Origin of the sequence: Streptomyces sp. ADI95-16 (assembly GCF_003721495.1) — a bacterium.
Classification (GTDB): domain Bacteria; phylum Actinomycetota; class Actinomycetes; order Streptomycetales; family Streptomycetaceae; genus Streptomyces; species Streptomyces goshikiensis.
Map to the genome: position 1 here is coordinate 5,977,488 of NZ_CP033581.1, position 115,343 is coordinate 6,092,830.

The 115,343-nt window shown below is 72.9% G+C and carries 86 protein-coding genes, 1 pseudogene and 1 riboswitch (1 of these 88 only partly in view); of the genes and pseudogenes, 59 read left to right on the forward strand and 28 right to left on the reverse strand.

The features are described from left to right. Positions 1–72: 72 nt before the first annotated feature. The 3 genes from EES41_RS26860 to hflX all read left to right on the forward strand — a co-directional run bounded on the left by EES41_RS26860 (position 73) and on the right by hflX (position 5,621). Positions 73–2,217 (forward strand): bifunctional (p)ppGpp synthetase/guanosine-3',5'-bis(diphosphate) 3'-pyrophosphohydrolase, encoded by a 2,145-nt coding sequence (locus EES41_RS26860; RefSeq protein ID WP_123080645.1) that lies wholly within the window; start codon positions 73–75, stop codon positions 2,215–2,217. A 182-nt stretch (positions 2,218–2,399) separates the two neighbouring features. Next, positions 2,400–3,845, forward strand: coding sequence for a M1 family metallopeptidase (locus EES41_RS26865; protein ID WP_123080646.1), 1,446 nt, complete (start codon positions 2,400–2,402; stop codon positions 3,843–3,845). 261 nt (positions 3,846–4,106) lie between these two features. After that, positions 4,107–5,621, forward strand: coding sequence for a GTPase HflX (hflX, locus tag EES41_RS26870; RefSeq protein WP_123080647.1), 1,515 nt, complete (start codon positions 4,107–4,109; stop codon positions 5,619–5,621). 114 nt (positions 5,622–5,735) lie between these two features. Here hflX and EES41_RS26875 read toward each other — a convergent pair whose 3' ends face one another. Beyond that, positions 5,736–6,914 carry a serine protease gene (locus tag EES41_RS26875; RefSeq protein ID WP_123080648.1) on the reverse strand — a complete coding sequence of 393 codons (1,179 nt, stop codon included), beginning with the start codon at positions 6,912–6,914 and terminating at the stop codon, positions 5,736–5,738. Between the two features lie 273 nt (positions 6,915–7,187). Between EES41_RS26875 and EES41_RS26880 the strand changes: the two genes are divergently transcribed. The 5 genes from EES41_RS26880 (at position 7,188) to EES41_RS26900 (ending at position 16,148) form a co-directional block, all read left to right on the forward strand. Further along, positions 7,188–8,546, forward strand: a complete 1,359-nt coding sequence (locus EES41_RS26880) for a diaminobutyrate--2-oxoglutarate transaminase family protein (protein ID WP_254211575.1) — start codon at positions 7,188–7,190, stop codon at positions 8,544–8,546. A gap of 989 nt (positions 8,547–9,535) precedes the next feature. Further along, entirely contained in the window at positions 9,536–11,350 is a 1,815-nt protein-coding gene (locus EES41_RS26885) for an IucA/IucC family siderophore biosynthesis protein (protein ID WP_254211576.1), read from the forward strand. 31 nt (positions 11,351–11,381) lie between these two features. Then, positions 11,382–12,020 (forward strand): GNAT family N-acetyltransferase, encoded by a 639-nt coding sequence (locus tag EES41_RS26890; protein WP_123080650.1) that lies wholly within the window; start codon positions 11,382–11,384, stop codon positions 12,018–12,020. Between the two features lie 137 nt (positions 12,021–12,157). Continuing rightward, on the forward strand, positions 12,158–14,125 hold the full coding sequence (locus tag EES41_RS26895) for an IucA/IucC family siderophore biosynthesis protein (protein WP_123080651.1): 1,968 nt from the start codon (positions 12,158–12,160) through the stop codon (positions 14,123–14,125). A gap of 52 nt (positions 14,126–14,177) precedes the next feature. Further along, entirely contained in the window at positions 14,178–16,148 is a 1,971-nt protein-coding gene (locus EES41_RS26900) for an ATP-dependent DNA helicase (RefSeq protein ID WP_123080652.1), read from the forward strand. Between the two features lie 142 nt (positions 16,149–16,290). Here EES41_RS26900 and lexA read toward each other — a convergent pair whose 3' ends face one another. Next, complete coding sequence (gene lexA, locus EES41_RS26905) at positions 16,291–17,085, reverse strand: transcriptional repressor LexA (protein ID WP_008742948.1); 795 nt, start codon at positions 17,083–17,085, stop codon at positions 16,291–16,293. A gap of 467 nt (positions 17,086–17,552) precedes the next feature. Between lexA and nrdR the strand changes: the two genes are divergently transcribed. From nrdR to EES41_RS26945, 8 genes are all read left to right on the forward strand, one after another. Then, positions 17,553–18,065: a transcriptional regulator NrdR gene (nrdR, locus tag EES41_RS26910; protein WP_008742949.1), complete on the forward strand. Its 513-nt coding sequence runs from the start codon at positions 17,553–17,555 to the stop codon at positions 18,063–18,065. Positions 18,066–18,194: 129 nt separating this feature from the next. Continuing rightward, positions 18,195–21,083 carry a vitamin B12-dependent ribonucleotide reductase gene (locus EES41_RS26915; protein WP_123080653.1) on the forward strand — a complete coding sequence of 963 codons (2,889 nt, stop codon included), beginning with the start codon at positions 18,195–18,197 and terminating at the stop codon, positions 21,081–21,083. 151 nt (positions 21,084–21,234) lie between these two features. Next, positions 21,235–21,933 (forward strand): DUF6215 domain-containing protein, encoded by a 699-nt coding sequence (locus EES41_RS26920; protein ID WP_355799569.1) that lies wholly within the window; start codon positions 21,235–21,237, stop codon positions 21,931–21,933. A 180-nt stretch (positions 21,934–22,113) separates the two neighbouring features. Beyond that, a complete protein-coding gene (locus EES41_RS26925; protein ID WP_123080655.1) occupies positions 22,114–22,953 on the forward strand; it encodes an arylamine N-acetyltransferase in 840 nt (279 codons plus the stop codon). A 32-nt stretch (positions 22,954–22,985) separates the two neighbouring features. Next, entirely contained in the window at positions 22,986–23,591 is a 606-nt protein-coding gene (locus tag EES41_RS26930; RefSeq protein WP_073777226.1) for a YdbC family protein, read from the forward strand. Positions 23,592–23,671: 80 nt separating this feature from the next. Next, positions 23,672–24,331 carry a histidine phosphatase family protein gene (locus EES41_RS26935; protein WP_123080656.1) on the forward strand — a complete coding sequence of 220 codons (660 nt, stop codon included), beginning with the start codon at positions 23,672–23,674 and terminating at the stop codon, positions 24,329–24,331. An 11-nt stretch (positions 24,332–24,342) separates the two neighbouring features. Continuing rightward, positions 24,343–25,260: an ADP-ribosylglycohydrolase family protein gene (locus EES41_RS26940; RefSeq protein ID WP_123080657.1), complete on the forward strand. Its 918-nt coding sequence runs from the start codon at positions 24,343–24,345 to the stop codon at positions 25,258–25,260. Positions 25,261–25,584: 324 nt separating this feature from the next. Beyond that, a complete protein-coding gene (locus EES41_RS26945; protein ID WP_254211578.1) occupies positions 25,585–27,339 on the forward strand; it encodes a DUF4153 domain-containing protein in 1,755 nt (584 codons plus the stop codon). 69 nt (positions 27,340–27,408) lie between these two features. Here the strand turns inward: EES41_RS26945 and EES41_RS26950 are convergent, their stop codons facing one another. Next, complete coding sequence (locus tag EES41_RS26950; protein WP_123080659.1) at positions 27,409–28,896, reverse strand: MFS transporter; 1,488 nt, start codon at positions 28,894–28,896, stop codon at positions 27,409–27,411. 206 nt (positions 28,897–29,102) lie between these two features. On the opposite strand from EES41_RS26950, the gene EES41_RS26955 reads away from it, so the two are divergent. The 3 genes from EES41_RS26955 (at position 29,103) to EES41_RS26965 (ending at position 31,225) form a co-directional block, all read left to right on the forward strand. Beyond that, a complete protein-coding gene (locus EES41_RS26955; RefSeq protein WP_123080660.1) occupies positions 29,103–29,717 on the forward strand; it encodes a TetR/AcrR family transcriptional regulator in 615 nt (204 codons plus the stop codon). A gap of 93 nt (positions 29,718–29,810) precedes the next feature. Beyond that, the gene (locus tag EES41_RS26960; RefSeq protein ID WP_123080661.1) at positions 29,811–30,521 is read left to right on the forward strand and encodes a ribonuclease HII; all 711 of its coding nucleotides are present in this window, start codon (positions 29,811–29,813) and stop codon (positions 30,519–30,521) included. A 59-nt stretch (positions 30,522–30,580) separates the two neighbouring features. Next, a complete protein-coding gene (locus tag EES41_RS26965) occupies positions 30,581–31,225 on the forward strand; it encodes a hypothetical protein (protein ID WP_123080662.1) in 645 nt (214 codons plus the stop codon). Positions 31,226–31,494: 269 nt separating this feature from the next. Here the strand turns inward: EES41_RS26965 and EES41_RS26970 are convergent, their stop codons facing one another. Further along, positions 31,495–32,124 (reverse strand): hypothetical protein, encoded by a 630-nt coding sequence (locus EES41_RS26970; protein WP_123080663.1) that lies wholly within the window; start codon positions 32,122–32,124, stop codon positions 31,495–31,497. 214 nt (positions 32,125–32,338) lie between these two features. Then, positions 32,339–34,498 (reverse strand): RecQ family ATP-dependent DNA helicase, encoded by a 2,160-nt coding sequence (locus EES41_RS26975; protein ID WP_123080664.1) that lies wholly within the window; start codon positions 34,496–34,498, stop codon positions 32,339–32,341. Positions 34,499–34,621: 123 nt separating this feature from the next. Between EES41_RS26975 and EES41_RS26980 the strand changes: the two genes are divergently transcribed. From EES41_RS26980 to EES41_RS27010, 7 genes are all read left to right on the forward strand, one after another. Beyond that, positions 34,622–35,902: a DUF4192 domain-containing protein gene (locus tag EES41_RS26980; protein ID WP_123080665.1), complete on the forward strand. Its 1,281-nt coding sequence runs from the start codon at positions 34,622–34,624 to the stop codon at positions 35,900–35,902. 221 nt (positions 35,903–36,123) lie between these two features. Then, positions 36,124–38,094 (forward strand): glycogen debranching N-terminal domain-containing protein, encoded by a 1,971-nt coding sequence (locus tag EES41_RS26985; RefSeq protein ID WP_123080666.1) that lies wholly within the window; start codon positions 36,124–36,126, stop codon positions 38,092–38,094. A 123-nt stretch (positions 38,095–38,217) separates the two neighbouring features. Then, positions 38,218–38,964 (forward strand): NUDIX domain-containing protein, encoded by a 747-nt coding sequence (locus tag EES41_RS26990; RefSeq protein WP_123080667.1) that lies wholly within the window; start codon positions 38,218–38,220, stop codon positions 38,962–38,964. A 131-nt stretch (positions 38,965–39,095) separates the two neighbouring features. Next, positions 39,096–40,877: an ATP-binding cassette domain-containing protein gene (locus EES41_RS26995; RefSeq protein ID WP_123080668.1), complete on the forward strand. Its 1,782-nt coding sequence runs from the start codon at positions 39,096–39,098 to the stop codon at positions 40,875–40,877. A 151-nt stretch (positions 40,878–41,028) separates the two neighbouring features. Next, positions 41,029–41,970, forward strand: coding sequence for a FadR/GntR family transcriptional regulator (locus tag EES41_RS27000; protein WP_302186168.1), 942 nt, complete (start codon positions 41,029–41,031; stop codon positions 41,968–41,970). Positions 41,971–42,432: 462 nt separating this feature from the next. Next, complete coding sequence (locus EES41_RS27005; RefSeq protein ID WP_268254021.1) at positions 42,433–44,004, forward strand: RNA polymerase sigma factor; 1,572 nt, start codon at positions 42,433–42,435, stop codon at positions 44,002–44,004. Positions 44,005–44,112: 108 nt separating this feature from the next. Continuing rightward, positions 44,113–45,030 (forward strand): serine protease, encoded by a 918-nt coding sequence (locus tag EES41_RS27010; RefSeq protein WP_123080671.1) that lies wholly within the window; start codon positions 44,113–44,115, stop codon positions 45,028–45,030. A gap of 128 nt (positions 45,031–45,158) precedes the next feature. On the opposite strand, the gene EES41_RS27015 is transcribed toward EES41_RS27010, so the two are convergent. Further along, positions 45,159–45,392, reverse strand: a complete 234-nt coding sequence (locus EES41_RS27015; protein ID WP_008743800.1) for a hypothetical protein — start codon at positions 45,390–45,392, stop codon at positions 45,159–45,161. Between the two features lie 445 nt (positions 45,393–45,837). Here EES41_RS27015 and EES41_RS27020 point away from each other — a divergent pair, with 445 nt between their 5' ends. From EES41_RS27020 to EES41_RS27030, 3 genes are all read left to right on the forward strand, one after another. Then, positions 45,838–47,958 carry a type IIA DNA topoisomerase subunit B gene (locus EES41_RS27020; protein ID WP_008743799.1) on the forward strand — a complete coding sequence of 707 codons (2,121 nt, stop codon included), beginning with the start codon at positions 45,838–45,840 and terminating at the stop codon, positions 47,956–47,958. Between the two features lie 147 nt (positions 47,959–48,105). Continuing rightward, on the forward strand, positions 48,106–48,609 hold the full coding sequence (locus tag EES41_RS27025) for a DUF485 domain-containing protein (protein ID WP_123080672.1): 504 nt from the start codon (positions 48,106–48,108) through the stop codon (positions 48,607–48,609). Then, positions 48,606–50,198 (forward strand): cation acetate symporter, encoded by a 1,593-nt coding sequence (locus EES41_RS27030; protein ID WP_123080673.1) that lies wholly within the window; start codon positions 48,606–48,608, stop codon positions 50,196–50,198. The genes EES41_RS27025 and EES41_RS27030 overlap by 4 nt, the downstream gene beginning before the upstream one ends. 4 nt (positions 50,199–50,202) lie before the next feature. Here EES41_RS27030 and EES41_RS27035 read toward each other — a convergent pair whose 3' ends face one another. From EES41_RS27035 to EES41_RS27050, 4 genes are read right to left on the reverse strand one after another with little or no spacing between them, the layout of a single operon-like run. After that, complete coding sequence (locus EES41_RS27035; RefSeq protein ID WP_254211794.1) at positions 50,203–50,937, reverse strand: response regulator; 735 nt, start codon at positions 50,935–50,937, stop codon at positions 50,203–50,205. Positions 50,938–50,954: 17 nt separating this feature from the next. Continuing rightward, positions 50,955–52,583: a sensor histidine kinase gene (locus EES41_RS27040; protein WP_123080675.1), complete on the reverse strand. Its 1,629-nt coding sequence runs from the start codon at positions 52,581–52,583 to the stop codon at positions 50,955–50,957. Between the two features lie 55 nt (positions 52,584–52,638). Continuing rightward, positions 52,639–53,073 (reverse strand): DUF4267 domain-containing protein, encoded by a 435-nt coding sequence (locus EES41_RS27045; RefSeq protein ID WP_123080676.1) that lies wholly within the window; start codon positions 53,071–53,073, stop codon positions 52,639–52,641. A 52-nt stretch (positions 53,074–53,125) separates the two neighbouring features. Continuing rightward, entirely contained in the window at positions 53,126–53,809 is a 684-nt protein-coding gene (locus tag EES41_RS27050) for a hemerythrin domain-containing protein (protein ID WP_123080677.1), read from the reverse strand. A 120-nt stretch (positions 53,810–53,929) separates the two neighbouring features. Between EES41_RS27050 and EES41_RS27055 the strand changes: the two genes are divergently transcribed. Then, entirely contained in the window at positions 53,930–57,265 is a 3,336-nt protein-coding gene (locus EES41_RS27055; RefSeq protein WP_123080678.1) for a BTAD domain-containing putative transcriptional regulator, read from the forward strand. Positions 57,266–57,285: 20 nt separating this feature from the next. Here the strand turns inward: EES41_RS27055 and EES41_RS27060 are convergent, their stop codons facing one another. Further along, positions 57,286–58,545 carry a citrate synthase gene (locus EES41_RS27060; RefSeq protein WP_123080679.1) on the reverse strand — a complete coding sequence of 420 codons (1,260 nt, stop codon included), beginning with the start codon at positions 58,543–58,545 and terminating at the stop codon, positions 57,286–57,288. A gap of 82 nt (positions 58,546–58,627) precedes the next feature. Between EES41_RS27060 and EES41_RS27065 the strand changes: the two genes are divergently transcribed. Further along, a complete protein-coding gene (locus tag EES41_RS27065) occupies positions 58,628–59,779 on the forward strand; it encodes a citrate synthase/methylcitrate synthase (RefSeq protein ID WP_123080680.1) in 1,152 nt (383 codons plus the stop codon). A gap of 25 nt (positions 59,780–59,804) precedes the next feature. Continuing rightward, positions 59,805–60,923: a GTP-binding protein gene (locus EES41_RS27070; RefSeq protein WP_123080681.1), complete on the forward strand. Its 1,119-nt coding sequence runs from the start codon at positions 59,805–59,807 to the stop codon at positions 60,921–60,923. A 28-nt stretch (positions 60,924–60,951) separates the two neighbouring features. Here the strand turns inward: EES41_RS27070 and EES41_RS27075 are convergent, their stop codons facing one another. Together EES41_RS27075 and EES41_RS27080 are read right to left on the reverse strand one after the other, a co-directional pair. Beyond that, complete coding sequence (locus EES41_RS27075; protein ID WP_174261750.1) at positions 60,952–63,057, reverse strand: restriction endonuclease; 2,106 nt, start codon at positions 63,055–63,057, stop codon at positions 60,952–60,954. Between the two features lie 101 nt (positions 63,058–63,158). After that, a complete protein-coding gene (locus EES41_RS27080; RefSeq protein ID WP_123080683.1) occupies positions 63,159–65,615 on the reverse strand; it encodes a DNA topoisomerase (ATP-hydrolyzing) subunit A in 2,457 nt (818 codons plus the stop codon). Positions 65,616–65,865: 250 nt separating this feature from the next. On the opposite strand from EES41_RS27080, the gene EES41_RS27085 reads away from it, so the two are divergent. The 4 genes from EES41_RS27085 (at position 65,866) to EES41_RS27100 (ending at position 70,611) form a co-directional block, all read left to right on the forward strand. Then, positions 65,866–67,230, forward strand: a complete 1,365-nt coding sequence (locus EES41_RS27085) for a pitrilysin family protein (protein WP_123080684.1) — start codon at positions 65,866–65,868, stop codon at positions 67,228–67,230. A 20-nt stretch (positions 67,231–67,250) separates the two neighbouring features. Further along, on the forward strand, positions 67,251–68,618 hold the full coding sequence (locus EES41_RS27090; RefSeq protein WP_123082715.1) for a pitrilysin family protein: 1,368 nt from the start codon (positions 67,251–67,253) through the stop codon (positions 68,616–68,618). Between the two features lie 195 nt (positions 68,619–68,813). Then, positions 68,814–68,973: riboswitch (cyclic di-AMP (ydaO/yuaA leader) on the forward strand. A gap of 12 nt (positions 68,974–68,985) precedes the next feature. After that, a complete protein-coding gene (locus tag EES41_RS27095) occupies positions 68,986–69,780 on the forward strand; it encodes a M23 family metallopeptidase (protein WP_123080685.1) in 795 nt (264 codons plus the stop codon). Positions 69,781–69,945: 165 nt separating this feature from the next. Then, positions 69,946–70,611: a GntR family transcriptional regulator gene (locus EES41_RS27100; protein ID WP_123080686.1), complete on the forward strand. Its 666-nt coding sequence runs from the start codon at positions 69,946–69,948 to the stop codon at positions 70,609–70,611. A 253-nt stretch (positions 70,612–70,864) separates the two neighbouring features. Here the strand turns inward: EES41_RS27100 and EES41_RS27105 are convergent, their stop codons facing one another. Further along, positions 70,865–71,146: an HPr family phosphocarrier protein gene (locus tag EES41_RS27105; protein ID WP_008741369.1), complete on the reverse strand. Its 282-nt coding sequence runs from the start codon at positions 71,144–71,146 to the stop codon at positions 70,865–70,867. A gap of 185 nt (positions 71,147–71,331) precedes the next feature. On the opposite strand from EES41_RS27105, the pseudogene EES41_RS27110 reads away from it, so the two are divergent. From EES41_RS27110 to EES41_RS27125, 4 genes and pseudogenes are all read left to right on the forward strand, one after another. After that, positions 71,332–74,197, forward strand: a pseudogene (locus EES41_RS27110) (GNAT family N-acetyltransferase). A 65-nt stretch (positions 74,198–74,262) separates the two neighbouring features. Continuing rightward, positions 74,263–74,871: a DUF5998 family protein gene (locus EES41_RS27115; RefSeq protein WP_174261751.1), complete on the forward strand. Its 609-nt coding sequence runs from the start codon at positions 74,263–74,265 to the stop codon at positions 74,869–74,871. Further along, the gene (locus EES41_RS27120) at positions 74,871–76,073 is read left to right on the forward strand and encodes an alkaline phosphatase family protein (RefSeq protein ID WP_123080687.1); all 1,203 of its coding nucleotides are present in this window, start codon (positions 74,871–74,873) and stop codon (positions 76,071–76,073) included. Before EES41_RS27115 ends, EES41_RS27120 begins: the two co-directional genes overlap by 1 nt. Before the next feature lie 41 nt (positions 76,074–76,114). Further along, entirely contained in the window at positions 76,115–76,765 is a 651-nt protein-coding gene (locus tag EES41_RS27125) for a thymidine kinase (protein WP_123080688.1), read from the forward strand. 16 nt (positions 76,766–76,781) lie between these two features. Here EES41_RS27125 and EES41_RS27130 read toward each other — a convergent pair whose 3' ends face one another. After that, positions 76,782–77,567, reverse strand: coding sequence for a VOC family protein (locus tag EES41_RS27130; RefSeq protein ID WP_123080689.1), 786 nt, complete (start codon positions 77,565–77,567; stop codon positions 76,782–76,784). A gap of 176 nt (positions 77,568–77,743) precedes the next feature. Here EES41_RS27130 and EES41_RS27135 point away from each other — a divergent pair, with 176 nt between their 5' ends. Then, positions 77,744–78,589 (forward strand): sulfurtransferase, encoded by an 846-nt coding sequence (locus EES41_RS27135; protein ID WP_123080690.1) that lies wholly within the window; start codon positions 77,744–77,746, stop codon positions 78,587–78,589. Positions 78,590–78,850: 261 nt separating this feature from the next. On the opposite strand, the gene sepH is transcribed toward EES41_RS27135, so the two are convergent. After that, positions 78,851–79,870, reverse strand: coding sequence for a septation protein SepH (sepH, locus tag EES41_RS27140; RefSeq protein WP_123080691.1), 1,020 nt, complete (start codon positions 79,868–79,870; stop codon positions 78,851–78,853). Positions 79,871–80,399: 529 nt separating this feature from the next. On the opposite strand from sepH, the gene EES41_RS27145 reads away from it, so the two are divergent. Continuing rightward, the gene (locus EES41_RS27145; RefSeq protein WP_254211579.1) at positions 80,400–81,257 is read left to right on the forward strand and encodes a hypothetical protein; all 858 of its coding nucleotides are present in this window, start codon (positions 80,400–80,402) and stop codon (positions 81,255–81,257) included. A 22-nt stretch (positions 81,258–81,279) separates the two neighbouring features. Here EES41_RS27145 and EES41_RS27150 read toward each other — a convergent pair whose 3' ends face one another. Beyond that, on the reverse strand, positions 81,280–82,623 hold the full coding sequence (locus EES41_RS27150) for a D-arabinono-1,4-lactone oxidase (RefSeq protein ID WP_123080693.1): 1,344 nt from the start codon (positions 82,621–82,623) through the stop codon (positions 81,280–81,282). Next, complete coding sequence (locus tag EES41_RS27155) at positions 82,568–83,827, reverse strand: MFS transporter (RefSeq protein WP_123080694.1); 1,260 nt, start codon at positions 83,825–83,827, stop codon at positions 82,568–82,570. The genes EES41_RS27150 and EES41_RS27155 overlap by 56 nt, the downstream gene beginning before the upstream one ends. A 169-nt stretch (positions 83,828–83,996) precedes the next feature. Between EES41_RS27155 and EES41_RS27160 the strand changes: the two genes are divergently transcribed. Further along, complete coding sequence (locus EES41_RS27160; protein WP_123080695.1) at positions 83,997–85,151, forward strand: ferrochelatase; 1,155 nt, start codon at positions 83,997–83,999, stop codon at positions 85,149–85,151. Between the two features lie 18 nt (positions 85,152–85,169). After that, a complete protein-coding gene (locus EES41_RS27165; RefSeq protein ID WP_123082716.1) occupies positions 85,170–85,970 on the forward strand; it encodes an inositol monophosphatase family protein in 801 nt (266 codons plus the stop codon). Between the two features lie 109 nt (positions 85,971–86,079). Here the strand turns inward: EES41_RS27165 and EES41_RS41605 are convergent, their stop codons facing one another. Next, positions 86,080–86,253, reverse strand: a complete 174-nt coding sequence (locus EES41_RS41605; protein ID WP_164495953.1) for a hypothetical protein — start codon at positions 86,251–86,253, stop codon at positions 86,080–86,082. Between the two features lie 244 nt (positions 86,254–86,497). On the opposite strand from EES41_RS41605, the gene EES41_RS27170 reads away from it, so the two are divergent. The 4 genes from EES41_RS27170 (at position 86,498) to EES41_RS27185 (ending at position 90,029) form a co-directional block, all read left to right on the forward strand. Then, positions 86,498–87,151, forward strand: coding sequence for a response regulator transcription factor (locus EES41_RS27170; protein ID WP_030008767.1), 654 nt, complete (start codon positions 86,498–86,500; stop codon positions 87,149–87,151). Positions 87,152–87,156: 5 nt separating this feature from the next. After that, the gene (locus EES41_RS27175; RefSeq protein ID WP_008741352.1) at positions 87,157–88,407 is read left to right on the forward strand and encodes a HAMP domain-containing sensor histidine kinase; all 1,251 of its coding nucleotides are present in this window, start codon (positions 87,157–87,159) and stop codon (positions 88,405–88,407) included. 383 nt (positions 88,408–88,790) lie between these two features. Continuing rightward, positions 88,791–89,087, forward strand: a complete 297-nt coding sequence (locus EES41_RS27180; protein ID WP_008741351.1) for a DUF4193 domain-containing protein — start codon at positions 88,791–88,793, stop codon at positions 89,085–89,087. Positions 89,088–89,099: 12 nt separating this feature from the next. After that, positions 89,100–90,029, forward strand: coding sequence for a hypothetical protein (locus EES41_RS27185; RefSeq protein WP_123080696.1), 930 nt, complete (start codon positions 89,100–89,102; stop codon positions 90,027–90,029). A gap of 22 nt (positions 90,030–90,051) precedes the next feature. Here EES41_RS27185 and EES41_RS27190 read toward each other — a convergent pair whose 3' ends face one another. Continuing rightward, positions 90,052–90,531: a DUF3093 domain-containing protein gene (locus EES41_RS27190; protein ID WP_123080697.1), complete on the reverse strand. Its 480-nt coding sequence runs from the start codon at positions 90,529–90,531 to the stop codon at positions 90,052–90,054. Positions 90,532–90,589: 58 nt separating this feature from the next. On the opposite strand from EES41_RS27190, the gene EES41_RS27195 reads away from it, so the two are divergent. The 7 genes from EES41_RS27195 (at position 90,590) to EES41_RS27225 (ending at position 97,166) form a co-directional block, all read left to right on the forward strand. Then, positions 90,590–91,174 carry a PaaI family thioesterase gene (locus EES41_RS27195; protein WP_123080698.1) on the forward strand — a complete coding sequence of 195 codons (585 nt, stop codon included), beginning with the start codon at positions 90,590–90,592 and terminating at the stop codon, positions 91,172–91,174. Further along, positions 91,174–91,710 (forward strand): dUTP diphosphatase, encoded by a 537-nt coding sequence (dut, locus tag EES41_RS27200; protein ID WP_123080699.1) that lies wholly within the window; start codon positions 91,174–91,176, stop codon positions 91,708–91,710. Before EES41_RS27195 ends, dut begins: the two co-directional genes overlap by 1 nt. 1 nt (position 91,711) lies before the next feature. Then, on the forward strand, positions 91,712–92,500 hold the full coding sequence (locus tag EES41_RS27205; RefSeq protein ID WP_123080700.1) for a DUF3710 domain-containing protein: 789 nt from the start codon (positions 91,712–91,714) through the stop codon (positions 92,498–92,500). Between the two features lie 203 nt (positions 92,501–92,703). Next, positions 92,704–95,298 carry a sensor histidine kinase KdpD gene (locus EES41_RS27210; RefSeq protein ID WP_123080701.1) on the forward strand — a complete coding sequence of 865 codons (2,595 nt, stop codon included), beginning with the start codon at positions 92,704–92,706 and terminating at the stop codon, positions 95,296–95,298. Further along, positions 95,295–95,981: a response regulator gene (locus tag EES41_RS27215; RefSeq protein ID WP_037798274.1), complete on the forward strand. Its 687-nt coding sequence runs from the start codon at positions 95,295–95,297 to the stop codon at positions 95,979–95,981. Before EES41_RS27210 ends, EES41_RS27215 begins: the two co-directional genes overlap by 4 nt. A 24-nt stretch (positions 95,982–96,005) precedes the next feature. Continuing rightward, positions 96,006–96,425, forward strand: a complete 420-nt coding sequence (locus EES41_RS27220; RefSeq protein ID WP_123080702.1) for an OB-fold nucleic acid binding domain-containing protein — start codon at positions 96,006–96,008, stop codon at positions 96,423–96,425. A gap of 3 nt (positions 96,426–96,428) precedes the next feature. Next, on the forward strand, positions 96,429–97,166 hold the full coding sequence (locus EES41_RS27225; RefSeq protein ID WP_123080703.1) for a DUF3159 domain-containing protein: 738 nt from the start codon (positions 96,429–96,431) through the stop codon (positions 97,164–97,166). Positions 97,167–97,271: 105 nt separating this feature from the next. On the opposite strand, the gene EES41_RS27230 is transcribed toward EES41_RS27225, so the two are convergent. Both EES41_RS27230 and EES41_RS27235 read right to left on the reverse strand, forming a co-directional pair. After that, entirely contained in the window at positions 97,272–97,934 is a 663-nt protein-coding gene (locus EES41_RS27230) for a TrkA family potassium uptake protein (protein WP_123080704.1), read from the reverse strand. Beyond that, positions 97,931–98,599 carry a TrkA family potassium uptake protein gene (locus EES41_RS27235; protein ID WP_008741343.1) on the reverse strand — a complete coding sequence of 223 codons (669 nt, stop codon included), beginning with the start codon at positions 98,597–98,599 and terminating at the stop codon, positions 97,931–97,933. Before EES41_RS27235 ends, EES41_RS27230 begins: the two co-directional genes overlap by 4 nt. Before the next feature lie 199 nt (positions 98,600–98,798). On the opposite strand from EES41_RS27235, the gene EES41_RS27240 reads away from it, so the two are divergent. The 3 genes from EES41_RS27240 to EES41_RS27250 all read left to right on the forward strand — a co-directional run bounded on the left by EES41_RS27240 (position 98,799) and on the right by EES41_RS27250 (position 104,451). Further along, a complete protein-coding gene (locus tag EES41_RS27240; protein ID WP_123080705.1) occupies positions 98,799–100,847 on the forward strand; it encodes an APC family permease in 2,049 nt (682 codons plus the stop codon). A gap of 117 nt (positions 100,848–100,964) precedes the next feature. Beyond that, positions 100,965–102,296 carry a class I SAM-dependent RNA methyltransferase gene (locus tag EES41_RS27245; RefSeq protein WP_123080706.1) on the forward strand — a complete coding sequence of 444 codons (1,332 nt, stop codon included), beginning with the start codon at positions 100,965–100,967 and terminating at the stop codon, positions 102,294–102,296. Positions 102,297–102,642: 346 nt separating this feature from the next. Further along, positions 102,643–104,451: a glyoxal oxidase gene (locus tag EES41_RS27250; RefSeq protein WP_123080707.1), complete on the forward strand. Its 1,809-nt coding sequence runs from the start codon at positions 102,643–102,645 to the stop codon at positions 104,449–104,451. 129 nt (positions 104,452–104,580) lie between these two features. Here EES41_RS27250 and EES41_RS27255 read toward each other — a convergent pair whose 3' ends face one another. The 4 genes from EES41_RS27255 to EES41_RS27270 form a co-directional block, all read right to left on the reverse strand. Then, positions 104,581–106,731: a protein kinase gene (locus EES41_RS27255; protein ID WP_123080708.1), complete on the reverse strand. Its 2,151-nt coding sequence runs from the start codon at positions 106,729–106,731 to the stop codon at positions 104,581–104,583. Between the two features lie 5 nt (positions 106,732–106,736). Beyond that, positions 106,737–107,660: a serine/threonine protein kinase gene (locus EES41_RS27260; RefSeq protein WP_123080709.1), complete on the reverse strand. Its 924-nt coding sequence runs from the start codon at positions 107,658–107,660 to the stop codon at positions 106,737–106,739. A gap of 477 nt (positions 107,661–108,137) precedes the next feature. Further along, positions 108,138–110,231, reverse strand: coding sequence for a PQQ-binding-like beta-propeller repeat protein (locus tag EES41_RS27265; protein WP_123080710.1), 2,094 nt, complete (start codon positions 110,229–110,231; stop codon positions 108,138–108,140). Between the two features lie 154 nt (positions 110,232–110,385). Then, positions 110,386–110,841, reverse strand: coding sequence for an Lrp/AsnC family transcriptional regulator (locus EES41_RS27270; protein WP_037798281.1), 456 nt, complete (start codon positions 110,839–110,841; stop codon positions 110,386–110,388). A 133-nt stretch (positions 110,842–110,974) separates the two neighbouring features. Between EES41_RS27270 and EES41_RS27275 the strand changes: the two genes are divergently transcribed. Beyond that, positions 110,975–111,976: an asparaginase gene (locus EES41_RS27275; RefSeq protein ID WP_123080711.1), complete on the forward strand. Its 1,002-nt coding sequence runs from the start codon at positions 110,975–110,977 to the stop codon at positions 111,974–111,976. Between the two features lie 172 nt (positions 111,977–112,148). Here the strand turns inward: EES41_RS27275 and meaB are convergent, their stop codons facing one another. Continuing rightward, positions 112,149–113,129, reverse strand: coding sequence for a methylmalonyl Co-A mutase-associated GTPase MeaB (gene meaB, locus EES41_RS27280; protein WP_037798285.1), 981 nt, complete (start codon positions 113,127–113,129; stop codon positions 112,149–112,151). Between the two features lie 10 nt (positions 113,130–113,139). After that, on the reverse strand, positions 113,140–115,343 hold the 3' portion of the coding sequence (scpA, locus tag EES41_RS27285; protein ID WP_123080712.1) for a methylmalonyl-CoA mutase. 4 nt of this gene lie beyond the right edge of the window; 2,204 of the gene's 2,208 nt are visible here — the last part of the coding sequence; its start codon lies beyond the right edge, outside the window; the stop codon is at positions 113,140–113,142.

Consider the following 115,343-nt stretch of genomic DNA (forward strand, 5'->3'; position numbering starts at 1 on the left):
GTAGCATCAGGCACCGGCCCTGAGGGCGCACCCCATGCCCGCCACCGCCGGTCGAAGCCGCCGGAGGTGCCCATGAGTGCAGAGGCCACGAACCCCGAAGCACGTTCCGAAGCACGCCCCGAGCTCCGCAGACGTGGCCGCACCAGGCTTGATCTGCGACGACTCGGGCGCGCGGCCCTGCTCGGGCCGACATCCCGCGACCGGCTGCCCGATGCCATCGGGCACGTCGCGGAGGCGCACCGCGCCCACCACCCGGACGCCGACCTGTCCATCCTGAGGCGCGCGTACGTGCTCGCGGAGTCCTCCCACCGCGGCCAGATGCGAAAAAGTGGTGAGCCGTACATCACACATCCGCTCGCCGTGACCCTGATCCTGGCCGAACTCGGCGCCGAGACAACGACCCTGACGGCCTCTCTGCTCCACGACACGGTCGAGGACACCGAGGTGACCCTCGATCAGGTCCGCGAGGAGTTCGGCGACGAGGTCTGCTTCATCGTCGACGGCGTCACCAAGGTAGAGAAGATCGACTACGGCGCCGCCGCCGAGCCCGAGACCTTCCGCAAGATGCTCGTCGCCACCGGCAACGACGTCCGCGTCATGTCCATCAAGCTCGCCGACCGCCTCCACAACATGCGCACCCTCGGCGTCATGCGCCCCGACAAACAGGCGCGCATCGCCAAGGTCACCCGCGACGTCCTCATCCCGCTCGCCGAACGCCTCGGCGTCCAGGCGCTCAAGACCGAGCTGGAAGACCTCGTCTTCGCGATCCTGCACCCCGAGGAGTACGAGCACACCCGCGCGCTGATCGCCGCCCACGCCGGCGAGCGCGACCCGCTGCCCGCCATCGCGGAGTCCGTCCGGGTCGTCCTGCGCGAGGCAGGCATCCACGCCGAAGTCCTCGTACGCCCCCGGCACTTCGTCTCCGTCCACCGGATCTCCCGCAAGCGCGGGGAGCTGCGCGGCTCCGACTTCGGCCGGCTGCTGATCCTGGTCGGCGAGAACGCCGACTGCTACGGCGTACTGGGGGAGCTGCACACCTGCTTCACCCCGGTGGTCTCGGAGTTCAAGGACTTCATCGCCGTCCCGAAGTTCAACCTCTACCAGTCGCTGCACACCGCCTTCGCCACCTCCGACGGGCACGTGGCCGAGGTCATCGTCCGGACCCGGCAGATGCACCGGGTCGCGGAGGCCGGGGTCGTCGCGCTCGGCAATCCGTACGCCACGGCGGCCGCCACCGCCGCCGCGACCGCGGCCGCCGCCGCGTCGGGCGCCACGGCCGGGTCCGCCGAGGCCTGCGCGGACCCGTACGAGGAGCGGGTGGACCCCACGCGGCCCGGCTGGCTCTCGCGCCTGCTCGACTGGCAGCAGTCCGCGCCCGACCCCGACACCTTCTGGAGCGTGCTGCGCGCCGAGCTGGCCCAGGACCGGGAGATCACCGTGTTCCGGGCGGACGGCGGGGCCCCCGCCACGATCAGCCTGCCGGGCGGGGCCAGCTGTATCGACGCCGCCTACGCGCAGTACGGCGAGGCGGCCCACGGCTGTATCGGCGCCCGGGTCAACGGGCGCCTCACCTCCCTGACCTCCCGGCTCTCCGACGGGGACACCGTGCAGCTGCTGCTCGCCCACGACGCGTCCTCCGGGCCGTCCGCCGACTGGCTGGAGCACGCGCACACCCCGGCCGCCCGGATCGCCATCAGCAGCTGGCTCAAGGCCCACCCGGACGGTGCCGCCGCCACCACCACGGCCGCGCGGGCGCCGCTGTCGGTCGTCGGGGCCCGCGGCGGCGGCGGCAACGCGGTCGCCGACCTGCCGGACGCGACCGTACGGCTGGCGGGCTGCTGCACCCCGGTGCCGCCGGACGCGGTCGCGGGATTCGTCGTACGGGGCGGGGCCGTCACCGTGCACCGGGTGCAGTGCGCGGCCGTGGCGCAGATGCGCTCGCTGGGCCGCACCTCCGTCGCCGTGCACTGGCGGGCCACCGCCGACTGCCGGGTCACGCTGCTTGCCGAATCGTTCGGCCGCCCGCACCTGTTGGCCGACCTGACCGAGGCGATCGCCCGTGAGGGCGTCGAGGTCGTCTCCGCGACCGTCGAACCGCCGGTCGAGCAGCGGGTCCGGCACTCCTACACGCTCCAGCTGCCCGACGCGACCGGCCTGCCGGCGCTGATGCGGGCCATGCGGGACGTCCCGGGGGTCTACGACGTGAGCCGCGCCTGAGGGCGCCGCGACGGGGGTGACGGGGGGTGGTGGGGGGCCGCCGCGCGGTGGGGAGCCGTGGCGCCGGGCAAGGCCCTTCCACGCGCGCTGTCGGGCCCGCGGCCCTGCCGGAGGATCCCGTTCGGGTGGACTCGTCGCGCGTCGTGTGCGGCCGCGCCACGGGCGCTGGTAACCCGTGGTGGATGCAGCTCACCTCCCCACGCCTGCGCGCCGCCCTGCTCGCCGCGGCCTCCCTCACCCTCGTCGCCGCGGTGCTGCCCCCGCCGAAGGCGCTCGGCATCGGCGACCCGCTGTTCCCGGAGCTCGGGAACCCCGGGTACGACGTGCTCGCGTACGACCTCTCCTTCACGTACAAGGACAACCTGAGCCCGCTCGACGCCGTCACCGTCATCGACGCCCGCGCCCAGGAGCCGCTGGAGCGGATCAACCTGGACTTCACGAACGGGACGGTCGCGTCGGCCGAGGTCAACGGGGAGCCCGCGGGGTTCGAGAGCGTTGCGGAGGACCTCGTACTGACGCCGGCCCGGCCGGTGGCGTCGCACATGCCGCTGCACATCGTGATCCGGCACACGAGCGATCCGCGGGGCCGCAGCGACGGCGGCTGGGTGGTCACCGACGACGGCCTGGCCATGGCCAACCAGGCGGACGCCGCGCACCGGGTGTTCCCCTGCAACGACCACCCCTCCGACAAGGCGTACTTCACCTTCCGGATCACCGCCCCCGCCGGGCTCACGGCCGTCGCCAACGGGGTGCCGGGCGCCCTCCCCGCCCGCCGCGCGGCGGCAGCCACGACCTGGACGTACCGGACCGTGCACCCGATGGCGACCGAGCTGGCGCAGGTCTCCGTCGGCGACTCGGCCGTGGTGAGCGGCACCGGACCGCACGGGCTGCCGCTGCGCGACGTGGTGCCGGCCGCCGACCGGCAGAAGCTGGAGCGCTGGCTGAAGAAGACCCCGGCGCACATCGAGTGGATGGAGCGGCGGGTCGGCCGGTACCCCTTCGAGAACTACGGGGTGCTGATCGCCCGGGCGAAGACCGGCTTCGAGCTGGAGACGCAGACCCTCTCCCTCTTCGAGCACGGACTGTTCACGGAGGAGGGCTATCCGGAGTGGTACGTGGAGTCCGTCATGGTCCACGAGCTCGCCCACCAGTGGTTCGGCGACAGCGTCACGCCCCGGGCCTGGTCCGACCTGTGGCTGAACGAGGGGCATGCCACCTGGTACGAGGCCCTGTACGCGGACGGGCTGGGCAAGTACTCCCTGGAGCGGCGCATGCGCGAGGCGTACCAGCGCTCCGACCAGTGGCGCGCGGCGGGCGGGCCCCCGGCCGCGCCCAAGCCCGCCGCCCCCGGGCAGAAGATCGGACTGTTCCGGCCGGCGGTCTACGACGGGGCGGCGCTGATCCTGTACGCACTGCGGCAGGAGATCGGGGCCGAGGCGTTCGACCGGGTGGAGCGGAGCTGGGTGGGCGAGCACCGGGACGCGGTCGCGGGTACGGAGGACTTCGTACGGCTGGCTTCGCGGGAGGCGGGGCGCGACCTCGGGGAGTTCCTGAAGCCCTGGCTGTACGGGAGCACCACCCCGCCGATGCCGGGCCACCCGGAGTGGAGCGGGGCGAAGGGCGCGTAACGCGCGGCGCGCGGCGGGCCGGGGCCGGGGCCGGCGGGATCGGGGGCGCCGGAAAAGGGTGTGACCCCCGGGGAACGGGCATGTCACCATCGACAGGGCCGCGCCGCGGGGCTCCCGGGGGGAATCTCCCGGCGATGTCACACGTTGGACGTGACAGTGTTAGGTCACGCGCGGCAGTAGCTTTGGCCTTGGCTCGGGTCCCGCCCGGGCTCCGCCCGGCCCGGCCGGCGCGGACGCAACCGAAATCGACGTAAGGATCCAATGACCTCCTCTTCATCCCCTTCCCAGGACGCGCGGGACGCACGCGAGGCACGCGACGCGTCGGACCCGCAGAGCTTCACCGAGAGCCTTCGGGCCGACGCCCTGATGGAAGAGGACGTCGCCTGGAGCCACGCGATCGACGGAGACCGGGACGGCGACCAGTTCGAGCGCTCCGAGCGCGCGGCCCTGCGCCGCGTCGTCGGCCTCTCGACCGAACTCGAAGACGTCACCGAGGTCGAGTACCGCCAGCTGCGACTGGAACGAGTGGTGCTCGTCGGCGTCTGGACCTCCGGCACCGTGAACGACGCGGAGAACTCCCTCGCGGAGCTCGCCGCCCTCGCCGAAACCGCCGGTGCCCTCGTCCTCGACGGTGTGATCCAGCGCCGCGACAAGCCCGACCCGGCCACCTTCATCGGCTCCGGCAAGGCCCGCGAGCTGCGTGACATCGTGCTGGAGAGCGGCGCGGACACCGTCGTCTGCGACGGTGAGCTCAGCCCCGGCCAGCTCATCGCCCTCGAAGACGTCGTCAAGGTCAAGGTCGTCGACCGGACCGCCCTGATCCTCGACATCTTCGCCCAGCACGCCAAGTCCCGAGAGGGCAAGGCACAGGTCGCGCTCGCGCAGATGCAGTACATGCTGCCGCGCCTGCGCGGCTGGGGTCAGTCGCTGTCCCGCCAGATGGGTGGCGGCGGCGGTGGCGGCATGGCCACCCGAGGCCCCGGTGAGACCAAGATCGAGACGGACCGGCGCCGGATCCGCGAGAAGATGGCGAAGATGCGCCGGGAGATCGCGGAGATGAAGACCGGCCGCGAGATCAAGCGGCAGGAACGACGCCGCAACAAGGTGCCCTCGGTCGCCATCGCCGGCTACACCAACGCCGGCAAGTCCTCGCTGCTCAACCGCCTCACGGGCGCGGGCGTACTGGTGGAGAACGCGCTGTTCGCCACCCTCGACCCGACCGTGCGCCGGGCCGAGACGCCGAGCGGCCGGATCTACACCCTGGCCGACACCGTCGGCTTCGTCCGGCACCTGCCCCACCACCTGGTCGAGGCGTTCCGCTCCACGATGGAGGAGGTCGGCGACTCCGACCTCATCCTGCACATCGTGGACGGCTCGCACCCGGCCCCGGAGGAGCAGCTGGCGGCGGTCCGCGAGGTCATCCGCGAGGTCGGCGCGGTCAACGTGCCCGAGATCGTGGTGATCAACAAGGCGGACGCGGCGGACCCGCTGGTCCTGCAGCGGCTGCTGCGCATCGAGCGGCACTCCATCGCCGTCTCGGCCCGCACCGGCATGGGCATCGCGGAGCTGCTCGAACTGATCGACACCGAGCTGCCGCGGCCCGAGGTCGAGGTGGAGGCCCTGGTGCCGTACACCCGCGGCTCGCTGATCGCCCGGGCGCACGCCGAGGGCGAGGTCATCTCCGAGGAGCACACCCCGGAGGGCACCCTGCTCAAGGCGCGGGTCCACCCGGAACTCGCGGCGGACCTGGCTCCGTACGTACCCGCGAAGCACTAGCACGGCGGCGGGGCTCGTTCGCCCCGCTGCGGCACGTCGTATGACTGAGGGCCCCCGCGATCGCGGGGGCCCTCAGTCGTGCAGCGGGCCTGCGGGCCGGCCCGCGTGTGTCGCCTACTGGCCGCGGAACTTGCCGCTGACGCCCTCGAAGAGCTTCTTGGCCTCCGGACCCAGCTTCGGGCCGGCCAGCCAGCCCGCCTTGGTGGGACCGATCGAGGTGTTCGACACCAGCGCCGGCTTGCCGTTGCTGCCCGCCGCGACCCAGCCGCCGCCGGAGGAGCCGCCGGTCATCGTGCAACCTATGCGGTACATCACGGGGTCGGCCGCGACCAGCGACAGCCGGCCCGGCCGGTCCGTGCACTGGTAGGCCTTCTGACCGTCGAACGGGGCCGCCGCCGGGTAGCCCGTCGCCGTCATGTTCGCGATCTTCGGCACGGCCGGAGCGTTGAACTCCACCGGAAGCGCCGAGCCGACCGTCTCCTCCAGGGACTTGCCCGAACCCTTCTCCGGGGTCACGTGCAGCATCGCGAAGTCGTACGGGGCGCCCGCGCCACCGGTGGGACCGCCCGTCGCGATCCACTGGTCCGAGGTCTGCGCCCAGTCGCTCCACCACACGCCGAACGGGGCCACCTGCTCGCGGGGCGCGCCCTTGAGCGCGGTCGCCGGCTTGCCTGCGTTGTTGTAGGACGGGACGAAGGCGATGTTGCGGTACCAGCCGCCGGACTTGCCCGAGTGCACGCAGTGGCCCGCCGTCCAGACCATGTTGGACTTGCCCGGGTGCGCGGGGTCCTTGACTACGGTGGCCGAGCAGACCATCGAGCCCTCGGGGCCGTCGAAGAAGACCTTGCCGGACTCCGGAACGTTCGCGTGGTACGGGGCGGGCGCGGGCCTGGCCGCCACCGCGGCCGGCGTCGGGTCCGTCACGCCCTGGTCCTTGCCGGCGTCCGGGTCCACGGACGGGCCCTTCGGTTCCTCGGCGCCACGCATCCGGTCCGGGTCCCACAGGTCCTCGATGATCGGGTTGACGTAGTCACCCGCCTCGCGGAGCCAGTCGTCCTGGTTCCAGTTCTTCCACGCACCGCCCCTCCACTTCTCCAGGTCGAAGCCGTGCTCCTTGAGCTTGTCCTTGAGCTCGTCCGGGATCTTGATCCCGTCGGCTCCGGACGGAAGGCTCGCCGCCACGGTCGGCTTGGCGTCGCCGCCGGCCTCCCCGTCGCCCGGGCCGCAGGCCGCGGCGGTCAGCGCGAGAGCGGCCGCGCAAAGGGCCGCTGTGACCGGTCGGTTCGGTCGCATGTCGTAAGTCCCCCTGGTGGGTCGAGGCGTTCGTTGCAGTGGAGCGCAGCACCCCACTATGCCGATGCCGTTGGGGACGGCACAGACCGGGGCGCGGTTCCTGCCGGACGGGTGTCCGGTGCCGACACGGAGAGCAAGGATCTTGGGTCCACCCGTGATCCGTTGCCTTCCCCGTCGTTGCTACATACGGGGGAAAGGGCGGCAGCGTTCATGTTCGAGGCGCAATCCGGAAGAGAAGTCGGCAGCGAATTCCGTGCGGGAGGTCCGACACTCGTGGCTCTGACCGAACAGGCCGCAGCCGCGGCGACCGTTGTGACACAGGGGAGCAGGGGCTCCGCGGCCGCCGCGGAAGGGATCCTGGGCCGGCAGGCGCAGCGGGAATCCGCCGCCCGGACGTACGCGCGCTCCCTGCCGATCGTTCCGGTACGGGCCCGGGGCCTGACGATCGAGGGCGCCGACGGGCGCCGCTACCTGGACTGCCTCTCGGGCGCCGGAACCCTCGCGCTGGGACACAACCACCCGGTGGTGCTCGAAGCGATCCGGGGCGTGCTCGACTCCGGAGCCCCGCTGCACGTGCTGGACCTCGCGACCCCGGTCAAGGACGCCTTCACCAGCGAGCTGTTCGCGAACCTGCCGGCCGGGCTGGCCGCCGACGCCCGCATCCAGTTCTGCGGGCCGGCCGGGACCGACGCCGTCGAGGCCGCGCTGAAACTCGTGCGCACCGCCACCGGGCGCTCCGGGCTGCTCGCCTTCACCGGGGCCTACCACGGCATGACCGCCGGGGCGCTGGACGCCTCCGGGGGCGCTCCCGAGGTACGCGTGACGCGGCTTCCGTACCCGCAGGACTACCGCTGCCCCTTCGGTGTCGGCGGGGCCGAGGGCGCGCGGCTCGCGGCCCGGTGGACGGAGAGCCTGCTGGACGACCCCAAGGGCGGAGTGCCGTCGCCCGCCGCGATGATCGTCGAGCCGGTGCAGGGCGAGGGCGGGGTCATCCCCTCCCCGGACGCGTGGCTGCGCCGGATGCGGGAGATCACCGCGGCGCGGGGGATCCCGCTGATCGCGGACGAGGTGCAGACGGGGGTCGGCCGCACCGGCGCCTTCTGGGGCGTCGACCACGCCGGGGTGGTGCCCGATGTGATGGTCCTGTCCAAGGCGATCGGCGGCAGCCTGCCGCTGGCGGTGATCGTGTACCGGGCGGAGCTGGACGTATGGGCCCCCGGTGCCCACGCCGGCACCTTCCGGGGCAACCAGCTGGCCATGGCGGCGGGCACCGCGACGCTGGCGTACGTCCGCGAGAACGGCCTCGCCGAGCGCGCGGCAACCCTGGGCGACCGGATGCTCGCGGCCCTGCGCGGGCTGATCCCGGCCCATCCGTGCGTCGGGGACGTCCGGGGCCGGGGCCTGATGATCGGCGTCGAGCTCATCGACCCCGACACCGGCGCCGCCGCCCCGGGCCTCGCGGCCGCCGTCCGGCGGGAGTGCCTGGACCGCGGCCTGATCGTGGAACTCGGCGGCCGCCACTCCAGCGTCGTCCGCCTGCTGCCCCCGCTGACCGTGACGGACGAACAGGCCACCGCCGTCCTCGACCGCCTCGCCGACGCCATCCCCGCAGCCGGCCGCCGCCCCCACTGACCCGCACCCGAAGGACCCCGATGCCCGACACCCCCTCCCCACCCACCCCAACCCCCAACCCCACGCACCCGGCCCCGCCAACGGCTGCCACGGCCCCCGAGCCGCCCGCCCAGCCCCCCGTGCCCGACCGCCCCCCGCACACCCCGGCCCCGGCCGCGCACCTCACCGCGACCCCAGCCCCGGCTGCGGCTGCGGCCCCCGAGCCGTCCGCCCAGCCCTCGCTGGACGCGCGCTTGCCCGCCGGGGCTCAGGGCACGGACCCGGGCACGCCTACGGGGGCGGCAGCCCCCGGCCCGGTCGCTCAGGCCGCGCCGGGCGCGAGCTCGGCCGCCGGTGACTCCGGCCTTTCTGCTCGGGGCATGGAGGCCGCACGGCCCGCGCACCTGGCTGCGGACGCGGGCACGCCGACGGAGGCAGCGGTCCACGGGCCGACCGCCCTCGTCTCCCCGGGCGCACACTTGCCCGCCGGGGACGCCCGCCCCTGCGCCCCGGGTGCGGAGTCCGCGCGGCCCGCGCACCCGGGCACGGCGCCGGGGGCAGGGGCAGGGACCCCGGGGTCGGCCGCTCAGGTGTCACCGGGCGCGCGGCCGGACACGCCGGAGGCGGGCGCCGACGCCGCCCTCCAGGGCAGGGAGGACGTACGGCCCCCGATCCCGGAGTCCGCCCTGGGCGCGGGGACGGCTCCGCGCCCCGGCCAGCCGCACCTCCCGGGTGCAGCCCCAGAGGCACCCGGCACGCCGGGCCCGGCGTCGGACGCGTCGAGCCTGCCCCCGGCCCGGGACGCCGAGGGCTGGACGGTCTCCGGCGTGCCTGCGCCGCAGTTCGGGCCGGCCGGCTTCCCCGCCTCGGGGTTGCCGGAAGGTTGGTCCGGTGCCGCCGAGGCGGGGGCGTCCGTGTATGGCGGCTCCGGGGCGGCTGCCGTTCCGGGTTCGGGCACGCCCGGCCCGCCTCTGACCCCCGCCCCGCGGAGCGACGCGGGGGCGGCCAGTGTGCCCCGGCAGAAGGACGGCACGGGGAGAGCCCGGGTGGGCGGGGCCGGACCCCTCGGCCCCGAACCGGCCGCGTTGCCCGACCTCCTGGACCACCCCGACCCGGCCGTCGCCGCCGAGGCCGCGGCGGTGGAGAACCTGCTGCGGTGCTGGGTCCGCGAGACCGGTATCGGGCGTCCCGACGGGCCCGTCGGAACCCTGCTCCGCATCCCCCTCCCCGCCTCCGGCGCCGCCCTGCTCGTCGCCGTCCGCTACTGGTCCCCGGCCGGCTGGCACCGGTTCTCCCCGCCCCGGTTCGAGGCCGCACCCGCCCACGCCCCCGCCCTGGACGCCGTCACCCTCGCCGCCCTGATCGCCCGCGAGGGCAACCCCGCCGGCCGCGGCGGTGCCGACCTCGTCGGCCGGGTCGCCGACTCGGTGCACCGCACCGCCGAGTTCATCGCCGACCGGCGCGAACACCCCGCCCCTCCCGCCCCCGTGGCCGGGGACCTCTTCCTCACCTCCGAACAGTCGCTCCTTCTCGGTCACCCCCTGCACCCCACCCCGAAGAGCCGCGAAGGCCTCTCCGAAGCCGAGGTGCGCCCGTACTCACCCGAACTCCACGGCTCCTTCCCCCTCCACTGGCTGGCGGTCGCACCCGCCGCCCTCGCCACCGACTCCGCCTGGACCGAACGCGGCCGCCCCGTCCCCGCCGCGCAGCTCCTCGGCCGGCTCGCCCCCGGACTCACGCTCCCCGACGGCGCCACCCCCCTTCCCCTCCACCCCTGGCAGGCCCGCGACCTGCTCCGGCGCCCCGCCGTCACCGCTCTGCGCGACGCGGGACTCCTCACCGACCTCGGCCCGCACGGCGAGCCCTGGCACCCCACCTCCTCCATCCGCACCGTCCACCGCCCCGGCGCCCCCGCGATGCTCAAGCTCTCCCTGGGCCTGCGCATCACCAACTCCCGCCGCGAGAACCTCCGCAAGGAACTCCACCGCGGTGTCGAGGTGCACCGGTTGCTCCGCACCGGCCTCGCCGAGCAGTGGCAGGCGGCCCACCCCGGCTTCGACATCGTCCGCGACCCCGCCTGGGTCGCCGTCGACGCCCCGGACGGCACCCCCGTCCAAGGACTCGACGTCCTGCTCCGCCACAACCCCTTCCGCTCCGGCGACGACGCCCTCTGCGTCGCCGCGCTCACCGCACCCCGCCCGTGGCCCGGCCGGATCGCGATGCGCTCCCGGCTCGCCGAGATCGTCTCCCGCCTCGCCGGCGCCACCGGCCGCTCCACTTCGGCCGTCTCCGCCGAGTGGTTCCTGCGCTACCTCGACCACGTCGTCCTGCCGGTGCTGGCGTTCGACGCGCTCGCCGGCGTGGCCCTCGAAGCGCACCAGCAGAACACCCTGGTGATCCTCGACCCCGCCGGCTGGCCCCTCGGCGGCCGCTACCGCGACAACCAGGGCTACTACTTCCGCGCCTCCCGCCGCGCGGAACTGGAGCACCGGCTCCCCGGCATCGGCGCCGCCAGCGACACCTTCGTCTCCGACGCCGTCACCGACGAACGCTTCGCGTACTACCTCGGCATCAACAACGTGCTCGGTCTCATCGGGGCCTTCGGATCCGCGCGGCTCGCCGACGAGCGCGTGCTCCTCGCCGCCTTCCGCCGCTTCCTCGGCAAGGCCGCAGGCCTCGGCCCGCTCCCCGCGCAACTGCTGGACTCGCCCACCCTGCGCTGCAAGGCGAACCTGCTCACCCGCCTGGGCGGCCTCGACGAGCTGGTCGGCCCCGTCGACACCCAGTCCGTGTACGTCACCATCGCCAACCCCCTTCACGATTGACGCGTCACCACCGACGCGGAGAAGAGCGCCGATGCCCTCCACCGACCAAACCATCGAACTTCGCCTCAACGCGCAGCTGCTGCCCCAGCTCGCCGAGGCCGACCTGCTGGACTCCCCGGCCGCCTGGGGGACCGCCACCACCGCGGCGGGAGCCTTCCGCCTCGAACCCGTACGGCTCGAACGCGACCTGGAACTCCTCACCCGCTGGATGAACGACCCCGAGGTGGCCGCCTACTGGGAACTCGGCGGCCCGGCCGCCGTCACCGCCGCCCACCTGCGGGCGCAGCTCGACGGCGACGGCCGCAGCATCCCCTGCCTCGGTCTCCTCGACGGCACGCCGATGAGCTACTGGGAGATCTACCGGGCCGACCTCGACCCGCTGTCCCGCCACTACCCGGCGCGCCCCCACGACACGGGTATCCATCTGCTTATCGGAGACGGCACGAACCGCGGCCGGGGTCTGGGCACCGCACTGCTGCGCGCCGTAGCCGACCTGGTCTTCGACAACCGGCCGCGCTGCACCCGCGTCATCGCCGAACCGGACATCCGCAACACCCCCTCCGTGACAGCCTTCCTGAACTCTGGCTTCCGTTCTCCCGCGGAAATCGACCTCCCCGAGAAGCGCGCCGCGCTGATGATCCGGGAACGGGCGCTGCGCAATCTCCTCTGAGTGCCGCCCCCGCAGTCCCGCATCGGCTCCAACCCGCCTCCCGCCTCCTGCCTGCCGCTTTCCGCGTTCTACTTCATGCCTCTCCACTTGATAACTCTGCGTGACGAAGCAAGGTTCCCGATCCTCCGAGGAGTCCCGTGCCGAATTTCCCCGCAGCTCCCGACTTCACGGAAACCACCGTGCCGCCGTCGCCCCAGCACCCCTGCACCCCGCCCGAAATCAACCCCGTGACCTGGGCCTTCGCCGGCCGCGCGCTCCTCGCCAAGATGCTCGGCGAGTTCGCGTACGAGGGGATCATCAGCCCCGTCCCGGCCCCGGCCCCGGCCGCTGGTGACGCCTGGACCCTCACCCTCGATGACGGCAGCAGCCTCGGCTTCCGTGCCCGCCGCCGCTCGTACGGCAGCTGGCAGGTCACCCCTGACACCCTCACCCTGACCCCGGCGCCGCCCTCCACCGGAGGCCCGAGCGCCAACGAAGGCCCGACCACCACCGGCAGCCCGACCACCATCGGAAGCCCGAGCGCCTCCGGTAGCCCGACCACCACCGGCAACGCCAGCGCCTCCGGCAGCCCGACCGCCTTCGGGGACCCGTACGCGTTCCTCATCCGCGCCCGCTCCCTCCTCGGCCTCGACGGCGCGACCCTCGGCCACCTCGTCCGCGAGCTCAGCGCCACCCTCGCCGCCGACGCCCGCATCGCCCACACCGCGCTCACCGCCGACGTCCTCGCCGACCTCGACTACGCCGAGCTCGAAGGCCACCAGACCGGGCACCCCTGGCTCGTCCTCAACAAGGGGCGCATCGGCCTCTCCGCCGCCGACACCGCCGCCTGGGCCCCCGAGGCTCGCACCCGCCAGCGCCTGCCCTGGCTCGCCGCGCACACCTCGCTCGCCGAGTACCGCGGCACGGCCGGCCTCGAAGACCCCGCGCGCCTCTACCGCGCCGAACTCGACCCCGTCACCCGCGCCGCCTTCGACCGGGCCCTGCGCGACCGGGGCCTCGACCCCAGCGGCTACCTCTACCTCCCCGTCCACCCCTGGCAGTGGGACGAGGTCGTGCTGCCCCTGTTCGCCCCGGCCCTCGCCTCCGGGGCGCTGGTCCCGCTGCCCGCCGATCCCGACGTACGCCTGCCACAGCAGTCCATCCGTACCTTCCTCAACCTCACCCGCCCCGACCGCCACAGCGTCAAACTGCCGCTCTCCGTCTTCAACACCATGGTCTGGCGCGGCCTGCCCTCCGACCTCACCCTCGCCGCCCCCGCCGTCACCTCCTGGATCCACTCCCTCCGCGACGCGGACCCCTTCCTGCGCGACGAATGCCGGGTGGTCCTGCTCGGCGAGGTCGCTTCCGTCACCGTCCGCCACCCCGTCTACGAGCAGCTGCCCGAGGTTCCGTACCAGTACAAGGAGCTCCTCGGGGCGATCTGGCGCGAGCCCCTCACCGGCCACCTCGCCCCCGGCGAGCGCGCCCGTACCCTCGCCTCCCTCCTCCACACCGACCCGCGCGGCCGCTCCTTCACCGCCGAACTCGTCGCCCGGTCCGGACTCGCCCCCACCGTCTGGCTCCAGCGGCTCTTCGCCGCCCTGCTGCCCCCGCTGCTCCGCTTCCTCTACCGCTACGGCACCGTCTTCTCCCCGCACGGCGAGAACGCGATCGTGATCTTCGACGAGCAGGACGTGCCGGTCCGGCTCGCGGTCAAGGACTTCGTCGACGACGTCAACATCAGCCGCGAGCCGCTGCCCGAGCACGCCTCCATGCCCGCCGAGGTCCGCGCCGCCCTGCTCACCGAGCCGCCCGCCTTCCTCACCCAGTTCATCCACTCCGGGCTGTTCATCGGCGTCTTCCGCTACCTCTGCGCCCTGTGCGAGGACCGGCTCGGCGTCCCGGAGACCGAGTTCTGGTCCCTCGTACGGGCCGAGATCCTCCGCCACCAGGCGCGTTTCCCGGAGCTCAAGGAGCGGTACGAGCTCTTCGACCTGCTCACCGAGCGGATCGACCGGCTCTGCCTGAACCGGAACCGGCTCCACGAGGACGGCTACCGCGACCGCCCCGACCGCCCGCACGCCGTCACCCACGGCACCGTGCCCAACCCGCTGCACCGGCCGTGATTCCTCGTCGATGCGGTCGCTGTCGGTGCCGCCCCTTAGGGTTGGCAGTGCTATGACGAAGCCCTCCCTCCCCGACCTGCTGCACGCCGCCGTCTCCGCCGTCGGCGGCACGGAGCGGCCCGGCCAGGTAGCCATGGCCGAAGCCGTGGGCGAAGCGATCGACGACAACTCCCACCGGCTGATCCAGGCCGGCACCGGCACCGGCAAGTCCCTCGGCTACCTGGTGCCGGCCCTCGCGCACGGCGAGCGCGTGGTCGTGGCGACCGCGACGCTGGCCCTGCAGCGGCAGCTCGTCGAGCGCGACCTGCCGCGCACGGTGGAGGCGCTGCACCCGCAGCTGCGCCGCCGCCCGCAGTTCGCCATGCTCAAGGGCCGCTCCAACTACCTGTGCCTCCACCGGCTGCACGAGGGAGCCCCGCAGGACGAGGAGGAAGGCCTCTTCGACCAGTTCGAGGCGGCCACCCCCACCAGCAAGCTCGGCAAGGACCTGCTGCGCCTGCGCGACTGGGCGGACGAGACCGAGACCGGCGACCGGGACGATCTGACCCCGGGCGTCTCGGACAAGGCCTGGGCGCAGATCTCGGTCTCCTCCCGGGAATGCCTGGGCGCCACGAAGTGCGCGTACGGGGCCGAGTGCTTCGCCGAGGCCGCCCGCGAGCGGGCCAAGCTCGCCGACGTCGTCGTCACCAACCACGCGCTGCTCGCCATCGACGCCATCGAGGGCGCCCCCGTGCTCCCGCAGCACGAGGTGCTGATCGTGGACGAGGCGCACGAGCTGGTCTCCCGGGTGACCGGGGTCGCCACCGGTGAGCTCACCCCCGGCCAGGTCAACCGCGCCGTCAAGCGGGCGGCCAAGCTGGTCGACGAGAAGAGCGCGGACTCCCTGCAGACCGCCTCCGAGTCCTTCGAGCGGGTCATGGAGCTGGCGCTCCCGGGCCGGCTGGAGGAGATCCCGGAGGACCTCGGCTACGCGCTGATGGCCCTGAGGGACGCCGCGCGCAATGTCATCTCGGCGATCGGCTCCACCCGCGACAAGTCCGTCCACGACGAGGACGCCGTCCGCAAGCAGGCCCTCGCCGCCGTGGAGAACATCCACACCGTGGCCGAGCGGATCAGCAACGGCTCCGAGTACGACGTCGTCTGGTACGAGCGCCACGACCGGTTCGGCGCCACCCTCCGGGTCGCCCCGCTGTCCGTGTCCGGGCTGCTCAGGGAGAAGCTGTTCGAGGACCGCTCGGTGGTCCTCACCTCCGCCACCCTCAAGCTGGGCGGCGACTTCAACGGTGTCGCAGCCTCGCTGGGCCTGTCCCCGGAGGGCGTCGAGGGGGACGACGTGCCGGTCTGGAAGGGCCTGGACGTCGGCTCTCCGTTCGACTACCCGAAGCAGGGCATCCTGTACGTCGCCAAGCACCTGGCCACGCCGGGCCGCGAGGGCACCCGCGGCGACATGATGGACGAGCTCGCCGAGCTGATCGAGGCGGCCGGCGGCCGTACTCTCGGACTCTTCTCGTCCATGCGCGGCGCCAAGGCGGCCGCCGAGGAACTGCGCGGCCGGCTCGACAACCCGATCCTGCTCCAGGGCGAGGAGACGCTGGGCGAGCTGATCAAGGCCTTCGCCGCGGATCCGAAGACCTGCCTGTTCGGCACGCTCTCGCTCTGGCAGGGCGTGGACGTGCCCGGCCCGAGCTGCCAGCTGGTGGTGATGGACCGGATCCCGTTCCCGCGCCCGGACGACCCGCTGATGAGCGCCCGGCAGAAGTCGGTCGAGGAGCACGGCGGCAACGGCTTCATGGCCGTCGCGGCCACCCACGCGGCGCTGCTGATGGCGCAGGGCGCGGGCCGGCTGGTACGGGCCTCCGGCGACCGGGGTGTCGTGGCCGTGCTGGACCCCCGGCTGGCCACGGCCCGGTACGGGAGCTTCCTGCGGGCCACGCTGCCGGACTTCTGGTACACCACGGACCGCAACCAGGCCCGTCGCTCACTGGCCGCCATCGACGCCGGCGCCCAGGCCGAGGGCAAGTAGCTCAGCCGTGCATTGAGCGACCCGAACGGCGAGGGACCGCCTCCGCGAGAGCGGCGGCGGTTCAGCCGGGCTCAGCCGCAGAAAAGACGACAGCTCCGGGACCGGCGCAGTAGGTCCCGGAGCTGGATGGGGGCGCGGGCTTTCAGACCCGGCGCAGTACCGCGACGACCTTGCCGAGGATGGTCGCCTCGTCACCGGGGATCGGCTGGTACGCGGCGTTGTGCGGGAGGAGCCAGACATGGCCGTCCTCGCGCTTGAAGCGCTTGACGGTGGCCTCGCCGTCCAGCATGGCGGCGACGATGTCGCCATTCTCCGCGACGGGCTGGCGGCGGACCGTGACCCAGTCGCCGTCACAGATGGCGGCCTCGATCATCGAGTCGCCGACGACCTTGAGGACGAAGAGCTCGCCGTCACCGACGAGCTGGCGGGGGAGCGGGAACACGTCCTCCACCGACTCCTCGGCGAGGATCGGGCCGCCGGCCGCGATCCGGCCGACCAGGGGAACGTAGGAGGCCGCGGGCTTGCCCGTGGTGTCCGTGGGCTGCGAGCTCGGCTGGTCGGAGCCGCGCACCTCGTACGCCCGGGGGCGGTGCGGGTCGCGGCGCAGGAAGCCCTTGCGCTCCAGGGCCATCAGCTGGTGCGCGACCGACGACGTGCTCGACAGGCCGACCGCCTGGCCGATCTCCCGCATCGACGGCGGGTAACCCCGCCGCTGCACGGAGTCCCGAATGACCTCGATGACCCTCCGCTGCCGGTCCGTGAGCCCCGAGCTGTCGGCGCGGATGCCTGGAGGGCGACCTGGCAGCGAGCGGGCGGGCCGTACGGGCTCCGCCTCCGGGTTCAGGCTTGCGTCGTTCATGGCATGCACCGGCTCAAGTCGGCTCTGGGAGCGGTTCTGGGCAGTGATGGTGGCGGCACTGTCTGCGGTGGTGGTCACGTCGGCCCCTCTCGAAATGTTCTCCCTAGCTGGACAACGGTAGTTGCTTTCGAAAGGTTGCGCCAAACACACGTTCGAGTGAAAAATCGCAGATCGCTCGTCGTGGTCACAGCGTGAGGTGTATGGACAATCGGTCCGCCGAACGCGGGTTCGGACCCGGCTCCGCTGCTTACGGTACCCTTCCGCGTCGGGCCGCCACCGTGCCGGCAGTGGCCAGTGTGGCACCGGCAGGCCGCGAATCCGGCCGTCGGACGCCGCGACACGCGGCGCGTCAAAATCCACCACAACCCAAGATCTAGTGGTTTGATGAGCGCTGCCACCCAGAGGTTGTGGTCCTCGGTCAATCGGAGGCCGTGGCATCGCATATGCTTGTGGCTGCTTCACGGGTCCCCGGCAGAGTCTCCTCTCTACCGTTCAGGGACGCCGTGGGGTGATTCAGTCGTGCCAAGAGGGAGGGTGAGGGAACCATGCACTGCCCCTTCTGCAGGCACCCCGACAGCCGTGTCGTCGACAGCCGCACCACGGACGACGGCACGTCGATTCGTCGGCGCCGTCAGTGCCCCGACTGCTCCCGTCGTTTCACGACGGTGGAGACGGCCTCGCTGATGGTGATCAAGCGCAGTGGGGTCACCGAACCCTTTAGCCGCACCAAGGTCATCTCTGGCGTCCGCAAGGCGTGCCAGGGACGGCCGGTCACCGAGGACGCCCTCGCCAAACTCGGCCAGCGGGTCGAGGAGGCGGTGCGCGCCACCGGGAGTGCCGAGCTGACCACCCATGACGTGGGTCTGGCCATACTCGGCCCCTTGCAGGAGCTCGATCTAGTCGCCTACCTGCGCTTCGCATCCGTGTACAAAGCGTTCGACACCCTTGAAGACTTCGAGACCGCCATCGCGGAACTCCGCGTGCCGCGGTCTCACCCCGATGAGTGCGAGCAGGGTGGGGCCGCCCAGGTCCCCGTGCCCGCCTCCGCCGCCGACTGATCGGACGACCGCAGCACAGCGCGGCCCGTCTGCCCGGCCAGGCGAAGAGACGTAGATACAAGACACAGCACCGTGCCTCGGAATAACGCTGGCACTTTAGGGCGTTTTTGCCCGCATATGGGAGGCGGCATGACAGAGACGGCGAGCGGCTCGGCACGAGGTTCCCGCGCCAAGGGGACCAAGGCTGCCAAGGGCGGCCTGCGTATCGAGCGCATCCACACCACCCCGGGCGTGCACCCTTACGACGAGGTGAGCTGGGAGCGCCGTGACGTCGTCATGACCAACTGGCGCGACGGCTCGGTCAACTTCGAGCAGCGTGGCGTCGAGTTCCCCGACTTCTGGTCGGTGAACGCGGTCAACATCGTCACCAGCAAGTACTTCCGCGGCGCGGTCGGCACCCCGCAGCGTGAAACCGGTCTGAAGCAGCTGATCGACCGGATCGTGAAGACGTACACGAAGGCCGGCGAGGACTTCGACTACTTCGCCTCGCCCGCCGACGTGGAGATCTTCGAGCACGAGCTGACGTACGCGCTCCTGCACCAGATCTTCAGCTTCAACTCGCCGGTGTGGTTCAACGTCGGCACGCCCCAGCCGCAGCAGGTCTCCGCCTGCTTCATCCTGTCCGTCGACGACTCCATGGAGTCGATCCTCGACTGGTACAAGGAAGAGGGCATGATCTTCAAGGGCGGCTCCGGCGCCGGCCTGAACCTCTCCCGCATCCGTTCCTCCAAGGAGCTCCTCTCCTCCGGCGGCAACGCCTCCGGTCCGGTCTCCTTCATGCGCGGCGCCGACGCCTCCGCCGGAACGATCAAGTCGGGCGGCGCCACCCGCCGCGCGGCCAAGATGGTCGTCCTGGACGTGGACCACCCGGACGTCGAGGCCTTCATCGAAACCAAGGTGAAGGAGGAGGAGAAGATCCGCGCCCTGCGCGACGCGGGCTTCGACATGGACCTGGGCGGCGACGACATCACGTCCGTCCAGTACCAGAACGCCAACAACTCCGTCCGTGTGAACGACGAGTTCATGACGGCCGTCGAGAACGGCACCCAGTTCGGCCTGCGTTCCCGCATGACCGGCGAGGTCATCGAGAAGGTCGACGCCAAGGCGCTCTTCCGCAAGCTCGCCGAGGCGGCGTGGGCCTGCGCCGACCCGGGCATCCAGTACGACGGTGTGATCAACAACTGGCACACCTGCCCGGAGTCCGGCCGCATCACCGCGTCCAACCCCTGCAGCGAGTACATGCACCTGGACAACACGTCCTGCAACCTCGCCTCGCTGAACCTGATGAAGTTCCTGAACGACGACGGCAAGGGCAACCAGTCCTTCGACGCCGAGCGCTTCGCCAAGGTCGTCGAGCTCGTCATCACCGCGATGGACATCTCCATCTGCTTCGCGGACTTCCCGACGCAGAAGATCGGCGAGAACACCCGCGCCTTCCGCCAGCTGGGCATCGGCTACGCCAACCTCGGCGCCCTGCTGATGGCCACCGGTCACGCGTACGACTCGGACGGCGGCCGCACCCTCGCCGCGTCGATCACCTCGCTGATGACCGGTACCGCGTACAAGCGCTCCGCCGAGCTGGCCGCCATCGTCGGCCCGTACGACGGCTACGCCCGCAACGCCGACGCCCACAAGCGCGTCATGAAGCAGCACGCCGACGCCAACGCCACCGCGCCGCGCACCCAGGACCTGGACAACATCATCTGGGCCGCGGCCACCGAGGCCTGGCAGGACGTCCTGCGCCTCGGCGAGAAGAACGGCTTCCGCAACTCCCAGGCCTCCGTCCTCGCGCCGACCGGCACCATCGGTCTCGCGATGTCCTGCGACACCACGGGTGTCGAGCCGGACCTGGCCCTGGTCAAGTTCAAGAAGCTCGTCGGCGGCGGCTCGATGCAGATCGTCAACGGCACCGTCCCGCAGGCCCTGCGCCGCCTGGGTTACCAGGAGGAGCAGATCGAGGCGATCGTCACCCACATCGCCGAGCACGGCGTCGTGGTCGACGCCCCGGGCCTGAAGACCGAGCACTACGAGGTCTTCGACTGCGCCATGGGCGAGCGTTCCATCTCCGCGATGGGCCACGTCCGCATGATGGCCGCGATCCAGCCCTGGATCTCGGGCGCGATCTCGAAGACGGTCAACATGCCGGAGACGGCGACCGTCGAGGAGATCGAGGAGATCTACTTCGAGGCGTGGAAGATGGGCGTCAAGGCGCTCGCGATCTACCGCGACAACTGCAAGGTCGGCCAGCCCCTCTCCGCCAAGAAGAAGGAGGAGGAGAAGGAGGAGGTCACCGCCAAGACGGAGGAGACCATCCGCGCCGCCGTCGAGAAGGTCATCGAGTACCGGCCCGTCCGCAAGCGACTCCCCAAGGGCCGCCCGGGCATCACCACCTCCTTCACCGTGGGTGGCGCCGAGGGCTATATGACCGCCAACTCCTACCCGGACGACGGTCTGGGCGAGGTCTTCCTGAAGATGTCCAAGCAGGGTTCCACCCTCGCGGGCATGATGGACGCCTTCTCGATCGCCGTCTCGGTCGGTCTGCAGTACGGCGTGCCGCTGGAGACCTACGTCTCGAAGTTCACGAACATGCGCTTCGAGCCGGCCGGTATGACGGACGACCCGGACGTGCGGATGGCGCAGTCGATCGTCGACTACATCTTCCGTCGCCTGGCGCTGGACTTCCTGCCCTTCGAGACCCGCTCGGCGCTCGGCATCCACACCGCCGATGAGCGTCAGCGCCACCTCGACACCGGGTCGTACGAGCCGCTGGACGAGGAGATCGACACGGAGTCCCTGAGCCAGTCGGCTCCGCTGACCGCGGTCCCGTCGGTCCCGAAGCCCATGGCGGTCATCGAGGTCCCGGCCCCGAAGACGGCGCACTCCAGCGCCGAACTGGTCGAGATGCAGCTCGGCGTCTCCGCCGACGCCCCGCTCTGCTTCTCCTGCGGTACGAAGATGCAGCGCGCCGGCTCCTGCTACATCTGCGAGGGCTGCGGCTCCACCAGCGGCTGCAGCTGAGCGACTGAGTGACTGACGGAGCGGGGACCGGCCACGGGCCGGTCCCCGCTCCGGCGTCTGTCCGGGTCACCGCCGCCGGGCAAAAGGCCTTGTGCCCGCGGGGACGGCTCCGGCACGCTCACCTGCGACGAAAACGGCAGGGGTGGGGGACGTGGCAGACGGTTTCGCCGGATCCAAGAAGGAAATGAACGCGGGGGCCCAGGCGGTCGCGGCGGTGGTGGCGGTCGGGGGCGTCCTGGGGGGCGCGTGGGGGCTGGGGGAAGTCTTCGAGCTGCGGCAGCCGCTCAAGGACGTCAAACCGGCCGTCTGCTCGACCACCAAGGACGAACTGCCCGCGGAGTACGCCTCCGGAGCGAAGCTGTGCGCGGCGCTGAACCGCCCCGACCTTCCGGCGCTCCTCGGAACGCCTGCGGAGCAGCCGCTGAACGCCACGGGCAACGGGTGGTGGATCACCTTCGGCAGCGGCGCCAAGATCGCCGCATCCGAGGCGAAGGTCCAGCTGAAGACCCACACCGTGCAGGTTTCGGCGTCCTACGACGACCTCCCGGTCGACCAGGCGGTCGAGGTCCTGGGTGTGACCGCCCAGAAGCAGACGGTCCTGGGACACCCGGCCGTCCTCTACTCGTACCCGACCATCGCCATCACCTTCAACTTCGGCAACGGCAAGACCGACAGTGGGCCCGGCGGCATCGCCCGCCACGTCATGGTCGCCGCCGATGCGAAGGGCGGCGGCGGGACCTCCTTCGACGTGGTCGTCTGGCGTGAGGACGGCACACTGCCCGATGACATGGCGCTGCTCCGCGTCGCCGAGCAGGTGCTGCCGACGGTCCCGGGGTGGAGCGCCGGCTGACCGAGGGCGCGCCAGCCGGCCTGGGGCCCGCCCGGCGAGGCGGTGTGCGCGCGGGACGGGTGGGACGGGTGGGGCGCCGGGCGGGCGGAAAGCCGGTTGGAGGGGGAGGCCTTCGCGCCGATCATGGTGGGCAGCGGGACGCCTCAGCGCCCGCGTCGTGTGCGCGGGAGCGGGGGAGACATGTGGAGCGGTGACGAGCTGGATCTGGACGCCTATCTGGCGCGGATCGGGTACGACGGACCCGTCGGGGGCGACGGGGAACTCAGTGCGGACCTCGCGACGTTGTACGCGGTGCACTGGGCGCACACCGCCGCCATCACCTTCGAGAGCCTGGACGTCCTGCTCGGCCGCCCCGTCGCGCTGGACATCAAGGCCCTTCAGGACAAGATCGTGCGGGGCCGTCGCGGCGGCTACTGCTACGAGCAGAACTCGCTGCTGGCCGCTGCCCTGGAGCGGATCGGCTTCGAGGTCTCCGGGCGCGGTGCCCGCAACCGCACCCGAGGGGACACCCTGCTGGCGGTGACGCACGCCGTCCTCGTCGTCACCGTTGACGGTGAACCCTGGCTGTGCGATGCCGGGTTCGGTTACCTGGGGCCGCGTGAGCCCGTCCCGCTGGCGCGCCCCGGGGCCGAAATCCGGCAGGGGGCATGGACGTACACCGTCCGCGAGGAGGACGGCGGTGTCCTCGCGCTGTGCCTGCGGCGCGAGGGAACCTGGCGCGAGCTGTACGCGTTCTCCCCCCAGCACTACCACCCCGTCGACTACGTGGTGCTGAACCACTACAGCTCCTCGCACCCCCGCTCCGCCTTCATCGGGCAGGTCATCGTCCAGCTCCCGGGCGACGCCGTCCGGCTGGCTCTCGTCGGGCGGGAACTCACCCGCCTGTACCCCGACGGGCGCACGGAACGGCAGCCGGTGGCGCCCGGCGAACTGGTGCCACTGCTCGCCCGGGAGTTCGGGCTTCGGCTGTCCGAGCGGGATGCGGCGGAACTGGTCCTGATCAACCGCGCCGAGGACTGACCGGGGCCGCGTCGGGCCCGTACGATGGCGCGGTGCTGGTCAAGTGGATTCGCTGCACGGTGACGGACCGACGCGGGTTCGAGCGCGGGCAGCGCAAATGGGCGGGGCTTCCCGGCGAGCCGGGATTCCGGGGGCAGGGCGGTGGCTGGAGCCGAGGGCGACAGGGGGTGGCGCATGTCTTCACGTTCTGGGAGAGCCGTTCCTTCTACGACTCCTTCATGGCGCGCTCGCACGACCGGCTGGCCGCTTCCCAGAACGGCACCTACACCGCGATGCGGGTCACCCTCTTCGACCACCGCTTCGACGTGAAGACGGGCTTCGAGCCGCGCTTCACCGACGCCGACGTGGTCCGCGTCGCGCACACCCGGGTACGGGAGGGGCGCGTGGACCACTTCGCCCACATGCAGGAGAAGGTGTGGAACCCGGCCATGGCGGGCTCGCCGGGCATGATCCGCGGCCTCTTCGGGGAGGCCCCCGGCCGGGAGTTCCTCGTCCTGTCGATGTGGCGCGCGGCCGCCGAGCACGGCAAGTACCGTCCGGAGCGGGTCGAACGCCTCTCGCTGCGCGCCCAGACCGAAGCCGACGTGGAGGCCCTCACGGGTGACGTCGTCGACCTCGAACCGTCCTGGACGGTATGACCGTACGACGGTAGGCGCCGGGCCGGCCCGACCGGCGTGCCCGGGTGTTCGCTCCACCGGGTGCCGCATAGGGTCGTGGAATGGCAAGACCACGGCGCATCGTCCTCGTCCGACACGGGGAATCGGAGGGCAACCTCGATGACACGGTGTACGAGCGGGAGCCCGACCACGCCCTGCGCCTGACCCCGGCCGGGCGCGCGCAGGCCGCCGAGACCGGCGTACGGCTGCGCGAGCTGTTCGGCGACGAGACCATCAGCGCGTACCTCTCCCCCTACCGCCGGACCCTGCAGACCTTCCGGGAACTGCGCCTGGACCCGGTGCGCGTCCGGGTGCGCGAGGAGCCCAGGCTGCGCGAACAGGACTGGGGCAACTGGCAGGACCGCGACGACGTCCGGCTCCAGAAGGCCTACCGCGACGCCTACGGCCATTTCTTCTACCGGTTCGCGCAGGGCGAGTCCGGAGCGGACGTGTACGACCGGGTCGGGTCCTTCCTGGAGAGCCTCTACCGCAGTTTCGAGGCACCGGACCACCCGGAGAACGTGCTGCTGGTGACGCATGGGCTGACGATGCGGCTGTTCTGCATGCGCTGGTTCCACTGGTCGGTGGCCGAGTTCGAGGCATTGTCCAACCCGGGGAACGGCGAGTACCGGGTGCTGCTGCGGGGGCCGGACGGCCGGTACCGGATGGACCGCCCGTTTGAGCGCTGGACCACACCCGAGCCTTATGACCTGGACGGCTAGAGTGACGCGGGATGACCTCTGACTCCTCTTCCGAAAGGCGCTACGCACGCGCCATGGCCAGCCTCCGAGGGCTGGCTCTGGGTGACGCCCTGGGCTCCCAGTACTTCGTCCCCGTCAACTACCCCCTGCTCAAGCGCCGTGAGGTGCCGGCGGGCAACGACCCCTGGCAGTGGACCGACGACACCGAGATGGCCTGCTCGGTCGTGGCCGTCCTCGCCGAACACGGCCGCGTCGACCAGGACGCCCTCGCGCTCTCCTTCGCCCACCACCACGACTTCGACCGCGGCTACGGCCCTGCCGTGAACCGCATGCTCCGCCTGGTCCGCGAGGGCGCGGACTGGCGCACGCTGGCGGCCGAACTCTTCAACGGGCAGGGCTCGTGGGGCAACGGCGCCGCCATGCGGATCGCGCCGCTCGGCGCCTGGTACGCCGATGACCCCGAGCAGGCCACCCACCAGGCGGAGATTTCCGCCTACACCACGCACCAGCACCGCGAGGCGGTGTGCGGGGCGATGGCCGTCGCCGCCGCGGCCGCGCTGGCGGCGAACCCGGCGGGCCCGCCGGCCGCCGCCGACCTGCTGGACGGGGTCATCGCCCTGGTGCCGCGCAGCGCGGTGGGCGCCGGGCTGCGGCGGGCGCGGGACATGCTGGATTACGGCGACGCGACGACGGTCGCCGCGGTCCTGGGCTGTGGGCGCCGTACCAGCGCCCACGACACCGTGCCGTTCGCCCTGTGGTCGGCGGCGCGCTCGCTCGACGACTACGAGCGGGCGTTCTGGACGACCGCGCAGGTGGGCGGGGACGTCGACACGACCTGCGCCATCGTCGGCGGGGTGCTGGGGGCGCGCGGGGACGCGGTGCTGCCGGAGGCCTGGCTGGCCCGCACCGAGACGCTGCCGGGCTGGCTGCCGGAGTCCGCGCGGCACTGACATCGCGGCGCTGACGCTACGGCGCTGACGCTATGCCCGAGCCGGGGCGCCGTACCCGGCTCTGGTTTGTCACGGTCCTGCCACAGGGGTCCCGTGCGGCTGGTCAAAGCCGCACGTCACAGGCCTACCCTGTCCGCTTCGCCGCCTCCAGTGGAACCAGTGGGGCGGCCGACAGGGGAGGGGAACCCGATGTCAGAGAACGCCGATGAGGTGGACTCCGGGGCGGCCGAGGGGGCTGTGGCCGGAGGGGCTGCCGTTCAGGGGTCTGCGGCTCAAGGGTCTGCGGCTCAGGGGTCTGCGGCTCAGGGGTCTGCGGCCGAACCGGTGAAGCCGGGCTCGCCGGCACAGGCCGGGTCAGGGGCGGGGGTCGCGGCGGCGGCCGGCGGGGGCGGCGCGACCGCAACGCCGGCGACCGCTCCGGCGGCCGGGGGCGCGCACGCCGGGGCCGCCGCTTCCGCCGGCCCGGCCGCGGCGGGTGCCGGTGCCGGCGGGCCGGTCGGGGGAGGCCCTGCGGGGGCCTTCGACGCCTCCGCGTGGCAAGCCCGGCAGGCGCAGATCCAGCAGCAGCGTGCCCGGGCCGCCGCGCCTGCGGCCTGGGCGGTACGGATCCGCCCCGCCGAGGCGGCCCCGATCCGGAACGCCACGCTCATCGCCGCCCTCGTCGCCGGCATCGCCGCCGCCCTGCTGCTGGGCGACGGTATGGGCCCCGGCCTGCTGGTCGCCGTACTGCCCGCGATCGCCGCCGCCTACTTCGCCGCCCGCGCCGCCGGCCGCAAGGCCCGCCCGTGGACCGTGGTGTGGGCCGTCGGCTGCGTGGCCCTGCTCGTCGTGCCGGCGCTGCGCGACTCCGCCTGGCCGGCCACGCTGGCGATCCTCTCCGCCGTATCCCTCGCCTCGCTCGCCCTGCACGGCGTCCGGACCTGGCCCGGCGTGCTGTTCAGCCCGTTCGGCTTCGTCGACTCCGCCGTCAACGGCGTCGGCTGGGCCTGGACCGGCCTGCGCTCCCGCAGCGGCGGGCTCAGCCGGGACCGCTGGCTGCCCGTCGCCAAGGCGGCCGCCGTGGCCCTCGGCCTGCTCGTGGTCTTCGGCACGCTGTTCGCCTCCGCCGACGCCGCGTTCGCCGACCTGCTCGGCGATCTGACGCCCGAGGTCTCCGTCGGCGACGGGCCGGTCCGGATCCTGCTCTTCGTCCTCGGCGCCGTCCTCGCGCTCGCCGCCGCCCGCACCACGGCGGCCCCGCTGCGCTGGGACCGGATCCGGATCGCCCCCGGCACGGCGCGCTCCCGCCTCGAATGGGCGCTTCCGCTGGTCGTCCTCAACCTGCTGTTCGCCGGCTTCAACGCCGTTCAGCTGGCCGTCCTGTTCGGCGGCTACGACAAGGTCCTCAAGAGCACCGGCCACCGGAGCTACGCCGAGTACGCCCAGCAGGGCTTCTGGCAGCTCCTCTGGGCCACCCTGCTCACCCTCGTCGTGATCGCGCTCGCCCTGCGCTGGGCACCGCGCGGCGGAGCCGGAGACCGCCGCTTCGTACGCGCCGTCCTCGGCACCCTGTGCGCGCTGACCCTGGTCGTGGTCGCCTCCGCGCTGCGCCGGATGGACTTCTACGTGGACGCGTACGGGCTGACCCGGCTGCGGGTTTCGGTGGCCGCCATGGAGCTGTGGCTCGGGCTGGTCCTCGTACTGATCATGGCCGCCGGGGTGTTCGGCGCCCGCTGGCTGCCCCGCGCGGTCGCGGGGAGCGCGGCTGCGGCCGTACTGGCCTTCGGGCTGCTGTCCCCGGACGGCATGGTCGCCGAGCGGAACGTGACCCGCTTCCAGCAGGACGCCAAGATCGACCTCGCCTACTTCCAGTCCCTGTCTGCGGACGCCGCCCCTGCCCTTGACCGGCTGCCCGAGCCGCAGCGCTCGTGCGCCCTGCGCGGGATCAACGACGATCTGGCCGAGGCCGGCGACGTGCCCTGGTACGCCATGAGCCTCGGCGAGTACCGGGCCAGGAAGATCCTGCGCGAGCGCCCGCTGAAGGCCTCGTACGAGGACTGCTCGCGCCTCGGCACGTTCGGCAGCCGCGTCGAACCGTAAGCTCCGGGGGATTTGCGTACGGGGCCGGGTGCGCGGGATCGTTTCCCCGCGCACCCGGCCCCGTAGGGCTCAGGCCGCCGGACCCGCCTTCGCGGCGACCCCGCCCAGGGCGTCCAGGTCGCTCTTGCGCACCCGGATCATCAGCACCGCGGTGGCGAGGGCGAGGCCCGCCATGGCGACGGCCGCGATGAACGCGGTGGAGATGCCCTGGGTCAGCACGTAGTCGCCCCAGGGGTCGGGCAGCCGCCCGGTCTCCTTGAACGCGGCCAGCTGACCCGGGTCGGCCCGGGCCATGAACGCGGGCACCTGCTGCTCGGCCTCGTGGCGCGAGGCCGTGCCGAAGACGGTGACCAGGATGGACAGCCCCAGCGAACCACCGACCTGCTGGCTGGCGTTGAGCAGCCCCGAGGCCGCGCCCGCCTCCTGCGGCGCCACGCCCGAGACGGCGGTCAGGGTGAGGGTCACGAAGTTGAGGCCCATGCCGAAGCCGAACAGCAGCATCGGGCCGAGCACCCCGGACAGGTAGGAGCTGTCGGTGGTGATGAAGGTCAGCCAGGTGAGCCCGGTTCCGGTGAGGGCGGCTCCGGTGACCATGAACGGCTTGGGCCCGAAGCGCGGCAGGAAGCGCTGTGAGAGCCCGGCCGCCGTGATGATCGCCGCGGTCACGGGCAGGAAGCCGAGTCCGGACTGGATCGGCGAGAAACCCAGCACGTTCTGCACGAACTGGACGATGAAGAAGAACATGCCGAACATCGCGGCCGCGAGCCCCAGCATGATCAGGTAGGTGCCGGCCCGATTGCGGTCGGCGAACATCCGCAGCGGAATGATCGGTTCCTGAGCCCTGGCCTCGACGGCGACGAACAGGCCGAGCAGGACGAGGGCCGCGGCGAAGGAGCCGATGGTGAGGGGGTCGCGCCAGCCGTCCTCGGAGGCGCGGATGAACCCGTAGACGAGCGAGGCCATGCCGCCGGTGGAGGTGAGCGCTCCGGTGATGTCGAAGCGGCCGGGGTGACGTTCGGACTCGCTGATGTACAGGGGGGCGAGGACCGCGATCAGTATGCCGATCGGCACGTTGACGAAGAGGACCCAGCGCCAGTCGAGCCACTCGGTCAGCATGCCGCCGGTCAGCAGGCCGATCGCGCCGCCGCCCGCGGAGACCGCGGCGAACACCCCGAAGGCCCGGTTCCGCTCGGGCCCTTCGGCGAAGGTGGTGGTGATCAGGGCCAGCGAGGTCGGCGAGGCGATGGCCCCGCCGACGCCCTGGAGCGCGCGGGCCGCGAGCAACTCCCAGGGCTCCTGGGCGAAGCCGCCGAGGAGGGAGGCGAGGGTGAAGAGCAGGATTCCGGCCATGAAGACGCGGCGCCGGCCCAGGATGTCGCCGGCCCGGCCGCCCAGCAGCAGCAGACCGCCGAAGGTCAGGGTGTACGCGCTCAGCACCCAGGACAGGTCGGTGGTGGAGAAGGAGAGGGCGGTCTGGATGTGCGGGAGCGCGATGTTCACGATCGTCGCGTCGAGGACGACCATCAGCTGGCACGCGGCGATGACGAGGAGTGCCATTCCGGAGCGGCCCTCGCGGCGGGCCGCGCCGGGTATCGGGGACGTGGCGAGTTGCGAGCTTGTCACTGAGGATCCCCCCAAAGTGAAATAGTGAACGCATCCGTTCACTGAAGGACCAAAGTAGGAGCCAGCCTTAGTGAACGCAAGCGTTCACTAAGGCTGAAAACACGTGCGGGGGACGCGCGTGCGGGTCGGAGGTGTGGGTGATGGTGGATTCGCGCTGGCCGGTGGCGTCACCGGAGGTGTCGCCGGGGCGCAGACGGGGCCCCGAACTCGAACGGGCGATTCTCGACGCCGCTTTGGAGCAGCTGGGCACGGTCGGCTGGAACGCGCTCACCATGGAGGGCGTCGCGGCCGGGGCGCAGACCGGCAAGGCGGCGCTCTACCGGCGCTGGGGCTCGAAGGCGGACCTCGTGGCCGAGGTGCTGCGCACCCGGCTGCCCCCGATCGGTGAGATCCCCGATTCCGGATCGATCCGCGAGGAGCTCCGGGAGCTGTGTGTGCGGATGCGCGGCGCCATGGACACACGGGCCGGTCAGGCCCTGCGCGCGGTTCTTCACGAATGCGACCACGCGGACGCCGACCGGTTCCGCGAGGTCATCCGGGACGGGCTGCACAGGCCCGCCCATCGCTTGATCGAAGAGCTCATTCGGCGTGGAATCAGGCGGGGCGATGTCCGGCCGGATGCGGACAGTCCACTGGTCTCCGACGTCATTCCGGCGATGCTGATGTATCGCGCGAAGGTGTGCGGGAGCGAATGGCGGGACGCGGAGATCGCGGACTTGATCGATCATGTGATGGTGCCGCTGCTCCGCGTCTGACCCGGCGCCGGAGTGAGGGCGCCGATCCGCTTGCGGGCTTGCCCGGGGCCGGGGTGTGCAGGCGGCGCGCGGCGGCGTAACCTTGCTGGCGCCATGCCGTACGAAGCACCCACCCACACCGTCGAACGCTCCCTCCGTGCAACCACCGGCGCCAAGGTCATCGCCGGGGTCGACGAAGTCGGACGAGGGGCCTGGGCCGGTCCCGTCACCGTGTGCGCGGCGATCACCGGTCTGCGCCGGCCGCCCGCAGGACTCACCGACTCCAAACTGCTCACCCCGAAGCGGCGTGACGCGCTCCTCGACGTCCTGGAGGACTGGGTCACCGCCCACGCCCTGGGGCACGCCTCCCCGGAGGAGATCGACGAGCTGGGCATGACGGCCGCCCTGCGCCTCGCGGCGGTGCGCGCCCTGGAAGCGCTGCCGGTGCGGCCCGACGCGGTGATCCTCGACGGCAAGCACGACTACCTCGGGGGATCCTGGCGGGTCCGCACGGTGATCAAGGGCGACCAGTCCTGCGTCGCCGTCGCCGCCGCCTCGGTGATCGCCAAGGTCCGGCGCGACCGGATGATGGCGCACATAGGCGAACAGGGCGACGGAATCGAGGACTTCGCGTTCGCCGCCAACGCCGGATACCCCTCGCCCGTGCACCGGGCCGCCCTGGAGCAACTGGGGCCCACCCCGTACCACCGGCTCTCGTGGTCGTACCTCGACGCGCTGCCGCAATGGCGGCACTTGAAGAAGGTACGGCGCAGCGAGGAAGCGATGGAGCTGGAAAACGGAGGCCAACTCGGCTTCGATTTCTGATCGCACCCACGTGCCACCCACCGGTACGTTTCGTACCGGTGTTTGATAGACATCAACTCATGCCTCTCACCCCCGCCATCGAGGAGCCTCAGATTCACGAGAGTGCCCAGGGTCCCCGCGTCACGCCGGCCGCGAGCCGCACCGCGCAGACCCCCCGCCCCGTACCTGGTCCGCGTCCCGCCGCCGTACCCCGGCCCGGACGCCCCGGTCCCGCCCGGCCCGCCCCGCCCGCGCAGCGCGCGCCGCAGGCCGCCACCCCCGGACCCGTTCCCGCAGCTCCCGCTGCCCCCACCACTCCGTCCGTCTCGGCGTCGGTGCCGCAGGTCCAGCTGATCCCTGCCTCCGTCGAGGGCGCGCTGGACGCGGCCGAGGAGGCCGTGGACCTGCTGCTCGACACCGGGCGCGCGCCCGGCGACATCCTGGTTCTGACCACCGGCGACCCGCACCCGTGGGCCACGCACGAGCTGTCCTTCGGCGAGGAGTCCTACTGGGCTCAGCACGACGCCGGGGACGACGTCTTCTACGCGGACGCGGCGCAGGTCCAGCGTGCCGCCGGCCGTCCCGTCGTGGTGTTCGCGGCCAACGGCGGACCGCTCGATGCCGCCACCGGCGCTCTGCCGGTCGCGCTCGCGCGGGCCGGTGCGCTCCTGATCGTGTGCGGCGACGCGCAGCAGATCAACTCCGTGCTGGGCGCGGGCGTCTGACGCCTCGTGTCCCGGCGCGGGCGAGGGGCGGGGCGGGCCAGGTGCCGGCCCCGCTGAAGTCCGAGGCCTGACCCGCCGTACGCCCGGTTCCGGGTGTGCGGCTGTTCGGCCTGCCCGCGGTGACGTGTCCGTGCGCCCGTCCGCGTAAGCCCGCGCGCCCGGGACTGCCGGCGCGGGCCGCGGCCGTACGGGGACCGGCGCCGCGGTCTGCCGACGGCCCGGCGCGCTGTCCTTCGGCTGCCGATGAGCGGCGTGCTGCCGTCAGCTGCTCAGCGTGCTGCGGTCCGGCGCAGGGCTTCGGTCGCGCTGCCGCCGGTGCGCAGGGTCAGGGGCGCGAGGTCGGTCGTGATGTCACCGAGGCGTTCGGGTCGCGAGTCCGAACTGGGCCGTCTGCCGCCCCGGCCTTCGCCGAGCACCTGCCAGCCGCCGTGGGTCAGCGTGATGTACGCGCCGCAGCGCAGCCCGTGCAGGGTGCAGGCGTCGCGCAGCCCCCACATCCAGGCCCCGTCCTCCTCGGTCCACCGCTCGTCGCCCTCGCGGCAGTAGAGCAGCACCGCCGTCCGCACCGGGGTCCGGCGCCGCAGGTCGTGCGGGATCACCCGGCGCAGCCGGGACAGCAGCGCGTTGCGGTACTCCCAGCCGTCGGCCGAGGCGGAGCGCTGCACGAACGAGGCGCTCGCCACGAGCTGTTCCTCGGGGTCGAGGACGGCGATGACCGCCGTGGACGGCACCGGGCTGTGGCGGGAATGCAGCCCGCTGACGACCTCACGCGGATTGCGCAGCAGCGGTACCCCCGCCGCGGTCCACTCGGCGGGTTCGAGCAGGCGGCCGTGGCGGCTGGAGCCACCGGTGGCCGTGATCAGGGACGTGGTCGAGGGCGGGGCGAATCCGAAGGTCACGGTCCTCCCTTCGGGTACGCCCGTCGAACGGGCACGGCTGGGCAGAGGGCGCGCCGCGGCGCGGCCCTGGAGAGTGCCGTCGAGCCGAACGGGAGCTCTCCAATTCTCGCGTGGCCCGCGATGATGCGGCAACGAGCAATTGGCGCCGCCGACCGGAATTCGCCGGTATGCCTCTCATATCCTTGCCCCGTCACCCCTCGGATGACGCATGCGGCTACGGCTGGAGCGCGAGTACCAGGGGAAACACCCCCTTCGCGCCTGCCCGCCGCAGCAGTCGGGCGGCCACCGCGAGGGTCCAGCCGCTCTCCGCGCGGTCGTCCACGAGGAGCACCGGACCCGCGGCCTCGGCGAGTGCCTCCGCGAGGGCCGGGGGTACGGTCAGGGCCTGGTGGAGGCCTCGTACCCGCTGGGCGCTGTTGGATGAGGGCAGGCCGAACTCCGGAGCCTGATCCGTGTAGGCGATGGTGCCGAGCAACGGCATCCGCCCGACCTCCGCGATCCGCGCGGCGAGCGAGCCCACCAGCTGCGGCCGGCCGCGGGAGGGCAGGGCGACCACACCGACTGGACGGGCGGGTGCGTCCGGGGCTCCGGAGGCCCAGCCGCCCGGACCGCGGGCCCAGTCGGCGAGGACGGCGACCACGGCCTGCGCGACGTCGTCCGGAATCGGTTGATCGGGCGCCTGCGGGGCGAGCATCGGGCGCAGCCGGTTGCCCCAGCCGATGTCGGACAGCCGGCCCAGCGCCCGGCCGGCCGAGGACTGTTCACCTGCCGGGATCCGCCCCTTGAGGTCCACGCCGACGGCGGCGAGCCCCGTCGGCCACATCTTGCGCGGCTCCAGCTCCACGCCGGGGCGGCCGAGTTCGCCGCGCGCGGTGTCCAGCGCGGTGCCGGAGACGGCCGCGGTGAACCGGGCGCCGGCGCAGTTGTCGCAGCGGCCGCAGGGTGCGGCCTCCTCGTCGTCGAGCTGGCGGCGCAGGAACTCCATCCGGCAGCCGGTCGAGGCCGCGTAGTCGCGCATCGCCTGCTGTTCGGCGGCCCGCTGCCGGGCCACCCAGGCGTAGCGCTCGGCGTCGTACACCCACGGCTCGCCCGTGGCGGTCCAGCCGCCCTTGACCCGGTGCACCGCGCCGTCCACGTCGAGGACCTTGAGCATGGTCTCCAGGCGGGTGCGCCGCAGGTCGACCAGGGGTTCCAGGGCGGGCAGCGACATCGGCCGGCCCGCGTCCGCCAGGACGTCGAGGGTCCGCCGCACCTGCTGCTCCGGGGGGAAGGCGACCGAGGCGAAGTACTGCCAGATCGCTTCGTCCTCCCGGCCCGGCAGCAGCAGTACCTCCGCGTGTTCCACGCCGCGGCCGGCGCGGCCCACCTGCTGGTAGTAGGCGATGGGGGAGGAGGGGGATCCCAGGTGCACCACGAAGCCGAGGTCGGGCTTGTCGAAGCCCATGCCCAGGGCCGAGGTGGCCACCAGCGCCTTCACCCGGTTCGCCTGGAGGTCGTTCTCGGCCTGCTCGCGGTCGGCGTTCTCGGTCTTCCCGGTGTACGAGGACACCGTGTGCCCGCGGTGGCGGAGGTAGGCGGTGACCTCCTCGGCGGCGGCCACGGTCAGCGTGTAGATGATGCCGGAGCCGGGGAGTTCGCCCAGGTGGTCGGCGAGCCAGGCGAGGCGGTGCGCCGCGTCGGGCAGCGGGAGGACCGCCAGGCTCAGGCTTTCCCGGTCCAGCGGGCCGCGCAGCACCAGCGCGTCCGTCCCGGCGCCGGTACCGAGCTGCTCGGCGACGTCGGCGGTCACCCGGGCGTTGGCCGTGGCGGTCGTCGCCAGCACCGGGACGCCCGGCGGGAGATCGGCCAGCATCGTGCGCAGCCGCCGGTAGTCGGGGCGGAAGTCGTGCCCCCAGTCGGAGATGCAGTGGGCCTCGTCCACCACGAGCAGGCCGGTGGCTGCGGAGAGCTTGGGCAGCACCTGGTCGCGGAAATCGGGGTTGTTCAGCCGCTCGGGACTCACGAGCAGGACATCGACCTCGCCGGCGGCGACCTCGGCCTGGATGCCCTCCCACTCCTCGGGGTTGGCGGAGTTGATGGTGCGGGCGTGGATGCCGGCGCGCGCCGCCGCCTCGACCTGGTTGCGCATCAGTGCGAGCAGCGGGGAGACGATCACCGTCGGGCCCGCGCCGCTCGCCCGCAGCAGCGAGGTGGCGACGAAGTACACGGCGGACTTGCCCCAGCCCGTGCGCTGGACGACCAGCGCGCGGCGCTTGTCCGCGACGAGGGCTTCGATCGCCCGCCACTGGTCCTCGCGCAGCCGAGCGGTGCCCGTCGGATCGCCCACCAGGCGGGCGAGTACGGAATCGGCTGAGGACCTCAGGTCTGCGTTCATGCCCCCATGCAACCTGATGGCTCCGACATCGCGCCAATGGCGCCCTGAACCTGTGGATATTGAAAATTGAACGAGTTATCCACAGGGGTTTCCGGAACGGATGACGCACGGGACCTTCGAGGCATGACGAACGACAACGAACCGCGCACCCCGTCCAGCCAGGCTCCCACCAGCCCCGCCGGATCCACCACCGGACCGCAGATCACCCTGCGCACCCCGGCCGAACTCGCCGACGCGCTGCCGTACATGCTCGGCTTCCACCCGACCGACTCCCTCGTCATGGTCGCCGTGCACGGCGAGGGCGGGCGCTTCGGCGGCCGGCTCCGCGTCGGCATCCCCACGACACCCGCCGAATGGGAGGACACCGCCCGCCAGGTCGCCGAGACCCTGGTCCGGGGCAGCGAACGGCGCGGCGGCAAGCCCGACGGCATCGTCGTCTTCCTCTGCCAGGACCCCCGGAAGGGCGAGAGCGGGCAGCGGGTGATGACCCGGCTGCGGCCGCTCGCCCAGCGGGTCCGGCTGGCCTGCGGCGCGCTGGACGTGCCCGTGCTGGAGGCCCTGTGCCTCTCCGACGGCCGCTACTGGTCCTACACCTGCCCCGAAGCGCACTGCTGCCCGGCCGAGGGGCATCCGCTCGTCGCGCCCGGCACCTCGGTCATGGCCGCCGCGGCCACCTTCGCAGGCCTCCAGGTCAGGGGCTCCCTCAATGAGATCGAGGGCCGCCTGACCCCGCTGGGCGGGGCACTGGCCAAGGAGCAGGAGCCGGCCCTGGACCGGGCGGCCGCCGCCCTCGTCCCGAAGATCCTCGACGGGGCGACCCGAGAGGAGGTCGGCGCCGAGACCATCACCCTCGCCCAGACCCTGATGCGCCGCCTGGCCCTCGCCCCGCCCCCGGAGGGCGGCCCCGGCACCGACGCGTGGGACGACGCGCTGCTCGGCCACGACGAGGCCGCGTCCGTGATCCTCGGCCTCCAGGACCGCGAGATCCGCGACATCGCCGCCGAGTGGATGGAGAACGAGGAGGCCGCTCCCGCCCTGCGCCTGTGGCGCGCCCTGGCCCGGCGCTGCGTCGGTGCCTACGGGGAGCACGCGGCGGCCCCGCTCACCCTCGCCGGCTGGGTCTGCTGGTCCACCGGGGACGAACCGACCGCCCGCATCGCCCTCGCGCTGGCCCTGCGCGCGGACGCCGACTACCGCTTCGCCCAGCTGCTCCACCACGCCTGCAACGAGGGCATCGACCCCGAGGGGCTGCGGGAGTGCCTGCGCGCGGAGCGGCGGCGCAGGGAGCCCCGCCGCAAGCGCCAGGCGGCCACCACCCGCCCGCCGGGGCGCCGGGAGCGGCCGGCGCGCCTGGCCCGCCCGATCCTGCGCGACAAGCGCCGCACTTCGGGGAGCGACCAGTGAACCGGGGCCGGGGGAGTCGCGCACACCTGTTCCGGACCGCCGCGCACCGGCTGCGGACCGCCGCGGGCTGCGCCGTACGGCGCAGGCATCACCCCCGACGCGCTCAGCCACCACCGCGGCCCGTGACCCGGGCGGGGTCAGGGGCGTTCAGCTGGGGGGTGGTGGGGGACCGGCCGTGCCGCCGCCCCGCGAAACCGACCGGAGCGCAGACAAGGCGACCTATGTCTCACCCCGTACCTCCCGCCCGCAGGCCCGAGCTGCCTCCCGTGCACGGCGCCGTCATCTGCGTCGCCGCGCCCGGCCTGGTCATCTCGCCCGAACACGGCCAGCTGACGGGGCAGGGGGTCGACGGGATCTACCGCGCCGGCCGCAGGCTGCTCAGCCGCTGCGTGCTGCGCGTCGGCGGCCGCGACCCGGTCGCCGTCCAGGGGCGCAGCCTCGGCGCCGACCGGGCCGGCTTCACCGCCACCGTCCGCACCGGCGCGGAGGCCGGGCCCGACCCGGACATCGGCGTGGAGCGGATCCGCCACGCGGACGGCACCGAGCGGATCACCCTGCGCAGCTTCGCGGCCCGCCCGCTACGCCTGCCCGTGGAGATCTCGCTCGGCACCGACCTCGCCGAACTGGCGGCGGTGGCCGCCGGTCAGGGCGGCCCCGAGCTGCCCGCCGGGGTGCACGCGGCCGGCCTGCGCTGGAGCACCGGAGAGGCCCAGGCCGTCACCGCCGCCGAACCCGCCCCGGACGACGCGCTGGCCTCGGCCGGACTGCTGCGCTGGCAGCTGGAGCTGGGCCCCGGCGAGTCCCGCACCATCGAGCTGCGGACCACGCAGGACCGCACCACGCGGGCCCCGGCCGGGCAGGTCATCAACCCGCTGGCCGACGCCCGGGCCGAGGGCGACGACCCGAGAGCCGAGGCCTGGTTCCGAACCAGTGTCGAAGACCTGCGCGCACTGCTGCTGAGGGACCCCGAGGAGCCCGGCGACGCCTTCGCGGCCGCCGGGGTGCCCTGGCGGCTCGGGCTCGCCCCGGCCGAATCCCTGTGGGCGGCCAGGATGGCGCTGCCGCTCGGCACCGGGCTGGCCGCCGCCACCCTGCGCACCCTGGCCCGGACCCAGGGCGCCGGGCCCGGCCCCGAGAGCGGGAAGATCCCCGGGCCGCTGCGCGGCGCGGCCCCGCAACTGCCGCCGGGGTGCACCGGGACGGAGGCCACCCTCGCATTCCCGGCCGTACTCGCCGAGGCCCGGCGCTGGGGGATGCCCGAAGCCGAGGTGGCCCGGCTGCTCCCGGCCGCGGAGCGGTGCCTGGAATGGCTGCGCGGCGCCCTCGGGGAGGACGGCTTCCTGGCCGACCCGGATCCGGGGCCGCGGCGCTGCGAGACCCAGGCCCACGCCCACCGCGCCGCGTTGCTCGGCGCCGACCTGCTCGCCGCCTGCGGGCGCCCCGGGGCCGGCGAGTGGCGGGAGTGGGCGGCAGCGCTGCGCGAGAGGTTCCGCGACCGGTTCTGGATCGACGGCCCGGACGGCGGCCGGCCCGCCGCCGCCCTGCATCCCGACGGGCGGCCCCTGCCCCGGCTGACCGGGGCAGCCGCGCACCTGCTCGACACCGGGCTGCTGGGCGGCGGCCGGCTCGCCCCGGGCCTGCTGGACCCGGTCCGCGCCGAACAGCTCGCCCGGCTGCTCGGCGCCCCGGCCATGGACTCGGGGTGGGGGCTGCGGAGCATGGCGACCCGCGAGCCCGGGCACAACCCCTTCGGCCACCGTTCGGGCGCGGTGCGGGCGTACGAGAGCGCCGTCGCCGTCGCGGGCCTCGCCCAGGCGGGCTTCGAGAAGGAGGCCGCCGGCCTGCTCCGGGGCCTGCTGGACGCGGCCGAGACCTTCGGCTACCGGCTCCCGGAGATGTACGCCGCCGAGCAGCGCACCGCGGGCAGCGCGCCCCTGCCGCATCCGGCGGCCTGCCGGCCCGCGGCGGTGGCCGCGGCCGCCGGGATCCACGCGCTGGCCGCCCTCGCCGGAATCCGCCCCGACGCCCCGGAGGGGACGGTGGCGCTGGCTCCGCTCACTGGCGCCCCCCTCGGCGCCATCCGGCTGTCCGGCCTGCGGGTATCCGGGGAACCCTTCGCCGTCAGGGTCAGCCGGCTCGGCCTCGGCATGGTGGAGGAGGCCGCCGATGTGCTGCAACTGTGCGGCCGCTGACAACCCTTCGAGGCGGCCGGGGTTCCTCGCCCGCGCCCGGAGGACAGCCGCCGGATTCCGGATCGTCGTCGCCGGGATCGGGAAAGCTCTGTTTATCGTCAGGCAGACGACTATGATCGCGGCATGTCGCCCTACGACCCGTCGGCCTTTCCGCCCTTCGCCGTCACCGTCGACCTGGTCGTGCTCACCGTGCGGCGCCACGCGCTCTGCGCGCTGGTCGTCCGCCGGGGTGAGCAGCCGTTCCAGGGACGCTGGGCGCTGCCCGGCGGTTTCGTCCGCGGTGACGAGGACCTGGCGGCCGCCGCGGCCCGCGAACTCTCCGAGGAAACCGGGCTGTGCGCCCACGACCCGGCCGACCCCGGCCTGGGCAACGGAGCGCATCTCGAACAGCTCGCCACCTACGGCGACCCGAAGCGGGACCCCCGGATGCGGGTGGTCAGCGTGGCGCACCTGGTGCTGGCTCCGGACCTGCCCGCGCCCCGGGCCGGCGGGGACGCCAACAGCGCGCGCTGGGCCCCCGTCGACGAACTGCTCCCGGTCGGTGACCCGGCGTCCGAAGGGCTCGCCTTCGACCACGCCACGATCCTCGCCGACGGGGTGGAGCGGGCCCGCTCGAAGATCGAGTACTCCTCGCTGGCCACCGCCTTCTGCCCGCCCGAGTTCACCGTCGGAGAGCTGCGCCGGGTGTACGAGGCCGTGTGGGGCGTGGCCCTCGACCCGCGCAACTTCCACCGCAAGGTCACCGGGACCCCCGGGTTCCTGGTCCCGGCCGGGGGGACGACGACCCGTCAGGGCGGGCGACCGGCCCAGCTGTTCCGGGCGGGCGGGGCCACCCTGCTCAACCCGCCGATGCTGCGCCCGGAAGTCTGACGCCCCGGCCAGCGGGAACAGGCCCTCGGCGCCGCCCCGGAGCGGCTCCGTAGAAAATCGGACATATCGCGTTATCTTGTTTGCGGTACTCACCCTGCCGCAGAGCGGTCTCACCCCCCGCGAGAGAAGCGATGCTCCAGGCCATCGGACTCACCAGCACACGCCGCTCCGACCTCCCGCCCCTCGTGGACGACCTCACCTTCGAGGCCCGCCCCGGGTGCGTGACCGCCCTGCTCGGCGAGCCGGGCTCGGGCAAGACCACCGCGCTGCGGCTCATGCTCGAACTCGAACCGGGCCGCGGCGTCACCTACTTCCGCGGCCGCCCGCTGCACCGGATCCCGCACCCGAGCCGTGAGGTCGGCGTCCTGCTCGGTGACGTCCCCGGCAACCCGTCCCGGACCGTACGCAACCAGCTGCGGATGCTCTGCGCCGCCTCCGGGGTGCCGGCCTCCCGGGCCGACACCCTGTTGGAAGTCGTCGGCATCGCGGGCCTGCGCGACCACCGCCTCGGGTCGCTCTCGCTCGGCATGGAACGCCGGGTCGCCCTCGCCGCCGCGCTGCTCGCCGACCCCTGCACCCTCCTCCTCGACGAGCCCACCGCCGGGATCTCCCCACGGGATGCCGGCTGGCTGCACGGACTGCTGCGCGGTCACGCCTCCCTCGGCGGCGCCGTCCTCTTCACCACCGCCGACGCGAAGGAAGCCGCCCGCAGCGCCGACCGGGTCGTCTCCATCGAGTCGGGCCGGCTCGTAGCCGACCAGGACGCCGCGGACTTCGCCCGCACCCGGCTGCGCCCGCGCGTCGCCGTGCGCACCCCGCACGCGGCCCGGCTCGCCGACGTACTGGGCCGTGAAGCCCGCGCCGCCCAGCGCGCGGTGGAGATCGTCGAAGAGAGCGGCAGCCGCCTGTCGGTGTACGGCAGCAACTGCGCCGAAGTGGGCGAAGCCGCCTTCCGCAACGGTGTGCTGGTCCATCAGCTCGCCGATGAGACGGGCGACTGTGGCGCGCCCGCCCCGCCGGTGCCGCAGGCGCGTACCGAGGCGGGAACCGCGGCCGCGCCCGCCACGGCGCCAGGCGAGACCCCCGCGGGCGGACCCCGGCACGCCCGTTCCGAACGGCCCGCCTCCACCGTCCGCCGGGTCGGCGGTCCGCTGCGCCCGCTGCGCTACGAACTGTGCCGGGTCTTCGGAACCGCCACCCCCGTCCTGACCGCGGCGCTGGTCGTCGCCGCCTCCGCGCTCACCGCCCTGGTCCTCGCCCGGACCGGCCACGCCCCGCAAGGCCGGCTGCTCGCGGCCTGGCCCGAGGTGTTGCCGCTGCCGCCCGCCGCCCTCGGCGCCGGACTGCTCGGCGCCCTGGCCTTCGGCGAGGAGTACCGTTACCCCGCGCTCGCCGCCGACCGCGGCACCGTCCCGCGCCGGATGGGCCTGCTCGCCTCCAAGCTGGGCGTCGCCGCCGTGCTCGCCCTGCTGCTGGGAGCGCTCGCGGTGGTCGCGGACGCCGCCGTCCTGAACCTCCTCTTCGGCGTCGGCGCGCTCGGCTCCCCGGCCGAGTGGGTTTCCCCGGCCGCCAGTTGGGCCGGGCTGCTCATCGGCTGCGCCTGGGCGGGGGTCCTGGCCTCCGGAGCCTTCCGCTCCGCGGCGGCGGGCCTGGCCGCGGTACTGGCCGTACCGGTGATGGTCGTTCCGCTGGTGGGCAAGGCGCTGCACGGGCCGTCCCCGTACGCCACCAGTGAACTCGTCGCCCGGCTCCGGGGCCTGACCCGGGCGCAGTGGCCCCCGGAGGCGGACCGGCTGGTGCTCGGGGCCCTGCGGGTGATGGCCCAACCCGTGGGGACGGCGCTGGTGTTGTCGCTGATGGTCCTGTTGTGCGCCTATGGGTTCACAGGACTGCGCAGCCGCGTCCGTTGGTAACGGACCGTTGGTGATCGTTCCGACACCGGAGAGAGTGGCAACGGGACCGTTGAAGTCCGCATCGCCTGGCACGGAACGTAACTCCCCGCAATTGGCCCGGTTCTTTACGATAAGTCGTCAATTGCGTAGGTGGCGGCGATCACCCTTTCGTGTGCTTTTCACCAAAGACCTCAAGGGTGATGGAGGTGAGGCCGACAAAGGATGCGTGAGTACCCTTGCGCACACCATGATGACCACCGCCCGCCATGCCGAGTCCGGCCTCGCCGGTCCGGGCGAACTCGACCGCTACCCCTACGCGGAGACCCCCGGGTCAGACCGCGTCGCGGCGCCCCACTGGGACGGAGGCGACGTCGAGTTGAGCCGGGTCGGGCGCCGCGCGGCAGGCAGCCGTGGCCGCGGACTGCACGGCCAACTCGTCCAGCAGCTCGGCCAGATGATCGTCTCCGGCGACCTCGGCGCGGACCGTCCGCTGGTCCCCGAGGAGATCGGGCAGCGGTTCGAGGTGTCCCGTACGGTCGTCCGCGAATCGCTGCGGGTCCTGGAGGCCAAGGGCCTCGTCAGCGCCCGGCCCAACGTCGGCACCCGGGTCCGTCCGGTCGCCGACTGGAACCTGCTCGACCCCGACATCATCGAGTGGCGGGCCTTCGGCCCCCAGCGCGACGACCAGCGCCGCGAGCTCAACGAGCTCCGCTGGACCATCGAGCCGCTCGCCGCCCGCCTGGCCGCAGGCCACGGCCGCCCGGACATCCAGCAGCGCCTCGCCGACATGGTCGAGATCATGGGCCACGCCCTCGGCCAGGGCGACTCGATCACCTTCGCGCGCGCGGACAACGAGTTCCACGCGCTGCTCATCCAGGTCGCCGGGAACCGCATGCTGGAGCACCTCTCCGGCATCGTCTCCTCCGCCCTCCAGGTCTCGGGCAGCCCCGTCACCGCGTGTGACCGCCCCAGCGAGACCGGCGTCGCGCACCACGCGCGGATGGTCGAGGCCCTCGCCGCCGGTGACGCGCTGGGAGCCGAGAACGCCATGCGCCAGCTCCTGACGGTGCACCCGGAGGTCGAGCGCGTGGTCCCCGCCCCGCGCGAGCACTGATCGGCCAAGGCGCGGGCGCATGGAGCGGCACCAGCTGTCGCCGGGCCCCGGGTACCCCCGGACCGAATGCTGCGGGGGTCGCCGCCCGGCAGCGGCCGGGCGGGCCCCGGCGGGCCCCGGCGACACGACGGGCGCGCGGTACGGGGCCGCCTCGTGGGCGCTCCGTACGGGGTCGCGGCCGGAGCCCGGAAAGCCGCCCAGAACACATGTATGACCGTATGACCGGCATGAGCGCAAACGGGGTGTGATTCGGGCCACGAAGATTGGGCGTAACGCTCCGCGACGTCACGCGATGACTTAGGTGGTGATGGCCGACGGAGGGAAGACAGCAGCCCTTGGGGGTGCTGTGCAGCTCCCCGGCCCCTGCCCGCGCCCCCGGCCCATCCCCAGTCGGTGTCGTCGGCTCCGGTCCAGCACCATGCCGGGGTCGGAAGCCGTTTCCATCGTTCCGAGAGGTTGTTCGTGTCGGCCAGCACATCCCGTACGCTCCCGCCGGAGATCGCCGATTCCGAGTCTGTGATGGCGCTCATCGAGCGGGGCAAGGCCGAGGGGCAGATCGCCGGCGATGACGTGCGTCGGGCCTTCGAGGCTGACCAGATTCCTGCGACCCAGTGGAAGAATGTTCTGCGCAGCCTCAACCAGATCCTGGAGGAAGAGGGTGTGACGCTGATGGTCAGTGCCGCGGAGTCGCCCAAGCGCGCCCCCCGCAAGAGCGTCGCAGCGAAGAGCCCGGCCAAGCGGACGGCCACGAAGACCGTGGCGGCGAAGACGGCGGCGCCGCCCGCCCCGGCCGCCGCTGCCCCGGAGGCCGACCCGGCGGAACCGGACACGGCGGCCGCCCCGGCGGAAGAGCCCGGAACCGAAGCGCCCGCCAAGAAGACGGCCGCGAAGAAGACGACGGCCAAGAAGACCGCCGCGAAGAAGACCACCGCCAAGAAGACGGCGGCGAAGAAGACCGCGGCCAAGAAGGACGCCGACGAGGCCGGCGACGAGGAATCCGCCGAGGACGCGCCCGGCGCGGCCAAGGCCGAGGGCGAAGAGGAAGAAGAGGGCGGGGAGAGCAAGGGCTTCGTCATCTCCGACGACGAGGACGACGCCCCCGCCCAGCAGGTCGCCGTCGCCGGCGCCACGGCCGACCCGGTCAAGGACTACCTCAAGCAGATCGGCAAGGTGCCGCTCCTCAACGCCGAGCAGGAGGTCGAGCTCGCCAAGCGCATCGAGGCGGGCCTGTTCGCCGAGGACAAGCTGGCGAACTCCGACAAGCTCGCTCCCAAGCTCAAGCGCGAGCTGGAGATCATCGCCGAGGACGGCCGCCGCGCCAAGAACCACCTGCTGGAGGCCAACCTCCGCCTCGTGGTCTCCCTCGCCAAGCGCTACACCGGCCGCGGCATGCTCTTCCTGGACCTGATCCAGGAGGGCAACCTGGGTCTGATCCGCGCGGTCGAGAAGTTCGACTACACCAAGGGCTACAAGTTCTCCACCTACGCCACGTGGTGGATCCGCCAGGCGATCACCCGCGCCATGGCCGACCAGGCCCGCACCATCCGCATCCCGGTGCACATGGTCGAGGTCATCAACAAGCTCGCCCGCGTGCAGCGCCAGATGCTCCAGGACCTGGGCCGCGAGCCCACCCCGGAGGAGCTGGCCAAGGAACTCGACATGACCCCCGAGAAGGTCATCGAGGTCCAGAAGTACGGCCGCGAGCCGATCTCCCTGCACACCCCGCTCGGCGAGGACGGCGACAGCGAGTTCGGTGACCTGATCGAGGACTCCGAGGCGGTCGTCCCGGCCGACGCGGTCTCCTTCACCCTCCTCCAGGAACAGCTGCACTCGGTGCTCGACACCCTCAGCGAGCGCGAGGCGGGCGTGGTCTCGATGCGCTTCGGGCTCACCGACGGCCAGCCCAAGACCCTGGACGAGATCGGCAAGGTCTACGGCGTCACGCGCGAGCGCATCCGCCAGATCGAGTCCAAGACGATGTCGAAGCTGCGCCACCCGTCCCGCTCGCAGGTGCTGCGCGACTACCTCGACTGAGCACCTCCCGGCCCGAGGGCCGTACGCCGGTGGCCGTGCGCGGGTGCGCCCGGCCACCGGGCATCCCACTCTGGGTGGAGTCACACACACTCGGAGTCAGGAGCCCACATGCGTCTTCCCTTTGCCCGTGCTCTGGCGGGCGCGCTGACCCTGGTGGCAGGTGCGGCCGCCGCACCGCTCTCCCCGGCGCCGAGGGCCGCCGCCGACAGCGTCGTCATAGGCGGGAAGCCGGTCAAGGTCGCCGACACCCCGTGGGTCGTCGCGCTCGCCAGCCGTGACCGGTTCGGAGGTACGCGGGGCGGCCAGTTCTGCGGGGGCGTCATCGTCGCCCCGACCAAGGTGGTCACCGCCGCCCACTGCCTCGGGAACCAGGTGCTCGGCGGCCCCGTCGAATCCCTCCCCGACTTCCGGGTGATCACCGGGCGTACGGAGCTGCGCGCGAGCGAGGGCCGGGAGATCGCGGTGCGCGGGGCCCGGGTGAACCCGGCGTACGACCCCGCGACCAACGCGGGGGACCTGGCCGTGCTGGTACTGGAGGAGGCCGTTCCGGCGGACCACGTCATCCCTCTCGCCGGGGCCGGGCATCCCGGCTACGAGGTCGGGACGGAAGCGGCCGTGTACGGCTGGGGCGACACGAGCGGGTTCGGCGACTACGCGTACGGGCTGCGCGCCGCCGGGGTGACGGTGCTGGAGGACGAGGTCTGCGAGGCCGCCTACCCGGGGGACCGTGACGGGCGGTACCAGGCCGACTCCATGGTGTGCGCGGGAGGCCGTGACGGCGGCAAGGACGCCTGCCAGGGGGACAGCGGGGGCCCGCTGGTGGCCCGGGGCCGGCTCATCGGGCTGGTGTCCTGGGGGCGCGGCTGCGGGCGCGCGGACAGTCCCGGGGTCTACACGAGGATCGCCCCGCTGGCCGACTTCGTGAGCGCCGCTGAGACGGGCTCGCAGCGGAAGCCCGACCAGGACACCCTCCGGGGCGCCTCCGGGGCTTCTGGGGGCACCGCACGGCCCGCCACGAGGTCGTGAGGGGCGGCGGCCGGACCCTCGAACGGTCTCGAACATGAGGACGGGCGGCACCCCTGGGTCTCAGGGGTGCCGCCCGTCGACCGGCCTGGCCGGTCCTGGCTCGTCGGATGCGAGGTGCAGGCCTTGTGTCAGCGGTCCTCGGTGTCGGCGTTTACAGCCGGAGCGGACGTAAGCCGCTCGGTCTCATCCTGTATTTCCGCGGCGATCTTCTTGAGTTCCGGCTCGAACTTGCGTCCGTGGTGGGCGCAGAAGAGCAGTTCACCGCCGCTCAGCAGGACGACGCGCAGATATGCCTGGGCGCCGCAACGGTCGCATCGGTCAGCGGCCGTCAGCGGGGTCGCGGGTGTCAGAACAGTAGTCACGTCGCCTCTTCTCTAGCTCGACGAGCTGTCGTACCAGGGTCAACATCCAACCAGGCCGAAAACGTTCCCGCTCTCGGCTTTTCCTCGAAACTTCCTTCCGAAGCTGGCCGGCTGTTGCCGGTTGGCGGCGAAGGAGCCGTATTGCGTTGCTTTACGGTTTCGCGTTGTCAGTCGTTCGCTTGTAGCAGTTCCGTCCTCCCCGGCGTGAGTGCCGGGTTGTTCATGAGGACGTGCCCGAACCCTAAATGGTTCATGCGCGGAAGGGAACGTGATGTTTGCTTCACCCGGGCGGGGGATCGAACACGCGTGCGGACCTGCACTAGGCTGACGAAGGGCGAGGGTGGCGTTGCATCGGCTCTACCAGGCCTCGGTACCCTCTGACAGGGCCCCAGCCACCCCTGCGCCCGACCGGGCCAGAAAAGAAATTCAGCGAGGAGCGAACTGCGTGACCGCCGACACGTCCGTGCCTTCCAGCGCACTCCTGACCGGAGCAGACCGGGACGGCTCCAACTACACCGCGCGGCACCTCCTCGTCCTCGAAGGCCTAGAGGCCGTCCGCAAGCGCCCCGGCATGTATATCGGCTCCACCGACAGCCGTGGCCTGATGCACTGCCTCTGGGAGATCATCGACAATTCCGTCGACGAGGCCCTGGGTGGCTACTGCGACCACATCGAGGTGATCCTTCACGAGGACTCCTCCGTGGAGGTCCGCGACAACGGTCGCGGCATCCCCGTCGACGTGGAGCCCAAGACCGGCCTGTCCGGCGTCGAGGTCGTCATGACCAAGCTGCACGCCGGCGGCAAGTTCGGAGGCGGCTCCTACGCCGCCTCCGGCGGCCTGCACGGCGTCGGAGCCTCCGTGGTCAACGCCCTCTCCGCCCGCCTCGACGTCGAGGTCGACCGCAACAGCTCGACGCACGCCATCAGCTTCCGCCGCGGCGTCCCGGGCATGTTCACCGAGCAGGGCCCCGACAGCCCGTTCGACCCCGCCAACGGCCTGCGCAAGGTCAAGCGGGTCGCCAAGGGCAAAACCGGAACCCGGGTCCGCTACTGGGCCGACCGCCAGATCTTCCTCAAGGACGCCCGGCTCTCGCTGGAGCACCTCTACCAGCGCGCCCGCCAGACCGCCTTCCTGGTGCCCGGCCTGACCCTCGTCGTCCGCGACGAGCGCGGCATCGACGGCGCCGGCAAGACCGAGGAGACGTTCCGCTTCGACGGGGGCATCAGCGAGTTCTGCGAGTACCTCGCCCAGGACAAGGGCGTCTGCGACGTGCTGCGCCTGACCGGCGCGGGCACCTTCAAGGAGACCGTCCCGGTCCTCGACGACCGCGGCCACATGACCCCCACCGAGGTCACCCGCGAGCTCGGCGTGGACATCGCCCTGCGCTGGGGCACGGGCTACGAGACCAACGTCAAGTCGTTCGTGAACATCATCGCCACCCCCAAGGGCGGCACCCACGTCTCCGGCTTCGAGCGCTCGGTCGCCAAGACCGTGAACGAGGTGCTGCGCTCCGCCAAGCTGCTGCGCGTGGCCGAGGACGACGTGGTCAAGGACGACGCGATGGAGGGCATGACCGCCGTCGTCACCGTCCGCCTCGCCGAGCCGCAGTTCGAGGGCCAGACCAAGGAGGTGCTCGGCACCTCGGCGGCCACCCGGATCGTCGCCGCCGTCGTCGCCAAGGAGCTCAAGGCCTTCCTGACCTCCACCAAGCGGGACGACAAGCAGCAGGCCCGCTCCGTGATGGAGAAGATCGTCGCGGCCGCCCGGACCCGTATCGCCGCCCGCCAGCACAAGGAGGCGCAGCGCCGCAAGACCGCGCTGGAGTCCTCCTCGCTGCCCGCGAAGCTGGCCGACTGCCGCAGCGACGACGTGGACCGCAGCGAGCTCTTCATCGTCGAGGGCGACTCCGCCCTCGGTACCGCGAAGCTCGCCCGGAACTCGGAATTCCAGGCCCTCCTGCCGATCCGCGGCAAGATCCTGAACGTTCAGAAGTCGTCGGTCTCCGACATGCTCAAGAACGCCGAGTGCGGAGCGATCATCCAGGTCATAGGAGCCGGCTCGGGCCGGACCTTCGACATCGACGCGGCCCGGTACGGCAAGATCGTCCTGCTCGTCGACGCCGACGTCGACGGCGCGCACATCCGCTGCCTGCTGCTCACGCTCTTCCAGCGCTACATGCGCCCGATGGTCGAGGCGGGCCGGGTCTTCGCGGCCGTGCCGCCGCTGCACCGGATCGAGCTGGTCCAGCCCAAGAAGGGCCAGGACAAGTACGTCTACACGTACTCGGACAACGAACTGCGGCAGACCCTGCTGGAGTTCCAGCGCAAGAACGTCCGGTACAAGGACTCGATCCAGCGCTACAAGGGCCTCGGAGAGATGGACGCCGACCAGCTGGCGGAGACCACCATGGACCCGCGGTTCCGCACCCTGCGGCGGATCAACATCGGCGACCTGGACTCGGCCGAGCAGGTCTTCGACCTGCTGATGGGCAACGAGGTGGCGCCCCGCAAGGAGTTCATCACCGGCTCCGCGGCGACCCTCGACCGCTCGCGCATCGACGCCTGATCCGAGCGCGCCCGGCCCCCGGCACACCGGCGCTCTTCACTCCATCACCTGATGGAGTGAAGAGCGCCGGTACACCAGTCCGGAAAGGGAGCATTGCGCACATCCTTGTCCCACGCGGCCAATGCGGCGGCGGACAAGGAGAGTTCGGTGGACAAGCACGAAGGGCGCGATGCCGGAACGATCCGGCTGGACGACCCCTGGTACGACGCGCTCGCCGTCGGATGGGGCGAGGGCGAGGGCGAGGGCCAGGGCGAGGCCGCGGCGCCGCCGCACCCGGCCGCCGGCGGCCGCCGCGCGCCCGGCGCGTCCGACATCTACCTCGAAGTGCAGCGCAGCGCCGCCTTCCAGGAGGTCCGCAGCCGATACCGCAGGTTCGTCGTCCCCGCGACCGCCGGCTTCTTCCTCTGGTACGTCGCCTACGTGATCGCCGCGACCGCGGCGCCCGGGGTGATGGCCCGGCCCGTGGTCGGGGCCGTCAACGTCGCCCTGCTGGCGGGACTCGGGCAGTTCCTCAGCACCTTCCTGCTGACCTGGGCCTACGCGCGGCACGCGCGGCTCCGCCGGGACCGGGCGGCGCTGGACCTGCGCTGGACGGTCTTCGAGCAGGAGCGCGGCCAGGAGCGCTCCCGTAGCCGGGAGGCCGGCCGGTGACCACCGAGCACCAGACCCTCGCGCTGATCCTGTTCAGCCTCTTCATCGCGGTCACCCTGGGCATCACCACCTGGGTCAGCCGCAACCGGCACGGCTCGGCGGAGGAGTTCTACGCCGGCGGGCGGCTGTTCTCCCCTCTGGAGAACGGTTTCGCCATCGCCGGCGACTACATGTCCGCCGCCTCCTTCCTCGGGATTTCCGGGCTGATCGCGCTGTTCGGCTACGACGGCCTGCTGTACTCGGTCGGGTTCCTCGTCGCCTGGCTGGTCGTCCTGTTCCTGGTGGCCGAACTGGTCCGCAACTGCGGGCGGTTCACCCTGGCCGACGTGGTCGCCGCGCGGATGAGCGAGCGGCCGGTGCGGATCGCGGCCGGGATCTCCTCCGTCACCGTCTCGGTGCTGTACCTCGTCGCGCAGATGGTCGGCGCGGGCAGCCTGGTCGGCCTGCTGCTCGGGGACTCGGGCACGGCGGCGCGGACGCTGACGGTGGTCGGGGTCGGCGCGCTGATGGTGGTGTACGTGTCCTTCGGCGGGATGCGGGCCACGACCTGGATCCAGATCGTGAAGGCCGTACTGCTGATGGGCGGGGCGATCACCCTGACCGTGCTGGTGCTGCTGCGCTTCCACGGGAACTTCGACCAGCTGCTGACGAGCGCCGCCGAGCGCAGCGGACACGGGGCCCGCTTCCTGAGCCCGGGGCTCAAGTACGGCGGGGACTGGACCGCCCGCTTCGACTTCATGAGCCTCGGACTCGCGCTGGTGCTGGGCACCGCCGGACTGCCGCACATCCTGTCGCGGTTCTACACGGTGCCGACCGCGCGGGCGGCCCGCCGGTCGGTGGTGTGGGCGATCGGGCTGATCGGCGCCTTCTATCTGATGACCATCGTGCTCGGATTCGGGGCCGCGGCGCTGGTGGGACCGGACGAGGTCCGCGCCTCCAACGCCTCGGGGAACACGGCGGTTCCGCTGCTCGCCGCGTTCCTCGGCGGAGGCGCCGGCTCCACCGGGGGCGCGGTGCTGTTCGCCTTCGTGGCGGCCATCGCCTTCGCCACGATCCTGGCGGTGGTCGCGGGGATCACCCTGGCCTCTTCGGCCTCGGTCGCGCACGACTTGTACGCCTCGCTGAAGCGCCGGCACGCCCGTCAGCGCAGCGAGGTCGCGGTGGCCCGGGCCTCGGCCGTCGGCATCGGGGCGGCGGCGATCGCGCTGGGACTGCTCGCCCAGGACCTGAACGTGGCGTTCCTGGTGGGGCTGGCCTTCGCGGTGGCGGCCTCGGCGAACCTGCCGGTGCTGATGTACTCGCTGTTCTGGCGGAACTTCACCACGCGGGGCGCCGTCTGGTCGGTGTACGGGGGGCTGGTGCCGGCCGTGCTGCTGGTGGTGCTGTCGCCGGTGGTCTCCGGCAGCCCGGAGTCCCTCTTCCCGGGCGTGGACTTCCAGTACTTCCCGTTGCAGAACCCGGGGATCGTCTCGATCCCGCTGGGGTTCCTGGCGGGCTGGCTGGGGACGGTGACCTCCGCCGAGGAGGCGGACGAGCGCAGGCACGCGGAGACGGAGGTCCGGGCGCTGACGGGGGCCGGGGCCGTGTGAGAGGTCAGGTTCCGTCGGGCCGATCGCTTCCGTTCGGTCGATCGCTCCCGTTCGGCGGGCGGTCCGACGGGCGCCAGGCGTAGCGGTGTTCCGGGCGGCCCGTCTCCCCGTATCGGAGGGCGAGGGTGACGCGGCCCGTGCGGTCGAGGAGCTTGAGGTAGCGCTGGGCGGTCTGGCGGCTGATGCCGGCGAGGTCGGCGATCTGCTGGGTGGAGAGCGGACCGTCGGCACTCCGCAGCACCTGGCGGACCAGCTCGGCCGTGGTGGGGGAGTGGCCCTTGGGGAGGGCGTTGGGGGTGCCGGCCGAGGCGAGGGTGCCGAAGATCCGGTCCACCTCGGCCTGTTCGGCCTCGCCGCCGGTCTCCAGACTGCGGCGGAGCGATCCGTACGCCTCCAGGCGGGAACTCAGGGCGCCGAACGTGAAGGGTTTGACCAGGTACTGGAGCGCGCCGAGGCGCATCGCGGCCTGGACGGTGGCCAGGTCGCGGGCGGCGGTGACCATGATCACATCGGTCAGGTCGCCGCCCCGGCGCAGGTGGCGGACCAGGTCCAGGCCGTTCTCGTCGGGGAGGTAGTGGTCGAGGAGGATCAGGTCCACCGGGTGGGCGGAGAGCAGCTCCAGGGCCTCGGCCGCCGAATGGGCCCGGGCCGCAACCTCGAATCCGGGAACCTTCTCCACGTACGCCGCGTTGATCCGGGCAACCCGCACGTCGTCATCGACGACCAATACGGCGAACACCCGGCTCGGGACCGCGTTCATCGCAGGGCCTCCGGGAGTACGACGGAGAACTCCGCCCCTCCGTCCGCTGCTTCCCCGGCCCAGGCGCTGCCGCCCTGCCGCTGCGCGAGCCGGCGTACGAGCGCGAGACCGAGCCCGCGCTCGCGATGACCGCTGGGCTCCTTGGTCGACCAGCCCTCGGTGAAGATCTCCTCGCGCCGCGCGGCCGGCACGCCGGGGCCGCTGTCGCGGACGCGGAGGACCGCGGTCCGGCCCTCCGCGTGGAGGTCGACCACGACCAGGGGCGCCGCCGAGCCGGCCGCCGCGTCCAGGGCGTTGTCGACCAGGTTCCCGACGATGGTGACGAGCCCGCCGGGGTCGATCAGACGGTCGGGCAGGAGCGTGGAATCGGCGAGGCGGAGCGGGACCCCGCGCTCGGCGGCGACCGTGGTCTTGCCCACGAGGAGGGCGGCCAGCAGCGGGTCGTGGACCTTCTCGGTGACCTGCTCGGCGGTGCTGCGGTGCACCCCGACGACCTCGGTGACGAACTCCGCCGCCTCCTCGTGCAGGCCCAGCTCCAGCAGGCCGAGGACGGTGTGGAGGCGGTTGGCGTGCTCGTGGTCCTGGGCGCGCAGGGCGTCGATCAGGCCCCGTGTGGAGTCGAGCTCACGGCTCAGGTGCTCCAGTTCGGTGCGGTCGCGCAGGGTGGCGACGGCGCCGCCGTCCCGCGTGGGCATCCGGTTCGCGACCAGGACCCGCCGGCCCCGCACGGTGAGCAGGTCCCGGCCGGCGACCCGGCCGGCCAGGACGTCGGTGGTCCGGCCCGCGCCCAGTACGTCGTCCAGCGGGCGCCCGGCGACGGCGGAGTCGGGAGCGAGGCCCAGCAGCCGGGCGGCCTCGTCGTTGACGAGCCGGATCCGGCCGCCGGGGTCGAGGGCGATCACCCCTTCGCGGATGGAGTGCAGCATGGCCTCGCGCTCCGCGAGCAGGCCGGCGATATCGGAGAAGGCCAGGTCGCGGGTCTGCCGCTGGATCCGGCGGGACAGCAGGTAGGCGGCGAACGCGCCCGCCGCCAGGGCGCCGCCGGCGTAGGCGAGCAGGCCGGGGATGGCGCCGAGCAGCCGGTCGCGGACGCTGTCGTAGGCGATGCCGACCGAGACGGCGCCGACGATCTCCCCGTCCGCGGCGACCAGGGGCACCTTGCCGCGGGCGGAGCGGCCGAGGGTGCCCTCGTCGATCTCCATGACCTCGCGGCCGGCCAGGGCGTCGCCGGGGTCGGTGGAGACGGGCAGTCCGATCAGGTCGGGGCTGGGGTGGGAATGGCGGATCCCGTTCAGGTCCATGACGACCACGTACTCGGCGCCGGTGGCCCGGCGGATCCGCTCGGCCGAGGACTGCACGGGGCTGTCCGCGGCCGCCGGTCCTCCGGCCGGAGGGTCGGCCGTCAGCAGGCCGGCGGCCAGCGACGGGTCGGCGGCGGCGCTCTGCGCGATGGCCAGGGCGCGCCGCATCGCCTGGTCGTCGAGCTGTGCGCTGAGCGGGGCCAGGAACAGCCCGGTGGCCAGCACGGCGACCCCGGCGGCGATGGCCAGCTGGGTCAGCAGGATCTGGGAGACGGCCCGTCTGGGCAGCCCGAGGCGCCGAGCGCTCAAGAGGGGGAACCGCATGACAGACAACCGTAGGTCGGCTCAGGCACGAGCGGTATTCCTCCGGGGTCACGGATCAGACTGCGGAGGATGTGATTCCGGGCCCGGTGGGGGTGGCCGACGCGCGCTCGCGCAGGAGCAGGAGCGCCGTGAACGCCACGACCGCGGCGGTCGCGCCGTGGACCCCGTACGCCGTGGCGGCGGGTCCGCCCGAGCCGAGGACGATGACCATGTCACCCAGCGGTACGAAGGTGAGCGCCGCCAGGGCCCAGCCCAGTGCCCGCCGCTGCCCGGTGAGCAGCAGCGCCAGGATGACCAGGCCGCTCGCCGCGTCGCGCACCCCCTTGACGGCGAGGAAGGCCGTGCCGTCCTGCCGGGGCCAGGTCGGAACGCCGAACTGCGAGGCGCTGGCCTGCGGTGCGATCAGGTAGCTGAGGCCGATGTAGAGGATGAACGCGGCGCCGAGGGCGGCCAGGGCGGTGGCGAGGTGCTTGACGGTCGTGGTGGTCATGGCGGTCTCCTGCTGGTTTCCGGGGCGGGGGGCGGGCTGGGGCCGGGTGCGGTCAGCGGCCGGTGCGGCGGACGGCGCGCACCCTGCGGGCGTACGCGGGACGGCCGACGGCGTACCAGATCAGGCGGGCCGGGAGCGGCAGGCCGCGGAGCATCGACCTGCGCTCGGCCCGGTCGGCCTCTTCCAGGGCCATGCCGAGGAAGAACAGCACCTTCGGCTTGGGCGCGCTCGCCGCGAAGCGCTCACCCATCGCGGCCCACTCCTGAGCGGTCAGGTGCCGGCCGGCCAGCGGAAGAAGTGACTCCTCCTCCTCGTCGAGGTGCTCGACCAGGACGGCGCGGTGTTCGGCCAGTACGGCGGCGAGGCGGTCGCGGTCGGCCTCGGCGGCGGTGGCCTCCCAGGCGGGCAGGGCGGCATCGGCTGCCGCGAGGGTGGCCGCCACCCGCTCGTGCTGCTCCTCCATCCGCAGGACGATGTCGGCTTCCAGGTCGACGCGGGCCAGCAGCGCCGGCCAGAGGTGCTCGTCCTCTCCCGTGTGGTGGTTGTGGAGGCCGAGGCGGTAGGTGCGCAAGTGCTCCGCCAGGACCTTGGCCCGTGCGGTGTCCCCGGGTGCCGTGACGGTGACCAGGTCGATCAGCAGGCCGGCCTCGCGGCGGATGCCGCGGTGGATGACGACCATCTGATGGGTGTCGGGCCGGGTGCCGGTCTGCGTCTGCGGCGTCTTCTTCGTCTTCATGAGAAGAGACTCGCCCTCGGCTCATGGAAGGCTCTTGGAGCTCGCTTGGAGGGTCACCGGGGCGCCATGTGGTCGGATTCCGGCCGGAGTTGATCGATCCCGTCTACGTTGTACAACGTCATGGTCTACATACGCGTACTCGGTTCCTTCGCCGCCGAGCGGGACGGCGAGACGGTCCCGCTCGGCGGCCACCGCCAGCGCTCCGTCCTGGCCCTGCTGGTGTCCGCGCGGGGCCGGGTCGTCTCCGTCGACCGGATGATCGAGGAGCTCTGGCAGGGCGCCGCGCCCGCCCGGGCCGTGGCCTCGCTCCAGGCTTACGTGTCCAACCTGCGCCGGCTCCTCGAACCCGGCCGGGCCCCCCGCGCGGCGGCGCGGCTGCTGGTGAGCGCGCCGCCCGGGTACGCGCTGCGGCTGCCCGAGGACGCGGTCGACGCGTGGCGCTTCGAGCGGCTCCTCGGGGAGGCCCGGGAACTGCTCGACCGCGCACCGGACCGCGCCCGCCGGCTGCTCCGGGAGGCGCTGGCGCTCTGGCAGGGGCCGGCCTACGCGGAGACCGCCGACGAACCGTGGAGCCACGCGGAGATCACCCGGCTGGACGAGCTGCGGCTGGCCGCGCGGGAACTGGACCTCGCCGCCGGGCTGAGGGTCGGCGACACCGCCGGGGTCGTCGCGCGGGCCGCGCTGCTGACCCGCGACGAACCCCTGCGGGAGGAGGGCTGGCGGCTGCACGCGCTCGCGCTGTGGGCCGCCGGCCGGCAGGCCGACGCGCTCTCGGCGCTCCGCCGGGCGCGGGCCGTGCTGGCCGAGGAGGCGGGGCTGGACCCCGGCGCCGCCCTGGTCGGGCTGGAGCGGGCGATCCTGGCGCAGGACGACCGGGCGCTGCGCCGGGCGACGGCCGCACCGGGGCCCGCCGCGGAGCCGGCCGCCGCGGTACCCGCGCCGCCCCGGGCGCAGCCGCCCGACGGGGCACCCGGGGCCGCGCCCGCCCTGTTCGTCGGCCGCGAGGCCGAACTGGCGCTGCTGGCCGGGGCCGCGGACCGGGCGCGCGCCGCCGGGCCGGGGATCGCCCTGGTCAGCGGAGAGGCGGGGCTCGGCAAGTCGGCCCTGCTGAACCGGTTCCGCGACCGGCTCCGCAACGAAGGCTGGCTCGTCGCAGTCGGCCGCAACGCCGACGCCGAGGGCGCCCCGCCCGCCTGGGCCTGGGCCGAGGCACTGCGCACCGACGCCGCCGCCGTCCCGCCCGGCCCCGGGGCGGCCACCGCCGTGGCCCCGCTGCTCTCCGACACCGACGAGCCCTCCCGCGCGGCCGGGGACACCGCCGCCGGACGGTTCCGGATGCACCGCGCGGTCTGGCAGTGGCTCGCGGCGGCGGCCCGGGAGCGGCCCGTCTGCGTCGTGCTGGACGACCTGCACTGGGCCGACGGCGAAACGCTCGCCCTGCTGGCCGGGGCCGGGGAGCCGCCGCCCGGGACCCCGCTGCTGGTCGTCGGCGCGTTCCGGCCCAACGAGGTGCCCGGCCGGCTCGCCGACACCCTCGCCCTGCTGGCCCGCCGCTCGCCGACCCGGGTGGCGCTGCCCGGCCTGCCCGAGGCGGCCGTCGCCGAGGTGGTGCGGGCGCTAGGCGGCCCGGAGGCGGACCCCGCGACGGTGGCGGCGCTCGCCGAACGGACCGGGGGCAACCCCTTCTACGTCCGCGAGAGCGCCCGGCTGCTGGGCAGCGAGGGGGCCCTCGTCGCCCTGTCCGACGTGCCCGAGGGAGTGCGGGACGTGCTGCGCCGCCGGCTCGGCAGACTCCCCGACGCGGTGGTCTCCGTACTGCGGCTGGCCGCCGTCGCGGGGCGGGAGTGCGGTGTCGAGGTCCTGGTCGGGGCCGCGGACGCGGGCGAGGACGCCGTGCTGGACGCGCTGGAGGCGGGTCTGGTCGCCGGGCTGCTCGTCGAACCCGGTCCGGGGCGGGTGCGGTTCGCGCACGCGCTGGTCCGGGACACGCTGCTGGCCGACCTGAGCCGGCTGCGCGCCGCCAGGATGCACGGGCGGATCGGGCAGAGCCTGGAGCGGCTCGCTCCGGACGACGTCTCGGGGCTCGCCCACCACTTCGTACGCGCGGCCTCCTCGGTGACCGCGGCGAAGGCCGTGGACTACTGCGTACGGGCCGCCGACCTCGCCGACCGGCGGTTCGCCCACGACACGGCCGCCGCGCTGCTCGTGGAGGCGGTGGCCTGCTTCGAGCGCACCCCCGTCGTTCCGGGAGCAGCGGGCGACCGCGACGGCGAACGGGTCGAGCTGCTGGGCCGTCTGGTACGGGCCCAGGTGCGCGCGGGAGCGGTCATGGCGGCCCGCGAGACGCGGGGCGAGGCCATCGAGTGCGCGGTCGGCACGGGCCGGGAATCCTTGCTGATCAGCGCGTTCACCGCATGGACCGAGCCGAGCCCCTGGCAGACCCGGCCGTACGGGACGGTCGACCGGCCGGTCGTGGCGCTGCTCGAACGCCTGCTGGAGCGGCCCGGTCTCGAACCGGCCGTACGGTGCCGGCTGCTCGGGGCGTACGCGGCCGAACTCTCCGATGCCCGGATCCCGCGCGTACGGGCCGCCGCGCGGGAGGCGGTCGCGCTCGCGGAGGGCCTCGGGGATCCCGCGCTGCGGGCGGCGGCCCTCGTCACGCTGGTCCGGGAGCTGGACCCCGATCTGGAAGGGCCGGAACGGGCCGGGCTGGGGCGGGAACTGGAACGGCTGGGCGCGGCGCACGAGCTGCCGGCGCACCGTTGGTTCGGGCTGTTCACCCGCGCGACGGCCGCTGCGGCGACGGGGGACGCGGCCGGTGCGCGCCGGCTGCTGGGGGAGGCGGCGGAGTTCTCCCGGAGCTACCGGATGCCGGAGGCGTCGGCGGTCTCCGACTGCGTGACGGCGACCCTGGCCCATGCCGAGGGCCGGCCGGCGGAGGCGGAGCGGCTGTACGCGCGGGCGGCCGAGGCGATGGCCCGGCAGGGATCCCCGCACGCCCAGGGGTACCTGTCGGTCGCGGTCGCGACCCTTCGGGCGAGCGAGGGGCAGCTGGCGCGGACGCTGCCCTCCGCCCGGCAGGCGTACGCGCGGTACGGCCCGGCGGTGGGCGACCTGCTCGCGGTGGCGCTGGCCGCGGCCGGGGAAGCGGAGGAGGCCCGCGCGGTCCTGGAGCGGTGCGGACCGCTGCGGCCGGACTACTTCTTCCGGGTCTTCGGGACCTTCCGCGCGATGACCCTGGTGGCGCTCGGCGAGCGGCGGGGCGCGCCGGAGCTGTACGCGGACCTGCTGCCCTACCGCGACGCCCCGCCGCCCGCCGCCGGGTTCACCCTGGCGACCCGGCCGGTCGCGCACACCCTCGGCGAGCTGGCGGAGCTCCTCGGCCGGGAGGCCGAAGCCGCCGCCCACTTCGCGGCGGCCGCCCGCATCACCACCCGGTGGCGCGACCCGGCGTAGGGGGTGCCCGGCGGCCGTCGCTACGGCATCGGCTGTGGGGGGCGCGGGCCCCGGTACTGGCCGACCGGGCGCATCCGGAGCGGGGGCTCCTGGTACTCCTCCAGGGCATGGGCGATCCAGCCCGCCGTACGGGCCACCGCGAACACCGTCTCGCCGGCCTCCGCCGGCATGCCGCAGGACACCGTCAGCACCGCCAGCGCCAGGTCCACGTTGGCGTGCAGCCCGGGCCGGCGGGCGGCGGTGGTGGCCACCACCTCCCGGGCCGCGGCCAGGGCCGGGGCAGCCTGCGGGAGGGTCTCCAGGCGTGCGAACAGCGCCCGGGCCCTCGGGTCCTCGCCCGCGTACAGCCGGTGGCCGAGCCCCGGGACCCGCCGCCCCGCCCGCAGATGGTCCGCGACCACCGGCGCGGCGCCGCCCCGCTCCAGCGCCTCCGCCAGCATCCGGTGCGCGAGCCGCCCGGCCGCGCCGTGCAACGGGCCTTCGAGCGCGCCGAGTCCGGCAGACACCGCCGCGTACGGATGGGCGTGGGCGGACGCGGCCACCCGTACGGCCAGGGTCGAGGCGGCCAGGTCGTGGTCGATGAGCAGGGCGAGGGCCAGGTCCAGCGCGGCCAGCGCGTCCGGGTCGGGCTCGCGCGCCGTCAGCCGGGTCCACAGCCGCCGGGCCAGCCGGCCGTCCCCGCGCCAGCCGGGCGGGCCCACCTCCGGCAGGGCGTCGACCAGGACCGGGATCAGGCAGCGGGCGGAGCCCAGGACAGCCTCGGCGGACAGGTCGAAGCGCAGTGGATCCGCCACGGCCGCGGCGGCGGTGGCCACGCGCAGCCGGTCGAGGGGTCCGCTGTGCTCGGGCAGGGCGGCCACGGCCCGGCGGGCCGCCGCCAGTGGTTCCGGGGGAGCGGTGAAGCGGACCCCGCGCGGCAGCGTGCCCGTCCAGAGCCACTCGGCGACTTCCTCGTACGGGTGCCGCCAGGCCAGCTCGACGGCGTCCACTCCCCGGAAGTAGTACCGGTCGGGCTCGATGAGCGTGAGGGAGGTCCGCACCGCGAGTTCCCCGGCGGAGCCGGTCGGGGCCGCGGCCTCGCGCCGGTTGCGGCGGGCCAGCGATTCCACCTCGGCGGCGTCGAAGCTGCTGCCCCGGCCGACGGGGTCGCGGCGGCTGGTGAGCTGGCCACGGCTGACGTACGCGTACACGGTCGCCGGCTTCACGCCGAGCAGCTCCGCCGCCTGCCGGGTGCTGATCCTGCTCCCGGAGCCCGCCTGGTCGCCCGCCCTGTCGTTCATGACGCACATCCTACGCATGTTGATGTGAATGTTGATTCGATCAATATTGACAAGTATTGAGTCAAGCATGGATGGTCGATCCATGAACACCAGCGTCGAAGTACCCCGCGGTCTCGCGGGAGTCGTGGTCACCGAGACCGAACTCGGTGACGTCCGTGGCCGTGAAGGCTTCTACCACTACCGCCAGTACTCGGCCGTCGAGCTCGCCGGGAGCCGTGGCTTCGAGGACGTCTGGCACCTGATGTTCCGCGGCGCCCTGCCCGCCGACGCCGCCGAGAGGGACGCCTTCGCCGCCGAGATCGAGCCGCTGCGCAGGCTGCCCGCCGAGGTGCGGGACGCCCTGCCCGCACTCGCCCGGGCCACCGCCCTGTCCGGCCCGCTCGCCGGACTGCGCACCGCGCTCTCGCTGCTCGGCGCCTCGGCCGGCTTCCGCCCCGTCTACGACCTTGGCCCCGAGCGCCGCGCGGCCGACGCCCTGGCCGCCTGCGCCGCCGTACCGACCCTGCTCACCGCCCTGCACCGGCTCGGGCAGGGCCTGGAACCGGTGGAGCCGCGCGCGGACCTCCCGTACGCCGCCAACTACCTGTACATGCTCACCGGGGAGGAGCCCGACCCGGTCAAGGCCCGCGCGGTCGAGCGGTACCTGATCTCCACGATCGACCACGGGTTCAACGCCTCGACCTTCACCGCCCGTGTGATCGCCTCCACCGGCGCCGATGTCGCGGCCTGTCTGACCGGGGCGATCGGCGCCCTCTCCGGCCCCCTGCACGGCGGCGCCCCCAGCCGGGCCCTGGACACCCTCGACGCCATCGGCACGGCCGACCGCATCGACCCGTGGATCCGCGAACGGGTCCTCGCCGGTGAGCGGATCATGGGCTTCGGACACCCCGTGTACCGCACCGAGGACCCGCGTTCGCGCATGCTGCGCGACACGGCGCGCGAGTTCGGGGGCCCGCTCGTCGACTTCGCGGTCGAGGTCGAGCGGCACGTCGAGCGGATCCTCGCCGAGCTCAAGCCGGGCCGCGAACTGCACACCAACGTGGAGTTCTACGCGGGCGTGGTCATGGAGCTGTGCGGACTGCCGCGCGAGATGTTCACCCCGACCTTCTGCGCGGCCCGCGTGGTCGGCTGGAGCGCCAACATCCTCGAACAGGCCGCCGACTCGAAGATCATCCGGCCGGCCGCCCGGTACACCGGTCCGACCCCGCCGCAGCCGGTCCCCGCACTGGGCTGACCCCGGGCTGGTTACGATCGGCCGGGTGAACAGCAGGCAGCCCATCCCCGTCGTCGTCCTCACCGGATTCCTCGGATCCGGCAAGACCACCGTGCTCAACCACCTCCTGGCCAACCGGGGAGGCACCCGGATCGGGGTCGTCGTCAACGACTTCGGCTCCATCGAGATCGACGCGATGTCGGTGGCCGGCCAGGTCGGCGACTCGATGGTCTCCCTCGGCGGCGGCTGCCTGTGCTGCGCGGTCGACGGCAGCGAACTGGACGCGTACCTGGAGAAGCTCGCCGCGCCCGTCCACCGCATCGACGTGATCGTCATCGAGGCGAGCGGCCTGGCCGAGCCGCAGGAGATGGTCAAGATGCTCTTGGCCAACGAGAACCCGGCGATCCGCTACGGCGGCATGGTGCAGGTCGTGGACGCGGCCGAGTTCGACGCCACCCGGGCCAGGCACCCGGAGACGGACCGCCATCTCGCCGTCGCCGACCTGGTGGTGCTCAACAAGACCGACCGGGTGGACGCCGCCGAGCGGGCCCGGATCGAGGCCGCGCTCGGCACGCTGTGCGGCCCGGGCATCCCCGTCGTAGGGGCGGACCACGGGCGGATCGATCCGGAGCTGCTCTTCGACCGCCGCCCGTGGACGGAGACCCGTGGCCAGCTCTCCTTCGAGGACCTGCTCGCGGAAGCCGCCCACCAGGCCGACGAGGCCGACGAGGCCGACGAGACCGACCCGGCGGACGCGGCCGGACACGACCACGAGCGGTGCGGGCATGTCCACGCGGCCTACGAGAGCATCGAGTTCGTCTCCGAGCAGGCCCTGCACCCGCGCCGGTTCCTCGACTTCCTCGACCGCCGCCCCGCCGGGCTCTACCGGATCAAGGGCTTCGTCCACTTCGGCGTCCCCGGGCACGAGGAGCGCTACGAGGTCCACGCCGTCGGCCGGTTCCTCCGCTTCGCCCCCGGACCCTGGGGCCGGGGCGAAGCACGCCTGACCCAGCTCGTCCTGATCGGCTCCGGCACGGACGGCCTGGCCCTGCTCCGGGAGCTGGAGGCCTGCCGCGAACCGGCCCCGCGGCAGGTGCCCCCGGAGAGCATGTGGGGCGTCCTGCGCTACGTGGACCGGCCCGCGGACGCCCCGGCCGAGGACTGACGCAGCGGGCGCCGCCGGGCCCGCTGCCTCACGCCACCTCCACGCCGTACTCGCCGAGCAGGTCCTCCAGGCCGCCGCGGTAGCCCTTGCCGCCGATCACGAAGTCCCAGTCGCCGTTCGCGCGCCGCCGGAACGAACCGAGGACCAGCGCGGTCTCGCCGGCGCGGCCGTCGGAGACGTCCAGCCGGCCGAGCTCCTCGCCGCCCGCGGACAGCAGGCGGATGTGTGCGTCGGTGAACCCGGCGAGGTCCGCCTGCGGGTCGACCTCCGGGTCGATCGCGGCGACGAGCACCAGACGGTCGGCGCGCTCGGGCAGCGCGTCGAATGAGACCTCCAGAGCCGCCTTGTCGGGCCGCGCGTGCGCGCGGGCCCGTACCGAACCGTCCGGGCTCCGGGGGTTGTTGTAGAAGACGAAGTGGTCCTCGCTCAGCACCCGGCCGCCCTCGCAGACCAGCGCGCACACGTCGAGCGCGACGGACCCCGACCAGGACATGCCCAGTACGTTGTGGTCCGCCGGAGCCGCGGGCTCGGGCGCCGTCTCGGCCGCCCGCCGCGCGGGGGCCGCCGGGGCCGGTGCGCCCCCGCCGAGCCGCCCCCGCAGCCCGTACTGGTGCAGCAGCTCGACGAGGTCCGCTCCGGGAACCAACTCCAGCGGCTTGCCGTTGGCAAAGGTGTACGACCCCGGCCCGAAGGACGCGGTGGTGACCAGCACCCCCTTGTTCGCCCCCTTGTCCTGGACCGTGCCGTACAGATCACGCACGGCCGTCGGCGGCACCGTGTTCCGGTAGCGCTTGACCTGCACCACGATCCGCCCGCCCCGGATCGGAGCCGGGTCCAGCGCCTCCACGTCCACCCCGCCGTCGCCCGACCGCTGGGTGGTCACCGCCTCCATGCCCATCGCCCGGAACAGCTCCGCGACCAGGTTCTCGAAGTCGATCGGATCCATCGCGAACAGGTCCGGCTCGTCGTCCGCGTCGCCGGCGTGCCCGCCGTGGCTCACGACCCCTCCGCCGACCTCGTCGGGACGGCGCCCAGGGCGCACCGCCGTGAGCTGGTCGGGCCGCGCCGAGAGCTGTCCGCCCAGCCCCGAAACCAGACAGTCCACCGCGCTGACCTGCTCCAGCCGCAGCCCCGTGAATGAGGAGTGGACGGCCGACACCATGGCGAGGATGATCTGGGCCTCCCGGCCCGTCGCCGGATCGTGGTCGTCCACAAACCCGTTGACGACCACCGAGTCCAGCGCTCCGAACTCGTCTGCGGCGTAGAGCTCGCGCACCACCAGGAGCAGGCACTGTGCCAACAGGTCCCGGTACAGCGCTCGCCGCTGCGCGGCCGGGCGAGTCGTCTCCTTGTCCTGGTCGATGCTTGGCAGGTAGCGCACCGACTTGGCCTCCGGCACCACTCCGTAACGGGGTAGTTCCCAGTCGAGCACCAGCTGCCGCGCAGCCTGGTCGTACGCTGCCGAGACCTGCCTCGGCAGTTCCTCGGGCCAGGCCGTGGAAGCGTAGAGCGCGGCCGAGAAATACTCCACCACGGCGTCCGCCTCACCCGCGCGCAATTTACCGGCCAGCTCGTTCAGCCCGCGGTTGTGCGCACGGATCCCGACGAGCTGCTCGGCCGCCCACCGGTCGTACTGCTGCCGGTGATCGGCGAGCTGCTGGCGGCGGCGCGCCTCGGCAGCTTGCGCCTTCTGGCTGGCCCGCGTGAACTGGGCGTGAGCCTCGCGTTCCGCCTGGACCCGCCGGTAGGAACCGAGGGCCATGCCGCTGCTCTGCTCCAGGAACTGCTCGATTCGGGGTGTCGCCACTGGCTGGGCCAACGCCCCCGGGCGGAATGCTTCGAGCACCTCGGACCGCACGAGCGAGGCCATACGGAACGCCGTCGCTCGGCAGCCCGTTACCAACAGGTCCCGCAGCGCTGCGACCTCGGCCTCTATGCCCTCTGTGCGGCGCCGAGCCTCGGCTTCCCGATGCTGTCGGTAGGCGGCCTGCTGCTCGCGCTCGCCCCGGGCAACGTCCCGGTCCCACGCCCGTCGGCGACGCTCCGCCTCGCGATGCTGGATCACCTGCGTCTGCTGCTGCCTGCGCCGAGCTTCGGCCCAGTTCCCGATCAACCCACTCGATTGACGGCTCATCAGCATTCCCCCGCCCCACCACAAGCACCAACGGGAAAACACTAGTCGCCAATCGGGTGGTACGTCTCCCGGACGCACCACCCGAATGCCGTTCCGCCGTCCTACAGCGCGGGCCCCGTCAGCGCCGCGACGACCGCGGGCAGTGGCGCCCCCGAGCCGTCGCGGCGCGGGTCCACGGCCGGGAGTTCGGCCGGAGTGCCGTTCGCCGCGGCCGCCCGGACCGGCGCGTTGCCCGCCCAGGCCAGCACCAGTACGTCCTCGCCCTTCAGGAACCGCTGGCAGCGCACGCCGCCGGTGGCCCGGCCCTTGCGCGGGTACTGGTCGAACGGGGTCAGCTTCCCGGAGGTCACCGAGTCGTCCAGCGTCCCGTGCGAACCCGCCACCGTGAACACGAAGGCGTCCCGGGCCGGGTCCACCGCCGAGAAGTGGATCACCTTGGCGTTGTCGGAGAGCTTGATGCCCGCCATTCCGCCCGCCGGGCGGCCCTGCGGGCGCACCTGGCTCGCGGGGTAGCGCAGCAGCTGGGTGTCGTCCGTGATGAAGACCAGGTCCTCTTCGCCGGTCCGCAGCTCCACCGCGCCGACGATCCGGTCGCCGTCCTTGAGGGTGATGACCTCCAGCTCGTCCTTGTTCGCCGGGTAGTCCGGCACGACGCGCTTGACCACGCCCTGTTCGGTACCCAGCGCCAGACCCTGCGAGGACTCGTCCAGCGAGGTCAGGCAGACGACCTTCTCGTCCGCCTCCAGCCCGGAGAGGAACTCGGCGACCGGGGCGCCGCCGGCCAGGTTCGGCGCGGCGTGGGTGTCCGGCAGCTGCGGCAGGTCGATCACCGAGAGCCGCAGCAGCCGCCCGTACGAGGTGACCACGCCCACGTCCGCCCGGGCCGTCGCCGCGACCTGCGAGACGATCAGGTCGTGCTTGGCGCGGGCGCCGCCCTCCTCCTGCGGGAGGGCTTCCCCGTTCGCGGTGCGGGCCAGCAGGCCCGTGGACGACAGCAGCACCCGGCACGGGGTGTCCGCGACCTCCAGCGGAACCGCCGCCACCGGTGTGCCGGCCGACTCCAGCAGCACCGTACGGCGCTCGGTGCCGAACTTCTTCGCGACTGCCGCCAGTTCCGCCGAGACCAGCTTGCGCAGCTCGCTGTCGGACTCCAGGATCCCGGTCAGCTCGTCGATCTCGCCGTTCAGCCGGTCGCGCTCGGACTCCAGCTCGATCCGGTCGAAGCGGGTGAGGCGGCGCAGCGGGGTGTCCAGGATGTACTGGGTCTGGATCTCGCTCAGCGAGAAGCGCTCGATCAGCCGCTCCTTCGCCTGCGCGGAGTTGTCGCTGTCCCGGATGAGGCGGATGACCTCGTCGATGTCGAGCAGGGCCACGAGCAGGCCCTCGACCAGGTGCAGCCGGTCGCGGCGCTTGGTCCGGCGGAACTCGCTGCGGCGGCGCACGACCTCGAAGCGGTGGTCGAGGTAGACCTCCAGCAGCTCCTTGAGGCCGAGCGTCAGCGGCTGTCCGTCGACCAGCGCGACGTTGTTGATGCCGAAGGACTCCTCCATCGGCGTCAGCTTGTAGAGCTGCTCCAGGACGGCCTCCGGGTGGAAGCCGTTCTTGATCTCGATGACCAGGCGCAGGCCGTGCGAGCGGTCGGTGAGGTCCTTGACGTCCGCGATGCCCTGGAGCTTCTTCGAGCCGACCAGGTCCTTGATCTTCGCGATGACCTTCTCGGGGCCGACCGTGAAGGGCAGTTCGGTGACGACCAGGCCCTTGCGGCGCGCCGTCACGGTCTCGACCGCCACCGTCGCGCGGATCTTGAAGGTGCCGCGGCCGTTCTCGTAGGCGTCCTTGATCCCGGAGAGGCCGACGATCCGGCCGCCGGTCGGCAGGTCGGGACCCGGTACGAAGCGCATCAGCGCCTCCAGGTCCGCCTGCGGGTACCGGATCAGGTGCCGGGCGGCCGCGATGACCTCGCCCAGGTTGTGCGGGGGCATGTTGGTGGCCATGCCGACCGCGATCCCGGACGCGCCGTTGACCAGCAGGTTCGGGTAGGCGGCGGGCAGGGCCACCGGCTCCCGCTCCTGGCCGTCGTAGTTGGCGGTGAAATCGACCGTGTCCTCGTCGATCGACTCCGTCATCAGCGACGTGGCGTCGGCCATCTTGCACTCGGTGTAACGCATGGCGGCCGGCGGGTCGTCGTTGCCGAGCGAACCGAAGTTGCCGTGGCCGTCGACCAGCGGCAGCCGCATCGAGAAGGGCTGGGCCATGCGCACGAGGGCGTCGTAGATCGACGCGTCACCGTGCGGGTGCAGCTTGCCCATGACCTCGCCGACGACGCGGGCGCACTTCACGTATCCGCGGTCGGGGCGCAGGCCCATCTCGTTCATCTGGTAGACGATGCGCCGGTGCACCGGCTTCATGCCGTCCCGGGCGTCGGGCAGGGCGCGGGAGTAGATCACCGAGTACGCGTACTCGAGGAAGGAGCCCTGCATTTCGTCGACGACGTCGATGTCGAGGATCTTCTCCTCGAAATCCTCCGGCGGCGGGGTCTTCGTGCTGCGGCGGGCCATCGCTGCGCGGCTCCTTAACCAAGAAAGGTCTGCTGGGGGTCTGGCTGGTGTTCTGACGGGGTCCGAGTCGGGTGACGCGGACCATTGTGTCCCGAGGCACCGACAACGCCGACTCCGACCCTGGGGGTCCCCCCGGACGGAGTCGTGCGGGGGAACGGGACCCGGGAACTTCTACGGGCATCGGCGCGCTTGCATACAGTGGCAGGTCTGACACAAATCTCTGCATCGCGATCGAAGGGACCACATGCCCATGGGTCACACGGCCACAGCCCAGGCCGGCTCCGGCGGCCTGACAGCGACCGAGCACCGGCTGGCCAACGGCCTGCGCGTGGTGCTCTCCGAGGACCACTTGACCCCGGTCGCCGCGGTCTGCCTCTGGTACGACGTAGGCTCGCGCCATGAAGTCAAGGGGCGAACCGGCCTGGCTCACCTCTTCGAGCACCTGATGTTCCAGGGCTCGGCGAGCGTACCCGGCAACGGGCACTTCGAGCTCGTCCAGGGTGCCGGCGGTTCGCTCAACGGCACGACGAGCTTCGAGCGCACCAACTATTTCGAGACCATGCCGACCCACCAGCTGGAGCTCGCGCTCTGGCTGGAGGCGGACCGGATGGGCTCGCTGCTCGTCGCCCTCGACGACGAGTCGATGGAGAACCAGCGCGACGTCGTCAAGAACGAGCGCCGCCAGCGCTACGACAACGTGCCGTACGGCACGGCGTTCGAGCGGCTGACCGCCCTCGCCTACCCCGAGGGCCACCCGTACCACCACACCCCGATCGGCTCGATGGCCGACCTGGACGCGGCCTCGCTGGAGGACGCGCGCGCCTTCTTCCGCACGTACTACGCGCCCAACAACGCGGTGCTGTCGGTCGTCGGCGACATCGACCCCGAGCAGACGCTCGCGTGGATCGAGAAGTACTTCGGCTCCATCCCCTCGCACGACGGCAAGCAGCCGCCGCGCGACGGATCGCTGCCGGAGGTCATGGGCAAGCAGCTCCGCGAGGAGATCGTCGAGCAGGTCCCGGCGCGCGCCCTGATGGCCGCCTACCGGCTCCCGCACGACGGCACCCGCGAGTGCGACGCCGCCGACGTGGCGCTGACGATCCTGGGCGGCGGCGAGTCCTCGCGGCTCCACAACCGCCTGGTACGCCGTGACCAGAGCGCCGTCGCGGCCGGTTTCGGCCTGCTCCGGCTGGCCGGCGCGCCGTCGCTCGGCTGGCTGGACGTCAAGACCTCCGGCGGCGTCGAGGTCCCCGGCATCGAAGCCGCCGTGGACGAGGAACTCGCCCGGTTCGCCGCCGAGGGCCCCACCGCCGAGGAGATGGAGCGCGCCCAGGCGCAGCTGGAGCGGGAGTGGCTGGACCGGCTGAGCACCGTCTCCGGCCGCGCCGACGAACTGTGCCGCTTCGCGGTGCTGTTCGGTGACCCGCAGCTGGCCCTGACCGCGGTCAAGCGGCTCCTCGACATCACCGCCGAGGAGGTCCAGGCCGTGGCCGCGGCCCGACTGCGCCCGGACAACCGGGCGGTGCTGGTGTACGAGCCGCTCACGGGCCCGGACACCGACGCCGACGACGCCGAGCACACCGAGCACTCCGAGAACGAGGGGGCGGAGCAGTGAGCGACACCGCAGCCGTCACGATGACCTTCCACCCGCGCCCCGAGGCCGGCGAGGCCCGGCCGTGGGCCTTCCCGGCCCCCGAGCGCGGCGCGCTCCCCAACGGCCTGACCCTGCTGCGCTGCCACCGCCCGGGCCAGCAGGTCATCGCCGTCGAGATCAACCTCGCGGCCCCGCTGGACGCCGAGCCCGAGGGCCTGGACGGGGTGGCCACCATCATGGCCCGCGCCCTGTCCGAAGGCACCGACAAGCACTCCGCCGAGGAGTTCGCTGCCGAGCTGGAGCGCTGCGGCGCCACCCTCGACGCGCACGCCGACCACCCGGGCATCCGGGTCTCCCTGGAGGTGCCGGCCTCCCGCCTGGCCAAGGCCCTCGGCCTGCTCTCCGAGGCGCTGCGCGCGCCCGCCTTCGCGGACAGCGAGGTCGGCCGGCTGGTGCGCAACCGGCTCGACGAGATCCCGCACGAGCTGGCCAACCCGCAGCGCCGCGCCGCCAAGCAGCTCTCCCAGGAGCTGTTCCCGGCCGGCCTGCGGATGTCCCGCCCGCGCCAGGGCACGGAGGAGACGGTCGCCCGTATCGACTCCGCGGCCGTGCGCGCCTTCTACGAGGCCCACGTACGCCCCGCCACCGCCACCGCGGTGGTCGTCGGCGACCTGACCGGCATCGACCTCGACGCCGTCCTCGCGGAGACCCTGGGCACCTGGACCGGCGACTTCGCGGAGCCGCGACCGGTTCCGCCGGTCACCGCCGACGACACCGGCCGCGTGGTCATCGTGGACCGGCCCGGCGCGGTCCAGACGCAGCTGCTGATCGGCCGTACCGGCGCCGACCGGCACGACCGCGTCTGGGCGGCCCAGGTGCTCGGCACGTACTGCCTCGGCGGCACCCTGACCTCCCGTCTGGACAAGGTCCTGCGCGAGGAGAAGGGGTACACGTACGGCGTACGCGCCTTCGGCCAGGTGCTGCGCTCCACGGCCGACGGCAAGGGCGCCTCGATGCTCGCCATCAGCGGTTCGGTGGACACGCCGAACACCGGCCCGGCGCTGGACGACCTCTGGAAGGTGCTGCGCACCCTCGCCGAGGGCGGCCTGACCGATGCCGAACGGGACGTGGCGGTGCAGAACTTGGTGGGCGTGGCCCCGCTGAAGTTCGAGACCGCGGCCTCCGTCGCGGGCACGCTCGCCGACCAGGTCGAGCAGGAGCTGCCGGACGACTACCAGGCGCACCTGTACGCGCAGCTCGCCGACACCGGCACCGTGGAGGCGACTTCGGCCGTCGTCAACGCGTTCCCGGTGGACCGGCTGGTAACGGTGCTGGTGGGCGACGCCGCCGAGATCGAGGGACCGGTGCGGGCCCTCGGGATCGGTGACGTCACGGTGGTCACCAACTAGACGGATCCGGAAGCGGTTCCCAAGGGGTCTCGGCGGCTTGTCCGCCGGGGCCCCTTATGTCTGTTTAGCGCTGAGGTTGCGTGTATGTGGTGTGGCGTACGCAACAAAAGCGCGAGTCTGTTTGGCGATTGACTGATGATCCGCCTAGCGTCAGGCGTGCTGTTCGTCAGTTGTAACCGCCGCATCCGCGGCACCGGACAGCGATCGCCGAGTCCCCGTCAGGCGCGAGCCTGGGGAGCCGGGGACCCACATGCGTCCCTGGGGTGAATCGGACCGCCTCGTCAGAGGGGGCCCGTAGGAGACCTTCCTGCTCCGAACCCGTCAGCTAACCCGGTAGGCGAGAGGGAAGGAAAGGATCAGCCCCTTCATGGCGTTTGGCAGTCGTGCCGCCGGCAAGCACCGTGGTTCCAGCCGTCTGAGCCGCAAGACCGCCGGCTACGCCGGCATAGCAGCCCTCGCCACCACCGGTGTCGTCGGCTCCATCGCCGCCCCCGCGTTCGCCGCGGACGGCAAGGCCCTCTCCATGGAGGACACCGGCCTGAACGCCGTGGTCGTCGCCGAGGACCTCCAGGGCGAGATCCAGGCCCAGGCCGACTCCCAGGAGCGCGCCGCCGAGGTCGCCGCCGTCAAGGCGCAGGCCGAAGCCGACGCCAAGCAGCAGGCCGCGGAGGCCAAGCGCGTGGCCGAGGCCAAGGCGAAGGCCGAGCGCGACGCCGCGGAGCGCGCGGCCCGCGAGGAGGAGCGCAAGCGCCTCAACACCTTCGTCGCCCCCGTCGAGGACTCGTACGTCAGCACCCAGTGGCACGCGGGCGGCGGCATGTGGTCCTCCGGCAGCCATACGGGCATCGACTTCCACGCGGCCTCCGGCACCACGGTGCACGCGGTCGGCGCGGGCACCGTCGTCGAGTCGGGCAACGGCGGCGCGTACGGCAACAACGTCGTCATCAAGCACAACGACGGCACCTACACCCAGTACGGCCACATGTCCTCGCTGGGCGTCTCGGTCGGCCAGCAGGTCACCGCGGGCCAGCAGATCGGCCTGTCGGGCTCCACCGGCAACTCCAGCGGCCCGCACCTGCACTTCGAGGCCCGCACCGGCCCCCAGTACGGCTCGGACATCGACCCGGTGGCGTACCTGCGCTCGCACGGCGTCAACGTCTGACCAGGCGCCGCGTTTCGCACCGCTTCGAGGAAGACCCCGGCTCATCGAGCCGGGGTCTTCCTCTTTTTTATGGCAAATATTTCGAATATCCGGCCGTACTCGGAAATTATCGTGTGTTGCAATAGAGTCGCAGCACGGTAGTCGGAATGAGGCGGAGGTTCGGTTTTGCGTATTCCTGCGCGCGCGGTGTGCACGGCGATCCGCGACGACATCGTCTCCGGGGTCTTCGGGCCGGGCAGCAGGCTGACCGAGGAGGTGCTGGCCCGGCGGTACGGGGTCTCGCGCGTCCCCGTGCGCGAGGCGCTGCGGACCCTGGAGTCCGAGGGGTTCGTCACCACCCGGCGGCACGCCGGCGCCTGCGTGGCCGAGCCGACCGAGCAGGAGGCCGCGGACCTCCTTGAGGTACGGATGCTGCTGGAGCCCCTCGCCGCCGCCCGGGCCGCCCGCCGGCGCACGGAGGCGCACCTGAAGGTGCTGCGCGGGCTGGTCAGGCTGGGGCAGGAGCGGGCCAGGAGGGGCCAGGGGGAGGATCTGCGGGCCCTGGGCGGCTGGTTCCACGAGACGCTCGCCCAGGCCTCGGGCAGTCCGGGGCTGATCGCGCTGCTGACGCAGATGCGGCACAAGGTGGCCTGGATGTACGCGGTGGAGGCCCCGGAGCGGCCCGCCGAGTCCTGGGCGGAGCGCGGCGCGATCGTGGACGCGGTGGCCCGGGGCGACGCCGAGCGGGCGCGGGCGCTCACCGCGATCCACGCGGACCGGGCGGCGGGGACGCACCGGCTCCGGGTGAGGACTTCGCAACCTGCCGTAAACATGTCGAGCGGCCCCCATTAACAAGAGCCGTATACAAAGGCCGGACGGGGCCGATATCGGCGCGCGATATTGCGCGGTGGCGGATATTCGCGGGGCAGGCGGGTCTGATTCCGGCCGCTTGGGCTGCTTGGAATATCGAATTCGCGAAGGGGCTGCGCGCCGCGAATGCGGCGGCCGGTGTCCGAAAACGCGTGAGCCGTGGTCCCCGGTGTTCCGGGGCCACGGCTCGTTCGCGTACGGGCGAGGGTCGGACCCGAGGGTCGAACCCGAAGGGTCAGACGGTCTCCGGGAGCTCGTCCAGGCCCTCGGCGACCAGCTTCGCGAGCCGGTCCAGCGCGGCCTCGGCACCCTCGGCGTCGGAGGCGAGGACGATCTCCTCGCCGCCCTGGGCGCCCAGGCCCAGGACCGCCAGCATGGAGGCGGCGTTGACGGGGTCGCCGCCCGCCTTCGCGATGGTCACCGGGACGCCGGAAGCGGTCGTCGCGCGGACGAAGATCGAGGCGGGACGAGCGTGCAGGCCCTCGGCCCACCCGACGTTGACGCGGCGCTCTGCCATGGTGATGCCCTTCAGGTTCTTACGGTTGTCTAGACCAGTCTCTCACGGCACCCGGAATGCTTCGACCGGCCTTCGGTCATAATCCGCAGCGGTTCGACCTTCCCCAGCTTGCACTGATTTGACCCCGCTTGTCGTATGCGCCGCGCGGGCGCTGTCCGGCCCGCCCTGGCCTTAAGGTGGCCCCCATGACGACCGAGTCGGCCCCCGCGTACCCGGCCCACTGGGAAGCCGACGTCGTGCTGCGCGACGGCGGCACCGCCCGGATCCGGCCGATCACCACCGAGGACGCGGACCGGCTCGTCAGCTTCTACGAACAGGTCTCCGACGAGTCGAAGTACTACCGGTTCTTCGCCCCGTACCCCCGGCTGTCCGCCCGCGACGTGCACCGCTTCACGCACCACGACTACGTGGACCGCGTCGGCCTCGCGGCGACCATCGGCGGCGAGTTCATCGGCACCGTCCGCTACGACCGGATCGACGCCACCGGCCGCCCGGCCTCCGCGCCCGCCGACGAGGCCGAGGTCGCCTTCCTCGTCCAGGACGCCCACCAGGGCCGCGGCGTGGCCTCCGCCCTGCTCGAACACATCGGCGCGGTCGCACGCGAGCGGGGCATCCGCGGGTTCGCCGCCGAGGTGCTGCCCGCCAACACCAAGATGATCAAAGTCTTCACCGACGCCGGCTACCAGCAGAAGCGCAGCTTCGAGGACGGCTCCGTCCACCTCACCCTCGACCTCGAACCCACCGCCGAGTCCCTCGCCGTCCAGCGCGCCCGCGAACAGCGCGCCGAGGCCCGCTCCGTGCAGCGGCTGCTCGCCCCCGGCTCGGTCGCCGTCGTCGGAGTCAGCCGCTCCGGCGGCGGCGTCGGCGCGTCCGTGCTGCGCAACCTGCGCGACAGCGGCTTCCACGGGCACCTCTACGCCGTCAACGAGGCGGCCTCCACCGATCTGCTGGACGGCGTACGGGCCTACCGCGCGGTCGCGGACATCGGGGCCCCGGTCGACCTCGCGGTGATCGCCGTCCCCGCCGAGCGGGTTCCCGAGGCCGTCGCGGCCTGCGGCGACCACGGGGTGCAGGGCCTCGTCGTCCTCTCCGCCGGATACGGGGAGAGCGGGCCGCAGGGCGCGGCCCGGCAGCGCGAACTGCTGCGCCAGGTGCGCTCGTACGGGATGCGGCTGATCGGCCCCAACGCCTTCGGGGTGATCAACACGGCCCCCGACGTGGAGCTGAACGCCTCACTGGCCCCCGCCCCGGCGCCGGCCCGCGGCCGGATCGGGCTGTTCACCCAGTCCGGCGCGATCGGCATCGCACTGCTCTCCGCGCTGGTCCGGCGCGGCGCGGGGCTGTCCTCGTTCGTCTCCGCGGGCAACCGGGCGGACGTCTCCGGGAACGACATCCTCCAGTACTGGTACGAGGACGAGGCCACGGACGTCGCCCTGCTGTACCTCGAAACCCTCGGCAACCCGCGGAAGTTCAGCCGGCTCGCCCGCCGCACGGCGGCCGTGAAGCCGGTCGTGGTCGCGAAGGGCGGCCGCCACACCCCGGCCGGGCACGTCGTGCCGGGGACCCGGCTGTCCGACGACACCGTCTCGGCGCTGCTCCGGCAGGCGGGCGTCATCCGGGTCGACACGGTCACGGAGCTGGTCGACGTCGGCCTGCTGCTCGCCGGGCAGCCGCTGCCCGCCGGGCCGCGGGTGGCGATCCTCGGGAACTCGGAGTCGTTGGGCGTGATCGCCTACGACGCCTGCCTCACGGAGCGGCTGCGGCCGTCGGCCCCGCTCGACCTGACGACGGACGCCTCCCCGGAGGACTTCCGGGCCGCGCTCGGCTCGGCGCTCGCCGCCGACACCAACGACGCCGTCATCGTGACCGCGATCCCGGGCGTGAGCGAGCACGCCCTCGCGGCCGACCTGGCCGACGCGCTGCGCGCGGCGGTGGCCGAGCACCCGGGCAAGCCGGTGGCGGTGGTGCACGTGGAACTCGGCGCCCTCGCCGCCGCCCTCTCCCCGGACTCCCCTCCCCCTGGGACCTGCGGCGTGGGGCTTCGCCCCGGCACCTGCCCCCGCCACATCGGCCGGCGCCCCGGAACCCGCCGCTCCCGCCCCCGCCACGGCGCCGGAGTCGGCGCCCCTGGTGCCCCGCGAGCAGCCCGCCGAGGCCGAGGGTGACGCCGGCCGGCAGGCGTGCCGCATCCCCACCTACCCCGCCGCCGAGCGCGCCGTACGGGCCGTCGCCGAGGCCGTCCGCTACGGCCAGTGGCGGCGGGCCAACGCCGAACCCGGCCAGGTCCCCGCGTACGAGGACATCGACGAGAGCGGGGCCGCCGCCCAGCTCGCCCGGCTGCTGACCGGGGTCGCGGCCGCCGACGTACTCACCCTCGACGACACCGACGCGCACGCGCTCCTCGGGCGCTACGGGATCCGCGTCGTGCGCACCCTGCCCGCCCCCACCCCGGACGCCGCCGCCGGCGCGGCCCGGGCCCTCGGCTACCCGGTGGCCCTCAAGACCACCGCCCCGCACCTGCGCCACCGCGCGGACCTGGGCGGCGTACGACTGGACCTGACCACCGAGGAAGAACTCCGCCGCGCCTACGACGAGCTCACCGAGACCCACGGGAAGCCCGCCGAGCTGCTCCCCGTCGTCCAGGCCATGGTCCCCCGGGGCGTCGACACCGTCGTCCGCTCCGTCATCGACGCCGCCGCGGGCGCCGTCCTCTCCTTCGGGCTCGCCGGCGTCGCCTCCGAGCTGCTCGGCGACACCGCGCACCGCCTCGTCCCGGCCGCCGACCGCGACGTGGCCGCGCTGATCCGGTCGATCCGCACCGCGCCCCTGCTCTTCGGCTGGCGCGGCAGCGACCCCGTCGACACCCCGGCCCTGGAGGAGCTGCTGCTGCGGCTGTCCCGCCTGGTCGACGACCATCCCGAGGTGGTCGGCGTATCCCTGGAACCCGTCGTCGTCGCCACCGGGGGACTGTCCGTACTGAGCGCCACCGTCCGCGTCGCGCACCCGCCCGCCCGCACGGATCTCGGCCCGCGCACGCTCCCCAGCTACTGACCGGGCCACCGGGCGGGCGGCGGGGGCCGTCGGGGGAGCCCGGGGTGCCCCGTACGGGCCTTAGGATGGACCTCATGGCGAAATCCGGTACGACGACCCAGGGGCTGCGCGCGGCGATCGAGCGCAGCGGCTACTACCCGGCCCTCGTGGCCGAGGCGGTTGAGGCCGCCGTGGGCGGCGAGCCGATCTCGTCGTACCTGGTCCACCAGGAGACCACCTTCGACTCCAACGAGGTGCGCCGGCACGTCACCGTCCTGGTGCTCACCGGCAACCGCTTCATCGTCAGCCACACCGACGAGCAGGCCGCCGACGCCGGGTCGCCCTCCCCGTACGCGACGACCTCGACCGAGTCGGTCAAGCTCGCCAGCATCTCATCGGTGGTGCTGAGCCGCGTCGTCGCGAACCCGGAGTCGTACACGCCGGGCCAGCTGCCCCGCGAGGTGGTCCTGACCATCGGCTGGGGCGCGGTCTCGCGCATCGACCTGGAGCCCGCCGCCTGCGGCGACCAGAACTGCGACGCCGACCACGGCTACACCGGCAACTCCACCGCCGACGACCTCAGCCTGCGCGTGAGCGAGGCGGGCGACGGCCCCGAGGCCGTCCGTCAGACCCTGCTCTTCGCGCAGGCGCTCTCCGAGGCCACCGCCGCCACGTCCGCACCCAGCGCCCGCTGATGTCGTACTCCGCCCCCGCGAACTGGGACGAACCGGAGCTGCTCGACCTCACCGGGGCACCCGTCCCCCAGTACGGCACCGGCTCGCTCGCCGATCTGCTGCCGACCCTCGTGGCCGGCCAGGGCGTCCCCGGGTTCACCGCCGGGATCGCCGAGCTGACCCCCGCCGACCGGAACTGCGTGTTCCTGATCGACGGCATGGGCTGGGAGCAGATAAAGGCCCACCCCGACGAGGCCCCCTTCCTGGCCTCCCTGCTCGGCAGCTCGCGCGGCGGCACCGGCCTGCCGATCACCTCCGGCTTCCCCGCGACCACCGCCACCTCCCTGGCCTCCGTCGGCACCGGCCTGCCCCCCGCGCGGCACGGCCTGCCCGGCTACGCGGTGCGCAACCCGGCCTCCGGCGAGCTGATGAACCAGCTGCGCTGGCAGCCGTGGACCGCGCCGAAGCCCTGGCAGCCGTACCCCACGGTCTTCCAGCAGGCGGACGCGGCCGGCGTCCACACCGCGCAGGTGTCCGCGCCGGCCTTCCAGAACACCCCGCTCACCAAGATCGCGCTGAGCGGCGGCACCTTCCACGGCCGGATGACCGGCGAGGAGCGGATGGACCTCGCGGCCATCCAGCTCGCCGCCGGGGAGCGCTCGCTGGTGTACACGTACTACAGCGAGCTCGACGGGGCCGGCCACCGGCACGGCGTGGACTCCGACGCCTGGCGCGGCCAGTTGATGCACGTGGACCGGCTGGTGCGGCGGCTCGCCGAGCAACTGCCGCCGCGCACCGCGCTGTACGTGACCTCCGACCACGGCATGGTCGACGTGCCGTTCGACGAGGACTCCCGGATCGACTTCGACGAGGACTGGGAGCTGGGCGCGGGCGTGGCCCTGCTCGGCGGCGAGGGCCGGGCCCGGCACGTGTACGCGGTGCCGGGCGCGGAAGCAGACGTACTCACCGTGTGGCGTGAGGTGCTCGGCGACCGGTTCTGGGTCGCGAGCCGCCAAGAGGCCCTGGAACTGGGCTGGTTCGGAACGCCGGGGGAGTGCGACGAGCGGGTGCTCGGCCGGATCGGCGATGTGATCGCGGCCGCGCACGCGGATGTCGCGATCACCGCGTCCCGCAACGAGCCCAACGAATCGGCCCTCACCGGCATGCACGGCTCCCTGACGGCCGCCGAGCAGCTGGTCCCGCTGCTCGAAGTCCGCTCCTGACCCCTTCCGCTCCGCACGACCCGAAAGGTCCCGTTCTCTCCATGCCCGAATTGGTGTTTTTCTCCGGCACGATGGACTGCGGGAAGAGTACGTTGGCCCTCCAGATCGGCCACAACCGGTCGGCGCGCGGGCTCCAGGGCGTGATCTTCACCCGAGACGACCGGGCGGGCGAGGGCAAGCTGTCCTCGCGCCTCGGCCTGGTGACGGAGGCGGTCGAGGCCGGCGAGGGCATGGACCTGTACGCGTACCTCGTGGCGCAGCTCTCCCAGGGCGGCAGGGCCGACTACGTGATCGTGGACGAGGCCCAGTTCCTGGCACCCGACCAGATCGACCAACTGGCCCGCATCGTCGACGACCTGGACATGGACGTCTTCGCGTTCGGCATCACCACCGACTTCCGCACCAAGCTCTTCCCCGGCTCCCAGCGCCTGATCGAGCTGGCGGACCGCATCGAGCAGCTCCAGGTCGAGGCGCTGTGCTGGTGCGGCGCCCGCGCCACCCACAACGCCCGTACGGTGGGCGGGGAGATGGTGGTCGAGGGCGAGCAGGTCGTCGTCGGCGACGTGAACCGCCCGGCGGAGGAGATCGGCTACGAGGTCCTCTGCCGCCGCCACCACCGCAAGCGCATGACCTCGGCCGCGGCCCGCGCCGGCGCCCTCTCCCCGGACGTCCTCCCCGTCAACCACGCCTGACACCGCGGGAGCCGCGTCAGGGGGTGGTGCGGATGATGGTGAACACCGCGCCCTCCGGGTCCGCGACCGTGGCCAGGCGGCCGCCCGGGCCCTCGTGGGGCGGCTGGAGCACGCTGCCGCCGAGCAGTTCCACGCGGGCGGCGGCCGCGTCGGTGTCCGCGACCTCGAAGTACGTCATCCAGTGCGGGCCCCGGTCGTGCGGCAGCGAGCGGCCGACGCCGTGCACGGCGGCCACCGGCCGGCCCTGCAAGCGCAGGGTCACGTGGTCGAACTCCTCGGACGCCTCGGGGTGGGCCTGGCCCTCGTGGCCGAAGACGTGCTCGTAGAACTTGCCCACCGTGGTGGTGTCCTGGGTGATGAGCTCGTTCCACACCGGGGTGCCCGGCAGCCCGTGCAGCCGGGTGCCCATGTGCGTCTGGGCCTGCCAGATCCCGAAGATCGCGCCCAGCGGGTCGGAGCAGATCGCCACCCGGCCCGCGATGCCGGCGTCCAGCGGGCCCACCGCCACGGTGCCGCCGCAGGAGCGGATCGACTCGGCGGTGGCGTCCGCGTCGTCCGTCGCGAGGTACGTCGTCCAGGCCACCGGGAGGTCCCGGTCCAGTGGCATCTCGCCGATGCCGGCGACCTCCCGGCCGTCGAGCACGGCCCGGACGTACGGGCCGAGCTGCTCGGGGCCGGGTTCGTACTCCCAGCCGAAGAGGTCGGTGTAGAACTCCTCGGTGGACCCGAGGCTGTGCACCATCAGGCTCACCCAGCACGGCGTGCCGGGCGGGCGCCGCGTCGCTTCCGAAGCCTCGGTCATGTCAGGCGTCTCCTCCGTCGTAGCGCGTGTCCCCGCAGTGATGCTTGCACTCCGGGACGTCCGGCGCGCCCCGACCGGGCCGGGTTCACGCGGTGCGGGGGGAGATGACCGAATCGGTGCGGAGCGGGGACGTCCCGCTTGTCACGGGGGGTGTGGGTGGGGGAGAAGATGGGCCCATGACTGCGATCCTCTCGGCTTCCGAACTGATGAGCGAACTGGCCGGCCCGCGGCCGCCGGTGCTCCTGGACGTCCGCTGGCAACTCGGCGGGCCCGACCAGCGCCCCGCCTACGAGGCCGGGCACATCCCCGGCGCGGTGTACGTCGACCTCGACCGCGAATTGGCCGGTCCGGCGGGGTCGGGGGGCCGGCACCCGCTGCCGGAACCGGAGGCGTTCGGGGCGGTGATGCGGCGGGCCGGGGTCTCGGCGGGGGCGCCGGTGGTCGTGTACGACGGCGGACTCGGGTGGGCGGCGGCGCGCGCGTGGTGGCTGTTGCGCTGGACGGGTCACGCGGAGGTGCGGGTACTGGACGGGGGCCTGGCCGCGTGGACGGCGGCGGGCGGCGCGGTGTCCGCCGACGCGGTGTCTCCTGCGGAGGGCGATTTCAAGCCAACTCCGGGCGGATTGGGGCTGCTGGACGCGGACGGGGCGGCGGCGCTGGCCCGCGAGGGCGTCCTGCTGGACGCGCGGGCGGGGGAGCGGTACCGGGGCGAGGCCGAGCCGATCGACCGGGTCGGCGGGCACATCCCGGGGGCGGTGTCGGCGCCGACGACGGAGAACGTGGGCGCGGACGGGCGGTTCCTCCCGGGCGCGGAGCTGCGGGCGCGGTTCGCGGGGCTGGGGGCGACGGCCGAGGACGGCGGCCGCCCGGTCGGGGTGTACTGCGGGTCGGGGGTCTCCGGTGCGCACGAGGTGCTCGCGCTGGAGGTGGCCGGGGTCGCGGCCGCGCTGTACGCGGGCAGCTGGTCGGAGTGGTCCGCGGACCCGGACCGCCCGGTCGCGACCGGTCCGCTTCCGCGGTAGCGGCCGGGCCGTCGCCCCTGGGCCGCCCCGGCCCCGCACGTCAGGCGTCGGGTGGGCGTGGGCGCGGCCGGGTTGCCCCGGCGGGCACCTGGGGCTCCGCCCCAGACCCCGCGCCTCAAACGCCGGCGGGGCTGGATGTGGCCCCGCGCGTCAGGCGTCGGGTGGGCGCGGCCGGGTTGCCCTGGCGGGCACCTGGGGCTCCGCCCCAGACCCCGCGCCTCAAACGCCGGCGGGGCTGGATGTGGTGGTCCCGTGGGTGGGTTATTCCTGTTTCTTGCGGCGGGTGCCGAAGACGATTTCGTCCCAGCTGGGGACCGCCGCGCGGCGGCCCGGGCGGACGCCGTCGGCTTCGGCCTGGCGGTCGGTGGTGCCCGTCAGCCGGTCGCGGTGGCCCGCGACCGTACGCGGCATCAGGACATCGGCGTACGCCGCACCGGCTCCCGCCGACGCCGCCGGGGGCTCCTCCGCCTCCGGCTCCTCGGCCGGCTCGTCGGGGCGTTCCGGGACGACCAGGTCGCCGCGGAAGCTCGGTACCGCTTCCAGCAGGCTCGTCAGCGTGTCCCGCTCCTCCTCCGGCTCCGGCGGCGGGGCGGGACGCTCCAACTGGCGCTCCATCTGGCGGTCGAGGGCGCGGTCCAGCGGCCGGTCGCGCGGCAGGCGCGCGATCCTCGGCACGAACGGGAAGCTCGGCTCCGGCGTCGCGGGCAGGTCGTCCGACTCGCCGATCAGCGAGCGGGCCTCGTCGTCCACTGCGACGACCAGCCGGCGCGGCGGATCGTACGACCAGCTCGCCGAGTGCGGTTCGCCCACGACCCGGTAGACCAGCAGGACTTCCCACGTGCCGTCGTCGCGGCGCCAGGAGTCCCACTGCACGGATTCCTTGTCGACCCCGCGCAGCGTCAGCCGTTCCCCTACGGCCTCGCCGAGCTGCGGTCCGGTGTTCTCGCCGGGGCGGCGCACGGGAGTCTTGCGGGCCCGCTCCGCCATGAACGCGCGCTCGGCGAGGACCGGGCCCTCGAAGCGGCGCACGCGGTCGACGGGGATGCCCGCGAGCTGGGCGACCTCCTCCGCGGAGGCACCGGCTCGTATGCGGGCCTGGATGTCGCGGGGGCGGAGGTGGCTCTCCACCTCGATCTCGATCTGGTTCAGGCGTGCGCGATCGTTGCGTACGGCAGCCCGAAGCCGCTCGTCGATCGGAAGCGTGTACTCCGTGCTGTCCGCAGCCTTGAGCACCAGTCGTGTGCCGTCATTTGAGACGGCCACGACACGCAGTTCGGGCATGGGGACCTCCCGGGTGGTGCCTGCCGACGTCACGTGCGTCGCTGCTTCCGCTAGTCGAGTGTGGCCTGCCCGGGTGCAGCCTGCCACAACCTTGCCGAGTTAAACCGGCGTGTCGGGCATGCGCCCTTGATCGCCGTTATGGCACGGTTACCTGTTGGGCACGCACAGTGACCGAACGATTACTGTGCGCAGCAGGAACCCGTGCAACACCGCGGCATCGCCGGTATCGAGTGCCGTTTCTCCATCGTCCGGCCCCCTCTCCCGAGTCCGGACATCCGAAAGGAAGGACGGCCCCAGGGCTCGCCACAGTACTCCATTCGGGCCACCTGGGTGGACCGCCGCGCCGCCGAACTTGTCTCCGGCGGCGGGAGTTGGGCTGCCCTGAATCTGCCCCGGATCGGCCCGGAGCTGCGGGCGCGCCCGTTTTCGGGTGTCTTGCTTCACAGAATCCCCAGAAATGGAACTATCTGTTTCGCTCACCTGTCAGTAACTGCTGTAAGCGGTGGTCACGGACGGGCAGAGGTTGGGGATGGGGCAGAAGGCGACGCAGGGCATCGAAGCGTTCGGAGATGCCTCTGATGCGAACAACACGGGCAAGAAGCTGGATCTGAGCGTGGCTCAGGTCGCGGGCACCTCGCTCGCGACCGTCGCGGCCGCCCTGCTCGCCTCGAAGCTGGGCGTCTACGGGACCATCCTCGGCGCCGGCGTGGTGAGCGTGGTCGCCACCGCCGGCGGGCCCGTCATCCAGCACTTCTTCCGCCGCACCGGCGACCAACTGCGCGAGACCGCCCGGCCCAGGGTCCGCCAGGAGCCGCTCCCCGGGAAGAGTGACGGGGAGAACGACGGGCAGGGTGACGGCGAGTTCGGCGCGGCCACCGTGCACGGCACCCGGGTGCGGGGCTGGAAGCGCACCGCCGTCGCCTCCGGGGCGGCCTTCGCCATCGCGATCGGCGGCCTCGGGGCGTACGAGGCCGTCGCCGGGACCTCGGTCAGCAAGGACGGCGGGACCATTTTCTCCGCCGGTACCCGCAAGGCCCCCGACGCCCGGCCGGACCCCGGAACCGACGCCCCGGAGCGCGAACGGCAGGAGCGGCAGGGCGGCGGGGAGCGGGACGGGAAGGGTGGGGCGACCCCGGGGTCCGGGGGCTCCCCGAGCCCTTCGCCCTCGCCCGGGGACCGGAGCCCGGGTTCCGGACCGAGCCCCTCCGGCTCCGGGGAGCCGCCGGCTTCGCCGAAGCCGAGCCCCTCGACCCCGGCCCCCTCGCAGGACCCGAACCCGGATCCCGGCCAGAAGCCGAGCCCGGACCCGGACCCGGACCCGAAGCCGAAGCAGACCCCGGCTCCGCCCGGGTCCGCGCCCGCCCCGGCTCCCCGGAGCTCCTCCTGACCGGGGCTCAGGAAGCGCGGGCTCAGGCCCCGAGGACGCGCCGCAGGTAGTCGTTGCCGAACAGCCGCTCCGGGTCCAGCCGGTCCCGCAGCGCGGTGAACTCGCCGAAGCGCGGGTACGCGCCGGCGAGGTACTCCGCGTCCCGGGTGTGCACCTTGCCCCAGTGCGGACGCCCGCCGTGCGCGGTGAAGATCCGCTCGGCCGCCGTGAAGTAGGCCTGGTACGGGGTGCCCTTGTACATGTGCACCGCGATGTACGCCGTCTCGCGCCCCGAGGCCGTCGACAGCGGGATGTCGTCCGCCGGAGCCGTCCGCACCTCGACCGGGAAGCTGATCCGCAGGCCCGAGCTGTCGACCAGCCGCTTGAGCTCCCGCAGCGCCTCGACGACGCGCTCGCGCGGAAGGGCGTACTCCATCTCCACGAACCGCACCCGGCGCGGGCTGGTGAACACCTTGTACGGGATGTCCGTGTAGGTGCGCGCCGACAGGGCGCGGCTGGCGACCCGGGCGATGGCGGGGATGGCCGCCGGGACCGCGCGGCCCAGGGAGTTGACGGCCTGGAAGACCCCGTTGGAGAGCAGTTCGTCCTCGACCCAGGAGCTGACCGCGCCGGGCGGGGCGGCCGGGCCCTGGCTGCGGTTGTTGCGCTTGGTGTTGCAGTTGCCGGTGTGCGGGAACCAGTAGAACTCGAAGTGCTCGTTCTCCGCGACGTGCTCGTCGAACTCGGCGGTCACCCGGTCGAAGGCCATCGGCTCCTCACGGGCGGTCAGGAAGAAGAGCGGCTCCACGGCGAAGGTGAGGGCCGTGACGATGCCGAGCGCTCCTATGCCGAGCCGGGCCGCGGCGAAGACCTCGCGCTCCTCGTCGGTCCCCTTCTCCGAGCAGTTCAGCAGCCGGCCGTCCGCCGTGACCAGGTCCAGGGCGCGGATCTGGGCGGCGATGGAGGCCGAGTCCCGGCCGGTGCCGTGGGTTCCGGTACTGGTGGCGCCGGAGACCGTCTGCTCCATGATGTCGCCCATGTTGGTGAGCGAGAGGCCCTCCCGGGCCAGGGCCAGGTTGAGGTCCCTCAGCACCGTGCCCGCCGCCACCGTGACGGTGCCGGCCTCCCGGTCGATCGCCTGTATCCCCGAGAGCGCCTGGGGGCGTACGAGCACCCCGTCGGTGGCGGTGGCCGCGGTGAAGGAGTGGCCGGTGCCTACCGCCTTCACCCGCAGCCCGTCCTCGGCGGCCCGGCGGACCACGTCCTGGAGTTCCCCGACCGAGGTCGGGGTCACCACGCGGGCGGGCGCGGCGGTGACGTTGCCCGCCCAGTTACGCCACGCGGCCGGTGTCCCCCGACCTGATTTCCCTGCTGTCGCCGTCCCCATCGCTAGCTGGCTCCTCCCCTTGCGCCGGCCTCGTCAGCCGGCGGTATCCCGCGAACGCCACCGCGGCCGCGGTGCACCCCGCCGTGAGGGAGACGACGTACCCGTTCTGCGCGCCGGCGGCGTCTACGACCCAGCCGGTCACGGAGGAACCGATCGCGATGCCGACCGCGAGGCCGGTGCTGATCCAGGTCATGCCCTCGGTCAGCTTCGCGTGAGGTACGTGCGCCTCGATCAGGGCCATCGTGGTGATCATCGTGGGAGCGATGGCGAGGCCCGAGACGAAGAGCGCCACGGCCAGAAACGGAAGGTTCCCGGCCAGTAGGAGGGGGATCATACTCACGGCCATCGCACTGATGCCCAGTACCCAGCGAGGTTCGGCCTTGCCCTTGAAGTGCAGCAGGCCGAAGACGATGCCCGCGAGACAGGAGCCGAACGCCCACACCGCGAGGAAGACGCCGCCCAGGGACTTGTCGCCGTGTTCCCCGGCGAGGGCCAGGGTGGCCACGTCCACGGAGCCGAAGATCGCGCCGGTCGCGACGAAGGTCGCCACCAGTACCTGCAGGCCGGGGGAGCGCAGCGCCGAGGAGCGGTCCGGGTTCTCGTGCCGCGGATGCGGCTTCGGCTCGGTGGCGGTGAGGGCGGTCAGCCACCACACGCCCGTCACCAGGCAGACGAGGGCGACCACCGGTCCGGCCTCGGGGAACCAGCCGGCCGAGAGCGTCGCGGCCAGGGGCGGGCCGACGATGAAGCAGAGCTCGTCCACGATCGACTCGAACGAGTAGGCCGTGTGCAGTTGGGGGGTGTCGCGGAACAGGGCCGTCCAGCGGGCCCGGACCATCGAGCCGACGCTGGGCACGCACCCGGCGACGACGGCGAAGACGAACAGGGTCCAGCTCGGCCAGTCGTTGGCCGCCGAGACCAGCAGGCCGGTCACCGCGGCGGCCGCGGTCAGGGTGGCCGGGCGCAGTACCCGCCGCTGCCCGTGCTCGTCGACCAGCCGGGAGATCTGGGGGCCGACGGCGGCGGCGGAGAGCGCGATGGTGGCGGTGATCGCGCCGGCGAGGGCGTAGCTGCCGCCCAGCTCGGTGATCATCGTGAGGACACCGATGCCCACCATGGACAGCGGCATCCGGCCTATCAGGCCGGCGGCTGTGAACCCCTTGGTGCCGGGGGCCGCGAAGATCGCGCGGTAGGGACTGGGCAAGGTGCCCTCCGTAAGGGACGTGATTGGCTCACACAGGTTACGTCTGCCGACAAGGCGCCCGCACGGGGAAACACCGACAGGAACTTAGGGTTACCTTACCTGTCATTCGGGTGGGGGCGGGGCCGGGTCCGTTCACCCGGCCCGGGCGCCTGGTGGCAGGATTCGGGGCATGTCAGACCAGCTCCGCGCCCCCGACGCCGGCTCCGCCGCCCCCTACGACGCCCTCCTGCTGCTGTCCTTCGGCGGCCCCGAGGGACCCGACGACGTCGTGCCCTTCCTGGAGAACGTCACGCGCGGGCGCGGGATCCCGCGCGAGCGGCTCAAGGAGGTCGGGCAGCACTACTTCGGCTTCGGCGGGGTCAGCCCCATCAACGAGCAGAACCGGCGGCTGCTGGCGGCGCTGCGCGAGGACTTCGCGAAGCACGGGCTGGACCTGCCCGTGTACTGGGGCAACCGCAACTGGGCCCCGTACCTGACCGACACGATGCGGGAGATGGCCCGCGACGGCCACCGCCGGATCGCGGTGCTCGCGACCAGCGCCTACGCCTCGTACTCGGGCTGCCGCCAGTACCGGGAGAACCTCGCCGACGCGCTGGCGACGCTGGCCGCCGAGGGCGTGGAGCCGCCGCGCGTGGACAAGCTGCGGCACTACTTCAACCACCCCGGGTTCGTGGGGCCGATGACCGAGGGGGTCCTCGCCGCGCTGGCCGCGCTGCCCGAGGGCGCGCGCGACGGCGCGCACCTCGCGTTCAGCACGCACTCCATCCCGACCGCGGCCGCCGACGCCTCCGGGCCCGCCCCCGACCACACCGCGGACGGCGAGGGCGGCGCGTACGTCAAGCAGCACCTCGACGTCGCCCGGGTGATCGCGGCCGAGGTGGCCGCCCGGACCGGGCGCGAGCACCCCTGGGAGCTCGTCTACCAGTCCCGCAGCGGCGCCCCGCACATCCCGTGGCTGGAGCCGGACATCTGCGACCACCTGGAGGCGCTGCACGGCGCGGGGGCGCCCGCGGTGGTCATGGTGCCCATCGGCTTCGTCTCCGACCACATGGAGGTCCTCTACGACCTCGACACGGAGGCCACGGCGAAGGCGGCGGAGCTCGGCCTCCCGGTCGCCCGCTCGGCCACGGTCGGCGCGGACCCGGCGTTCGTGGAGGCGGTACGGGAACTCGTCCTGGAGCGGGCCGCCGAGGAGCGCGGGGAGGCGGCCGAGGAGTGCTGGGTGGGCATGCTGGGCCCGAGCCACCACGTGTGCCCCGTGGGCTGCTGCCCCGCCAGGGCGCCGCGGCCGGCGGCCGCGGGCGTGGACAGTCCGTACGCGTAGGGAGTGGAACAGAACGTGATCTCTGAGGAACTGAAGGCCGAACTGCTGGCCGTGGGCCTGGACGCCGCCCGGCGGGCGGGAGAGCTGCTGCGGGACGGGCGGCCGGCGGACCTGGCGGTGGCGGCGACCAAGTCCAGCCCGATCGACGTGGTGACCGAGATGGACATCGCGGCCGAGAAGCTGATCACCGGCCTGATCGCGGAGCGGCGCCCCGAGGACGGGCTGCTGGGCGAGGAGGGCGCGGACAGCCCGGGCACGAGCGGCGTGCGGTGGGTCGTGGACCCGCTGGACGGCACCGTGAACTACCTCTACGGGCTGCCGAGCTGGAGCGTGTCCGTCGCCGCCGAGTACCGGGGCGAGACCGTCGCCGGGGTGGTGGCGGCCCCGATGCGCGGGGAGACGTACCACGCGGTGCTGGGCGGCGGGGCATGGCTGGGCGGGACCCGGCTGGCCTGCCGGGCGGCCGCGCCGCTGGACCAGGCGCTGCTGGGCACGGGCTTCGGGTACCTCCAGGAGCGGCGGGCGCACCAGGCGGAGGTCGTGGCGCGCGTCATCCCGGTGGTGCGCGACATCCGGCGCGGGGGGTCGGCGGCGCTGGACCTGTGCGACGTGGCCGCCGGGCGGCTGGACGGGTACTACGAGCGGGGGCTGAACCCCTGGGACCTGGCGGCGGGCGAGCTGATCGCGCGGGAGGCCGGGGCCCTGACGGGCGGCCGGCCGGGGCTGCCCGCCTCGGGCGAGCTCGCGCTGGCCGCGACCCCGGCGGTGTTCGCCTCGATCCAGCCGATGCTGGAGGAACTCGGAGCCTGGCACGACTGACGACCGGCCCGCCGGCGTAGCCGCCGGATCGCGCCGGTGCCCGGACGTGAGGGAACCCCGGCCGCCCTGTCGGGCGGCCGGGGTTCCGTACCGTCTGTGAGGTGTGGTGTCAGCAGGCCGGCACGGACACGGGTACGCCGTGCTCGGCCGCGAGGCGCTGGAGGTCTTCCAGCTCCGCCTGCTCCACGTCCGCGAGGTAGTCGTCGCCCGTCTGGAGGGCCTGTTCGAGGTCCGACTGCGTGTTCCTGATGCGCTGCAGGAGACCCGCGGTGAATGCGTCCATGGGTGCGCCCCCTCTGCGTGGGTCGCGGCGGGCCGGCACGAGGCCGTCCGCCGTCAGGGAGTGGTTGGGGTGATGACGTCCTCCCCGGCACCCTGGGCGCAGAAACCTCGTGAGGACAGGGAATCCTCACTTCCGTGTCATGGAAGTGGACGGAGCGGCGTCTTACAGCCGGTTTACGGCCGAAACCGGCAGGATGGACGCGCAATACACGTGTGCCCACCAGGGCTCGAAGGAAGGAAACGACGTGCGCGTACTCGTCGTCGAGGACGAGCAGCTGCTCGCCGATGCGGTGGCCACCGGACTGCGCCGGGAGGCCATGGCCGTGGACGTCGTGTACGACGGCGCCGCCGCTCTGGAGCGCGTCGGGGTGAACGACTACGACGTGGTCGTGCTCGACCGGGACCTCCCGCTCGTGCACGGTGACGACGTCTGCCGGAAGATCGTCGAGCTCGGCATGCCCACGCGCGTGCTGATGCTGACCGCCTCCGGCGATGTGAGCGACCGGGTCGAGGGGCTGGAGCTCGGCGCCGACGACTACCTGCCCAAGCCCTTCGCCTTCACCGAGCTGACCGCCCGCGTGCGCGCCCTGGGGCGGCGTACGACGGTGGCGCTGCCGCCCGTACTGGAGCGGGCCGGCATCAAGCTGGACCCGAACCGGCGCGAGGTGTTCCGCGAGGGCAAGGAGGTGCAGCTGGCGCCGAAGGAGTTCGCGGTGCTGGAGGTGCTCATGCGCAGCGAGGGGACCGTGGTCTCCGCCGAGCAGCTGCTGGAGAAGGCCTGGGACGAGAACACCGACCCGTTCACCAACGTGGTGCGCGTGACGGTGATGACCCTGCGCCGCAAGCTCGGCGAGCCGCCCGTCATCGTGACGGTCCCCGGTTCCGGATACCGGATCTGACGGCGATGGCCGCCACCCCGGCGCCGCCGGCGGCGCCACCGAAACCGACCTGGGACCCCGGCCAGCCCGAGGGTCCTTTCCCTTGGCTGCGGCCGACGATCCGGATACGCCTCACGCTGCTGTACGGCGGGATGTTCCTGATCGCCGGCATCCTGCTGCTGTCGATCATCTACCTGCTGGCCGCGCAGGCGCTGCGCGAGGGCAACGCCCTGCCGTTCAAGATCGTCAGCGTCAGCGGGCAGAAGGTCGAGGTCTCCAGCCCCACCTGTTCCGGCGTGGGCACCGACCAGTCGCTCGACCAGTTCAACGCGGCCATACAGGCGTGCATCCTGGACCAGCGCAAGCACGCCCTGGACGACCTGCTCAGCCGGTCGCTGATGGCGCTGCTGGGCCTCAGCGTCATCGCCTTCGCCTTCGGGTACGCGATGGCCGGCCGGGTGCTCTCGCCGCTCGGCAAGATCACCCGTACCGCCCGGCGGGTGGTCGGCTCCGACCTGACCCGGCGCATCGAGCTCGACGGGCCGGACGACGAGCTCAAGGAGCTCGCGGACACCTTCGACGAGATGCTCGACCGGCTGGAGCGGGCCTTCACGGCCCAGCAGAGATTCGTGGCCAACGCCTCGCACGAGCTGCGCACACCGCTGGCGATCAACCGCACGCTGCTGGAGGTGCACCTGTCCGATCCCGGGGCGCCCGTGGAACTCCAGCAGCTGGGCAAGACGCTGCTGGCCACCAACGAGCGCAGCGAGCAGCTGGTCGAGGGCCTGCTGCTGCTGGCGCGCAGCGACAACCAGATCGTCGAGCGCAAACCCGTGGACCTGGCGGAGGTCGCCTCGCGCGCCCTGGACCAGGCGCGCGGGGAGGCCGAGACGAAGGGCGTGGAGATCCGCGGCGAGTGCGCGCCGGCCGTCGTCCAGGGCAACGGCGTGCTGCTGGAGCGGATCGCGCTCAACCTGGTGCAGAACGCCGTCCGGTACAACGTGCCGGAGGGCGGCTGGGTGGAGGTCACCACCGAGGTCCAGCACGGCCACGCGGTGCTGCTGGTGTCGAACACGGGTCCCGTGGTTCCCGCGTACGAGGTGGACAACCTGTTCGAGCCCTTCAGGCGGCTGCGTACGGAGCGAACGGGCAGCGACAAGGGTGTGGGGCTCGGTCTGTCGATCGCGCGCTCCGTGGCGCGCGCCCACGGCGGCCGCATCCAGGCGACGCCCCGCGAGGGTGGTGGTCTCGTGATGCGCGTCACGTTGCCCGTGTGACCAGGCCGTCGGACCGTTCGCTGTTGGCTGAACGGTCCGATCGGCGAGACAGTGGTATTTGTGTGATCGATCACATGGCCCAGTGTTGAGTCATGTGCGTTCTGTGACCCCAAGAGGGCCGGAACGCCCGGGAAGTCCGGGTTTCCGGTACCCCGGATGGCGGGAAATACACGGGGTGGCGTTTGTGCAGGACGGCCCCCGGACCGTGTACGGTCCCGGTCGTCATCCCAGCCAATTGCTCCTTCGGGCGTGCGGCTGGGTGTCGATTGAGTAACAGACCTTGATGTGAGGCAAAATCTCCGCCTCAGGTCGGGCACAAGTCCGGCCTCTCGCGCGTTACGTGCGCTGAGACACCGCTAAATCCCAGAGGGGGAGAGCGAACAATGGCAACGGACTACGACACCCCACGCAAGACCGACGACGACGTCGACAACGACAGCATTGAAGAGCTGAAGGCCCGGCGCAACGAGAAGTCGTCCTCGGTCGTCGACGTCGACGACTTCGACTCGGCGGAAGGAATGGAACTTCCGGGAGCGGACCTCTCCAACGAGGAGCTGGCCGTCCGGGTCCTGCCCAAGCAGGCCGATGAGTTCACCTGCATGAGCTGCTTCCTGGTGCACCACCGCAGCCAGCTGGCCCGCGAGAAGAACGGTCAGCCGATCTGTCGCGACTGCGACTGAGAGGCCAGGGCCGTGACAGGCTCGACGCCCTTCCGGAAGATGCGCTTCCGGAAATCAGGTGATCCGGCGGAGACGCAGGCGGGAGCCACGGGCCCGGAAACGGGCCCTGGAGCCCCCGGCGTACCCGCCGTGCCCTCCGGCACCACAGCTGCGGTGCCGTCGGCCACAGCGGCCGGCGAGGGGTCCCGGGGCACCGGCGGGGCCCGTCGGCTGCAAGCCGTCCGTGACGGCATGCGCAAGGGTGGCGCGGGATTCGGCGCGGGCATCAGGGCCGTGGTCCTGTACATCGCCGACCGGATCATCGAGATCGCCCCGCGCGTTCCGGTTCGGGACCTCGCGACGCTGCGCGCGCAGTTCCCGGGCCTCGGTCCCGATCAGCTCGCCGACAAGCTGATCGCGGGCGCCGCCAACGCCACCTCGACCGTGGGCGCGGGGATCGGCGCGGCGGCCATGCTGCCGGTGCCGCCCGCGATGCCGGCGGAACTGGCGGCCGAGATCACCTCCGTCGCGGCGATCGAACTCAAGCTCGTCGCCGAGCTCCACGAGGTGTACGGCCGGCGGCCGGCCGGAAACCTCAGGGAACGCAGCTTCGCCTACCTGACCGCGTGGACCGAGGAACGCGGGATCGACCTGACCAAGCCGACGACGCTGAACGCGGCGCTCGGCGGTCAGATGAAGCGCGAGCTGCGCCAGCAGATCGTGAAGCGGATGTTCCGCGACCTTCCCAACCTGATGCCGTTCATGGTGGGCGCGGCCGTCGGCGCCGTCATGAACCGCCGCGACACCCGCAAGCTCGCTGAGAAGGTCCGTACCGACCTGCGCAAGCACGCCGTGGCCTGGGACGCCCTGAGCGCGCTCCCGCCCCTGGAGCAGCCCGCCCAGCCCCTTCCCGGGCCCCTCGGGGCCGCACCCGAAGGCCCCGGCCCGGACCCGCGCGGCTGAGCGCGGCTCAGCGCGGTCGGCCTCAGCCGGCCGGACCGGCCGGGGCAGCGGCCTTCGCCGCCCGCAGCGCCGCCACCAGCGCCTGCGGCTCCCGGGTCGACAGGTACAGGTACGGGGTCGGGTCCGCCGGGTCGGTGACCTCGACGCGGACCGCCGTCGGAACGTAGCCGCGCAGCAGCATGAAGGCGCGCGCGTCGGCCTTGTACGTCCGCCAGGCGCGGGCCTCCTCCGCGTCCAGCACCTCCGGTTCGCCCAGCGCCGTCGCCGGGATCCGGGCGTCGCCCGCCGCCAGCACGCCGTTGACCACGCGCACGCGCGCGGAGCCGTACGAACTGACCAGCGCACCCGCCAGCGCGGTGCCGCCTACCAGACCGGCCAGCAGCGCCAGCCCGCCCAGCGGCAGCAGCATGAGCGCGCAGGCCAGACCGGTCAGAGCGGCGACGCCCCACCAGGAACGGGGGGCGGTGAGGCGTTCGTCGTGGTGCGCGGGGGAGGGCTGCATGGCATCAAGCCTGCCACGGGGCGACCGGTGGGTAGCCGCGCGGGTAAGGTCTGCGGCTGTGAGTGGACGAAACACAGCGTTGACGCCCCCGGCGGACGCCACCGCGCCGGTACGGCACCCCGATGCCCCGGCCCCCGGCGAGCTGCTCGGCGCGCACTACGAGCACTGCTTCGGCTGCGGCGAGGACCAGCCGCACGGGCTGCACCTGGAGTCGCGGGCCGGCGAGGGCGTGCGCGTCACCGCCGAGTTCACCGTCAAGCCCGCCCACCAGGGCGCGCCCGGCCTCGCCCACGGCGGCGTGCTGGCCACCGCGCTCGACGAGACGCTGGGCTCGCTGAACTGGCTGCTGCGCGTCATCGCGGTGACGGGACGGCTGGAGACCGACTACCGGCGGCCCGTCCCCGTGGGCACCGTGCTGTACCTGGAGGCCGAGGTCACCGCCGTGGCCGGCCGGAAGATCTACAGCACGGCCGTCGGCCGGATAGGCGGCCCCGAGGGCCCGGTCGCGGTCCGCGCCGACGCCCTCTTCATCGAAGTGAAGGTCGACCACTTCATCGAGAACGGTCGGCCCGAGGAGATCCGGGCGGCCATGGCCGAACCGGACCAGGTCAGGCGCGCACGCGCCTTTGAGGTGAACCCCTGATGTCCCTGAGCAACCCCGCCCCGGTCGACGTGCTCATCCGCCGGGTCGACCCGGAGGTCCCGATCCCGGCGTACGGCCACCCCGGCGACGCCGGCTGCGACCTGGTGACCACCGAGGCCGCCGAGCTGGAGCCCGGCGAGCGCGCCGTACTGCCCACGGGCGTCTCGATCGCGCTGCCCGACGGCTACGCCGCCTTCGTGCACCCGCGTTCGGGCCTGGCCGCCCGCTGCGGGCTCGCGCTCGTGAATGCCCCGGGGACGGTGGATGCCGGGTACCGTGGGGAGATCAAGGTGATCGTGGTCAATCTCGACCCGCGCGAGAGCGTCAGGTTCGAGCGTTTCGACCGCATTGCCCAGCTGGTTGTCCAGCGGGTCGAGAAGGTGCGCTTCCACGAGGTGGCGGAACTTCCCGGCTCGGCCCGGGCCGAGGGGGGTTTCGGCTCCACCGGCGGTCATGCGGCCGTGGCCGGATCCGGCGCTGGTCAGCAGGGTGGGAATGGCTACGCTTCGGTCGTAACCGACCGGGAAGGACAGTGACGTGTTCGGACGTCGCAAGAAGAACGACTCCGTCAACGACGGCGGCGCGGCCGAGCAGGTCGTCGACGGCGCGCACGCCGATGAGCGGGACGGCGCCGAAGACCTCGACGCCTCCGCCGCGCCGCGCAGGATGAACCTGCCGCCGGCCCCGCGGCCGGACGGCCCCTGGGACGTCTCCGAGGTGCTCGGCAACCCCGAGGACGGCCGGGTGGACCTGGGCGGCATTCTCGTACCCGGTGTCGAGGGCATGGAGCTGCGTGTCGAGGTCGCGGGTGACGCGATCGTGGCGGCGACCGTGGTCCTCGGCGACAGCGCCGTGCAGCTGCAGGCCTTCGCGGCGCCCAAGAAGGAAGGCATCTGGGGCGAGGTCCGCGACGAGATCGCCTCGGGCATCACCCAGCAGGGCGGCATCATCGACGAGGCCGAGGGCCCGCTGGGCTGGGAGCTGCGCGCGCAGGTCCCCGTCCCGCTGCCCGACGGCCAGACCGGCGCCCAGCTGGTGCGCTTCGTCGGCGTCGACGGCCCGCGCTGGTTCCTGCGCGGTGTCATCTCCGGCCAGGGCGCGGTGCGCCCCGACTCGGCCGGGGTACTGGAGCAGATCTTCCGGGACACCGTCGTCGTACGCGGCGAGGGCCCGATGGCCCCGCGCGACCCGATCGTCCTGAAGCTGCCCAACGACGCCCAGATGGTGCCGGACGGCGTGCAGACGACCGAGGAGCCCGAGGGTTCCCGCTTCGGCGGCGGCATGGGCCAGCTGGAGCGCGGCCCGGAGATCACCGAGGTCCGCTGACGCCGGCCCCGCCGGCGGGGGCCGCGGGGCCCCCGCCGTACGCCCGCGTACACGTGTTTTGGCCGGTGGGCCGTACTCCTTCGGGGGGACGGCCCACCGGCCTTCGCGTACCCGGGGACCGGTCGCGTCAAGGGTGCGTCAGGGATGGCCGTAAACCCCCGCACAGGTGCGTGAACGGGGCGAACGTCCCCGAGAATGAGCGCATGGGACGCGGCAAGCTTCGGATCTACCTCGGCGCGGCACCCGGTGTGGGCAAGACGTACGCGATGCTCTCCGAGGCCCACCGCCGGGTGGAGCGGGGCGCCGACTGCGTCGTCGGCTTCGTCGAGCACCACGGGCGGCCGCGCACCGAGGTCATGCTGCACGGCCTGGACCAGGTGCCGCGCAGGGCGCTGTCGTACCGGGGCGCCGGGTTCACGGAGATGGACGTGGACGCGGTGCTGGCCCGCCGGCCCGCGATCGCGCTGGTGGACGAGCTGGCGCACACCAACGTGCCGGGCTCGCGCAACGCCAAGCGCTGGCAGGACGTGGAGGAGCTCCTGCGGGCCGGCATCGACGTCGTCACCACCGTGAACATCCAGCACCTGGAGTCCCTCGGGGACGTGGTGGAGTCCATCACCGGGGTGCGCCAGCGCGAGACGGTGCCCGACGAGGTGGTCCGGCGGGCCGACCAGATCGAACTCGTGGACATGTCCCCGCAGGCCCTGCGCCGGCGGATGGCGCACGGGAACATATACAAGCCCGACAAGGTCGACGCGGCGCTGTCCAACTACTTCCGCCCCGGCAACCTGACCGCGCTGCGCGAGCTGGCGCTGCTGTGGGTGGCCGACCGGGCCGACGAGTACCTCCAGCAGTACCGCGGCGAGCACGGCATCCGCTCCACCTGGCAGGCCCGGGAGCGGATCGTCGTCGGCCTCACCGGCGGCCCCGAGGGGCGCACGCTGATCCGGCGCGCCGCCCGGCTCGCCGAGAAGGGCGCGGGCGGCGAGGTGCTCGCCGTCTACATCGCCCGCAGCGACGGGCTCACGGCGGCTTCCCCGAAGGAGCTCGCGGTCCAGCGGACCCTGGTCGAGGACCTTGGCGGAACGTTCCACCACGTCATCGGCGACAACGTCCCGGACGCCCTCCTCGCCTTCGCCCGCGGGGTCAACGCCACCCAGATCGTGCTCGGCTCCAGCCGCCGCAAGGCCTGGCAGTACGTCTTCGGCCCCGGTGTCGGCGCCGGCGTGGCCCGGGACTCGGGCCCCGACCTCGACGTGCACATCGTCACCCACGAGCACGTCGCCAAGGGCCGCGGGCTGCCCGTGGTCCGCTCGGCGGCCCGGCTCGGCCGGACCCGGATCATCGCCGGCTGGGTGGTGGGGGTGGTCTTCCCCGTCCTGCTGGCCGTGCTGCTCACGCACGTGGACGCCGACCTCGGCCTCGCCAACGACATGCTGCTGTTCCTGTCGCTGACCGTGGCCGCGGCGCTGCTCGGCGGGCTGTTCCCGGCGCTGGCCTCGGCGGCCGTCGGCTCGCTGCTGCTGAACTACTTCTTCGCGCCGCCGCTGCACCGGTTCACCGTCTCCGATCCCAAGAACATCGTGGCCATCGCGGTCTTCTTCGGGGTGGCCGTCTCCGTCGCCTCGGTGGTCGACCTGGCCGCCCGGCGCACCCACCAGGCGGCGCGGCTGCGGGCCGAGTCGGAGATCCTGTCCTTCCTGGCCGGGAGCGTGCTGCGCGGCGAGCACACCCTGGACGCGCTGCTGGAGCGGGTGCGCGAGACCTTCGCGATGGAGTCGGTGGCCCTGCTGGAGCGCGCCGGTGACGTCGAGCCGTGGAAGCCCGCCGGCAGCGTCGGGCCGAGCCCGGTCACCCGGCCCGAGGACGCCGACGTGGACATGCCGATCGGCGATCACATGGCGCTGGCCCTGTCGGGGCGGGTGCTGCCCGCCGAGGACCGGCGGGTGCTCGGGGCGTTCGCCGCGCAGGCCGTCGTGGTGCTGGACCGCCAGCGGCTGGTCGGCGAGGCCGAGGAGGCGCGCCGGCTGGCGGAGGGCAACCGGATCCGGACCGCTCTGCTGGCCGCCGTCAGCCATGACCTGCGGACCCCGCTGGCCTCGATCAAGGCGTCCGTGTCCTCCTTGCGCTCCGATGACGTGGAGTGGTCCGAGGAGGACCGGGCCGAACTCCTCGAAGGGATCGAGGACGGCGCCGACCGCCTCGACCACCTGGTGGGGAACCTGCTGGACATGTCCCGCCTGCAGACCGGCACCGTGACCCCGCTGATCCGGGAGATCGACCTCGACGAGGTGGTCCCGATGGCGCTGGGCGGCGTACCGGAGGACAGCGTGGTGCTGGACGTGCCGGAGTCGCTGCCCATGGTGGCGGTGGACCCGGGACTGCTGGAACGGACCGTGGCCAACGTGGTGGAGAACGCCGTGAAGTACAGCCCGCGCGGGGAGCCGGTGCTGGTGGCGGCGAGCTTCCTCGGCGACCGGGTCGAGGTGCGGGTCGTGGACCGCGGGCCCGGAGTCCCCGACGAGGCCAAGGACCGGATCTTCGCCCCGTTCCAGCGGCACGGGGACGCACCGCGCGGGGCCGGAGTGGGGCTCGGGCTGGCGGTGGCCCGCGGGTTCGCCGAGGCCATGGACGGCACCCTCGCGGCCGAGGACACCCCCGGGGGCGGCCTCACCATGGTGCTCACCCTGCGTGCGGTGACGCGCGACAAGACACCGCCACATGTCACGGTGGACGGCGAAGACCGCCCCGGCCCCGCAGACCTCGAACCGATACGACAGAAGGCAGGCCCTCAATGACCCGAGTGCTCGTGGTGGACGACGAGCCCCAGATCGTCCGAGCCCTCGTGATCAACCTGAAGGCACGCAAGTACGAGGTCGACGCCGCCGCCGACGGGGCCCAGGCCCTGGAGCTGGCCGCGGCCCGCCACCCCGACGTGGTCGTCCTCGACCTCGGCCTGCCCGACATGGACGGCGTCGAGGTGATCAAGGGCCTGCGCGGCTGGACCCGGGTGCCGATCCTGGTCCTGTCGGCCCGCCACAGCTCCGACGAGAAGGTCGAGGCCCTCGACGCCGGCGCCGACGACTACGTCACCAAGCCCTTCGGCATGGACGAGCTGCTGGCACGGCTGCGCGCCGCCGTCCGCCGCGCGGAGCCGGCCGCCGGTGCCGGCGGGGACGAGGTGGTCGTCGAGACCGAGGACTTCACGGTGGACCTCGCGGCCAAGAAGGCCGTCCGCGAGGGACGCGACGTACGCCTGACCCCGACCGAGTGGCACCTGCTGGAGGTCCTCGTCCGCAACGGCGGCAAGCTCGTCAGCCAGAAGCAGCTCCTCCAGGAGGTCTGGGGGCCCTCGTACGGCACGGAGACCAACTACCTGCGGGTCTACATGGCCCAGCTGCGCCGCAAGCTCGAAGCGGACCCCTCGCATCCGCGGCACTTCATCACCGAACCGGGCATGGGATACCGCTTCGAGCGGTAGTGGCGGCGCCGGTAGGCTTCCTCTATGAGTGCTGAACCGCGTCCCGAGAAGCCCGTGAAACCGGCAAGGCCGGCGGGCCGGTTCCGCCGGATGATAGAGCGGCTGTCCACCTCGCAGGAGGAGCTGCATTCGGCGGAGCTGCAAGAGGCCGCAGAAGCCGCGGGGTGCACGCGGATCTGCGACTCGCACGACCGCCAGATAGTCAAGGTGACCGGAACCCTGCGCACCGTGACCCTGCGGCCGCGGGCGGGCGTACCGGCCCTGGAGGCGGAGCTGTTCGACGGCTCCGCCGCACTGGACGTGGTGTGGCTCGGACGTCGCTCGATCGTGGGAATCGAACCGGGGCGGCGCATGATCGCCTCCGGACGGATCTCGATGAGCCATGGGCGCCGGGTGCTCTTCAACCCGAAGTACGAACTCCGACCGCTCGGACAGGAGCAGTAACCGGTGACGTCATTCGACAAACCGATCACCCCGGACCCCGCCGGAGAGCCTTCCGAGGACCAGAAGGCCGTGACCGAGGCAGCGCTCTTCGACGCGTTCGGAGGCATCCGGGGCACCGTGGAGACGATGCTGCCCGGGCTGCTCTTCGTGATGATCTACACGATCAACAAGGACGTGAGGATGTCCGCCATCGCGGCGGGCGGCGTCGCGGTCCTGCTCGTGATCGTGCGGCTGCTGCGCAAGGACACCGTCAAGCACGCCTTCAGCGGCGTCTTCGGCGTCGGCGTCGGCGTTGCCTTCGCCCTCTTCACCGGCTCCGCCAAGGGCTTCTACCTGCCGGGCATGATCTACGGCGCCGGGCTCGGCGTGGCGTTCACGCTGTCCGCGCTGGTCGGCTTCCCGCTGCTCGGCGTGGTCCTGGGGCCGGTGTTCAAGGAGAACCTGTCCTGGCGCACCCGCAACCCCGGGCGCAAGAAGGCGTACACCAAGGCCAGCCTGGCCTGGGGCATCATCTTCCTCGCCAAGTACGCGATCCTCTTCCCGCTGTACTGGTGGGGTGACGCGACGCAGCTGGGCTGGGTGCTGATCGCGCTGAAGCTCCCGCCGATGGTGCTCGCGGTGTACTTCACCTGGATGTTCCTGGCGAAGGCGCCGCCGCCGATCGACGTGATCGCGGAGTGGGAGGCCAAGGAGGAGGCCGAGAAGGCCGCCGAGAGGGCCCGCAGGTCCGCGGCCGGATAGCGGCTACGCAGGCGTACGCAGGCGCCCCTCCACGGGCGAACGAAAGGGGCGGGGCGGCCGATCGGCCGCCCCGCCCCTTTCGCGTGCCTCGTGTGCCGCGCCGTGTCAGTCGCGGGCCTGGAGGAGGTCCTCCAGCTGCTCCTCGCGGGCCTGGGCGGCCACGAAGAGGAGCTCGTCGCCCGGCTCCAGGGTCTCCTCGCCGTGCGGGGTGAGCACCCGGTTGCCCCGGATGATCGTGACGAGCGAGGTGTCCTCGGGCCAGGAGATCTCGCTGATCTGGGTGCCCGCGACCGAGGAGTCGGCCGGCAGGGTCAGCTCGACGAGGTTGGCGTCGCCGTGGCTGAAGCGCAGCAGCCGCACCAGGTCGCCGACGCTCACGGCCTCCTCGACCAGCGCCGACATCAGGCGCGGGGTGGAGACGGCGACGTCGACGCCCCAGGACTCGTTGAAGAGCCACTCGTTCTTGGGGTTGTTGACCCGCGCCACGACGCGGGGGACCCCGTACTCGGTCTTCGCCAGCAGCGAGACGACCAGGTTGACCTTGTCGTCGCCCGTCGCGGCGATGACCACGTTGCAGCGCTGCAGCGCGGCCTCGTCCAGCGAGGTGATCTCGCAGGCGTCGGCCAGCAGCCACTCGGCCCGCGGCACCCGCTCCACCGAGATGGCGGTCGGCGCCTTGTCGACCAGCAGCACCTCGTGGCCGTTCTCCAGCAGCTCGCCCGCGATGGAGCGACCCACGGCGCCGGCTCCGGCGATCGCGACCCTCATGCGTGTGCCTCCTCGGGACCCTCGGCGAGAGCCTCCTCGACCTTGGCGATCTCGTCCGTACGCATCATCACGTGGACGAGGTCGCCCTCCTGCAGCACGGTCTGGGAGGTCGGCAGCATCGCCTCGCCCAGCCGGGTGAGGAAGGCGACGCGCACGCCGGTCTCCTCCTGCAGCTTGCTGACCTTGTGCCCGATCCAGGCGGCGGACGTGTGCACCTCGGCGAGCTGGACGCCGCCGCTCGGGTCGCGCCACAGCGGCTCCGCGCCCGAGGGCAGCAGCCGGCGCAGCATCTGGTCGGCGGTCCACCGCACGGTCGCGACGGTGGGGATGCCGAGCCGCTGGTAGACCTCGGCGCGCTTGGGGTCGTAGATGCGGGCCGCGACGTTCTCGACGCCGAACATCTCGCGGGCCACGCGGGCAGCGATGATGTTGGAATTGTCACCACTGCTGACCGCGGCGAAGGCGCCCGCCTCCTCGATTCCGGCCTCCCGCAGGGTGTCCTGGTCGAAGCCGACGCCGGTGACCCGGCGGCCGCCGAAACCGGCGCCCAGCCGGCGGAATGAGGTGGGGTCCTGGTCGATGACGGCGACCGTATGCCCCTGCTGTTCCAGGGTCTGCGCGAGGGCGGAGCCCACTCTTCCGCAGCCCATGATGACGATGTGCACGGCCGTCCTTCCGGCTGCCAGCGGCGCGCTGGTTCCCAGCCTCATTGCATGCTCTGGCTTAACAGGGTCTCAGACCATGGCCCAAGCTACACACGGGCGGTCACCCACGGGGCTTCTTGCGGTGCAGTCGGGGCCTCATTGCCCTGGATATGGGGTGGGGGGTTCGTCAGGCCGATTTCGAACGCTTACGATCCTCTGCGTGTCCAAACTGACCGACGTGCCCAAACGGATCCTGATCGGCAGGGCGCTACGCAGCGACCGCCTCGGAGAAACACTCCTCCCCAAGCGGATCGCCCTTCCTGTCTTCGCGTCCGACCCGCTCTCCTCGGTGGCCTACGCCCCCGGCGAGGTTCTGCTGGTCCTGTCGATCGCGGGCGTGTCGGCGTACCACTTCAGCCCCTGGATCGCGCTCGCGGTCGTCGTGCTGATGTTCACCGTGGTCGCCTCCTACCGCCAGAACGTCCACGCCTACCCGAGCGGCGGCGGTGACTACGAGGTCGCGAACACCAACCTCGGGCCCAAGGCCGGTCTCACCGTGGCCAGCGCCCTGCTCGTCGACTACGTCCTCACCGTCGCGGTGTCGATCTCTTCCGGAGTCGAGAACCTCGGCTCCGCCGTGGATTTCGTCATTGAGCACAAGGTGCTCTCCGCGACGATCATGATTCTGCTTCTCACGCTGATGAATCTGCGCGGCGTGAAGGAATCCGGGAAGCTCTTCGCCATCCCGACCTACGTTTTCGTCGGCGCGGTCTTCGTGATGATCGCCTGGGGCGCTTGGCGCGGCCTGGTCATGGGCGATTCCATGGAAGCCCCGACCGCCGGTCTGGAAATCAAGGCCGAACACCAAGGCCTGGCCGGCTTCGCGCTGGTGTTCCTGCTGCTCCGGGCCTTCTCCTCCGGATGTGCCGCCCTGACCGGCGTCGAGGCCATCAGCAACGGCGTCCCCGCCTTCCGCAAGCCCAAGAGCAAGAACGCGGCCACCACCCTCGCCCTCATGGGCATCCTGGCGGTCACCATGTTCTGCGGGATCATCGGCCTCGCCATGGCCACCGACGTGAAGATGGCCGAGTCGCCCGCGACGAACCTGCTGGACAACGGCACCCCCGTCGGTCCCGACTTCGTCCAGCACCCCGTGATCTCCCAGGTCGCCGAGGCCGTCTTCGGCAACGGCAGCTTCCTGTTCATCGTGCTCGCGACCGCCACCGCGCTGGTGCTGTTCCTGGCCGCGAACACCGCGTACAACGGCTTCCCGCTGCTCGGCTCGATCCTCGCCCAGGACCGCTACCTGCCGCGCCAGCTGCACACCCGGGGAGACCGGCTCGCGTTCTCCAACGGCATCGTGCTGCTCGCGGGCGCCGCGATCCTGCTGGTCTGGATCTACGACGCCGACTCGACCAAGCTGATCCAGCTCTACATCGTCGGCGTGTTCGTCTCCTTCACGCTGAGCCAGATCGGCATGGTCCGGCACTGGAACCGCCACCTGCGCTCCGAGCAGGACCAGGCCGCCCGCAGCCGGATGAAGCGTTCCCGCGCGATCAACACCTTCGGCGCCTTCTTCACCGGCCTGGTGCTGGTCGTCGTACTGGCCACCAAGTTCACCCACGGCGCGTGGGTCGCGCTGCTCGGCATGGTGATCTTCTACGGCACGATGACCGCGATCCGGAAGCACTACGACCGGGTGGCCGACGAGATCGCCGCCGCCGAGGGCCCCAGCGACGACAGCGTGCGCCCCTCCCGGGTCCACTCGATCGTCCTGGTCTCGAAGGTCCACAAGCCCACCCTGCGGGCCCTGGCCTTCGCCAAGCTGACGCGCTCGGACACCCTGGAGGCGGTGAGCATCAGCGTCGACGCCGCCGAGACCAAGGTGCTGCGCGAGGAGTGGGAGCGGCGCGGGATCAACGTCCCGCTGAAGATCCTCGACTCCCCGTACCGCGAGATCACCCGGCCGGTCGTGGAGTACGTGAAGGGGCTGCGCAGCGAGAACCCGCGCGACGCCGTCAGCGTGTACATCCCCGAGTACGTCGTCGGCCGCTGGTACGAGCACCTGCTGCACAACCAGAGCGCGCTGCGGCTCAAGGGCCGGCTGCTCTTCACCCCCGGCGTGATGGTCACCTCGGTGCCGTACCAGCTGGAGTCCTCGGAACTCGCGAAGCGGCGGGCGAAGAAGCGGGCCGAGTGGAACGCGCCGGGCGCGGTGCGCCGCGGGCCCGTGGACACCCCGCGGCCGCGGGACCCGGCGGGCAAGTAGCCGTACGCGGCCTCGGAGCAGGTTGGTGAACGGCCGGACGAGATCCACGTAAACTGGTGGGTCGGTCGTCCGGCCGTTCGCATTTTTGATCTTTCTTAGCCTTGGAGCCTCCCCGCCATGACGGAGCAGAACGAGAAGCAGTCACTGGTCGGGGAGGAGTACGAGGTAGAGGTCGGCCCCGTCGCGCACGGCGGTCACTGCATCGCCCGTACCGCCGAGGGCCGGGTCCTGTTCGTCCGCCACACCCTGCCCGGCGAGAAGGTCGTCGCGAAGGTCACCGAGGGCGACGTGGACTCCCGCTTCCTGCGCGCCGACGCGATCACCGTGCTCGACGCCTCCAAGGACCGGGTCGAAGCCCCCTGCCCGTTCGCCGGCCCCGGCAAGTGCGGCGGCTGCGACTGGCAGCACGCCAAGCCGGGCGCCCAGCGCCGGCTCAAGGGCGAGGTCGTCGCCGAGCAGCTGAAGCGGCTCGCCGGGCTCACCCCGGAGGAGGCCGGCTGGGACGGCACCGTCATGCCGGCCGAGGGCGACAAGCTGCCGGCGGGCCAGGTCCCGCAGTGGCGCACCCGCGTCCAGTTCGCGATCGACGAGGACGGCAACGCGGGCCTGCGCAAGCACCGCTCGCACGACATCGAGCTGATCGACCACTGCATGATCGCGGCGCCGGGCGTCAGCGAGCTGGGCATCGAGAAGCAGGACTGGCCCCAGATGGCCTCGGTCGAGGCGATCGCCGCCTCCGGCTCGAACGACCGCCAGGTCGTCCTGACCCCGCGCCCGGGCGGCCGGCTCCCCCTCGTGGAGCTCGACAAGCCGGTCTCGGTCCTGCGGGTCGAGGAGAAGGACGGCGGCGTCCACCGCGTCCACGGCCGCCCCTTCGTCCGCGAGCGCGCCGACGGCCGTACGTACCGCGTCGGCATGGGCGGCTTCTGGCAGGTCCACCCACAGGCCGCGGACACCCTGATCAAGGCCGTCATGCAGGGCCTGATGCCGCGCAAGGGCGAGATGGCCCTCGACCTCTACTGCGGCGTCGGCATCTTCGCGGGCGCCCTCGCCGAACGCCTGGGCGAGACGGGCGCGGTCCTCGGCATCGAGTCCACGAAGCGCGCCGTCGAGGACGCCCGGCACAACCTGGAGGACTTCCCCCGGGTCCGCATCGAACAGGGCAAGGTCGAGGCGATCCTGCCCAAGACCGGCATCACGGAGTGCGACCTCGTCGTCCTCGACCCCCCGCGCGCCGGCGCCGGCAAGCAGACCGTCCGCCACATCGCCGGCCTCTCGGCCCGCCGCATCGCCTACGTCGCCTGCGACCCGGCGGCCCTGGCCCGCGACCTGGGCTACTTCAAGGACCACGGCTACAAGGTCCGCACCCTCCGCGTCTTCGACCTCTTCCCGATGACCCACCACGTCGAGTGCGTCGCGATCCTGGAGCCGATCGCGAAGAGCGCCTGACCCACCGGTTGTTTCCACGCCCGCCGACGGTTTCCCTGGACCGGGAGTCCGCGGCGGGCGGCTTTTCTTCCGGGGCGTGAAACAGGAACTGCGTCGTTCTGTTCCCGGCGTGCCTTGACCGGCGTGTTCGTCTACGGAGTGACGGCCGTGCGGGGGACCGGCGCGGGGCCGCGGGGTCGGCGTGTTGGGCGGTCGGTGCTGGTCCGTGACACCGACGGCCCTGCCGCGGGGGTTCGGATCCGGCAGGCGCGCTGCGTTCATGTCGTCATACATCTGTCGCTGTGGGTGATCAACACCCACGGCAGGCTCTCCGCCTGTCCGCACGTGCTCACAGGTGAGGAGTCACATGTCACGCAGGCACCGCTCCAAGAGAATCGCGGCCTCGCTCTCCGCGCTCGCCGCCACGGCCCTCTTCGTCACCGCCGTCCCGGCCACCGCCCACGACGGCGAGAGCCATCCCGACGAAGCCGCGGCGCTGGGCTCCGGGCATGCTCAGGAACATGCCAAGATCCGCGAGGCGGCCCAGGCTCTGGGCGGGTACTCCCAGCTGGCGCGGATCGAGAGCCTCAACGATCTGACCAGGTCCCAGGAGCTGGTGAACTCCAAGTTCCACCCCAAGACGTACGGGCAGTTCGCGGAGTACTTCCCGTCGCCCGACTTCGCCGCCCACATCGCCATGCTGCCCACGGGCAAGGTGCTGCTGTTCTCCTTCGAGCGGGTCGAGACCGACCCCACGGAGGAGCCCGCGCCGACCAACACGCTCGGGCCGGAGAACGCCGGCCGCGCCTTCCTCTGGGATCCGGCGAAGGGGACCGGCCCCGACGCGTTCAAGAAGGTCACCCCGCCCGAGCTGGTCGTGCCGGACGGCACGAACGTCAAGCGCCCGGCCCCCTTCTTCTGCGCAGGCCACGCCTTCCTGCCCAACGGCATGCTCGGCGTCTTCGGCGGGAACCTCGGCTACGGCGGGGGCGCCGGAGCCAGGCTGTCCCTCGTCTTCGACCCGTGGACCGAGTCGTGGTCGGTCAACAAGGACATGGCGGTGGGCCGCTGGTACCCGACCGTCGCCACCGCCCCCGACGGGCGCCTGCTCATCATGTCCGGCCACACCGAACAGGGTTGGGGCACCTCCACCTCGGTCATCGAGCGGTTCCCGGCCAAGAGCCACCCGGTGCCCTTCGAGAAGACCCTGATCCCGAGGGACGTTCCCACCGACACCCTGCGCGTCGACGCCCCGTTCGGCGAGGACAGCGACTACCCGCACCTGTTCACCCTGCGCGACGGCATGGTCTACGGCCTGGGCCGCCACGACACCCGGCAGTGGGCCTTCGACCCCGTCGCGGAGACGCGTACGGACCTGCCCGCCCGCCCGGACGGCGTCCACCGCGGCTACGGCTCGGCCGTGGCGCTGCCCGCCGGATTCCGCGGCCCGAACTCCGTACTGATCCTCGGCGGCGACCGCGACGACCCGAACACCTACCAACTGGCGAACGGGGTGTGGGAGAAGAAGCAGCCGCGCGCCTTCGGCCGGACCCAGGACGACACCCTCCTGCTCCCGGACGCGAGCCTGCTGACGGTCAACGGCGCCTACGGCATCCGGGACTACGGAAACGGCGACTACAACCCCAAGTCCGACCTCAAGTACCGCCAGATCGAGACCCGCAACGCGCTCGGGGAGTGGCGGCTCGGCCCCGCGCAGCGGCTGCCGCGCGGCTACCACTCCAACGCCGTCGTCCTGCCCGACGGCCGGATCATGGTCACCGGCGACGAACTCCAGCAGCTCGCCAACGACCCGAAGATCGACGACGACATGAACGGCAGCATCGAGATCTTCGAGCCCGCCTACCTCCACCAGGGCTCCCGGCCCAAGCTCGACCAGGTGCCGGGAGGCCCCGTCGGCTACGACTCCCGCTTCAGGGTGACGACTTCGACCCCGGGTCAGGTCAAGAAGGCCGTCCTGCTGGCGCCGACCACCGCGACCCACTCGGTCAACACCAGTCAGCGTCACCTGGAACTGCGGATCGTCCACCGTCAGGGCGACACGATCGGGCTCCAGGCCCCGCCCTCCGCCAAGGACGCCCCGCCCGGCCACTACATGCTCTTCCTGCTGGACGAGAAGGGGGTGCCGAGCACGGCCAAGTTCGTGTCCCTGCGCTGAACGAGGCGAAGGGGAACGAAGCGACGGCCAGGTCCCGGACTCCGGATCCGCGGACTCCGGGCCGGGCCGTCGCCCGTGCGACGCGCGTCCGCGCTGCCTACCGCCCCTCAGGTGCGTGCCGGAACGGGGTCACTCCATGCGGAAGGCGAGCATTCTGGATTCCTCGCGGGCGTAGAGGCGGGTGTTGTCCGGGTCCGGGGTGAGGGTGGTGGCCGGCGAGGGGTAGCGCCAGACGGGGCGGTGGGTGCGGAGGTCGATGGCGCGCAGGCCCGTCATGTCCATCGCGTAGACGTACCGGGAGCCCACCGCCGGGGTGGTGTCGGGGGCGGCGCGGAAGTCCTTCGGGGGGATCTCCGACCAGCGTTCGGCGCCGGTGAGGGCGTCCACGGCGACCAGGCCGCGGGCGCCCTCGTTGGCGTAGACGACGCCGTCGCGGACGGCCGGGACGCCGTAGCGGCGCTGGCCGTACGGCTTGGGGCCCATGTCGCGGCCCTGGCCGAAGGACCAGGCCGGGGCGCCGTCGGAGAGCCGCAGGGCCTGGAGGGTGTCGGCGCCGAGGTAGAGGTGGTTCTCGTCCGTGGCCAGCTGGAACGGGACCGCGCCCGGGACGGGCAGGGACCGCTGCCAGCGTTCCGCGCCGGAGGCCGGGTCGTGGAGGGACAGGGTCAGGGTGTCCGACGGGCCCGTCCGCAGGCAGCTGAGGAGGCCGCCCTTCACGGGCTTGACGCACACCGCGGCGGAGTCGAGACCGGTCGGGGCCGGGGCCGGGCGGCGCCACAGTTCCCTGCCCGAGGTCAGGCTCGCGGCGACCAGGAACCACCGGCCGTCCGAGGCGGACTTGGCGTAGAGGACCGCCGTGTCGCCGGCCGCGCACAGCAGGTCGTTCAGGTCCTCGGCGGCGTCGAACCCGGCAAGGGTCACGACCGGCGGACGATCGCCGTCGTACTCCTGGGGGAAGGCCAGGACGGCGAGGTCCTTCACCCCGGTGGTCCACGTGCGCAGCCCGTACAGCACCTTGCCGTCGGTCGTGAGGCGGCCGCTCGGCGCGATGTGGGGGTCGGCCAGGCTCCGGCCCGTCGCCGGGTCGATCACCGAGGTTCCGACGCCGACGGACGCGACGAGGTGCGGGCCCACGCGCACGGGCGAGCCCGCCCGGCCGGGGTTCCTGCCGCCGAAGATCCAGAGCGGGGCGGGGGGATCCTGCGGCGCGGCCGCGGCGGACCGCTTCCCGTCCGGCCAGGCCCATACGGCGCCGCCCGCCGCTGCCGCCGTGGCGGTGAACCCGGCGGCGGCGAAGGTGAACAGCCGCCGGCGCGAGATCCCGGGGCCCGGTTCGGCGGGGTCCGCCGCCGGAGCCGGGAGCCGGGGCGGGGGCTGCTCCCAGACCGCCGCGGCGCGCCGGGCGATGTCCGCGAGCACCGGCCCGGGCAGCCCGTCCGCGAACGCGCCGTCCCCGGACGGGGCGAGCCACCGGGCCAGTTCGGCCGCCGGGGGCCGCCGCGCCGGGTCCTTGTCCAGGCAGCGGGCGAGCAGCGGCGCGAGTCCCGCCGGTACGCCGGTCAGGTCGGGCTCCGCGTACCGCACCCGGTAGAGGAGGTCGGCGGCCTGGCCGCCGCCGAACGGGGCGTGCCCGGAGGCCGCGAGGACGAGGACGCCCGCCAGCGCGAACACATCGCCCGCCGGGGTGTGTTCGAGGCCTCCGGCCTGCTCGGGGGACATGAACGCCGGGGTGCCCGCGGCGGAGCCTACGCGGGTCAGTCGCTCGTCGCCGAGGGCGCGCGCGATCCCGAAGTCGATGACCTTGGGCCCCGTCGCGGTGATCAGGATGTTGGACGGCTTGAGGTCGCGGTGCACCACCTCCGAGCGGTGCAACTGGCCGAGCGCCCGCGCGAGATCGGCGCCCAGCTCCCGTACCACCGGCTCGGGCAGCGGACCGCCGAGGCGGACGGCCTCGTCGAGCTGCGGCCCGATCACGTACTCGGTGGCCAGCCACGGCGTCCCGGCCAGCGGGTCCGCGCCGAACACGCGGGCGCCGTAGCGGTCGCCGATGACCCGGGCGGCGTCGGCCTCCAGCCGGAACCGGCTGCGGAAGGAGGCGTCGGCGGCGATCCGGGCGTGCACGGTCTTGAGCGCGACCACGCGCCCGGCCGCCGAACGGGCCAGGTACACGGTGCCCATGCCGCCGCTGCCGAGGCGGGCGAGCAGCCGGTGGTCGCCGAGCCGCTCGGGATCGGCGTGGGTGAGCGGGGCGAGCGGTGAACGCGGTGAAGGCGGGGCCATCGGGGTCAGTGCACCTTCTGGGGAGCGGGCCGAGCGGGCCGGGCGGCGGGGAGTTCCGAGGCGAGCAGCCCGGCGGACTGGGCGGCGAGGGCGGCCACCACCCGGCCCGGCAGCGGCGGCGGAGCCTGCTCGTCGAGGACCGTCGCGGCCGGCGCCGCGGCCGGAGCCGGTGTCCGCGCGGGCCCGGTCGTGGACAGGGCGTGCAGCACCTGCGGTGCCGACGGCCGGTCCGCCGGGTCGCGCGCCAGGCAGGACGCCACCAGCTGCCGCAGCCCCGGCGGGAGTTCGCTCTGCTCGGGTACGGTGTGCCCGCTCGCCGCGTACGCCAGTACGCCGCCCAGCGCGAACACGTCCCCGAGCGGCTCCGGCCGCCCGCCCGACCGCAGCTCCGGGGCCAGGCAGCCAGGGTCGAGACCGGGCGGCCCCTCGGGGGCGGCGGAACGTACCGCGCCGAAGCAGCCCAGCAGCGGACCGGCAGCGCCGATCAGCACGGCGGCCGGTGACACCCCCGCGTGCGCCTGGCCCCGGGCGTGCGCGGCGGCCAGCCCCGCCGCGAGCGCGGCGCCGAGCCGGCGGACCAGGTCCTCGGGCAGCGGGCCCCCGTGCGCGGCGAGCGCCGCCGGCAGCGGCAGGACCGGGGTGTACGGGACGGCGTACCAGGGCAGTCCGGCCTCGGAGCCCTGCGACGCGGGGCGCAGGAAGCGCGGTACGGACAGCCGCGACGCGAGCTCGGCCTCCATCGCCCACGCGGCCGGGGCCGCCGCCGCCTCGGGCAGGGGCGCGCAGAGCAGTACGGTGCGCTCCCCGTCGGCGGTGCGCGCGAGGTAGCGCCGCTCGGGCACCGCGCCGTCGGCGGAGTCGGCGTCGAGCCGAGCGAGCGTCAGGTACGGGCCCAGGCGCGGCGGGTCGTCATGTCGAAGGCGTTCCATGCGCGAGGTCCCCCGGGGTCGGCAGCCGGAGCCCCGAGCCTATGCGCTGGCCGCGCCACGGGAGGCACCGGGTGAGCACCCGCCGGCACCCGCCGGGGAGCCGCGCCCGGGCCCGTCGGGAAAGGTGCCCGGGGGCCGCCGGGAGCTGCCCGGAGACCCATCGGGCGGCTGCCCGGGCAAGCTGCCGCCGGGAAGGTGCCGGGATGCGACCCGGGCCCGATTCGGGGGTCGCCGGGAGGCTGTCCTGGGGCCCGACCGGGGAGCCGCCGGGAAGCACCCGTGGCCCCGTCGGGAAAGCTGTTCGGGGCCGTCGGGAAGCTGCCCCGGACTCGTCGGGGAGCTGTCCGGGGCCCGTCGGGAAGCTGTCCGGGGACTCGTCGGGGACTCGCCCGGGAGCCGTCGGGGAGTCGGGGGAAGGCCTGCCGGGAGCTGCCGGAAAGCCGGGCTGGAGGTCGGTGGGGAGGGGGTTCGGTGTGGTCAGGCCGTTGTGGGCATGGCCGTGAGGGTGCCGGCGTTGACCAGGTAGACGCGGTTTCCGGCGCCCGACAGGGCCCAGGGGCCCTTCGCCCCGGGGGCCCAGGTCCACAGTCGGGTGCCGTTCTCCAGGGAGTACGCGCAGACGCCCCGGCCGTCCGCCTCCACCGCCCAGACCGCGCCGCCCTCGACCACGAGCGGGGTGTGCGGCAGCGGGCCGCGGGCGGCCTTGCCCAGCGGGGTGGGACTGCCCGTGGTGGTCAGCTTCGTCAGCGAGGTCCCGTTCATGCCGATCACGGTGTCGTTCCGCAGCAGCGGCGGGCCCCAGCCGCCCGCGCCCTGCCCGACGGCCTCGGAGGCCTCGGCCCGCCACACCTCTTCGCCGCCGACTATGCGGCGCGCCGACAGCGTCCGGCCGCCCAGCAGGACCGTGTCCTTGAACATGACGGGCGCGATGGCCGACCGGGACTGGCCCTCCACCTCCCAGACGGCCAGCCCCGTCGACGTCGTGAACGTCAGCAGACTGCCGTCGGCGCCGGACAGCACGAGCAGCCCCTGCAAGGTCGCGGCCTTCGGCCCGGCGCCCCGCACGGCCGGCGCGGGCAGCGGGACGGTCCAGCGGATCCGCTGCTGGACGAGGTCCACGGCGCGCAGCCGGCCGCCCTGCGTCACCACGTAGACCGTGTCCTTGTCCACGGTCAGGAAGCGGCCCACCTCGGCGTCCGGCACCGACCATTCGAGCTTGGCGGTCGAGGACTCGTACGCGAGCAGCGCGCCGTACCTGTCCGCGGCCACGAACCCGAGCTCGGGCAGGGCCAGGACCCCGGCGGCCGCGGCGGCGTCCGGAAGCCGCCACTTCTCCTTGCCGCTGTACGTCAGACGGGCCGCCAGCCCGCCCTCCTTCGCGGCGAAGACGACCACGTCGCGCAGCGACAGCGGGGTCATGACCACGCCGTTCACCGGCTGCGCCGCCACCTTCAGCGGGCCCCACAGCGGCTTCGGCGCCTTGCCGGAGGTGGCGGCGGACGCGGGCAGCGGTGTCGCGCCGCGGGCGAGCCCGACCTTCAGCGGCCCCGCCCCGGGCTCCTCGCGCAGCAGCCACCACGCGCCGGTGGCGCCGCCCGCGGCGGCCACCACGCCGCCCGCCGCCAGCGCGGTGCGCAGCACCCGGCGACGCGAGGGGCCGGCCCCGGGGCCCGAGCCGGGTTCCGTACGGGCGGTCTGCCGCGCGGCCTCGGCCGCCCGGCGGGTGATGTCCTCGGCCAGCGGCCCGGTGCGCCAGGCCCGGTCCGCTCCGGGCGGCGGGGCGAACGCGGCCGCGATCTCAGCGGGAGCGGGGCGGCGCGCGGGCTCCTTCGCGAGGCAGGGGGCGATGAGGTACCCCAACTCGGCCGGTACGGAGGCGAGTCGCGGCTCCCCGTGCACCACCTCGTACTGCACGGCGGCCACGTGCGTCCCCTCGAACGCGGGCCGGCCCGTCGCCGCGTACGCGAGGACGGCGCCCAGCGAGAACACGTCCGCCGCGGGACCGACGCGCTGCCCGAGCACCTGCTCCGGGGCGCCGTAGCCGGGGGTGACGGGGACCTGGCCGGTGGTGGTGAGCGTCAGGCCGTGTTCGGGGCGGGCGATGCCGAAGTCGATGACGCGCGGACCGTCCGCCGTCAGCACGATGTTGGCCGGCTTCAGGTCCCGGTGCACCAGCCCGGCCGCGTGGACGTCCCGCAGGGTCGCGGCCAGCGAGGCGGCGAGCGCGCGTACGCCGTCCGCGTCGAACGCCCCGTACTGGCGCACGGCGTGATCGAGGGTCGGCCCGGACAGGAACTCGGTCGCGATCCAGGGCCGGTCGCCCTCGCCGCGCGCGTCCAGGACCCGGGCGACGCCGGAGCTGCTCACGGCCCGCGCGGTGTGCGCCTCGCGCAGGAAGCGCTGGGCGAGGTGCTGGTCGTGCGCCAGTTCCGGCAGCAGCACCTTGACCGCCGCCGGGCGGCCGGCGGGGTCCTGGCCCAGGTAGACCTTGCCCATGCCGCCCTCGCCGAGGACGCCGACGACGCGGTAGGGACCGAGCCGGATCGGGTCGCCGGTGCCGAGTGGTTCCATGGGGTGCCGCTTCCTGTCGGGCCGGCCCGCCGTTCGGGCCCGGGGCCCGTTGATCTTAGGCGGGCCCTCCGCCGGGCCTGCTGCCGCGGTCGGCCCCGTCGGCTCCGTTGCCGCGGTCGGCCCCGTTGCCCCGGGGACCCGCCGCCGCTGCCGCTCAGCGGTCGACCGGGAGGCCGGTGGGCTCCTTGATGCGCTTCATGATGATCTGGGAGTTGACCTCGGTGACGCCCGAGAGGGCCGTGAGCTGCTCGATCCAGAGGCGTTCGTACGCGCGCAGGTCGGCGACGGCGATGCGGAGCAGGCAGCCGGGGCTGCCGAACAGGCGGTACGCCTCGATGACGTCGGGGATGTCCTGGAGCGCCGCCTCGAACGCCTCCACCGCCTCGCGGTCGCGCCGCACCTCCACGGAGACCAGCACCTCGAACCCGCGCCCGACCGCCTCGGGGTCGATCACCGCGCGGTAGCCCTGGATCACCCCGTCCTGTTCGAGCTGGCGCACGCGGCGCATGCAGGGGGAGGGGGTCAGGCCCACGCGCTGGGCCAGCTCCTGGTTGCTGAGGCGGCCGTCCTGCTGGAGCTCGCGCAAGATGGCGCGGTCAATGGCATCCATGACGCAATCATCCCCCGCGTTGTGTTGCGGGTGAGGGGAAACTGGCAATCGCGTTGCGCGTAGATTTTCTTATTATTGCCTTTTCGAGCGTACGTACGCATGTGGCGAGCATGTAGCGAAGGAGAGAGCGGCCATGGGACGGATCGTCGTCATCAGCACCGGTGGGACGATAGCCAGCCGCTGGCAGGGATCCGGCTTCGCGGCCGACGCCGACGGCAGCGAGGTGATGGCCACCGCGCCGCTGCCCGAGGGCGTCACCGTCGAGGTCGTCGACCTGTTCAGCGTGAACAGCCCCCGGCTGACCACCGCCCACCAGCTCACCCTGCTGCGCACCGTGCACGAGGTGCTCGCCGACCCGGAGGTCGACGGCATCGTCGTCACCCACGGCACCGACACGCTGGAGGAGTCGGCGTTCCTCGTCGACCTCCACCACCACGACCCGCGCACGGTCGTCTTCACCGGCTCGCAGCTCCCCATGGGCACCGCCGACGGCGACGGCCCCGAGAACCTGTACGACGCGCTGCTGACCGCCGCGTCCACCCGGGGGCTCGGGGTGCTGATCACGTTCGCCGGGCGGGTGCACGCGGCCCGGGGCACCGTGAAGACGCAGGCCGTGGCGCTGGACGCGTTCGCCGACCCGTCGAAGGAACTGCTCGGCAAGATCGGCTTCGGCAAGGTCACGATGCTGCGCACGCCGCGGCGGCCCGAGCCGCTGGCGCTGCCGGCGATGCCGGAGCTGCCGCCCCGGGTGGACATGGTGATGCACCACGCCGACGGCGACCCGGTGCTGCTGAACGCCGCCGTCGAGGCGGGGGCGCGGGGGATCGTCCTGATCGGGACGGGCGCGGGGAACGCGACCCCGGAGATCGTCGAGGCGGTCCGGGCGGCGGTGGCGCGGGGCGTGCTGGTCGCGCTGACCACGCGGGTCGCCGCCGGGCCGGTGACGGAGATCTACACCCACGGCGGGGCGGTCGACCTGGTCGCGGCCGGCGCCGTTCCCACCGGCACGCTGAGGGCGGGGCAGGCGCGGATCGCGGTCCTGTCCGCGCTGCTCGCCTCCGGCGAGGAGGGCGAGCGGGCGCGGGTCCTGCGGCAGGCCCTCTCCTCGGACGGGCCGGTCCTGGTCGACGCCTGACCCTGCGGGGCCACCGGGGGTTCTCGGGGCGCGCCGCCGTCGCCGGGCGCCGGCCCCGGGCCCCGGACCCACACCGCCGCGCCCAGCCGGCCAGGCCGGACGGGACCCCCGACCGCCCCGCCGGGCGCGGCAACCGACGCCCGTCGGCGACAACTGCCAGCGGCCGCTCGCGTCAGGCGGAGAAGGCGGACAGGAGGCGGTCCGCCGCGAGGGTGGGGGTCAGGGTGCCGTCGCGGACGGCTGATTCCAGGGCCGGGGCCAGGTCGCGGACGGCGGGGCTGGAGCGCAGGCGTTCCAGGAGCTCGTCCCGGACCATCGACCAGGTCCACTCCACCTGCTGCGCGGCCCGTTTCGCCGCCAGCCGGCCGCCCGCGTCCAGCAGCAGCCGGTGCTGCTCCAGGCGGTTCCAGACCTCGTCCAGGCCCGCGGATTCCCGTGCGCTGCACGTGAGGACCGGCGGGGTCCAGGCCGCGTCCGACGGGTGCATCAGGCGCAGGGCGCCCGACAGCTCCCGCGCCGCCGCCTTCGCGTCGCGCTCGTGCGGGCCGTCCGCCTTGTTCACGGCCAGGACGTCCGCCAGCTCCAGGACGCCCTTCTTGATGCCCTGCAGCTGGTCGCCCGTACGGGCCAGCGAGAGGAGGAGGAAGGAGTCCACCATGCCGGCCACCGTCGTTTCCGACTGGCCCACCCCGACCGTCTCCACCAGGACCACGTCGTAGCCGGCCGCCTCCATCACGATCATCGACTCGCGCGTGGCCTTCGCGACCCCGCCCAGCGTGCCCGCCGAGGGGGAGGGGCGCACGAATGCCGCCGGGTCCACCGCGAGGCGTTCCATCCGGGTCTTGTCGCCCAGGATGGAGCCACCCGTACGGGTCGAGGACGGGTCGACGGCGAGGACCGCCACCCGGTGGCCCAGCCCCGTCAGCATCGTGCCGAACGCGTCGATGAACGTGGACTTGCCCACGCCCGGCACCCCGCTGATGCCGATCCGGCGCGCCCGCCCCGAGTGCGGGAGCAGTTCCGTCAGCAGCTGCTGCGCGAGCCCCCGGTGGGCGGGCAGGGTGGACTCGACGAGGGTGATCGCGCGTGCGATGAACGCCCGCTTCCCGTCGAGGACCCCCTTCGCGTACGCCTCGATGTCGATCTTCGGCACCCGGGGCCGCCTACAGCTCGTGGCCCAGATCCGCGGCCAGCCGCGTCACCAGGTCGTGGGCCGCGTCCGGGATCACCGTGCCCGGCGGGAACACCGCCGTCGCGCCCATCTCCAGCAGCGTCGGGACATCGGCCGGCGGGATCACCCCGCCGACGACGATCATGATGTCCTCGCGGCCCTCCTCCGCCAGTTGCTCCCGCAGCGCCGGTACGAGGGTCAGGTGACCGGCCGCCAGCGAGGACACGCCCACCACGTGGACGTCCGCCTCGACGGCCTGACGGGCCACCTCCGCCGGGGTCTGGAACAGCGGGCCGACGTCCACGTCGAAGCCCAGGTCGGCGAAGGCCGTCGCGATCACCTTCTGGCCGCGGTCGTGCCCGTCCTGGCCCATCTTGGCGACCAGGATGCGCGGACGCCGCCCCTCGGCCTCCTCGAACCGGTCGACGAGCGCACGGGTGCGCTCCACGGACGGGGACTCGCCTGCCTCGGTGCGGTACACACCCGAGATCGTACGGATCTGGCTCGCGTGCCGCCCGTACACCTTCTCCAGGGCGTCGGAGATCTCACCGACGGTGGCCTTGGCGCGCGCCGCGTCCACGGCCAGGGCCAGCAGGTTGCCGTCGCCCCGCCCGGCCGCGTTCGTCAGTGCCCGCAGGGTGTCCTGGGTGACCGCCTCGTCGCGCTCCTCGCGCAGCCGCCGCAGCTTCTCGATCTGCTGCGTGCGCACCGAGGAGTTGTCGACCTTGAGGACGTCGATCTGCTCGTCGCTCTCCACGCGGTACTTGTTGACCCCGATCACCGGCTGGCGGCCCGAGTCGATCCGCGCCTGCGTCCGGGCCGCGGCCTCCTCCACGCGCAGCTTCGGGATGCCCGCGTCGATGGCCTGCGCCATGCCGCCGGCCGCCTCGACCTCCTCGATGTGCTGCCAGGCCCGCCGCGCCAGGTCGTACGTCAGCTTCTCCACGTACGCGCTGCCGCCCCACGGGTCGATCGACCGGCAGGTCCCCGACTCCTGCTGGAGCAGCAGCTGGGTGTTGCGGGCGATGCGCGCCGAGAAGTCCGTCGGCAGCGCGAGCGCCTCGTCGAGGGCGTTGGTGTGCAGCGACTGGGTGTGGCCCTGGGTGGCCGCCATCGCCTCGATACAGGTGCGGGTGACGTTGTTGAAGACGTCCTGCGCGGTCAGGGACCAGCCCGAGGTCTGCGAATGGGTGCGCAGGGAAAGGGACTTGGCGTTCTTCGGATCGAACTGCTTGACCAGGCGCGCCCACAGCAGCCGGGCCGCGCGCAGCTTCGCGACCTCCATGAAGAAGTTCATGCCGATCGCCCAGAAGAACGACAGGCGCGGCGCGAAGGCGTCCACGTCCAGCCCGACGGCCTGGCCGGCCCGCAGGTACTCCACGCCGTCGGCGAGGGTGTAGGCCAGTTCCAGGTCGGCCGTGGCCCCGGCCTCCTGGATGTGGTACCCGGAGATGGAGATCGAGTTGTACCGGGGCATCTTCTGCGAGGTGAACGCGAAGATGTCGGAGATGATCCGCATCGACGGCTTGGGCGGGTAGATGTAGGTGTTGCGGACCATGAACTCTTTGAGGATGTCGTTCTGGATGGTCCCGGCGAGCTTTTCGGGGGAGACGCCCTGCTCCTCCGCCGCCACGATGTACAGCGCGAGGACCGGCAGCACCGCGCCGTTCATCGTCATCGACACCGTCATCTTGTCCAGCGGGATCCCGTCGAACAGCTGGCGCATGTCGTAGATCGAGTCGATCGCCACGCCCGCCATGCCGACATCGCCGGTGACGCGCGGGTGGTCGCTGTCGTAGCCGCGGTGCGTCGGGAGGTCGAAGGCGATCGACAGGCCCTTCTGACCGGACGCCAGATTGCGCCGGTAGAAGGCGTTCGACTCCTCGGCCGTGGAGAAACCGGCGTACTGCCGGATCGTCCAGGGCTGGTTGACGTACATCGTCGGATACGGGCCGCGCAGGTACGGGGCCACGCCCGGGTACGTCCGCAGGAAGTCCAGGCCCTCCAGGTCCCGCCCGGTGTACAGCGGCTTGACGCCGATGCCCTCCGGGGTCTCCCAGAGCAGGTCGCCGCCCGCGGAGCCGGTGGACTCCTTCACCGCCGTGCGCCACTGGTCCTCGGACGCGGCCGGGGCGCCGGAGCCGGAGCCGGAGCCGTTCAGTGCGAGCGCGGAGAAATCGGGGATCGCGGTGCCGC

Coding starts and splice junctions, on each gene's coding strand:
- EES41_RS26860 (WP_123080645.1), top strand. CDS start 73: ATGAGTGCAGAGGCCACGAACCCCGAAGCACGTTCCGAAGCACGCCCC.
- EES41_RS26865 (WP_123080646.1), top strand. CDS start 2,400: ATGCAGCTCACCTCCCCACGCCTGCGCGCCGCCCTGCTCGCCGCGGCC.
- hflX (WP_123080647.1), top strand. CDS start 4,107: ATGACCTCCTCTTCATCCCCTTCCCAGGACGCGCGGGACGCACGCGAG.
- EES41_RS26875 (WP_123080648.1), bottom strand. CDS start 6,914: ATGCGACCGAACCGACCGGTCACAGCGGCCCTTTGCGCGGCCGCTCTC.
- EES41_RS26890 (WP_123080650.1), top strand. CDS start 11,382: ATGCCCTCCACCGACCAAACCATCGAACTTCGCCTCAACGCGCAGCTG.
- EES41_RS26900 (WP_123080652.1), top strand. CDS start 14,178: ATGACGAAGCCCTCCCTCCCCGACCTGCTGCACGCCGCCGTCTCCGCC.
- nrdR (WP_008742949.1), top strand. CDS start 17,553: ATGCACTGCCCCTTCTGCAGGCACCCCGACAGCCGTGTCGTCGACAGC.
- EES41_RS26915 (WP_123080653.1), top strand. CDS start 18,195: ATGACAGAGACGGCGAGCGGCTCGGCACGAGGTTCCCGCGCCAAGGGG.
- EES41_RS26925 (WP_123080655.1), top strand. CDS start 22,114: ATGTGGAGCGGTGACGAGCTGGATCTGGACGCCTATCTGGCGCGGATC.
- EES41_RS26935 (WP_123080656.1), top strand. CDS start 23,672: ATGGCAAGACCACGGCGCATCGTCCTCGTCCGACACGGGGAATCGGAG.
- EES41_RS26940 (WP_123080657.1), top strand. CDS start 24,343: ATGACCTCTGACTCCTCTTCCGAAAGGCGCTACGCACGCGCCATGGCC.
- EES41_RS26950 (WP_123080659.1), bottom strand. CDS start 28,896: ATGGCACTCCTCGTCATCGCCGCGTGCCAGCTGATGGTCGTCCTCGAC.
- EES41_RS26955 (WP_123080660.1), top strand. CDS start 29,103: ATGGTGGATTCGCGCTGGCCGGTGGCGTCACCGGAGGTGTCGCCGGGG.
- EES41_RS26960 (WP_123080661.1), top strand. CDS start 29,811: ATGCCGTACGAAGCACCCACCCACACCGTCGAACGCTCCCTCCGTGCA.
- EES41_RS26965 (WP_123080662.1), top strand. CDS start 30,581: ATGCCTCTCACCCCCGCCATCGAGGAGCCTCAGATTCACGAGAGTGCC.
- EES41_RS26975 (WP_123080664.1), bottom strand. CDS start 34,498: ATGAACGCAGACCTGAGGTCCTCAGCCGATTCCGTACTCGCCCGCCTG.
- EES41_RS26980 (WP_123080665.1), top strand. CDS start 34,622: ATGACGAACGACAACGAACCGCGCACCCCGTCCAGCCAGGCTCCCACC.
- EES41_RS26985 (WP_123080666.1), top strand. CDS start 36,124: ATGTCTCACCCCGTACCTCCCGCCCGCAGGCCCGAGCTGCCTCCCGTG.
- EES41_RS26990 (WP_123080667.1), top strand. CDS start 38,218: ATGTCGCCCTACGACCCGTCGGCCTTTCCGCCCTTCGCCGTCACCGTC.
- EES41_RS26995 (WP_123080668.1), top strand. CDS start 39,096: ATGCTCCAGGCCATCGGACTCACCAGCACACGCCGCTCCGACCTCCCG.
- EES41_RS27010 (WP_123080671.1), top strand. CDS start 44,113: ATGCGTCTTCCCTTTGCCCGTGCTCTGGCGGGCGCGCTGACCCTGGTG.
- EES41_RS27040 (WP_123080675.1), bottom strand. CDS start 52,583: ATGCGGTTCCCCCTCTTGAGCGCTCGGCGCCTCGGGCTGCCCAGACGG.
- EES41_RS27045 (WP_123080676.1), bottom strand. CDS start 53,073: ATGACCACCACGACCGTCAAGCACCTCGCCACCGCCCTGGCCGCCCTC.
- EES41_RS27050 (WP_123080677.1), bottom strand. CDS start 53,809: ATGAAGACGAAGAAGACGCCGCAGACGCAGACCGGCACCCGGCCCGAC.
- EES41_RS27055 (WP_123080678.1), top strand. CDS start 53,930: ATGGTCTACATACGCGTACTCGGTTCCTTCGCCGCCGAGCGGGACGGC.
- EES41_RS27060 (WP_123080679.1), bottom strand. CDS start 58,545: ATGAACGACAGGGCGGGCGACCAGGCGGGCTCCGGGAGCAGGATCAGC.
- EES41_RS27065 (WP_123080680.1), top strand. CDS start 58,628: ATGAACACCAGCGTCGAAGTACCCCGCGGTCTCGCGGGAGTCGTGGTC.
- EES41_RS27075 (WP_174261750.1), bottom strand. CDS start 63,057: ATGAGCCGTCAATCGAGTGGGTTGATCGGGAACTGGGCCGAAGCTCGG.
- EES41_RS27080 (WP_123080683.1), bottom strand. CDS start 65,615: ATGGCCCGCCGCAGCACGAAGACCCCGCCGCCGGAGGATTTCGAGGAG.
- EES41_RS27085 (WP_123080684.1), top strand. CDS start 65,866: ATGGGTCACACGGCCACAGCCCAGGCCGGCTCCGGCGGCCTGACAGCG.
- EES41_RS27090 (WP_123082715.1), top strand. CDS start 67,251: ATGACCTTCCACCCGCGCCCCGAGGCCGGCGAGGCCCGGCCGTGGGCC.
- EES41_RS27095 (WP_123080685.1), top strand. CDS start 68,986: ATGGCGTTTGGCAGTCGTGCCGCCGGCAAGCACCGTGGTTCCAGCCGT.
- EES41_RS27105 (WP_008741369.1), bottom strand. CDS start 71,146: ATGGCAGAGCGCCGCGTCAACGTCGGGTGGGCCGAGGGCCTGCACGCT.
- EES41_RS27115 (WP_174261751.1), top strand. CDS start 74,263: ATGGACCTCATGGCGAAATCCGGTACGACGACCCAGGGGCTGCGCGCG.
- EES41_RS27120 (WP_123080687.1), top strand. CDS start 74,871: ATGTCGTACTCCGCCCCCGCGAACTGGGACGAACCGGAGCTGCTCGAC.
- EES41_RS27125 (WP_123080688.1), top strand. CDS start 76,115: ATGCCCGAATTGGTGTTTTTCTCCGGCACGATGGACTGCGGGAAGAGT.
- EES41_RS27130 (WP_123080689.1), bottom strand. CDS start 77,567: ATGACCGAGGCTTCGGAAGCGACGCGGCGCCCGCCCGGCACGCCGTGC.
- EES41_RS27135 (WP_123080690.1), top strand. CDS start 77,744: ATGACTGCGATCCTCTCGGCTTCCGAACTGATGAGCGAACTGGCCGGC.
- sepH (WP_123080691.1), bottom strand. CDS start 79,870: ATGCCCGAACTGCGTGTCGTGGCCGTCTCAAATGACGGCACACGACTG.
- EES41_RS27145 (WP_254211579.1), top strand. CDS start 80,400: ATGGGGCAGAAGGCGACGCAGGGCATCGAAGCGTTCGGAGATGCCTCT.
- EES41_RS27150 (WP_123080693.1), bottom strand. CDS start 82,623: ATGGGGACGGCGACAGCAGGGAAATCAGGTCGGGGGACACCGGCCGCG.
- EES41_RS27160 (WP_123080695.1), top strand. CDS start 83,997: ATGTCAGACCAGCTCCGCGCCCCCGACGCCGGCTCCGCCGCCCCCTAC.
- EES41_RS41605 (WP_164495953.1), bottom strand. CDS start 86,253: ATGGACGCATTCACCGCGGGTCTCCTGCAGCGCATCAGGAACACGCAG.
- EES41_RS27175 (WP_008741352.1), top strand. CDS start 87,157: ATGGCCGCCACCCCGGCGCCGCCGGCGGCGCCACCGAAACCGACCTGG.
- EES41_RS27180 (WP_008741351.1), top strand. CDS start 88,791: ATGGCAACGGACTACGACACCCCACGCAAGACCGACGACGACGTCGAC.
- EES41_RS27190 (WP_123080697.1), bottom strand. CDS start 90,531: ATGCAGCCCTCCCCCGCGCACCACGACGAACGCCTCACCGCCCCCCGT.
- dut (WP_123080699.1), top strand. CDS start 91,174: ATGTCCCTGAGCAACCCCGCCCCGGTCGACGTGCTCATCCGCCGGGTC.
- EES41_RS27210 (WP_123080701.1), top strand. CDS start 92,704: ATGGGACGCGGCAAGCTTCGGATCTACCTCGGCGCGGCACCCGGTGTG.
- EES41_RS27215 (WP_037798274.1), top strand. CDS start 95,295: ATGACCCGAGTGCTCGTGGTGGACGACGAGCCCCAGATCGTCCGAGCC.
- EES41_RS27220 (WP_123080702.1), top strand. CDS start 96,006: ATGAGTGCTGAACCGCGTCCCGAGAAGCCCGTGAAACCGGCAAGGCCG.
- EES41_RS27230 (WP_123080704.1), bottom strand. CDS start 97,934: ATGAGGGTCGCGATCGCCGGAGCCGGCGCCGTGGGTCGCTCCATCGCG.
- EES41_RS27245 (WP_123080706.1), top strand. CDS start 100,965: ATGACGGAGCAGAACGAGAAGCAGTCACTGGTCGGGGAGGAGTACGAG.
- EES41_RS27250 (WP_123080707.1), top strand. CDS start 102,643: ATGTCACGCAGGCACCGCTCCAAGAGAATCGCGGCCTCGCTCTCCGCG.
- EES41_RS27255 (WP_123080708.1), bottom strand. CDS start 106,731: ATGGCCCCGCCTTCACCGCGTTCACCGCTCGCCCCGCTCACCCACGCC.
- EES41_RS27260 (WP_123080709.1), bottom strand. CDS start 107,660: ATGGAACGCCTTCGACATGACGACCCGCCGCGCCTGGGCCCGTACCTG.
- EES41_RS27265 (WP_123080710.1), bottom strand. CDS start 110,231: ATGGAACCACTCGGCACCGGCGACCCGATCCGGCTCGGTCCCTACCGC.
- EES41_RS27270 (WP_037798281.1), bottom strand. CDS start 110,841: ATGGATGCCATTGACCGCGCCATCTTGCGCGAGCTCCAGCAGGACGGC.
- EES41_RS27275 (WP_123080711.1), top strand. CDS start 110,975: ATGGGACGGATCGTCGTCATCAGCACCGGTGGGACGATAGCCAGCCGC.